Source organism: Flavobacterium movens (assembly GCF_039581425.1).
In the GTDB taxonomy this organism is placed as follows: domain Bacteria; phylum Bacteroidota; class Bacteroidia; order Flavobacteriales; family Flavobacteriaceae; genus Flavobacterium; species Flavobacterium luteolum.
In genome coordinates this window covers 115343-230685 of record NZ_JBCPXY010000007.1, presented here as the reverse complement: position 1 = coordinate 230685, position 115343 = coordinate 115343, and the positions used below count along the sequence as shown (strand labels likewise).

The window sequence follows — 115343 nt, the reverse complement described above, 5'->3', positions numbered from 1 at the left end:
TTTGAAGATACATGGCGTTTTCCTGATTACGAAGAAAATCCGATATTTCTGTTAGCAGAAAATGATGTCGAAATGGATTTGTTTGAGATGGATTTCAGTACCGAAGAACATCCTAATGTTTTTATTTTAGGCTTTATTTTTAAAGGAAATCTAACGGTTTCAAAATTGATCAGTTCTTTTGATACTGATAATTCTCCGGCTTTAATTGTTTTAGGAAAAACTACGACTGTTAACATTAATCTGTTCGGAAGTGTTCATTATTTAGGTGGTGGTTTGCAATGCGACACGCTTGCTGGCGAATACAATCACGGAGAACTTTTTGTAAAAGGAGATCTTACTGCTTGGCTAATTTACACTGATGATATGCTGTTTCATTTTGAGCGTTTTACAGACGTTCAGGCAATTATAAGTGCGAGCAGACCTGATGTGCTAATTTGCAGTAATGTGCAAGATACTGACGGATCTATTATTACCGTTGAGAATTATCTGCCTTCAACTCATAAATTATCAGATATTGTAGAAGATTCTTTTGTTGAAAATTCAGATTATAATGAAGAAATATTAGGCAATAATTATCTGGAAATCTTTAAAGAAGGGCTTTCAATCTTACATTACGATAAAAAAGAAAAGTATATGTATGCCGATTTTCGTAATCAGTTTATTAATATGATTGAAGTTTTATCTGAAAATGAAGAACTGAAAGAAAATGGTAAGATTGTAAGGCATATCTCAGGAACAACTTATCTGTTTATTACTTTTGATTATGAAGGGAAAAAATACAGTCAGATTTCAGAAGAAATCTCGAATGGCTTTAATATCAGAATGCGTGCTTTATGGTGTCATGAAGATGCCGAAATTATGATTATTCTGGAATATCTCGATGAAACTGGAGATCCAAAATACCAATGGATGAATGACGAAAATGCTCCAGGAATTGAATTTTTCTGCGTAAAAAATGCTGTAATGAAAACTTTTGAAATATTGACGGCTGAAGTTGTTGAGGAGGATGACGAAGAAAATGAAACAGAATATGCTGATTATGATAATAGGTTTTCATTGGAAGAATATGCTTCTCAATTTGGCAATTACAAACTGCCAGAAGATTTAGTGAAATTGTATGAATTCGAGCAGGAATATGGCGTAGAAACGTATTCGGAATGTTTTGGACTTACCATAACTGAAGATAAAACAGGTATAAAAACATGGTCTAAAGAAGAAGAATTTTATAATAGTTTTATTGAGTTTGCAGGTGCAAACGGTTCAGGAAGTTCGTATTCATATTGGCTTATTGATGAAGATTTGAATAATTGTCCAATTGTAGTTTTTGGAGACGAAGGCGGAGTTCATATTGTGGCAGAAAACACTAAGAAATTGATTCAGCTTCTGACTCTTGACACTGAAATTTCTGTTGACTTTGATAAAGCGTATTTTTATCAAGATGAAGAATATTATGAAGAAAGTGAAAATAAGGAAGAGTTTCGTGAATGGGTCAAAGAAGAGTTTAACTTGACAGCAATTGATTCTAACGACGATGCAGACGAAATTGTAGAAGAGGCACAAAGAAAGTACAAACAAAAGTTTAACGACTTTTTAGTAAAGTTTGGTATTGAAATCAGTGAAGAAGATGAATAGTGTTTTTATCTTTGCATAAAAATTATAAAAAATGAAAACACATTTAGCGCTTTTACGCGGAATCAATGTTTCTGGGCATAATATGATGAAAATGGAAGCTTTGAAAGCAATGCTGGAAAATCTTGGTTTTCAAAACGTAAGAACGTATTTGCAATCTGGAAATGTTTTTGTAGATAGCGAAGAAGAAGCTTCAAAAGTTGGGTTTATGATCAAACAGGAAATATTCAAGGTTTTTGGTCATGAAGTTCCAGTTGTTATGATTACCAAAGAAAATTTAGAGTCGTGTTTTGTTAATAATGCATTCTTGAAAGAAAAAGATGCTGACCTGAAAAAACTATATGTTGCTTTTGTTTCAACAACTCTAAAAAAAGAAAACATAAACGATTTAAAGATAAGTCAGTTTAAGCCAGACGAAGCGAGTATTGACGAAAACAGAATTTTCATTAAATATGCTGTTGGTGCCGGAAAAACTCGTTTTGACCAAAAATATATCGAGAAAAAATTGAATGTAATAGCAACAATTCGAAACTGGAACACAGTTACGAACTTGCTTAAAATGTATGAAGAATAATGAAAAGGTATTTCGTATTAGTTTTTGTTCTAACAATGGCTTTAAATACTGCTGTTTTTGCTCAAAACGCAAAAACAGCTCCCGAAGATTTCAATACTTTTTTTAGTAAATTCAATGCTGATCCGAAGTTTCAAGTGAGCAGAGTGATTTTTCCTCTAAAATACAGAGCAAATAATGACGATCTCGAATTGGTAGATTATACGCAGACAAAAGAGAATTACAAAGTGCTTACTTTGAATAGAAAAGGAGACGAAAAATATTTAAAAAGAACTTTATCGATAAAGAAAAGCAAAGTCACTCTTGAAGAGCGTGGACTAGATAATGGAATATATATTGATTATATCTTCGAATTAAAAGATGGTAAGTGGTTCTTGAAAACTTGGGTTGATCAATCAACTTAATCTCGAATCCATTTTTGCATAGCTGGAAAAGTCATTTTTTGTTCTTTTTTGGCTTTATGAATTTAAATAAAAATTTCATTTTACTTTTTAATTAAATCACAATACCAGAATCCAAAATCGAAGGCAGTTTCATCATTAGTATCGCAGGCTGTATTGGATGAATCTTTTTTTTGTGGCTTCTCATATTTTCTATAGACAATTTCGCCAATTTCAAAATCAATAGGTTTTGAGAATATTGGACCATCAAACGTAAAGGTGTGAAATTCGCCATTTTCTCCGCAGACATCAACATTTTCAGGCAAATTATTTATAAAATCCTGATCGATTATTCTGCCAACAAAACTTTTATCCAGATACTTTTCGTTTACACAAACCACAATTGTTTTAAATCCAAGCGAAATGAATTCTTGAATTAAATCATGAGTTGGGATTTTCCAAATCGGAAAAACGCCTTTTAATCCGATTTTTGCTAATTGATTTTCACGATATTGGCGTAAATCTTCCAGAAAAATATCTCCAAAAATAGAATGTGTTATACCTTTTTGCTTTAGTTCGGTTAGCGTTTCGGTCATCACTTGTTCATATACTTCCATTGTCGGCATTTCGGGTACTTCCAGAATTTTTAATGGAATTCCGATATTTTCGGCCTGTTCTTGTAATAATTCAACCCGAATTCCGTGCATCGAAATTCGCTGATATTGTTGGTTTACGCTTGTCAGCAAACATTCAATTTGAAAATCATTATTTTGTAATGTTTTATATAAGGCAAGAGCAGAATCTTTTCCGCTGCTCCAGTTAAATAAGGCTTTTTGAGGTGTAGACACGATTTGGCTGTTTTATATGGTAAACTTACAAAATTCGTTCTATTTGTAAAGGAAACCTTTGTAACTTTGGGATTTTGCCTTTAAAATCCGTTTCAATGAAATACATTTTTTTATTATTCACCAGTTTTCTTTTTGCACAGCAAACTCAATATGTTGACTTTAAATCGGTTTCTGGACAACTATCATTAAATCCAAAAGACAAACTAGTTTCTGGAACTGTCGATTTTCAATTTGAGATTTTAAAAGATTGTGATACTATTTCGCTTGACGCTAAAAACATGGGGTTCTCGAATGTAAAAATTAATGATAATGAAATCATGTTTATCAATACTAATAAGGAGTTAAAATTGGTGTTCCCGTTTAAAAAAGGGCAGAATCATTTGAGTTTTAATTATACAGCAAAGCCAAAACAGGCATTGTATTTTGTTGATATGGATGATGACGAAATACAAATCTGGACACAAGGACAGGGGAGATATACAAGCAATTGGTTTCCAAGTTTTGATGATGTAAATGAAAAATTGATTTTCAATTTAGGAATTTCATATGATAAAGATTATCAAGTAGTTTCTAACGGAGTTTTAAAAGAAAAGTCAACAAACGGAAATCTGAATCACTGGCAGTTTGAAATGGAAAAACCAATGAGTTCGTATCTATTAATGTTGGCTATTGGGAAATTTGATAAAAAAGAATTTAAATCCAAAAGCAGAGTTCCATTAGAATATTATTATGAACCCAAAGATGCAGATCGTTTTGAGTCAACTTACCGATATTCTAAAAGAATTTTTGATTTCCTTGAAAGAGAAATTGGCGTAAAATATCCTTGGAAAATCAACAGACAAATTCCGGTAAGAGACTTTTTGTATGCTGGAATGGAAAACACCACTTCAACTCTTTTTGCAACGCGTTATGTAGTAGATTCAATAGGTTTTTGTGACCGAAATTATACCAATGTCGATGCGCATGAATTAGCGCATCATTGGTTTGGAGATCTTATTACTGCCGAAAGCAGTACGCATCATTGGCTTCAAGAAGGGTTTGCAACCTATTTTGCTTTGCTGGCAGAGAAAGATATTTATGGAGAAGATTATTTTTACTCCAAATTATACGATACAGCACAGCAGATTAAATTTGCTTCTCGTACAGACACGATTCCCGTTTTAAATGCAAAAGCGAGTTCTCTTACCTTTTACGAAAAAGGTGCTTGGGCATTATTTGTTTTGCATGAATCTATTGGAGATAAAGCCTTCAAAAAAGCAATAAAAAATTATTTAATTAAATATGCTTATCAAACGGTAAGCACACAGAATTTCTTCGACGAAATAAAAAAAGTTTCCGATTTTGATCTGGATAAGTTTCAGAAAACTTGGTTGGAATCGACAGCTTTTGATACACCGACTGCAAATGCATTATTGAGCAAAAACAAAACAATTCAAAAGCGATTGGAAATTGATAAATTGAAAAAAACGCCTTTAGCCGGAAAAACAGGTATTTTAAAAAGCACTTTAGAATCAGATGTGTATCAATCTGTGAAAGAAGCTGTTGTTGATCAATTGGAAAATGAGAAATATGAAGACAAAAAAGCTCTTTTGCTTTTGGCAATGCAGACTAATAACATCAAAGTACGTCAGAATCTGGCAGGTTCTTTGACTAAAATTCCAGAAGATTTTAGAGTAAATTATGAAACTCTTTTGGATGATAAATCGTATCAGACGCAGGAAATAGCGCTTTATTGGTTGTGGAGAAATTTTCCCGATCATAGAACAGAATATTTGGATAAATCAAAAAACTGGATCGGCTTCAATGATTATAATCTAAGAACTTTGTGGCTTTCTCTTGCTTTGTCTACACCAAATTATTCTAATGAAAAAGATGTTTTGGTAAATGAACTGATTGCATTTTCATCAACAAAATACGAAGCTACAACTAGGCAAAATGCGTTAGAAAAACTGATTGCTTTTAAAATTATTAACGATCAGGTTTTGAGTAATTTAGTTGGTGCAACTACGCATCATATGTGGCAGTTTTCAAAATTTGGTAGAGATACAATAAGACTTCTGTTAAAAAATCCTGAAATGCGTGCTTCTTTTAATAGAATTTTACCTAATTTGACACCCGATGAACAGTTCCAGTTGAATCGTTTGTTGAAAGAGTAAATTAGAGTGGAAAGTAGGAAGAAGCAAGAAGCAAGATTAACAGAAAAGGATTTTAAAAATAATCTTGGTTCTTGCTTCTTTTCTCTATACCCTCTAAAAAAAATATCCCAAAATAAAACCTACATTACAATTTATGAGAGCATTGGTTATTTCAGGAGGTGGCAGTAAAGGCGCTTTTGCTGGTGGTGTTGCCCAGTATTTAATAGAAGAGAAAAAACATGAATACGATTTGTTTATAGGAACTTCTACAGGAAGTTTATTGATTCCGCATTTAGCTCTCGGTCATATTAAAAAAATTCATTCTGTTTATACCAATGTAACGATGTCGAGCATTTTTAATATTTGTCCGTTTGTAGTGAAAAATAAGGATGGCGTTGATATTGTGACTATTAATCACTTTAATGTATTACGTCAGTTCTTTAAAGGGAAACGTACTTTTGGAGAAAGTAAAGGACTGAGAAAATATATCCAGAATAATTTTTCTCTTTCAGATTTTAATAAACTCAAAAAGCTTAAAACCGACGTTATTGTTACGGTGACCAATTTTACTAAAAACGAATCTGAATATAAATTGGTAAAAGACTGTACTTACGAAGAATTTTGCGAATGGTCTTGGATATCGAGTAATTATGTTCCTTTTATGAGTTTGGTCGAAAAAAACAACTGTGAATATGGTGATGGCGGATTTTCAAGCTTAGTTCCAATTCGTGAAGCAATTAACAGAGGTGCTACAGAAATAGATGTAATTGTGCTTGAAACAGAGGTAAATACAACAAAAACTGTAATTGGTAAAAATCCGTTTTCATTAATGATCGATTTATTTCGAATCGCTTTGGATCAAGTAGAAAAACATGATATTGCTATAGGAAAACTTATGGCAAATAATAAAAATGTAAAACTAAATTTATATTACACCCCTATAAAATTAACCGATAATGCCTTGATTTTTAATAAGGAGGTAATGAAAGAATGGTGGCAGCAAGGTTACGAGTATGCTCAGAATAAGTCTGAAGCAATGAGTGATAATAAGATATTGATTTAAGATTTTAGATTACAGATTTTAGATTACAGATTTTAGATTGCAGATTTTAGATTGGATGTTCTAAATCTAAAATCTGCAATATTATTTAGTACCAAAGTTCTGCAACTTCAGACTTTATAAAACTCAAAGCGGCGTTACTTGGCGATTGCTTTTCTAATAAATCATTTAAGATTACTTCGCGAAGTTTATCCGCATTGTCCACTTTATCGCTCATAGCAGCTTTACGAATCATTTGGATTGTTGCATTTTTAGCAGTTGCAATGATAGTCCAACACTCTTCAGACATATATATTTGCTGAGTTAAATTATGTTCGAATTCCTGCTCAATTAGGTCAATTAAGTAATTTTCGTAATCATTTTTGTTTTGCGAAATAGGAGCAATTCTAATTAACAATTTTGTCAAATTAATACGTTCTAAAAATAAAGTCATACGCTCGTATGCTTGTAGACGTACAGGAAGAGATTCTTTATGAGCTTGTTTGTTAAGTAAAAAAGCACGTTTTCTATCGTTGTTTTTAATGTGTAGCTCAAAGAAACGATAAGCTACAACTCCTGTAACTAAGGCTGGTAAAGTATAACTAGCAAGTTCTATTATTTTGTTGAAATCCATTGAAATAATTTTTAAGCAAAAATATACTTTTTGGTTAAAAATCAACTTTAAATTTGTGGTAATAAACAAAAAGGAAGCCGTATTTTTGCAGCTTGTTTTTTATTGCGACCGAAATATATTCTTAATGGATTCATACATAATACTTTTTCTTTGTTTAGCAGCTTTTGCAGCTGGTTTTATTGATGCAATTGTTGGCGGCGGCGGATTAATTCAGACGCCGATGGGATTAATTTTATTACCAAATCTTCCAGTTTCGACAGTTATTGGAACATTAAAGATTCCTGCTTTCAGCGGTACAGCTTTTGCTGCTTTTCAATATTTAAAGAAAGTTATTATTCAATGGAAGCTCTTGATTATTATGATGTGCTTGGCGGTTCCGTCAGCATTTTTAGGATCTACGATTTTGACTTTGGTCAGCAATGATTTTATGAAACCGCTTTTATTGGTGGTTTTATCTTTACTGTTCGTATATACTTACGCCAAGAAAAATTTCGGACAACATGTTGCCAAAGACCATTCTGCGACGACGCAAATAATGTATGCCGTCGTAATTAGTATAATTGTGGGATTTTACGATGGATTTATTGGCCCAGGAACAGGAAGTTTCTTTGTAGTTGCTTTCATTGCGCTTTTAGGCTTTGATTTTCTTCACGCTTCCGCGAATGCTAAAATGGTAAATTTGGCAACGAACTTTGGTTCGATTTGTCTGTTTATGATAAAAGGAAAGATTATTTGGGCAATCGCAATTCCGATGGCAATCAGCAACGGACTTGGTGGTTGGCTTGGAGCGAAATTAGCTATAAACAAAGGCAACGGGTTTATTAGAATTTTCTTTTTAATCGTTGTTGTCGGAACTTTAATCCGATTTGCTTATGATGTGTTTTTTAAGTAAGTTACTAAGGTTCTAAGATGCTAAGTTGCGGAGTTTTCTTTCTTTTGTCTAAAAAAAACTTGGAATCTCAGAAACTTAGCATCTTAGCATCTCAAAAAAAATGTTTGAATTTAGCCCCGATTGAGGCGGTATCCTCGTAGCGGAGCGGAGAGATATAGCCGAAAGCGGGAAACCATGTTTAATAAAATGCCAATTACTCGGCTTCAGAATAAAACTTAGCATCTTAGAAACTTAGCAACTTAGAACCTTTCAAAAGCATCTTAGGAACTTTCTCTATAAATTCTTATTTTTGCCTAAAAGGAGATAAATTACATGCAGAAATATATTGACCAGCTCAACGAAGCGCAGAGAGCGCCTGTTTTACAGAAAGACGGGCCAATGATTATTATTGCTGGTGCAGGTTCGGGAAAGACCCGTGTTTTAACGATTAGAATTGCTTATTTGATGCATCAGGGAATTGATGCATTTAATATTTTGTCGCTGACTTTTACTAATAAAGCGGCAAGAGAAATGAAGCACAGGATTTCGGATATTGTGGGAGCATCTGAAGCAAAAAATCTTTGGATGGGAACTTTTCACTCGATATTTGCTCGTATTCTTCGTGCAGAATCGGAGCTTTTAGGATATCCTTCTAATTTTACAATTTACGATTCTCAGGATTCGGCGCGTTTAATTTCTTCGATTATTAAAGAAATGCAGCTGGATCGTGATGTTTATAAACCAAAACAGGTTTTAGGACGTATATCTAGTTATAAGAACAGCTTGATTACGGTAAAAGCTTATTTTAACAATCCTGAATTGCAGGAGGCTGATGCAATGGCTAAAAAGCCTAGGTTGGGAGAAATCTATCAACAGTATGTGGAGCGCTGTTTCAAAGCGGGTGCAATGGATTTTGATGATTTATTGTTGAAAACCAATGAATTGTTAACTCGTTTTCCAGAGGTTTTGGCGAAATATCAAAACCGTTTCCGCTATATTCTGGTTGATGAGTACCAAGATACGAATCATTCTCAATATTTGATTGTTAGGGCTTTGTCGGATAAATTTCAGAATATTTGTGTGGTTGGAGATGATGCGCAGAGTATTTATGCTTTTCGTGGAGCGAACATCAATAATATCCTGAATTTCCAAAAAGATTATGAGGGGGTGGTAATGTACCGTTTGGAGCAGAATTACCGTTCGACACGTAATATTGTGGAAGCCGCAAATACGGTTATGGAGCATAATAAAACCAAACTGGATAAAGTGGTTTGGACAGCCAATGATTTTGGTCCGAAAATAAAAGTGCACCGCAGTTTGACTGATGCCGAAGAAGGCCGTTTTGTAGCAAGTACCATTTTTGAACAGAAAATGCAAAATCAGCTTCATAATGGCTCTTTTGCGATTTTATATAGAACCAATGCGCAGTCGCGTGCGATGGAGGATGCATTGAGAAAACGTGATATTCCGTATAGAATTTATGGTGGATTGTCATTCTATCAGCGTAAAGAAATTAAAGACGTTTTATGTTATTTGCGTTTGGTTCTGAATCCGAAAGATGAGGAAGCTTTGATTCGTGTAATTAACTATCCAGCTCGTGGAATTGGAGATACAACGGTTGAAAAGTTGACTATTGCTGCAAATCATTACAAACGTTCGATTTGGGAAGTAATGGTTAATATTGATAAAATCGATTTGAAACTGAATGCTGGTACTAAAAATAAACTGAAAGATTTTGTAACGATGATTCAGAGTTTTCAGGTTATCGATCAGAATCAGGATGCTTTTTATTTGACAGACCACGTTGCAAAAAAGACTGGTTTGGTTCAGGAATTGAAGAAAGATGCTACTCCAGAAGGAATGGCAAAAATTCAGAATATCGAAGAGCTTTTAAACGGTATTAAAGATTTTACTGAAGGACAGAGAGAAATTGACGGAGCAAGAGGTGCGCTTTCTGAATTTATGGAAGATGTGGCTCTAGCAACCGATTTGGATAAAGATACCAATGATGAAGATCGTGTGGCTTTGATGACTATTCACTTAGCAAAAGGATTGGAGTTTCCGCACGTATTTATAGTGGGAATGGAAGAGGATTTGTTTCCAAGTGCTATGAGTATGAGTACTAGAAGTGAGTTAGAAGAAGAACGTCGATTATTTTATGTGGCTTTAACTCGTGCAGAACATCAGGCTTATTTGACTTATGCTCAATCTCGTTATCGTTGGGGAAAACTAACAGATAGTGAACCATCTCGTTTTATTGAAGAAATTGACGGTCAATTTTTAGAATATTTAACGCCAGCTGAAACTAATTATCGCTATAAATCTCCAATCGATGGTGATATTTTTGGTGATGTAGATAAATCAAAATTAAGATTAGCAAAACCAGTAGGAGGAACTCCTCCAAAACATGTTACAGATAATAGTCCTAAACCAGATTTAAATATTAGAAAACTAAAACCAGTTTCTGGAAATGCGCCAAGCAATGGAAATTCGAATTTATTTGACAGTAAACTTACTGTTGGAAATGTCGTTATCCATGAGCGTTTTGGAAAAGGTGAAGTGATTAATCTTGAAGGCGTTGGAGCAGACCGAAAAGCAGAAATTAAATTTGAAGTGGGAGGAATTAAGAAATTGTTGTTAAGATTTGCTAAATTAGATGTCGTAGGATAAAAAATATTGTTTCAAGTTTCAGGTTTTACGTTATAAGAGGCAACCTGAAACTTGAAACTTGAAACAAAATAAACTAAAAAATCATGGCAGAATTTATAAAAATATACCCAGATAAACCTAGTGAAGCTGCAATTGCAAAAGTTGTAAAAGTGCTTCAGAATGGAGGTTTGGTAATTTATCCGACAGATACTGTTTATGGTTTGGGTTGTGATATTACCAATTCTAGAGCTTTAGAAAAAATTGCTAAGATCAAGGGAGTAAAATTAGAGAAAGCAAATTTCTCCTTTATCTGTCATGATTTGAGTAATTTATCAGATTATGTGCGTCAGATAGATACATCAACGTTTAAGATATTAAAAAGGGCACTACCTGGACCTTATACTTTCATTTTGCCAGGAAACAATAATTTGCCAAAAGAGTTTAAAAAGAAAACTACTGTTGGTATTCGTGTTCCTGATAATAATATTATTTTAGAGATTGTTCGTCAGTTAGGAAATCCTGTTGTTTCGACTTCGATACGCGATGAAGATGATGTAATAGAATATACTACAGATCCAGAATTAATTTTTGAAAAATGGCAGCATCTTGTTGATATGGTAATCGATGGCGGTTACGGAGATAATGTCGGATCAACAATTATAGATCTTTCTGAACATGAGCCAGTTATAGTAAGAGAGGGTAAAGGGGATATTGATATTTTGTAAAAAAATACACTAAAAGTATAAAAGTATGAAAATTATGAGTAACTTTATTATGTTAAAATTTAGTTAGTTACTTAAAGATAATGCTATTCTTAATTATATTTAATTGGTTATTAAAAAAAAAATTAAGGATACATAAAAGCAGGTCGATTGACCTGCTTTTTCTGTTTTTATAGTATGTTAAAACAAGGATTATTTAGCTTGTTTTTTCATTTCTTTTTCAATCATATCATAGAATTGATCGATTTTTGGCATAACTACGATACGAGTTCTTCTGTTACGAGCTTTGTTCTCAGGAGAATCGTTAGCAACTAATGGTACATAAGAGCTTCTACCTGCAGCAATTAATTTAGCTGGGTTAACGCCAAGATCGTTTGTTAATACACGAACGATAGAAGTAGAACGTTTAACACTTAAATCCCAGTTGTCTAAGATAATTCCGTTGCTTTTGTATGGAACGTCATCTGTGTGTCCTTCAACCATACACTCAAAATCAGGTTTGTCGTTTACAACTTTAGCAACTTTAGCTAAAACAGATTTAGCTTTGTCACTTACGTCATAGCTTCCGCTTTTGAATAGTAATTTATCAGCGATAGAGATAAATACAACTCCTTTTTCAACATTGATTTCGATGTCTGGATCGTTGATTCCAACAGCTCCTTTTAAGCTTGTAACTAATGCTAAAGTAACACTGTCTTTTTTAGTTAAAGCATCTTGAAGTCTAGAGATTTTCAAATCTTTTTCTTTTAAACTTTCAAGAGATTTTTCAAGGTTTTCAGCACCTTTAGTAGTTAAGATAGTTAAATCTTTAGAACTATTGATTAAATCTTGATTATGTTGTTTGTAGCTTTCTGCTGTAGCAGCTAATCCAGCTTTTTCTTCTAAGCACGTATTTAATTTTACAGTACATGAGTTTAACAAATCTTGAGTCTCTTTGTTTTTAGCTTCTAACTCGGCATATTTCTTTTTAGAAACACATGATGTTAGGGCCATTAATACTGATAGTGCGATAACTATTTTTCTCATAAATTTAATTTTAATTAGACTTGATTACAAATTTAGTTTTTAATATTTTGAATACTGTTAAAGATTTCTTTAAATAAGGTCAATTTCTTGATGTAATAAAGGAAAACGATGCTTTTTACCGAATAGTACTGCTGTATTTGAAAATCTTTTCGTTTTCTGAGATATTTTAAAGATAAGCAATAAAATGAAAAATGTGCCTTTAAAATAGCAATAGTGTGCTTAATTTTACCTTGTGTAAGAAAACGGATACCTGCAACACCATCCAAAGCCATACGAAAAAAAATCACCCAGAATAATCCTCTTTTCGGTAGATTCTTAACCATCATTAATAATGAATTTCTAAAATTCAAATAGGTTTTCTTTGGATTTCCTTGTTGCAATGTTGCGCCTCCAACGTGGTAAACCACAGATTGAGAATTATACTTTATAATATGTCCTTCGTTCGCGGCTCTCCAGCATAGATCAATTTCTTCCTGATGTGCAAAGAAGCTTTCGTCAAAACCTCCTAATTCATGATAAATATTCTTTCGTATAAAGAAACAAGCGCCCGAAGCCCAGAACAATTCTATGTTGTCATCATATTGTCCATTATCTTTTTCGATGGTTTCAAATATTCTTCCTCTACAGAAAGGGAATCCGTATTTGTCAATAAAACCACCTGCTGCTCCAGCATATTCAAAATATTCTTTGTTTTTAAAATCAAGAATTTTAGGCTGAATAATGGCAGTTTGTTTTTCTTTTTCGAAAGTATCAAGAATTGGTTTCAGCCAATTTTTGGTTACTTCTATATCTGAATTTACTAAAGCGTAAATTTCTGCATCAATATGTTGTAAGGCGTCATTATAGCCTTTTGCAAAACCATGATTGCCTGAATTTTTTACAATTTTTACGGTTGGAAAGCGTTCTGTAACAAATGCGACAGAATCATCCGTAGAATCATTGTCAGCAACATAAATTGCCGCTCCTTCTGAAAACTGAATAACAGATGGTAAAAACTGCTCAAGCAATTTTACTCCGTTCCAATTTAAAATGACAACTGCTATTTTATCCAAAAGTACTTAGTTATTTATTGTTTTAATGATTTTCTTTATAGTCAGGAAGGCTTCTTAAAAACTCATATTTTTCGTTTTCAAAATCTATTTGACAATAAAAATGGTTTAGTCCGTTTGTTACATTCAAAAACCGTGCCTGCATTGTCATATTATAACGAGCAATTTGATCAAAAGTTGCCTGTGAGATTTTAACTTCAGGTGCTTTACACTCTACTAATATATGTATAGAACCATCAGGGTTAAAGACAACTACATCATAACGTTTTCGTAATCCGTTGACGGTCAAAACTTTTTCTACATTAATAAGCGATTTTGGATATTTTTTTTCATGCATCAAAAAATGAACAACGTGTTGACGAACCCATTCTTCTGGCGTAAGAATTATAAATTTTTTCCTGATTTCATCAAAAATAGACACTTTATTTTCGCTATTTTTGAATCGGAAAGTATAAGCAGGGAAATTAAGTTTAAGCATAAAGCAAAAATATAAAATAGTTTTTTGTTTCAAAGTAACTTGAAACTTTAAACTTGAAACAAGTATAAATGGACGAAGTAGTAAAAATTGTTAACGATATTAAAGCCGGAGATATTAAACCGATTTATTTTTTAATGGGTGAAGAACCTTATTATATAGATAAATTGTCTGAATACATTGAACAGAATGTATTAGCTGAAGAAGAGAAAGGTTTTAATCAGACAGTTTTATATGGAAGAGATGTTTCTGTAGATGATATTGTTTCAACGGCCAAGCGCTATCCTATGATGGCTGAACGTCAGGTTGTTATTGTGAAAGAAGCGCAAGATTTATCGAGAACAATTGATAAAATTGAATCTTATGTAGATAATCCGATGCAAACAACCGTTTTGGTTTTTTGCTATAAATATAAAACACTAGATAAACGTAAAAAAGTTACCAAATTATTAGCACAAAAAGGTGTTGTTTACGAAAGTAAAAAATTATACGAAAATCAAGTTGGAGATTGGATTAAACGTGTTTTGGCCGGAAAAAAATATACTATTGATCCAAAAGCAAATGCTATGCTAGTGGAATTTTTGGGTACCGATTTAAGTAAAATTAATAACGAACTTGAAAAACTGCAGATTATTTTACCGCAAGGAACCATGATTACAGCAGATCATATTGAAGAAAATATCGGTTTTAGTAAGGATTATAACGTATTTGAACTTCGAAAAGCAATAGGTGAGCGCAATCAATTGAAGGCGTATAAGATTGCAGAAAATTTTGCCCACAATCCTAAAGAATATCCTTTGGTAATGACGACTGGTTTGGTTTTCGGCTTTTTTGTTCAGCTTTTAAAATACCACGGATTAAAAGATAAAAATCCGAAAAATGTCGCATCTGCACTTGGGGTAAATCCATATTTCTTGAAAGAGTACGATTTGGCAGTAAAAAATTATCCGATGAGAAAGGTGAGTCAGATTGTTGGGGCTTTACGAGATATTGATGTTAAGAGTAAAGGTGTGGGAGCGAATGCTTTGCCTCAGTCAGATTTGTTAAAAGAAATGCTGTATAAAATTTTTAATTAAGCCGTTAAAATTCACGATATTTGCCTTTTTTAAATCTTGCATTAAAATATTTATAAAACTATGGGAATGAATAAAAATACCATTTTAGGATGGGCTACTTTAATAATGGTGCTTATGGGGTTGTTGCTTATAGGTCTTGGAATCTTTAGGTACAGTGATGTTTCAGGCTGGGGATTTGCTGCTGTTGGAGTTGGTTTTTTTGCAAATGCTTGGGTGTTCAATGCTTTGAAAGGAAGAGTTTAGAATTTTGAAATTCAGAAAAATAAATAATTATAATAAAAAATAAAAAATGTCAGACGATAAGAAAGTAATTTTCTCAATGCAGAAATTGAGTAAAACCTATCAAGGAGCAGACAAACCAGTTCTTAAGAATATTTATTTGAGTTTCTTTTACGGAGCTAAAATTGGTATTTTGGGACTTAATGGTTCTGGAAAATCTTCACTTTTGAAAATTATTGCAGGAGTTGATAAAAATTATCAGGGAGATGTAGTATTTCAGCCAGGCTATACAGTTGGATACTTGGAGCAAGAGCCAATTCTTGATGATTCTAAAACAGTTATCGAAATTGTTCGTGAAGGAGCAGCTGAGACTATGGCAGTTTTAGAGGAGTACAATCAAATTAATGATTTATTTGGTCTTGAAGAGAACTACTCAGATCCAGATAAAATGGATAAATTGATGGATCGTCAGGCAGCTTTACAAGACAAAATTGATGCTCTTGGTGCTTGGGAAATAGATACCAAATTAGAAATTGCAATGGATGCTTTGCGTACGCCAGAAGGTGATACGCCAATTAAAAACCTTTCAGGAGGTGAGCGCCGTCGTGTAGCTTTATGTCGTTTGTTATTGCAACAGCCTGATGTATTGTTACTTGATGAGCCTACCAACCACCTTGATGCTGAATCAGTTCTTTGGTTAGAGCAACATTTAGCTCAATATGCTGGAACTGTAATTGCTGTAACACACGATAGATATTTCCTTGATAATGTTGCTGGTTGGATTCTTGAATTGGATAGAGGAGAAGGTATTCCATGGAAAGGAAATTATTCTTCTTGGTTAGATCAAAAATCAAATCGTTTAGCGCAGGAAGAAAAAGTGGCTTCTAAACGTAGAAAAACTTTAGAGCGTGAGTTGGAGTGGGTTCGTCAAGGAGCAAAAGGTCGTCAGACAAAACAAAAAGCACGTTTGCAGAACTACGACAAATTATTGAATGAAGATCAAAAACAACTAGACGAGAAATTAGAAATCTATATCCCGAATGGTCCTCGTTTAGGAACAAATGTTATTGAAGCTAAAAATGTTGCCAAAGCTTTTGGTGATAAATTATTGTATGATAATTTGAACTTTACTTTGCCACAAGCGGGAATTGTTGGGATTATTGGACCAAACGGTGCTGGTAAATCGACTATTTTCAAAATGATTATGGGTGAGCAAGCTACAGATAGTGGAGAATTTTCTGTTGGTGATACTGTGAAAATTGCTTATGTAGATCAGTCGCACTCTAATATTGATCCAAATAAATCAATCTGGGAAAACTTTGCTGATGGTCAGGAATTGATTATGATGGGAGGAAAACAAGTTAACTCAAGAGCTTACTTATCACGTTTCAACTTTGGTGGTGGTGAGCAAAACAAAAAAGTGTCAATGCTTTCTGGTGGAGAACGTAACCGTTTACACTTAGCCATGACTTTGAAAGAAGAAGGAAATGTACTTTTACTGGATGAGCCAACAAACGACCTTGACGTAAATACACTTCGTGCACTTGAAGAAGGTTTGGAAAATTTTGCTGGTTGTGCCGTAATTATTTCTCACGACAGATGGTTCTTAGATAGAATTTGTACGCACATCTTAGCGTTTGAAGGAGATTCTGAAGTTTATTTCTTTGAAGGAAGTTTCTCTGATTACGAAGAAAACAAAAAGAAACGTCTTGGCGGTGATTTAACTCCGAAACGTTTGAAATACAGAAAATTAATTAGATAATTTTTCTAATAAATTTCAAATAAAAAATCCCAAATTCCAATTATTGTGAATTTGGGATTTTTCTATTTTGTATGTTTTTGCATTAAGTTTGTCATTTCGACGAAGGAGAAATCTTCGCAAGTAACTCCGCAACAAGAATCTAATCTTTGTCGAGTTTCTCACGAAGATTTCTCCTTCGTCGAAATGACAATATTGTGTTCACTGAAGTTTTGCTTTTTGGAATTTGGAATTTTTACATTGGAATTTTCTACAAAAACTTAGATTTCAATTCCGGAGTTGGAATCATGCAACTTTCTTTTTTGCCGTACCAATTGTATCTGTTTTTTGCAACATAATCATAAATCCTGTCACTCATAAAAATGGGTACAATTCTAAAAATAGGAGTTAGCTTCCACAAACCGCCAAAATTTTTAGCAATTTCGATTACTGCCGAAGATTTGTAAAAATATGCTGTTCCAGGATCATACAAAATAATACTATCCATTTTAGAAAAACTGATTCCTAAGTGTTTGCATATTGAAATTCCTTTTTCTGATTGCAATGCGACAAATCTAAAAATGTCCTTTTTATCATGTTTTATAATAAACTGTACAGCAGAACTGCAGAGATTGCAAACTCCGTCAAAAAGAACTATTTTTTTATTTTTTGGAAGACTTTCCATTTTATAATTTGTGTTTCAAGTTTTATGTTTCAATTTTTAATTGAAATCAATAAAACAGGAATTAATACGTTTTTTACTTGTATTTAAAATGTCTATTGATTTTTTGTTTTTAATAAATTTTATAAATTAAAAACAACATCAATAAATTGGTTTAAATCTGTTTTTAAAATTTAGGAATCTTCTTTTGCGTAAACATGAAAATCGTTCCTTAAATCGCTTTATTTTAATTTTGAGGTCTTTTTGCCACTTTTTAAGGACTGGAAACCGCCACGGAGACCGAAAACTTATTTCTTAACTGCTTCTACCAATTCCAATTCATCCAAACTTACTTTCGAAGTAAAAATGCCATAATTTACTGTAGCTTTATTTTTTTCGATAGAATCGATACTTCCGACAGATCTTCCGTCAAGCATTCTTACTCTGTCTCCAACTTTTAAAATTGGTTTTGGTTTTTCTACAACTGGTTTAAGTTTTTTCTCTTTTTTCTCTTTTCGAATTTCTTCAACTTTTACTTGTACTTCAGCAATAATTTCTTTTTGTTTTTCAACTTTTGCCTTGACTTCTTTCGGAGTTGCTTTTTTTCGTTTCGAATTTTCAATTTCAACAATTTTCAAAAACTCACCAATTAGTTCTTTTTTGTTTTTGTTGTTGAAATACTTTTCGGCAATATCATCAATTTTTTGTCCAATGTAAATTATCTTTTGATTGCTATCATATAATTCCTGATAGCTTTCTAATTTCTGTTGAATTTTCGTATTGATGTTTTCCATCTTTTTACTTTCCTCACGAGCACGAGTTTCTTCTTCCTTTAAATTCAAAGAAGTTTTTTCCAACTTCGAACGCTCTTTCTGAAGTGTTGCAATGGTTTTGTCAAAACGAACTTTTCCAACTTCGATTTTCTTTTTTGCACGATTGATCAATCCAAACGGAATTCCATTTTTTTGAGCAACCTCAAAAGTAAATGAACTTCCTGCTTGTCCCAAAGCTAATTTATACATTGGTTCAAGAGATTTTTCGTCGAACATCATATTTGCATTTGTAGCATAAGGCAATTCGTTTGCCAAAATTTTCAAATTAGAATAATGTGTTGTGATAATTCCGAATGCTTCACGGTGATAAAATTCTTCTAAGAAAATTTCAGCCAATGCTCCTCCTAATTCAGGATCAGAACCTGTACCAAACTCGTCAATTAAAAACATGGTTTTTCTATTACACTTCTTTAAAAAGTAATTCATGTTTTTCAATCGATAACTATATGTACTTAGGTGATTTTCAATAGATTGATTGTCTCCAATATCGGTTAAGATTCTGTCAAACAAGAAAGTTTCACTTCTTTCGTGAACTGGAATCAAAATCCCCGATTGCAACATCAATTGTAATAATCCTACCGTTTTTAAGGAAATGGTTTTACCTCCAGCATTTGGTCCAGAAATTACAATAATTCTGTTTTCTTGTTTTAATTCGATGGTTTGCGGATGCGTAACTTCTTTTTTCTGTTTGTTGTTCAAATACAAAATTGGATGATATGCTTCTCTAAAGAATAATCTTCTTTCTTCTGTAATTGTTGGAAGAATTCCGTTAATTCGATTTGCGTATTTAGCTTTACCTGCAACAACATCAATATCACTTAAAAAGTATTGATATTCAACTAATAAAGGAAGATAGGGACGAATTACATTCGATAGATTTTTTAAAATTCTTGTAATTTCTTCTTTCTCTTCATATTCTAAATTGGCTAATTCTCTAGAATATTTCAAAGTAGCTTCAGGTTCGATATAAGCAATGCTTCCAGTTTTTGAACTTCCTAAAATTGAACCTTTTACTTTACGGCGATACATTGCTAGAACTGCCAAAACTCTACGGTTTTGTACAAAACTTTCTTTGATGTCGTCCAAATAACCTAAGCTATTGTATTGAGTTAAAGCCGTACCGAAACTTTGATTCACTTTTCCGCGAACCAGGTTCATGTTTTGTCTAATTCCAGCTAGAGCAGGAGAGGCATTGTCTTTAATTTCTCCATATTTGTCTACAATGGCATCAATTGCGGTTATGATATCTTTGGTCAATTCTACTCTTGAAGCTCTTGCATTTAAGTTTGGATAATAATCGTCAAACTTTTTAAGGAAATTCAATAAGACATTTGTAGTTGCAGAAAGATTAGCGATTTTTCTAAAACTTCCTACTTCAAGAAAACTGTCTTCGATTGCAAGAAATTTAATTTCATGCGTTATGGCGTCAAATCCGTGATTCGGAATGGCGTTATTGTTTTGAAAAGAAGATACATACTCTGATGTTTGCATCAGCGCTTGCATTAATTCTTCTTTATCTCTAAATGGTTTTATTTGTAAAGCCTTTTCTTTTCCAATATCGGTATTGCAACCATCAGAAATGGTTTCAAGCACCGTTGGAAATTGTAAATCTTGTAATGTTTTTTCTGTAATAGATACCATTATATAACGTAAGTTGTAAAGATTTCAAAGTTACAAAGTTTTAAAAACTAAATAGCACTAATAGTTGGGAGTTTGAATAAAACTTTGCTTTATTTGTAAATAAAATTTATAAAATGAAAATTAATTTAGCTCAAGACTGGCAGAGAGTTTTAAAGGACGAAACAGAAAAACCGTATTTTCAAGAATTGATGGCGGCGCTTGATGTTGAATATAAAACCCACACTTGTTATCCTCCTGCAGAATTAATTTTTTCAGCTTTTAACAATTGTGGTTTTGATGCTGTAAAGGTTGTTATTATTGGACAAGATCCTTACCATGGAGAAGGAGAAGCCAATGGATTAAGCTTTTCTGTAAATGATGATATTAAGATACCGCCTTCATTGCGAAATATTTTTAGAGAAATAAATAGTGATTTTGATTCCGTTTTTATGCCAACATCTGGTAATCTTCAAAAATGGGCTCAGCAAGGCGTTTTGCTTCTTAATGCTTCTTTGACCGTTCGCAAAGATAGTCCAAATAGTCATAAACACTTAAAATGGAATCTATTTACCGATGCTGTTATTAAAGCTATTTCTGATCAGAAGGAAAATGTTGTTTTTCTTTTGTGGGGAAGTTTTGCTCAGAAAAAAGGATCAAAAATTGACAGGTCAAAACATTATATTTTAGAATCAGGCCATCCATCGCCAATGAGTGCTAATCAAGGAAAATGGTTTGGGAATAAACATTTTAGTCAAACAAATTCATTTCTTAAATCTAAAGGAATGAGAGAAATTGAATGGTAAAACTTTAATAGTAGGTATATTTAGCTAATGATAAATTCTTTACAACCGATTCGTCCTTTTCAGAGGTATTTATTGTTATGGTAGGATTATTTAATTTGTCAAATTTTAGATTCTTTTTTTTTAAAAACTCCACTTTATTGCTACCTTCAAAAGAGGTTATTATTTTACTTAAATGACCTTGGTTGTCAAAAATGTATTGAGAGTTTTTATTTGATGAAAATCGAGGATCAATAATTTTGATGTTCCTTTCAGATATACGATTACATTTATCTAAAGTTGTGGTTTCTAATTTCAGATAAAGACCTTCAGATGAATAAGATGACTCAGTATATTTGTTGTTATCAACCCAAGTTTTGAATGTTTTGGATGTTAAATTTTTGTTTACAGTTATTCCTTGTCTATTTTTATCGTTGAAGGTATATTTTGTTTTCAGATTTTCTATTTTCTTTGATTGTGTTGGATTTAAATAGCTAATTGTCAAACTGTCAACGTTTCCGTTTCTGTTATAATATACAATTGATTCATTAAACCAACTAATGCTGTCAGATGCTTTTATATTCTCATCGATATCTTTTTCATCAAGTTTAAATGTTCTAGTCTGAACAGTTTTTACTTTTCCGCTTATATTAAATTCGTTTAAATCAGAATAGTTAATATTGCAATCAGTTTTATTTTGACCTAAGACTATTAAATGAATGAATATAACAATAGAAGTAATAAAAAATCTTTTCATTAAGTTTAATTTTAAATACTGCTATTTTTAGCGAAAAACTATTTTTTTACAATTTCCTCTAAAACGGCTTTGTTTTCGTAATTCACCACTTTTAGAATGATTTCTTGATTTTTTACTGTTTTTCCTTCAATAATATAGAGTTTTCCTTTTTTGAATGGAACATTACTTTGGTCAAAATCAACATCTCCGTAAGTTAATGTATTTTTGACGTCTGCTGTATCAACCCATTTTTCATTTAAAGTCTGAACAGCTTTTGGAGAATATTGAAAAGGTTTTGTTCTAAGATTGTTTAAAACTCTGGCATTTGGAAAATAATTGCATCGGGTGTCTTTTCCGATGAAAAATCCTGATACAATAAAACATCCCATTACGAGACCAATCAAATAATATGCAAAACGATAAGCGAACTTCATGAAATATTTTTTTGCAAAGGTACGTTAAAGTTCCTTTAGAAAACAAGTAAATTTATATCGTTATCTGGTAAATCGAACCAGTCGCCAATTGCTTTATTTGTTAAGATTCCGTGATATAGATATATTCCATTTTTAAGGCCTTTGTTGCATCGAATTGCACTTTCAATACCACCATCTTCGGCTATCTGATGTAAGTAAGGAGTTAAAATATTACTGATTGATAATGAAGCAGTTTTGGAATATCTTGAAGGAATATTTGGTACGCAATAGTGCAAAACATTGTTTTTTATGAATGTTGGTTTTTCATGAGTAGTAACTTCAGATGTTTCGAAACAACCACCTGTATCTATGCTGACATCAACAATTACAGCACCTTTTTTCATGTGTTCTACCATTGTTTCGTTCACCACAATTGGGCAACGTTCTTTACCGCGCATGGCGCCAATAGCGACATCGCAGCGTCTTAAAGCTTTTAGCAAGCCTTTTTGCTGTATGGTAGAAGTAAAAATTCTTTGATTTAAATTATTTTGCAAACGACGCAGTTTTGTAATTGAGTTATCAAAAACCTTGACGTTTGCACCTAATCCAATTGCAGTTTTTGCTGCAAATTCGCCTACAGTTCCAGCACCAAGAATTACAACTTCAGTAGGAGGGACGCCAGTAATATTTCCGAATAAAAGCCCTTTTCCAAATTCGTCTGTAATCATTAATTCAGCAGCAATAAGAATCGAAGCAGTTCCTGCAATTTCGCTCAAAGATTTTACGGCAGGATAAGATCCGTCTTCGTCTTTAATATATTCGAAAGCTAAGGCAGTGATTTTCTTTTTTGCTAAGGCTTCGAAGTATTCTTTCTTTTTGGTTTTAAGCTGAATAGCCGAAATGATAACCGTTTCGGGATTAATCATCTCAATTTCTGCTAAAGTTGGCGGTTCTACTTTTAATAGAAACGGACAGCCAAAAACTCTTTTAGTATCTTTTGTGATTTCTGCACCGGCATCGGCGTATTCTTTGTCTGTATAACTCGAACTTTCTCCAGCGCCAGATTCAATCATAACACGGTGACCTTCATAAGTTAAGGAATTGACGGCATCGGGCGTAAGACAGATACGACGTTCCTGATAACTTGTTTCTTTAGGAATTCCTATAAAAAGTTCTCTTTTAAAACGACCAACCTCAAGTTTTTCTTCTTGCGGTATTAATTGTTGTTTTGTAAATGGAGTTAACGTGATTGACATGGATTGCGCAAAAAATTAAGAGTACAAATTACGTAAAAAGTTTTAAAATTAGTGTAAAAATTCTGCTAATACTGTAGATGGGAATGTTAAGTTGTTTTATTATTCTTCATTATCATGTTCTATTTTATTTCTCATCCATATATCTCCAATGAATTTTCTTTCTGCTTCTTCTCCATAATTAAGGTCAAACAGTTTATTCAGTGTTTTATCTTTTAGTATTAATTGTTCTAAAGCAACAATGATGATATTTTCGGTAGAAATTTCATCATCCGTCAAGAACTGCCAATCTCCATCTTCGTCGTGCACAACTCTAATGATTGGTTTTTCTTTATCTAGCCATTGTCTGGTTGTGAAAGCAGTAAGGTTTTTAGGTTCATTAAATTTGAAATCGATGTTTCTGTCTAATAAAGGTTGCTTGTAAAGAAAATCATTTTCGAAATCTTTCTCCCAAGGAAATTTATCATTTCGGTCTGTCCAAACTAATTGCAAGGCGGTAAAATCTTCTTTCCCGTAGTAATTAATCGCACTGCCAAAATAGTCTTGAATATTTTCAGGATGAACTCTTAGGAATTCAGATCTGCTATCTTCAAAAATGTTTGAGTAATTTTTCTTTTCGATAATTTTTTCATTTTGTTTGACTATCTCGGCAATATCATTTATAATTTCATGCAAGAGAGAGGTTGATAATCCAAAACAAATAATTTCGGGGTGATTGTATTTTTGCCAAAGTCCAATGCTGTAAGCAAATGAAGGTAGATAATCAGTCGCTTCTATAATTATAACTTGCAGTCCATATTTTTCAATATTGATTTTAATGTTATTCATTAAATCATCAAAATCAATACAATTATGATTATGTTCTTCTGACATTATATTAATTCAGCTTTAATTCTCTTTTTCCGTCAGAAAGTAATTCAATGTTTATAGTAGAATGTTCTTCTGGAATTAAATTCGCGATCTTTTCAGACCATTCAATAAAACACCAATTTCCAGAATATAGATAATCATCAACTCCCATATCTAGTGCTTCGGTTTCTTGTTTTATTCTGTAAAAGTCAAAATGATAGACTTTTTTTCCGCTTGGAATTTGATATTCGTTTACTAAAGAAAAAGTAGGGCTGCTAGTTGCATCAGTAACTCCAAGGCTTTTGCATAGCTGTTTGATTAGGGTGGTTTTTCCAACTCCCATCTCTCCATTAAAAAGGATAATTTTATTAGGATTTGAAGCTATAATCTGCTCAGCAACTTCTTGAATTTGATCTAATGAAAAAACGATGTTCATTGTTATTTATTTTTTGCCACGAATTTCGAAAATTTTCGCGAATTATTTTTAATGCCACAGATTAAAAAGATTAAAAAGGATTTTTTAATCAGTGATAATCTTTTTAATCTATGGCAAAAAATATTTTTATTTAATTGTCTTCACCGCTGAAACTGAAAACTGAGACTGTAAACGTTTATTTCGGGTTAAATACTAGAAACGGAATAATCATTTCTTCTAAAGAAATTCCGCCGTGCTGATACGTGTTTTTGTAATAACTCACATAGTGATTGTAGTTATTTACATACGCTAAGAAAAAATCGTTTTTGGCAAAAATAAACGAACTGCTCATGTTTATAGCTGGCAAACCAATTGTTTTTGGCTCTTTTACGACATATACATCTTTCTGTTCGTATGTTAAACTACGTCCAGTTTTATAGCGTAAATTTAAACTTGTATTTTTGTCTCCCACAACCTTAGACGGATTTTTTACATTTATTGTCCCGTGGTCTGTTGTTAAAATCAATTTGAAGCCTAAAAGTTGTGCCTGCTGAATAATTTCTAATAATGGAGAATTTTTAAACCAGCTTAATGTTAGAGAACGATACGCTTTATCGTCTGAAGCCAATTCTTTTACGACTTCCATTTCAGTTTTAGCGTGAGAAAGCATATCAACAAAGTTGTAAACTACCGTTACCAAGTCGTTTCCTTTTAATGCTTTAAAGTTTTCTGCTAACTTTTTTCCGCCAGCATAATTGGTGATTTTAAAATAATCTTCCTTAATATTTAAACCTAATCTTTTTAATTGAGCAGATAGAAATTCTGCTTCATAAAGGTTTTTTCCGCCATCTTCGACGTCGTTTTTCCAATATTCGGGAAATTGTTTTTCCATTTCTAAAGGCATTAAGCCAGAGAAAATAGAATTTCTAGCATATTGTGTAGCAGTTGGAAGAATAGAGTAGTAAGGTACTTCTTTTTCTAGCTTATAATAATTTGATATTACACTTTCAAAAGATTTCCATTGGTCGTAACGAAGATTATCAATTACAACAAAAAGAATCGGTTTGTCTTTCTTTTTGATTTCTGGAACGACTAATTCTTTGAATAAAGTATTAGACTGTATAGGTTTGTCAGCCTTTGGCGCAAACCAGTCTTCGTAATTTCTTTCTATAAATTTTCCGAATTGTGAATTTGCTTCTACTTTCTGAGACTCTAGAATTTCAATCATCGCTGTGTCGTTGATGTCTTCTAGTTTCAATTCCCAAAAAAGTAATTTTTTATACAATTCAATCCAGTCTTCGTACGAATTAACCATGGCTAATTCCATCGAAATTTTTCTGAATTCTTTTTGATAATCTAAGGTTGTTTTTTCTGTAATCAATCTCGAATCATCTAGATTTTTCTTCAAACTCAACAGAATCTGATTCGGATTTACAGGTTTAATCAAGTAATCAGCGATTTTAGAACCAATGGCTTCTTCCATAATATATTCTTCCTCGCTTTTCGTAATCATAATCATCGGAATAGCTGATTTTTTTTCTTTCATTTCAGAAAGCGTTTCCAAACCACTCATTCCGGGCATGTTTTCATCCAAAAAAACAATATCAAAGTTATCTTCTTCAAATAGGGCGATTGCATCAAGGCCGTTATTGCAAGTTGTAACTTCGTAATTCTTTTTTTCTAGAAATAATATGTGAGGCTTTAAAAGATCGATTTCATCGTCGACCCAAAGTATTTTTATCTTATCCATAAATCAATTTAATTTTACTGCAATTTAAAGTTATAGAACTTAAAAAGTATTAAAAATAGTATAAAATTACCAAAGTTGGCGCACGATTTTGATTTGTATTTTAATATTTTTAAATGTATTTTATTGATAATCATGATGATTCTGTTTATGATTTTTAAATAAAAAACACCAATCTCTTTATACTTATTTACTTATATTTGTTGACCTAAAAAAATAACTCAGTAGTGACTCAGATCAACAAACTTAAAATATTCAACGATCCTATATATGGTTTTATAACGATTCCGAACGAGTTGGTTTACGATTTAATTCAGCATCCATATTTTCAACGTCTTCGTCGTATTTCTCAAATGGGATTGTCTTATTTGGTGTATCCCGGAGCAAATCATACTCGTTTTCATCATGCCTTAGGATGTATGCATTTGATGAAGAAAGCAATTGATACGCTTCGTTTTAAAGATGTTGTTATTTCTGACGAAGAAGAAAATGCACTTCTAATTGCAATTTTGCTTCATGATATAGGACATGGGCCATTTTCGCATGCAATGGAAAAAAGTATTGTTGAAGATGTGCATCACGAAGCAATTTCGCTACTGTTTATGAATCAGCTGAATGAAGAGTTTGATGGAAGATTAAGTTTGGCAATTCAGGTTTTTAAAGGAGAATATCATAGAAAATTCATGCTTCAATTGATTTCTAGTCAGTTGGATATGGATCGAATGGATTATTTGAAACGCGATAGTTTTTATACAGGTGTTGCGGAAGGAAACGTAAATTCTGAACGATTGATTCAGATGATGAACGTAGAAAATGATGTTTTGGTAATTGAAGAAAAAGGAATTTATTCTGTCGAGAAATTTCTGCTTTCTAGAAGATTAATGTACTGGCAAGCTTATTTGCATAAAACAAGTTTAGTAGCCGAGTTAATTTTAATGAAGGTGCTGAAGAGAGCAAAAGAACTGACTTTAAAAGGAGTTAAATTACCTTGCAGTGTACCTCTGATGTATTTCATGCAAAATAAAATTACGCTCGAAGATTTTGATGCTGAGAAATTAGATTTATTCTCTCAATTGGATGATTTTGATATTATAAGCGCTCTAAAGGCTTGGCAGAAACATAGTGATTTTATACTTTCTACTTTAAGTAAAATGATCATCAATAGAGATTTGCTGAAAATTAAGCTTAGTGCAGAAAAAATTCCGATGGAAGAATCACAGTCTTTAAAAGAAGAATTTGCAGAAGCGCACCAAATTTCAGCAGTAGACGCTGGATATTTTATTTTTAGAGGTAAAATAAAAAATCAGGCATATAGTAAGGAAGCAGAACCTATTCGTATTTTGAAAAAAGATAAAACAATTGAAGATGTTGTTGAAGCTTCTGACCAGCTGAATTTGAAATCGTTATCTAAATTGGTCACAAAATATTATATCTGTTTTCCAAAACAACTTATATAAAATTAACATTTAAAATCTATTTTTTATATTTTTGTCGCGATGAAATTTACAGCAGAACAAATAGCAGGAATTTTAGAAGGAGAAGTTGTTGGGAATCCCAATGCAGAAGTTTCTAAGCTTTCTAAAATCGAAGAAGGAGAGGAAGGATCTCTTACTTTTTTGGCTAACCCAAAGTATATCAATTATATATATACTACAAAAGCGACAGTAACAATTGTTAATGATAGCTTTATTCCGGAACAGGAAATTAATACTACACTTATAAAGGTAGAAGATGCTTACGCAGCGTTTTCTAAGCTTTTGCATTTCTATAATCAGGTCAAATTAAATAAAAACGGTATCGAGCCTCAGTCTTTTATGTCTGAAGGAACAAAGTACGGTGAGAATTTATATTTGGGTAGTTTTAGCTATATCGGACAAAATGTAGTTTTGGGTAATAATGTAAAAATCTATCCAAATAGTTTTATTGGCGATAATGTTGTTATTGGCGATAATGTGTTCATTTTTGCTGGTGCAAAAATCTATTCTGAAACTGTAATTGGTAATAATTGTACTGTTCATTCTGGAGTTATTATAGGTGCAGATGGTTTTGGTTTTGCTCCAAATGAAAATGGAGAGTACAGTAAAGTTCCACAAATTGGAAACGTTATTATTGAAGATAATGTAGATATTGGTGCCAATACTACAATTGACAGAGCAACTCTTGGTTCTACAATTATTAGAAAAGGAGTTAAATTAGACAATCAGATTCAGATTGCCCATAATGTAGAAATAGGAAAAAACACTGTAATAGCTGCGCAAAGCGGTGTTGCAGGTTCTACAAAAATTGGTGAAAACTGTATGATTGGTGGACAAGTTGGTATTGCAGGTCACTTAATAATAGGGAATAATGTTAGGCTTCAAGCCCAATCGGGTGTCGCTAGAAACATTAAAGATGATGAAGTTTTGCAAGGAACTCCATCTCTAGGATATACAGATTTTAATAAATCGTATGTTCATTTTAAAAATCTGCCTAAAATTGTGGCCGAAGTTGAAGAATTAAAGAAACAAATAATAAACCCAAAAAATGGAAATAATGGTTAAACAGAAGACCATCAAAAATGAAATTTCGCTAACAGGAGTTGGTTTACACACTGGAAAAGAAGTTACAATGACTTTTAAACCTGCACCCGTTAATAATGGTTTCACTTTTGTAAGAGTAGATTTGCAAGGTCAACCAGTCATTGAGGCTGATGCTAATTATGTTGTTAATACTCAAAGAGGTACAAATCTTGAGAAACTTGGTGTAAAAATTCAGACACCAGAGCACGTTTTAGCTGCAGTAGTTGGATGCGATTTGGATAATATTATTATTGAATTGAATGCCTCAGAACTTCCAATTATGGACGGTTCATCAAAATATTTTGTTGAAGCTATTGAAAAAGCTGGTATCGAAGAGCAAGACGCACAACGTAATGTTTACGTAGTAAAAGAAGTAATCTCTTTTACAGACGAAGCAACAGGAAGCGAAATTCTTGTAATGCCTAGCGATGAATATCAGGTTACAACAATGGTAGATTTTGGTACAAAAGTTTTAGGTACTCAAAATGCTACCCTTAAAAGTTTAGCAGATTTTAAATCTGAAATTGCAAGTTCTAGAACTTTTAGTTTCTTACACGAATTAGAGTCTTTATTAGAGCACGGACTTATTAAAGGTGGAGATTTAAACAATGCAATCGTTTATGTAGACAAAGAAATTTCTGAATCTACTATGGAAAATCTAAAGAAAGCATTTGGTAAAGAAGAGATTTCTGTAAAACCAAATGGTGTTTTAGACAACTTGACTTTGCATTATCCAAACGAAGCAGCAAGACACAAATTGCTTGATGTAATTGGAGATTTATCTTTAATTGGAGTTCGTATTCAAGGAAAAATTATTGCTAACAAACCAGGGCATTTTGTAAATACTCAATTTGCAAAGAAATTAGCAAAAATTATTAAAATAGAGCAGAGAAATCATGTTCCTACTTATGATTTACATCAAGAGCCATTGATGGATATTCATAAAATCATGTCTATGCTTCCTCATAGACCTCCGTTCTTGTTGATTGACAGAATTATTGAAATGTCTGATCGTCATGTAGTAGGATTGAAAAATGTTACTATGAATGAGAATTTCTTCGTTGGTCACTTCCCAGAAGCTCCAGTTATGCCAGGTGTATTAATTGTTGAAGCAATGGCACAAACAGGAGGTATTTTAGTTTTGAGTACAGTTCCAGATCCTGAAAACTATTTGACATATTTCATGAAAATTGACAATGTTAAATTTAAACACAAAGTGTTGCCAGGTGATACTTTAATCTTTAAATGTGAGTTAATTTCTCCAATCAGAAGAGGGATTTGCCATATGCAGGCTAATGCTTATGCAAATGGTAAATTAGTAACTGAAGCAGAATTAATGGCACAAATAGCAAGAAAACAATAATAAATTATCAAATTTATTGTTTAGGTTTGTTGCTTCAAATTAGAATATTTTAATTAAAAATATAAAACATACAGATGAATCAACCATTAGCATATGTTCATCCAGGCGCGAAAATCGCTAAAAACGTTGTAATAGAGCCATTTACAACAATTCACAATAATGTTGTTATTGGTGATGGTACTTGGATTGGTTCAAACGTGACCATTATGGAAGGAGCTCGAATTGGAAAAAATTGCAATATTTTTCCAGGAGCGGTAATTTCTGCAGTGCCACAAGACTTAAAATTCGGAGGTGAAGATTCTCTTGCTATTATCGGTGATAATTGTACAATTAGAGAATGTGTTACTATAAATAGAGGGACAATTGCTTCAGGTCAGACTGTTATTGGTAATAATTGTTTAGTAATGGCATATGCGCACATTGCACACGATTGTGAGATTGGAAATAATGCAATTATTGTGAATGGTGTTGCTTTAGCTGGACACGTAGTTGTTGGAAATCATGCGGTTATTGGCGGTTTGGCAGCAATTCACCAATTTATTCATATTGGAGATCATGCTATGATTTCTGGAGGTTCTTTGGTTAGAAAAGACGTTCCGCCATTTACAAAAGCTGCAAAAGAGCCTTTGTCTTATGTAGGAATTAATTCTGTTGGTTTAAGAAGAAGAGGATTTACTACTGAAAAAATTAGAGAAATCCAGGAAATTTATAGAATTTTATACCAAAAGAATTACAATACAACTCAAGCCTTAAGTATTATTGAGGCTGAAATGGAAGCGACTCCTGAAAGAGATGAAATTCTAGATTTTATTAGAAATTCTTCTCGAGGAATTATGAAAGGTTACTCAGGAAATTATTAAAAATTGAGTTTAATTGTTTATTTGTTTAATCGTTTAATCGAAGAAACAGTTAAACGGTTAAACGATTAAACAAAAAAATAAAACAAATACAAATGGCATCTACATCAGATATTAGAAACGGATTGTGTATTAAATTTAATCACGATATCTATAAAATCATTGAATTTCTTCACGTAAAACCTGGAAAAGGTCCAGCTTTCGTAAGAACAAAGTTGAAAAGTTTAACTTCTGGTAAAGTATTAGATAATACTTTTTCAGCAGGTCACAAAATTGACGTTATTCGTGTTGAAACGCATACATTTCAATATTTATATCCAGAAGGTGATGAGTTTCACTTTATGAATGCTGAAACGTTTGAGCAAATTTCTTTAAACAAAAACATTTTGGATGCTCCAGATTTGTTAAAAGAAGGAACAAACGTAATGGTGCAAATCAATACAGAAACAGATTTACCATTATCAGTAGATATGCCAGCATCTGTAATTCTTGAAGTTACTTATGCCGAGCCAGGTGTAAAGGGAAATACAGCAACAAACGCTACTAAAAATGCTACAGTAGAGACAGGAGCAAACATAAATGTTCCTTTGTTTATCAACGAAGGTGATAAAATTAAAATCGATACAGCTTCAGGTTCTTACATGGAGCGTGTAAAAGAGTAGTTTTTTTAATTAAGATAAATTTGACAATGAGTCAATTAGATGCTAAGTGAGTCGACATAATTTTGTATATTCACATTCTAATTGACTCATTTTCTGATTGACAGATTTTCTAATTATACTATATGAAATTTCCAAAGAGTCATTCTTTACAAGAAATTGCCAATTTGCTTAATTGCAAATTTATTGGAGACAAAGACTTTCAAGTTTTAGGCATGAACGAGATACATGTTGTGGAGCCTGGAGATATTGTTTTTGTTGACCACGCGAAATATTATGATAAAGCTTTACAATCGGCTGCTACAATTGTTTTGATAAATAAAGAAGTAGAATGTCCAGAAGGAAAAGCTCTTTTAATCTCTGATGACCCCTTTAGAGATTTTAATATTCTCACAAAACATTTTAAGCCGTTTCAGTTTGCTAATGTTGCTATAGCGCCATCTGCAGAAATAGGTGAGGGAACTGTGATTCAGCCAAATACTTTTGTAGGTAACCATGTGAAAATTGGGAAAAATTGCCTAATTCATTCGAATGTTTCTATTTATGATCACACTATAATTGGTGATAACGTAATTATTCACGCGGGAACTATTTTAGGAGCTGATGCTTTTTATTATAAAAAGCGTCCTGAAGGTTTTGATCAACTGATTTCTGGGGGAAGAGTAGTTATTGAAGATAATGTAGGTATTGGTGCACTTTGTACAATTGATAAAGGTGTTACTGGAGATACTACAATTGGTGCGGGAACAAAACTGGACAATCAAGTGCACGTGGGGCATGATACCGTAATCGGTAAAAAATGTTTAATTGCTTCGCAGACTGGTATTGCTGGTTGCGTAATTATTGAAGATGAAGTTACCATGTGGGGACAGGTAGGAACTACAAGCGGTATTACAATTGGATCAAAAGCAGTTGTAATGGGGCAGACTGGTGTAACTAAATCTGTTGAAGGTGGAAAATCATATTTTGGTACTCCGATTGAAGAATCCAGAGAAAAATTGAAACAACTTGCCAATATCAAGAAGATTCCTGAAATTTTAAGTAAATTGAAGTAATATGTCTATTAAAGAATTTGTTCAGAAATTTTATAAGTCAGATGCATTGATTGATAGCGAAATTTTAAAAACATATCTGCATCCTGATGTTACGCTTGAATGGAACAGCAGTAAAGGTTTTATTCAGATGGATTATGATTCGATGATTGAAATGGCCAATGAGCTTAGCCGTGCCTATGTGCGCTCTAAAGTTAGAATTAGCCATATTATTAGCGAAGATGATTTAGTATCAGTGCGTTACTCTCATTTTGTAAAAACAATCGAGAATCCAAGAGAAGAAATGCTTTTAGCACATTTTGCTACCATTTGGCAGATAAAAGATGATAAACTTTATAGAGGTTATCAAATGAGTCAATTTTCTTAATATTTTTTTGACAATAAAAGAGGCAAAATACATTACAAAACCTTATTTTTGCAACACAAATTTAAAAACTACATAAAATATATATCATGAGTGTTTTAGTTAATAAAGATTCCAAAATAATTGTTCAGGGATTTACAGGAAGCGAAGGTACTTTCCATGCTTCTCAAATGATTGAGTACGGTACTAATGTTGTTGGAGGTGTTACTCCAGGAAAAGGTGGTACTAGCCATTTAGATCGTCCAGTTTTTAACACAGTAAAAGACGCTGTTGATCAAGCTGGTGCTGATACTTCTATCATTTTTGTTCCGCCAGCTTTTGCTGCTGATGCAATTATGGAAGCTGCTGATGCTGGAATTAAAGTAATTATTGCTATTACAGAAGGAATTCCTGTAGCAGATATGATTAAAGCAAATAATTATGTTAAAGAAAGAAATTCAAGATTAATTGGTCCAAACTGCCCAGGTGTAATTACTCCAGGAGAAGCTAAAGTTGGTATTATGCCAGGTTTCGTTTTCAAAAAAGGTACAGTTGGTATCGTTTCTAAATCAGGAACTTTAACTTATGAAGCTGCTGACCAAGTTGTAAAACAAGGTTTAGGAATCACTACAGCTATCGGAATTGGTGGAGATCCAATTATTGGTACTACAACTAAAGAAGCTGTTGAATTATTAATGAATGATCCAGAGACTGAAGCTATCATCATGATTGGTGAAATTGGAGGTCAGCTTGAAGCAGATGCTGCAAGATGGGTAAAAGCTGATGGTAACCGTAAACCAGTTATTGGATTTATCGCTGGAGAAACTGCTCCTGCTGGTAGAACAATGGGCCACGCAGGTGCAATTGTTGGTGGTTCTGACGATACAGCTGCTGCTAAAAAACAAATCATGAGAGACAACGGAATTCACGTTGTTGATTCGCCAGCTGAAATTGGTAAAAAAGTAAAAGAAGTATTAGGGTAATTGCTAATATTCAAAATAACAAATTCCAAAAAAAAAGTCTCAATATCCTGTTGAGACTTTTTTACATTTTAAAGGCTGAGGCGTAAATGAAAAAAACTTAGCATCTTAGAACCTCAGTATCTTAGAAGCTTAAAAAGAAAATATGTACAAAGAATTAGAAAAATTTAAAGCAACAAACAGTTTTACTTTTACTGTAAATGATAGTTTAGAAGAAGCTTGCAATGCTCCAGAAGGAAGTGCTGGAATATTTGTGGTATACGCTGTTGAAGGTGATGCAAAAGAATTAATTATGGTTGGTTCTACAGGAACCGTTCAGAATGATGGAACTTTAAAAAGTAAAAACGGCGGACTTTACGACAAAATCGTAAACGGACATCAGTTTGCTAAAACAGGAAGAAAATATTCTTGGCCAGCTCAAATGAAATTAGAAAATATTGAAGGATTAGAAGTAGTTTGGTACGAAACTTTTACTGAAGATGTAAAAGCAATTCCGACGGCTGTTGAAGGGCAAGTTTTACAAAATTTCTTAGATGAAAATGGAAGATTGCCAAGATGGAATGTAGCTTTCTAAGTAATAAAAAAAAAATGAAATAAAAGCCTTACTGGAACAGTAAGGCTTTTTTATTTTCAATAATATTTTTTGAAATGCTACCCTTAAATTCAATTATGTTAATAAAAGTTTAAAGTATGGTAAATTTTAAGTTTAGTTAAAAAAACAAGATAAATACTGATGAATTTGAAAAAAGAAGAGAATTTTAGAGAAATATTGGGTTTTAATCATTTGCTTTTCTATATTTATCGCACAAAAACAAAAAATATTGTTAAAATTTAATTCTTTTTAAATATGAATTGAAGGTGGTGAGTGTAAAATACTTGTTTATGTTTTGTTAAATTTAAGTTTTTTGCCTCAATTTAAATTCTGAAAAAGATTAGAATTTTAAAGATCTATTTAACCCAATGTAATTAATAGTCATTTAAGATTTTACTTGAAATGATTTGATATTTACGCCTTAAAGTATTTTTATATGAGCCAAATTTTGAAAAATAAAATTTTAGATGATTTTATTCTATGGAATAATGTAAAAAACGGTAATGAGAAATCATTTTCTTTACTTTTTGAAAAATACTATAAAGACTTAATCAGTTATGGTAATTCACTTTGTCCGTATGCGGAAAAGGTGCAAGATTGTATTCAGGATGTTTTTGCTGATATTTGGCTTTATCGTGATTCTCTACAGGATAATGTTATAGTTAAGGCGTATTTACTTTCTAGCGTTAGAAAGAGGATTGCGCGTTTGCACGAAAGAGATCATGTGTTTAGAAAAACGACAACTACAGATGTTTTGGAATTTCTTTTTGATTTTTCTATAGAAAATGATTTGGTTGAAGATGAAGTCACAGCCGAACGTGTTCTTCTTTTAAATAAATTATTAAATGATCTTCCTGGTCGTCAGAAAGAGGCTTTGTATCTGCGCTACCACCAAGGATTGAGTGTAGATCAAATAGCAGATTTACTAGATGTTAATTATCAATCAGCTAGTAATCTTCTTCATCGCGGTTTGCTGAGTCTTCGCAAGGAATGGAAAGGCAGTATTCCGCTTTTAGTCCTTATATCTTCAGGGGTTTTTTAAATATTTAAGAAAAAATCAAAAAAAAATCTTAAATAGGTGAGTATATAATAAAAAAACTGTCCTCTATGTTTTTGTAACCTTAATAGTAAGATGCAAAAACGTAACAATTATACCGAAATAGAGGACTTCTTGGCTGATGAATCTTTTCAATTATGGATTTTATCTAAAGTTGATGAGCAAGGCTGGGAGGAATGGACACTGGAAAATCTTCAGAGAGCAAAACTTGTTGAAGATGCACGACTTGTCCTATTAGCAATGAGAGCTCCAAAATCTCAGTTGTCTTCAAACGAAGTTCATGAAGCCTTGCAGGAAACTTGGCGAAAGATTGAACAAAGAGAAAAACTTTCTCAAAACACTTCAAAAATTAAAAAACTTAAAATACAGAGATATTGGATCAGCGGTGTTGCAGCAGCTGTTTTAGTTGGTATGATTTCTGTTTGGTTTTTTAAAAATAATATAGCAACTACTGATAATGTAGTTACTTATAACGAACTTATTCTGGATAATAATGAAGGTTTAGTAGAGCAAACCAACAATTCTGAAAAATCACAGATTATTACCTTATCAGATGGAAGTTCCGTCTTATTACAGCCAAATAGTAAATTAAGTTACCCTAAAATCTTTACCGGAAACGAAAGAAAGGTGTATTTATGCGGCGAAGGTTTCTTTGAAATTAGTAAAAATCCTAAAAAGCCTTTTTTTGTTTACGCTAACGAAATTGTAACTCGTGTTGTTGGTACAAGTTTTAGAATAAAGGCTTATCCAGATCAACAAAATGTTGAAGTTCTTGTTCGCACCGGTAAAGTTAAGGTAAAGTCTAATGATTTGGTTCGAAGTGCCGAAAAAGAAGAGATTGTTCTTCTGCCAAATCAAGCATTGCGTTTCGCTCGTAAAGAATTGGTTTTTAATAAAATTACCAATATTACCCAAGATCCAATTTTAGTAAGCAGCGTTCGTAACATTGAGCAATTGAGTTTTGAATTTACAGATATACCTGTAGCACAAATTCTTCAAACCATTGAGCAGGCTTATTTAGTAGATATTGATTTTCCTCACGACAAATTGAAAGACTGCCGATTAACCACTTCGTTAAGTGATCAACCACTAGCCGAAAAGCTGAAAATAATTTGTAAAAGTATTGGCAACGATACTAATTATGAAATGAACGGAAATCAGATTGTAATTACGACTTCTGGCTGTAACTAGAGTTGTTAATTCGATTAAAAATAAAAACAAATAAAATCCAAAACTTAACTAATTAAAACTAATAAAAATAATTTATAACTGCCTATGTAAAAATGAATATATAAAAAAAAGTGCCGAGAATGCTGTAACATTATCGACACTTAAATCTGAATAAATCACTCTCTGTAAAGAGTAATTTATGATGTTTCTTAAAATACACTCGAATAGTATTAATCAAAACAAACCAAAATTATGAAAAAACCTGTTGTCAAGCAACGATTACTTCACCAAATCATGAAAATAACGCTGTTTCAGTTTGTGTTAGCGCTTGTGTTTTCAAGCGTTACTCTCGCAAATAATGTAAATGGGCAGAAAAAATTAGATACAAAAGTTACTATTATAGTTGAAAACTTAACTTTAGACAATGCTTTATCGAAAATTGAAAAATCTGCTCATGTAAAATTTTCCTATAACTCAAGACTTCCTCAGCTTGGTGAGAAGGTTAGTATAGAAGCAAATCAAGAGACTTTGGCTAGTGTACTTAGCAGAATCTTGGTTCCTTTTAATATCACTTTTTCAGAAGTAAGCAATCAGATTGTGCTTCAAAAGAATTCGGCAACTTCGTTTTCTTATGCAAACAATCATGACTCTCTGTTTGAAGTTTTGGCTTTTGGCCCAATCATTAAAGGAAAAGTAACAGACCAATTAGGTTCGCCTCTTCCAGGTGCAACTGTAATGGCAAAAGGAACAAAAACTGCTGTATTAACCGATTTTGATGGAAATTTTTCTATTGAAATGCCTGCTAATGTAGATCGTTTAGTTATTTCTTATGTTGGTATGGAAACCAAAGAAATAGGAATTGATAATACAACTCCGACCATTGTTTTAACAGAGGCAGGGCAAAATCTTAAAGAGGTTGTAGTAACAACTGGTTACGAGAAAACTTCAAAAAGAACATTTACTGGAGCAATTAGTAAAATTTCTGGTGCAGAATTAAAAATTGATGGTGTAGTTGATGTAAGCCGAATGATCGAAGGAAAAGCAGCAGGGGTTACAGTACAAAATGTTACAGGTACTTTTGGTACAGCTCCTAAAATTACTGTTCGTGGTTCTTCTTCAATTTTTGGAGATACAAAACCATTATGGGTTATTGATGGGGTGGTTCAAGAAGATATCATCAATATGTCATTTGCTGATTTGGCATCTGGGAATTCAGAGACTTTATTAAGTTCTTCTGTTGCAGGATTAAATGCTAACGACATTCAAAGCATTGAAATTCTTAAAGATGCATCGGCTACTTCAATCTATGGTTCTAGATCGTTAAATGGAGTTGTAGTTGTAACAACAAAACAAGGAAGAAGAGATTCACCATTAAAAATTAGCTACGGTTTAGAGCAAACAGTAAGAACAGTTCCTAACTATAGCCAATATGATATTTTGAATTCTCAAGAAACCATGAGTATTCTAAAGGAAATGGAATCAAAAGGATATTTGGACCTACCTACAACAGTAAATGGAAGATACGGAGGTGTTTATAATATTTTGGGTAGAGCCATTAATACTTACAATCCTGAAACAGGAGGGTATTTGGTTAATAATGATCCTGTAAGCAGAAATAACTTTTTGAAAAAATATGAATTAGCAAATACAGATTGGTTTAAAGTTTTATTTAGACCTTCTATTACCCAAAATCACTCTTTAAGTTTTTCTGGAGGAGGAAAAAATAATACATTTTATGCTTCTTTAGGATATTATACAGATCCGGGATGGACAATTGCTGATGATGTAAAACAAATATCTTCAAACATTAAAGGAACATTTTACGTTAATGACAAATTAAATATTACACTTTCTACTTTAGCATCTGTTCGTGATCAGGGTGCACCTGGAAGTTACGAAAGTGAAAAAGACGTCGTTTTCGGAAAAGTAACACGTGACTTTGATATCAATCCGTTTAATTATGTTTTAAATACAAGTAGAACGTTAAGACCATATGACGAAAACGGAAATTTAGAATATTATAGAAATAACTGGGCTAAGATGAATATCATCAACGAATTAGAAAATAACTTTATGGAAATTGAAGTTAAAGATATTCGTTTTCAATTGGACTTGGATTATAAAATTAATAAAAACTGGAACTATAATTTAACAGGTTCTGCTCGTTATGCCAATACAAGCCGTGAACATAAAATTATGGAAGCTTCAAATGTTGTTGGAGCTTACAAAGCAGGTACTCCTGAAGGTGAAGATGGTGTAAATACACTGGTTCGTAATGATAATATCTTTTTATATCAAGATCCAACTGATTTATCTGCGCCAAAGGTTTCAGTATTGCCAAATGGTGGTTTTCTTAGAAAGTTCACAAATGACATGACTTCTTATAATTTAAGAAATAGTGTAAATTATAGAAATACATTCAATGATAAACATGAATTAGAAGGTTTATTCGGAACAGAAATGAGAGTTGTAGATAGAAACAGCGATAATTTTACTGCGGCTGGTTTACAATACGACAGAGGTTTAACTGCTTTTACAGATCCTAGATTAATTGAAAAAATTATCAACGGAGGAGATTCTTACTACGGATTCAATGCAGAAAGAGAAAGAACAGTTGGTTTCTTTGGTAAAGTGGGTTATACTTACGATCGTCGTTATACAGCTTCTGTAACAGGTCGTTATGATGGTTCTAACAGACAAGGAAATAGTGATTCTTCTAGATGGCTTCCAACTTATACTTTTAGTGGGAAATGGAATGTGGCTGAAGAAAAATTCATGAAGAATGTAGAATCAGTGAATACATTAGCGCTAAGAGCTTCATACGGTTTAACTGCTACAGCAGGGCCGGCTACAAACTCTTTAGCTATCTACAAAAGTTATATTACCGATCGTTTTAATTTAGATGATAGAGAATCTGGAATTAACATTGAGGAATTACAGAATGGAGACCTTACTTGGGAAAAACAATTTGAGACCAACATTGGACTTGATTTAGGAATGTTCAATAATAGAGTACAGCTTACAACAGACGTTTATAGACGTAAAGCATTTGATTTGGTTGATTATGTAATCACTTCTGGAATTGGAGGACAAAGAATCAGACAAGGAAATAATGCTGATATGGAGACTAAAGGTATTGAGGTTGGTTTTACAACGAAAAATATTGATACAAAAGACTTTAAATGGTCTACGACATTGAATTTTTCTGTTTACGATCAGAAGATTACAAAATTGCAAAATACGCCTACTGCTTTTGATTTGGTTGATGCTAATGGAGGAAATACAGTTGGACATCCTCGTAACTCGTTGTATTCTTATCAATTTACAGGTTTAAATTTTGAAGGTCTTCCGACCTTCAAGATGCAAGATGGTGCAGATAGTAATATTACAGGTGCAGATTTCCAAGATAATATTGATGTTACAAAGTACTTGAAATATGAAGGCTCAATTGAACCAAATAAATCAATAGGATTCGCAAATACATTTACTTATAAAAATTGGTCTTTATATGTGTTTATTGTTGGTTCTGGAGGAAACAAAGTTCGTTTAAACCCAGTTTATGATAGTACGTATGATGATTTAACAGTTTTTACAAAAGATTTTACTAATCGTTGGATTAATCCAGGAGATGAGCAATACACTAATATTCCTGTAATTGCAGATAAACGTCTAAACTCAAATTATGGTGGAGCACGTACATTAGCAAGAGCTTATAATACTTATAACTATTCTGATGTTCGTATTGCGGATGGTGATTTTGTGAGATTGAAAAATATTTCATTAAGCTGGGAATTCCCTAAGGATTTCAAGAAAAAACTTGGACTTAGCACGTTTACATTAAAAGGTTCTGCTGTAAACCCTTGGTTAATTTATTCTGATAAAAGACTAAATGGTCAAGATCCTGAATTCCGTAATTCTGGAGGAGTTGCATTGCCAGTTACCTCTCAATATACTTTTACTTTAAATGTTTCATTATAATTTAAAAATATGAAAAAACTTAAAATAGCTTTATCTCTTTTAGTACTTACAAGTATTATAAGCTGTGATGATTTTCTTTCTGAAAAGCCAGATAATAGAACCGAAATAGATACTCCAGAAAAAATCTCAGAATTGTTAGTAAGCGCATATCCGCTAATGAGTTACTTTGATATTGCTGAAACAATGTCTGATAACGTTTTTGACAGCCAACTAGCAGAAACAATTTTGAAAAACGAGCAGAATTACAACTGGGAAATGCAAACCGAAAATTCTCAAATAGATACTCAAGCTTATTATTGGGATGCATGCTACAAAGCAATTGCTCATGCCAACAAAGCACTAGAGGCTATTGAAGAATTAGGAAATCCTGCAACTTTAAATCCACAAAAAGGAGAAGCATTATTAGCAAGAGCTTATTCTCATTTTATGCTGGTTTCATTTTGGTCACAACGTTATAATCCAGCGACAGCAGGGACAGATCTTGGGATTCCGTATATAACAAAATCGGAAAAAGAATTAGTTGTAAAATACAAACGTAATTCAGTAGCGGAAGTATTTGAATTTATTGAAAAAGACATTGAAGAAGGCTTAAGGTATGTTACAAATGATTACAAAGAGCCAAAGTTTCATTTTAATAAAAATGCTGCTAAAGCTTTTGCAAGCCGTTTTTATCTGATTAAAGGAGATTGGGATAAAGTAATTGCTTTATCAGATGATTTTGCGACTAGACCAGTTGGAAAATTAAGAGATTATGCAGCTTATAAACTTTTAGCTCTTGATAATCAAAGAATTGCTTATGCAAGTATAAATGAAGAAACTAACTTATTAATTGTTTCTCCAAATTCAATTGTTCGTAGATCGCAATCTCAAAATAGATTTTACCTTTCTGCAGCAAGATATCCGGAGATTTTTGGATCAGCTACCAGTCTTTTTAATAAAACATGGTTGTATAGCTTCTATTCTTCAAATAGTAGTATAACAGTTTATGTGCCTAAGTTTTATGAGTATTTTAAATATACAAACGTGACTGCTGGAATTGGAGAACCTTTTACAGCCGAAGTTTTATTAAGCAATGATGAGTTTTTCTTAAATAGAATTGAAGCTCATGTCATGAAAGGACAAATTGCTTTAGCAAATGACGAATTAGAGTATTTCTTATCTACAAGAACTACAGGTTATAATGCAACTACAGATAAACTAACCGAGGCTAAAGTTGTAGCAAAATATCCTGTTATTGCAGATGAGTACACGCCATTCTATACAATGACGCCTGTTCAAACTTCTTATGTTAAGGCTATTGCAGAAACAAGACGTAGAGATTTTGTGCATGAAGGTATGAGATGGTTTGATGTAAAACGTTTCAATATAGTGGTAACGCATGAGACGTATAATAAGCCAACTAATATTTTAGTGAAAGATGATAAGCGCCGCGCTTTGCAGATTCCTCTTCATGCATCGGCAACAGGTGTTGAGTTAAATCCTAGATAATCTAAAAAAATCAATTCTTATGAAACTTTTAAAATATAATAAAATAGCTATTCTGGCATTGGTTTCTGTATTTTCATTTTCATGTGTTCATGAAGATCAGCCTACCGAAAGTCAGTTAGATTTTAATCAGCCTACAAAAACTGTTTTGGATAATTGGATAGATACTAATTATTTAAACCCATATAATATTAATGTGCAATACAAATGGAATCAAAATACGGTTGATAACAGCAGATTTTTGTTTCCTCCTACAATAGATAAAGTAAAGCCAGCATTAGAAATTGTTCAGACTATTTGGCTGAAAAGTTATGCTACAATTGGCGGTGCTGATTTTGTGAAAAAGATTGCGCCAAGAGAAATTGTTTTGGTTGGAGGTGTAAATTTAAACAGTGTAGGAACAAGAACACTTGGTTTGGCTGAAGGAGGCCAGAGAGTAACTTTGTTTGAAACAGATTATATTGATAAAACTGATCGTAGCAGTGTTACTGAATTTATACATACCATTCAGCACGAATATATTCACATTTTAAATCAGCATAAACCATTTGATGAAAAAGCCTGGGCAGCAATTACTCCAGCGGGTTATACGGCAGATTGGTATAATTATGAAATTCCAGTTTCCAATGAAATTGGTTTTATAACTAGTTATGCAAGATTAAATATTAATGAAGATTTTGCAGAAACAGCAGCGATGATCTTAATCAGCTCAAAAGCAGAGTATGCGAAATTTTTAGCTAACATTAAAAGCGCGACTGCTGTAGCGGCAATAAAAGCAAAAGAGGCTTTGGTAGTAAAATATTTTAAAGAGGCTTACAATATGGATTTTTATGCTTTGCGTGATGAAGCAGAGAAAAATACAACTGCAGTAGTTAATAACTAAATAAAACGTATTATGAAAGTAAAAAATATAATTAAATACTTATTTGCAGCTTTTTTAATGTTGCAATTAACTGGCTGTAATAACGACAGTACAGAAGCTGAACCTCTATTTGATAAAACACCAACTGAGCGTCTAAATGCTCAAATGGATGAGCTGCAACAATTATTGCTTTCTTCTCCAGAAGGATGGAAAGCAATTTATTTTACAGACAATACAATTCTGGGGGGGTATACTCATTTTTTTAAATTTGCTGCTGACGGTACGGTTGAAATGGCTTCTGATTTTGATCAAAGCATGGATACTGATGAAATTCGTAAAAGCGAATATCAGATACAATTAGGAAGTACAGTAAGCTTAACATTTACTACAAATAACTGGATACATCTTTTATCTGAATCAGACAATTATCCTATACCAGGACTGCGCTCTAAGGGATATTTAGGTGATTTTCAATTTTTGTATTATGGACAAGAAAATGGTGAAATTGTTTTTAAAGCCAACAGAAATAAGCAAGAAATACGTTTTGTAAAAGCAACAAAAGCAGATTGGGATAATTTGTCTAAAAACTATGACATGATACCAAATGTTATAGGTTCTTCTACACGACCAATATTTAGACTTTTAGAGACAAATGACGGAACTACTAAACACCAATTTGATTTTAGTTTTTCTCCAGTTACTCGTTTTGCAGAAGCAAATTCTGTAGAAGCAGGTTTTTCATTTAGCTATGAATTGGGAGTGGGTTATACGCCTACAGGTATTGTAGTGAATCCAGCTCTAGAAGTGGGAGGTCAAAAACTAAGCAATTTTGTGTACAATGACGCAGATGGTAGTTTTACTTCTACAGGTACAAATGGGGTAAGCGCAACTATAAAATATTCTAACAAGCCTTTAGTCTTAACAGATGATTATAAATTTCTACTAAGCGGAAAAGGAAATCCTTATAAATATTTTGGTTATATACCTGCCAATTTAGCTACTGCACCTACAACAAGTAATTATTTTAAAAGCTTGGTAGCTAAAGCAAATGCAGCATTACCAGCTAATCAGTCTATTGCGAGTATTTATATGTATTTTAATACAGCAGCAAATCAGACTTATATTAGCTATAATTTCAATGGAGGTAAAGCTTCTGTAATTCATGTGGTAAAATCAACAGAAGATGCGGTAAACAAAACCATAATTCTTAGTCATGATTTTTGGGCTGGAGGAATTACGCCACCAGCTTACTTGAAAGAAATTGATGATGAATTTACAAATCCGAAAGGTCTATATGTTAAAAAAGAAAATTTCAAGATTACATTTAGTAATGTTATTTACACCTTTACTAGCGCTTCAGATAGTGGTTTTAGAATAACAACCTATATTATAAATTAGTATCTATTGTTAAAAGCAACTCGTTTTTGAGTTGCTTTTAAATTTAATCGTCAAATTTCTTAATCTTTAATTATGATTAAAAAGGTTTTAAATCCAAGAATTATTACAATCTTTTTTTGGGGAATAGGGCTGCTTATTACAAATCAGTACTTCTATGAATATTTAAGGATTTACTTGTATATCACTATAATAGGTGCAATTTGCTATGTAGTTTTTGATAAGATTAAGGAGGATAAAGATCAATAAATACAAAAGATTACAGTTGATACCTTTGATAATTGTAATTCCATAACGAAACAAAATCACATTTAAACTTTTTTAGTTTTGTTTTTTTATTTTGGGGGGAACAGCTCATTTTTATGAGCTGTTTTTTTGTTTTAGTGCTTAAAAAAATCTTAGGCCAAATTTTAATATTACAAATTTTATTAAACGCTCAAATAATCTATATTTGTAATTCAAAAAATAAAACGAATACCTTAATATGAAATTACTAGAAGGAAAAGTTGCAATTATTACTGGTGCAAGCCGTGGAATTGGAAAAGGAATTGCTGAAGTTTTTGCTAAACACGGAGCAAACGTTGCTTTTACATACAGCTCATCTGCTGCATCTGCAGAAGCTTTAGAAGCAGAATTAAATAGTTTAGGAGTAAAAGCGAAAGGATACCAATCTAACGCAGCAGATTTTAACGAAGCTCAGACTTTTGTTGATGCTGTTTTAGCAGATTTTGGAACTGTAGATATCTTAATCAATAATGCTGGAATTACAAAAGACAACCTATTAATGCGTATGTCTGAGGCAGATTTTGACCAAGTAATTGATGTCAACTTGAAATCGGTTTTCAATATGACAAAAGCGATTCAGAAAACTTTCTTAAAACAAAGAGCAGGATCTATCATTAACATTAGTTCTGTTGTTGGAGTTTCTGGGAACGCAGGTCAGACAAACTACGCAGCTTCTAAAGCTGGTGCAATCGGATTTACAAAATCAGTAGCTCTTGAGTTAGGTTCTCGTAACATTCGTTGCAATGCAATCGCTCCAGGTTTCATCGAAACTGAAATGACTGCAAAATTATCAGAAGATGTGGTAAAAGGATGGAGAGAAGGTATTCCGTTGAAACGCGGAGGAACTCCAGAAGACGTAGCAAATGCTTGTTTATTCCTTGCTTCAGATATGAGCGGTTACATTACAGGACAAGTTCTTAATGTTTGCGGAGGAATGCTTACCTAAGATTCTAAGTTGCTAAGATTCTGAGGCACTAAGTTTTTTAAGATGACTTAGAAACAGAATACAATTTTTTATCTGCTTACTGCAAACTGATACTGAATACTAAATAAATATGACGACAAACACGATTCTTTTATTATTGCTTTCTTTAGTAATTGCTGGTGGTTTATCGTACTTTCAATATTTTTTCAAAGCCAAAAGTAAATCCAATGTGATGATACTTTTGGCTTTTTTACGTTTTTCAGCCATTTTTGGATTATTGGTTTTATTGATCAATCCGATAATTTCTAAAAATTCTTTGGAGATTACCAAAACGCCTTTGGCAATTGTTGTCGATAACTCAAGTTCAATAGTAGCTTTAAAATCGGATAAAAAAGCAGTCGAATTATATCAAAAACTAGTTTCAAATCCTGCTTTAAAAGAAAAATTTGAAATACAGTCTTATCAATTTGACAACGATTTTAAAACTTCAGATAAATTTGATTTTAAAGGCAATCAAACCAATTTAGACGAAGCTGCAAAGAATTTAAAAAGCATCAACAAAAATCTGATTTTCCCGACAGTAATTATTACAGACGGAAATCAAACTACAGGAAACGACTATGTATATAGATTCGATCCTGTCAATAAAGTTTATCCTTTGGTTGTGGGAGATACAACTACTTTTTTTGATTTAAAAATCAATCAGCTCAACGTAAACAAATACGCTTTTCATAAAAATAAATTTCCTGTCGAAGTTTTTCTGCAATATGCAGGTGATAAAACGGCTAATGCAGAATTTACTATTTCGCAGGGAAATACTGTTGTAGCAAAAGAAAAACTTTCGTTTTCGCCATCAAAGAAAACAGCTTCTTTAAATTTATTGTTGCCCGCAGATAAAATCGGATTACAGATTTATAAAGCCAGCATTCAATCTTCAGCTAAAGAAAAAAACAGCTACAACAACATCAAAAATTTCGCAGTTGAAATTATCGATCAAAAATCAACCATTGCGATTGTTTCGGCTATAAATCATCCAGATATTGCGGCCTTAAAACGTTCAATTGAAGTTAATGCTCAGCGTAAAGTGATATTGGTTAAACCAAATCAGGTTAGTGACTTACAAGATGTTTCTGTTTTAGTTTTGTATCAACCAACAACAGTTTTCAAACCGATATTTGACAATAATAGAGTAAAAGGAATAAATACCTTTATTATAACAGGAAACAATACCGATTTTAATTTTTTAAATCAGCAGCAAAACAATCTGGTTTTTAAAATGAGTAATCAGCGAGAAGATTTTCTTAGCGAATTCCATTCCGATTTTAATTTATTTGCCATCGACGATATTGGTTTTGAAAATTTCCCGCCTTTACAAAATCCGTTCGGAAACATAAGTACAAACGGAAATGTATCTGTTTTACTTTCGTCAAAAATTAGAAACGTTTCTACAAATGCTCCATTGTTGGCTTTCGCAGAAAATCAAGGAAAAAGAACCGCTTTTCTTTTAGGAGAAAATAGCTGGAAATGGCGTTTGCAAAGTCATGTTGATAATCAATCATTTGAAAAGTATGACGTTTTTATTGATAAAATCGTTCAATATTTAGCATCATCGGCTTCAAAAAAATCTTTGGTAGTTACACACGAAAGTTTTTATAACTCTGGAGAAGAGATTATTATCAATGCACAATATTTCAATAAAAATTATGAGTTTGACGAAAAGGCAAGACTTACAATTAGCGTGGTAAATGTTGCAACTAAGCAAACTAAAAATTACGATTTATTGAAAGGAAGTAATTCTTTTTCAGCTAACTTAGAAGGACTTCCAGCTGGAAAATATAACTTTACAGTAAAAGAATTGAATTCGAACACTTCATACGCAAGTCATTTTGAAATTCTAGATTTTGATATCGAAAAGCAATTCGTAAACCCAGATGTACAAAAATTGCAACAATTAGCGCAACAGACTGGCGGAAAAGCGTTCTTTGAAGATCAAGCTGATCAATTGATTAATACACTTTTGGAAAATAAAGAATACAAATCAATCGAAAAAAATATCTCAAGCAAAACTCCAATTATTGATTGGGTTTGGTTATTGATTTTAATTGTAGCTTTATTAACGACGGAATGGTTTGTTAGAAAATATAACGGACTTTTGTAGTTTTATATACATTATTACATAAAGTTCCCTACGGGACAAAATTATGTTTGAAATGTTGATTGTTTACCAATATTTAATCTCTACGAGATTTTTTTATGGGATTTTGCCAAACAATTTTGTTAGATAAAAATTCGTTAGGAATCTTGGATTGGAGGAGAAATCATTTTTATAGAGCTATTTATGATGAAAAACTCCGCTAGGAGTTTCAGGTCGGTAGAAAAAATATGTACACCAAGTTAAATTGTCCCTTAGGGACTAAATATAAATCGAAAGTCATTTTAAAAACGATTTCACTATGTCCCCGAAAAAGATTTTAATTTTCTTTGGAATGTTTTTTATTGTTATTTGTTCTTTAACTTATATAAATGTAAGAAGAGAAAACAGAAAAGATTATCATTTTGTAATTACTAAAATTAACGAGAATGCAAAAGGTATGGTGACTGTTAGTGATAGTGCAACCGAATTTGATTTTGGAAATTTTAATTCTTATAAAATAGATGTTCAAAAAGAAGACAGCTTAGTAAAAAGAGCATTTTCAAAAAAAGTATATATTTACAGAAAAGACAAAAAAACAGATAAATATAAATTAGTGCTATTGTTAAATGAATCGGGAATGTTTCCGATAGACTGGCAATAATTATATAAAAATAATATATGGACTTCAGGCTAAAAGTATTTTACACCGTTGCGCTCCGCCTTAACTTTACTAAAGCGGCAACAGAATTGTATATTACTCAGCCGGCAGTTTCCAAACATATCCAAGAATTAGAAGAAACTTATAAAACCAAACTTTTTGAGCGAAACGGTTCTAAAATTGCTTTAACCCCAGCTGGAAAAATCCTTTTAAAATATACTAAAAGTATTTTCGATATTTATCGCGAAATAGATTTTGAAATGAGTTCGTTTAATGCAGAACGCCAAGGTTTGCTTAGACTAGGAGCGAGTACTACCATTTCGCAATATATTATTTCTCCAGTTTTAGCTAGTTTTCATCAAAAACAAAAAGACATAAAAGTCAATTTACTTAATGGAAATACAGAGCAAATCGAAAATGCTTTAATCAATAAAGAAATTGAGATCGGAATTGTAGAAGGACAATCTAAAAATCAATCGATAAAATACATTCCGTTTTTAAAAGATGAATTGGTTTTAGTGTGCAATAGCAATAATCCTTTAGTGAAACAAAATGAAATTTCGGTAAACGATTTAAAATCAATGAAATTCATAACTCGGGAACGCGGATCGGGAACACTTGAAGTTATAGAATTTGCCTTAAAAAAAGCTGGTTTAAAATTCTCAGATCTACAAATCGAAATGCAGCTTGGAAGCACAGAAAGTATAAAATCATATTTATTAAACTCAGATTGTTTTGCTTTTATGTCCATTCATGCTGTAAGTAAGGAGTTGAAAAACAAAGAATTGATTATATTGGATGTAGAGAAATTATCTGTAGAAAGATATTTTTACATAATCACCTTGCAAGGAAAATCAGATTCTTTATCAGAACTATTTATTCAAAATTTAGCAAATCATTATAACTTGAAGTTATAGCCTATTGTAATTTACGATTGGTGTTTTCAATATAAACGGCAGAACTTTGCAACATAATATCAATACCCATTTATTTTGAAAACAAAAGAACAAACCACAGCACAATTATTTGAAATTAATCAATCTGTACAGCAAGTACTTTTTCTTGCCGTAATTCTATTATGTTTATTTTCGATTATTTCTCCACCAATTGCGCTTTTATTGGGCGTTTTAATTGTAAATCTTTTCGGGAATCCATTTGTAGAATTCAATCACAAAGCTATTACGTTTTTATTGCAGTTTTCGGTTGTTGGTTTAGGATTCGGAATGAACGCTAATAGCGCAGTTTCAGCAGGAAAAGAAGGATTTGTTCTAACTGTTTTTTCAATTTTTAGCACTTTACTTTTCGGATTACTTTTAGGAAGGTGGCTTAAAACAGAAAGAAAAACGTCCCATTTAATCTCTTGCGGAACAGCAATCTGTGGAGGAAGTGCCATTGCTGCTATTTCACCAGTAATAAAATCAAACGAAAACCAGACTTCAATTGCCTTGGGAGTTATTTTTATATTGAATTCTATTGCCTTATTTGTTTTTCCGTTCATCGGGCATCAATTAGATTTATCTCAAAAAGATTTTGGATTATGGTGCGCCATTGCGATTCACGATACCAGTTCTGTAGTTGGTGCTGCTAATAAATATGGAGCAGAAGCACTGCAAGTTGCTACAACAGTAAAATTGGCGAGAGCTTTGTGGATTATCCCCATTTCAATCTTAACCGCTTTTCTTTTTAAAAGCAAGAATTCAAAAATCAAAATTCCTTATTTTATTGGTTTGTTTATTATAGCAATGCTGGTAAATACTTATGTTCCGTCAACAGCTGTTTTCACAGGACATCTTGTTGGTATAGCAAAAATTGGTTTAACCATAACCTTGTTTTTGATTGGCGCAACTTTAAACTTTGCCACTTTAAAAACAGTAGGAGTGAAGCCTTTGCTTCAAGGTATTTTTCTTTGGATTTTTATAGCAGTTTTGGCTTTAGTATCAATTGTTTACCTAGGCTAATGTTTTTTTAACCGCAAAGAGCGCAAGGTTTCGCGCTAAGGTACGCAAAGTTTTTATGCATCTAGCTTTGCGAACTTTTCACTTCTAAAAAATAGGAATAAAATAAATTTTGCGTTCTTTACGGTAAAACTATACTCAAAGTTTATAACTATATTACTTTACATTGGAGAATTTTACAATTGGTTTGTTAATCATTTTGTAAAATTTTCCTTTGAATGAATAATGTCTCTCAATTACAAAGTTAAACTGCTTTTTAGTTTTTGCCATTTCTGTAAGTTCTGCGGGTAAATCAACTTCAAAATCATCTTCCGTTCCTTTGGCTTTTTTGTACGAGCCTGTTGTAATAATTTTAAAATCTCTAAAAAACTTTTTATTATCATCTTTAATCACAGTGTAAGAACTTGACCATTCTGAACTTGCACTATTTGTAAGTGAGTAATTGTCAACTTCCATTAAAGGTTGGTATTTTCCGTCAAAACCTGCAATTATATAAAAATAACCGTTGTAAGGAGCGCCTGCGCCACCATTTGCATGTAAAAGCGATATAGCATATTGGTCTTCTCCAATTTCAACCAATTTTGGAATTGGGCATTGCGCAAAAGCCCCAAATGCAGCAATTGCAGGCTGAAAAGATTTCATTTCCCAATAGTTGCCATTTTTGGCAAATTTTGCCAAGCCTAATAATCCGCCAGAAAAACGTCCTGTCTGAAGTCCGTCTTCATCATGTACAGAATGGTTAAATGCCAATATTTTAAATTGATTGCCTTTTGAGTCTGAATAGTCAATATTTGCTAAAAGCCTTGTCGCAACACCTTCAGTATATGGAAACAGCTGATCTCCTTCAACGCCGTTTACGTCTAGAAAAGGAGTAGATTTGCAAGATTTACATTTCCAGCTTATAAAGGTGTTTTTATCAGCAAGATGATACAAGTTGCCAGGAAACAATTTTTGCGTCGTTTTTGCACTGTCAAATGGATCAGAAACCTTGAGGGTTCGTTTTGGATTCAATATAGTATCACTGATATTTTTTAACTGTAAATCAGTTTCTTGTGCAAAGCAAAAAGAAGAAATTAGCAGGGAGAGATTTAAAACAATCTGGCGCATAAAAAGTGTATTTGTTTATGAAAACAAATGTATAAAGAAAATTATTGTTAATATGAGCTTCTGTTGTTATTAGAGCGAAAAATCTCAAAAATCTAAATTTTGTAAATCTTAATTACAGTATTTTTTGCGTATTCTTTAATTAAAACTAAATTTGCTCCCTCTAATAAAAAAAACAAATGAAGAAAATCCAAATGAGACCAAAACTAATCGCTTTCGGGGCTTTAGTTATTGGGTTTATTATGCTTTCATGGGGAAATGTTGGCCATGAGCGTATTAACAAAGCAGCTGTAATGGCTTTACCAAAACAATTACAGATCTTTTTTTACAATCACATTGATTTTATTACACAAGAAGCTTCGGTTCCAGATATCCGTAAGTATGCTTTAAATTATAAAGAAGAAGGGCCAAGGCATTATTTTGATATGGAAAACTTTGGTTCGGCTGACACTTATCCACAGACATTAGAAGAAGCAAAACAAAAATACGACGCTAAATTTTTAAGCGATAATGGAATTTTGCCTTGGTATATTGAAGATATGATGGCGAAATTGACTAAAGCTTTTAAGGAAAAAAACAGAGCTGAAATCTTATTTCTTGCAGCAGATTTAGGTCATTATATTGGTGATGCTCATATGCCATTGCATACTTCTAAAAATCACGATGGGCAATTGACTGATCAAAAAGGAATTCACTCGCTTTGGGAAAGCAGATTACCGGAATTATTCGTTAAAAATTACAAATTAAATGTTCCTGAAGCGCAGTATTATGCTAATGTTCACAAAGCAATTTGGGATATGATTAATGATACACATACTTTAGCACAACCTTTATTGGATATTGATAAGAAATTAAGAGTTGCAACTCCAGAGAATAAAGTTTTTGAAATGGATGCAGAAGGTAAAATCGCAAAAACGAAATACAATACTTCTAAATTCTCTGATGAATATGCTAAAAAATTACACGAACAATTGAACGGAATGGTTGAAAGCCAAATGAGAAAAGCAATTGCTGCAACGGCAAGTTTTTGGTATACTGCCTGGATAAATGCAGGTAAACCTGATTTAAGCGATTTAGACTCACCAGCTATTACACAAAGAAATTATCAATTTTTGCAGGATGATTTAAAATTATACCAAAAAGGAGATTTATTTGGAATGAAAAACCAAAACGATTAGTTTCTATATCTCTTAAAAAAAAACGGCAAATTCATTGAATTTGCCGTTTTTTTTATTGGTTATATTTAGCGATTTTTTGCGTACAATTTATCATTTTTACCTGTTAAACCGCTGTGTTGGTATTCTTTCTCTTTCAATACATAAGAAGCTGCTTGGTAATAAGAAATGGTGTGGTCAATTAAACTTTCGTTTTCAGATTTTAAAGGAATTTCATCGTAATGAATTTGAAATTCTGGAGCAATTTCTGGCGTAGGATTTAGTTTTAATTGAAACTGTTTTATTTGTTGTTTTGGAGATAAAATAGTTAGAACTCCATCTTTAATTAACCCTAAATCTTGATACGTTGCTATAAAAGCTCTTGGCTGATAATCAGATTTAAAAACATCACGACCGAAGAATTTACTTTGATAATCAAAATTTAGCAATCCAAACAAAGTTGGCATTACATCAATTTGCGACATCAGTTTGGTGTATTTTTCAGGCTTCATATCTGGCGTGTATATCAAAGCTGGAATTCTGTATTTGTCTAATGGAAGCTCAGTTTTTCCTGCACTCGATGCGCAATGATCGGCTACAATTACAAAAACAGTATTCTTAAACCAAGGCTGTTTTGAAGCCTGATTAAAAAACTGACGAAGTGCATAATCTGTGTATTTCACACCACCATCACGTGATTTGATATTTCCAGGAATATCAATTTTATTGTTAGGATATGTAAAAGGTCTGTGATTGCTAACTGTCATGATATGATTGAAGAAAGGCTTATTTTGCTTAGCTTCAGTATTCATGATTTTTATAGCTTTATTATACATGTCTTCATCACAAACTCCCCAAACGTTAGAAAATGTAATTTCGTTTTCAGCAAAGCTCGACTTGTCTATAATTTGATAGCCGTTTCCTGAGTAGAAATCTTGCATATTATCAAAAAAGGCATCTCCGCCGTACATGAACTTTACATTGTACCCTTTTTTAAGAAAAACAGATCCAGTTGAGAATTTATTTTTATTGTCTTCTCTCTTCACAACGCTTTCACCAGCTGTTGGTGGTAAACATAAAGTTACAGCTTCAAGGCCACGAACTGTTCTGTTTCCTGCAGCATATACATTAGTAAAAAGTAAACTTTTTTGCGCAAGACTATCTAAGAATGGTGTAATGTTTTGTTCATTTCCATACATTTTCATGAAATCGGCGCTTAAGCTTTCAATAGTAATTAAAACCACATTTTTGCGTTGCTCTAGTGAATCTTCTTTTATTTCTCGTAAAGTGTTTTTTCCTGAAATAGAAGGTATTTCTTGTCTTAAAATTGTAAAAGCTTTATCGTTTGGAATCGTTTTATAGAATTTAAAATAGTCCAATTTGTTGTTCTGAAAAGCAAGATAGAATTTATAAATTCCATTAGATTGCAATTCATTAACAAAGATGTTTTTTGAATTTTCTGTTTTTGCCAAGCCTGGTACAGCCAGTAGAGAAACAATAAATAGAACAGCGTATAAGGCAGTGATTTTTAATTTCTCAGAAAAATTAGGAATCTCATCGATGTAATTTCTTGATTTCTTGATGATAAAATAGGTAATAATTCCTGTTACAATAAATAAAGCAGAAAATATAGGAACTACAGGATACGATTGCATAATATTTCCGATAACCTCATTTGTGTATATTAAATAATTAACTGCTATGAAGTTGTATTTGACACCAAATTCATTCCAAAAGAAAAACTCGCTTATAGCATTTTGAAGAATCAATAAAACATATAGAAAGATTACAAAGGCAAAAAGCCAGAACCTTATTTTGTTCTTATACTTTGGAAGAAAAAGAAAAAGAGCAAATAGTAGTGTTTTTATCCCAACAAAAATCAAAACAATCTTAGGTAGAGCACCGCCATATTCATCAAATATGCTTTTTCCAGAAGCGATATAGATTAGAAGTGCTACAAAACCTCCGAGAATAATATATCCATACGGTTTGGTGTATTTTGAATTGGAAATAAAAATTAAATAAAGCCACAAGAATGCTGAAGCTAAAACAAATACAAAAAAGTCAGAAAGAAGACCCAATGAGAAGATTTTTAAGCTTTCAGAAAAGGTGAATGAGCTTTGGGTGATCGGATGAAAAAGCAATACTATTCTTAGGGTGAAACTAACAATAAAGTAAAGTAAACCAAGATTGTAAAAAGGAGAAAGTTTTTTTGAAAAATTCATCAGATTTATTTTTTTGCAAAATTACTTTCGAATAATTAATCTCAGATTAAGTTCAACTTTTACCTTACTTAACATTAACTTAATATTTGCTTAAGATATTACTTCTTTTATTTATTAGAGTTTGGATTATTTCTCAGAACTAAATTATTTATCTTTGATGATAGATAATGAAATTCGAATTTTAATAATATACGATAAATGCATATTTTAATAGTGGAAGACGAAGTAGGTATCGTCCAGTTTCTAAAACAAGGTCTACAGGAAGAAGGCTATCAAATTACCACTGCAGCCGATGGTTCTAAAGGTTTTGAACTGGTGCAGGAACAAAAATTTGATCTGATTTTGTTAGATTGGATGCTTCCAAAAATAAATGGTCTTGATCTCTGTAAAGCTATTAGAGTCAAAGACCAGACGACACCAATTATTTTTTTGACTGCAAAAGATACAGTTCAGGAAACTATAGAAGGGTTAAAAGCTGGTGCAAACGATTATATCAAGAAGCCTTTTAGTTTTGAGGAATTGGTTGAACGTATTAAAGTTCACTTTAGAAATAAAAAGCAAACTGAAACCTTAATACTTGGAAACATTACTATGGACTTATCCAGGCATATCGTATTAAAAGGAGAAGAAGAAATTTCACTTACTCAGCGCGAATTTGAGCTGTTGGCTTATTTAATAGAACATAAAGGGAAAGTTTGCACAAGAAATCAGATTTTGAGTGATGTTTGGGAAATCAATTTTGAATATGATACTGGCGTTATTGATGTTTTTATGAATGCAATTCGAAAAAAACTAAACCTTAAAATTGAAGAAGATTATATAAAAACGATTCGAGGTATTGGGTATATCGCCAATGATTAATAAGATGACATCATTATCCTTTAAAAATAGAATTGCCTTAAATTATATTGTGGGAACGGGGCTTTTGGTTTTGGCGGTCTTTTCTGCTATTTACTTTATTGTCAAACTAACGGTTTACAACCATATTGATGAAAATCTTAATATAGAAATTCAGGATCATTTAAAAGAGCTAAGAATAGAAAAAGGCGCTGTTGTTTTTATGGATGCCGAAGAATGGGAGGAAAGAGAACACAATTCAGTCGATGTAAATCCCATTTTTGTCCAATTTTTGGATTTGAACAAGAAAATTATCGAAAAATCTCCTAATTTAAAAAATGAGAAACTCGTTTTTCATGAAAGGAAAGAACATTTTCATCCTTTTGATACGAAATTATTAGGGAATAAAATCCGCCAGATACAAGTACCGCTTCATGTGCAATCTAAGAAAGTGGGTTATTTGATAATTGCAATGTCGCTTTCTGATTCTTCAAAAGTTTTGGATAATCTGATGGATGCTTTATTGATTACCTTTCCTATTATTCTAATTATTTTGTTTTTCTTAGCGAGATTTTATGCGGGAAGAAGTATAAGACCAATAAATAATATTATTCAGACCTCTAAAATCATTACAAAAGACAATTTAAAAGCACGAATTCCGATCCCTAAAACAAGAGACGAACTATTTGTACTTTCTAAAACAATTAATAGTCTTTTGAATCGAATTGAAGAAGCAATTGAACGTGAAAAACAATTCACTTCGGATGCATCTCATGAGTTAAGAACTCCTCTTACTGTTATTAAAGGAACACTTGAAGTATTAATACGTAAGCCTAGAGATAACAAGGAGTACGAAGAAAAAATTAATTACTGCATTAATGAAGTCGACCACTTAAATTCGCTTGTAGATCAGCTACTTCTAATGGCTCGTTTTGAGAACCAAAAACAAAATATTCATAAAGAAAATGTTTATCTGAATGCAGCAGTTTTGGATGTTTTGAAATTGAATGCAGAGAAAATTAAAACGGGAAGAATTAATGTAATATTGGAAGCTTCAGAAGAGTTTTATATCTATTCTGATAATTATTTAGTCATAACCATTCTCAGAAATATTATTTCAAATGCTGTAAAATATTCAAAACCAGATAGTGAAGTTAAGGTCTCAATATCAAGAGAAAACCATAAGATTATATGTAATATTTCAGATCAAGGAATCGGAATTGTAAAAAAAGATCTCGATTCAATTTTGAATCCTTTTTTCAGGTCAGATTCGCTGAATCATGCAGAAATTAAAGGAACTGGACTTGGATTGTTTATTGTAAAACGAATGACCGATTTACTTAGAATTAAATTTAAAATTGAAAGCGAAATAGGAAAAGGGACCAAAGTTTTATTAGTTTTTGATGAATATGATAATTCGTTAAAGTAATTTTAAAATTCTTAAGCATAATGCTGTCTGTAGCGATTTTTAACAATAAACTATCGTTAAGTTAAAATAAAAATTGCTTTTTAATTAATTTATCTAGTATATTTGCAACCGAATCAAAGAAGTAAAAAAATAAAACAAATCATGATTTCAATTCAATTACATCATCATCATTTACATTATTGCTCTCAAGCGATGTGTTAATGGTATGTGTGTAAATCATCATATTTTAAAACCCGTTTGAGTACATCAAACGGGTTTTTTAATTCAAGCTCTCTTTGTACTCAAACTATTAATCCAACAAACAACTAAAAAAATGAGTACTTTAAAAATTGCAATTCAAAAATCGGGTCGTTTAAACGAAGACAGCATTCAAATTCTAAAAGACTGCGGTATTTCAATTAATAACGGAATCGACCAATTAAAAGCTGAAGCTTCAAATTTTCCTCTTGAAGTTTTATACCTTAGAAATTCAGATATCCCTCAATACTTGATTGACGGAGTAGTAGATTTAGCCATTGTTGGCGATAATCTTTTGGTGGAGAAAGGAAAAGGAATTGAAGTGGTTCAGAAACTAGGATTTTCAAAATGTAAAGTTTCTGTGGCAGTCCCTAAAACTTTTGAATACAATTCGGTTCAGGATTTAGCTGGACTTCGTATTGCTACTTCTTATCCAAATACAGTTAACGAATATTTCAGTAAATTTGGTTTAAGTGTTGATATTCATCAGATTTCTGGTTCTGTAGAAATTGCGCCAAACATTGGTCTTGCTGACGCGATTGTTGATATTGTTTCAAGCGGAAGTACTTTATTCAAGAACAATTTAAAAGAAGTTGAAGTTATTTTGAAAAGTGAGGCAGTTTTAGCGGTTTCTCCAAAAGTTTCTCCTGAAATCCAAAAACACATAGATACTTTAAAATTCAGAATTCAGGCAGTTTTAAGAGCTAGAAATTCGAAATATATTTTAATGAACGTTCCAAATGATAAAATTGATGCTGTTGGAAAAATCCTTCCAGTTCTTAGAAGTTTGACAGTTCTTCCTTTGGCTCAAGAAGGCTGGAGCAGTGTTCACTCGGTAATTGATAAAGATACTTTTTGGGATGTAATAGACCAATTAAAAGAAGTAGGAGCAGAAGGAATTCTAGTTTGCCCAATCGAGAAAATGGTTCTGTAGGGCTTCGCCCGCTTTAGGCAGTAGGCTTTTGAAAAGCTTGCTCCTTCTGCAAAAAATAAACACAACGTTAATAAAGCCTAAAGCCTACAGCTTAAAGCTTAAAGCTTAAAAAAAAATGAATATAATAGATAATCCAAAACCAGAAAGTTGGTCAGAAATATTAAAAAGACCAACACAAACTGTTGATGATATTGAAGTTACAGTAAAGGAAATCTTTAAAGAAGTCCAAAGAAAAGGAGATGAAGCGGTTGCAAAATATACTTCAATTTTTGATGGAATTTCGTTAGACAATTATGAAGTTTCTCAAGCAGAAATTGAAGAAGCAATTAGTCTGATTCCGACCGAATTGAAAGAAGCAATCGAACTAGCAAAAAACAATATTTATAACTTCCATAACGCTCAAAAAACAGATCGCGTTTCTGTTGAAACTATTGATGGAGTAAATTGCTGGCAGGAAAAAAGACCAATTCAGAAAATTGGTTTATATATTCCAGGAGGAACAGCACCTTTGTTTTCAACTGTTTTAATGCTTGCGGTTCCAGCAGAAATTGCGGGTTGTAAAGAGATTGTATTGTGCTCTCCTCCAGATAAAAAAGGAAAAATTAATCCCGCAATTTTATATGCCGCCAATTTATGTGGTGTAACTAAAATTTTGAAAGTTGGCGGAATTCAAGCAATTGCAGGAATGACTTTCGGTACACAATCTATTCCAAAAGTATATAAGATTTTCGGTCCAGGAAATCAATTTGTTACCGTGGCAAAACAGCTGGCTACTCAGTTTGGTGTTGCAATCGATATGCCTGCCGGTCCTTCAGAATTGTTAATTGTGGCAGATGACTCCGCTGTTCCTGCTTTTGTGGCTTCAGACTTATTATCTCAGGCTGAGCATGGAACTGACAGTCAGGTAATTTTAGTTTCGACTTCAAGAAAGCTAATTGATGAAGTAGAAAAAGAGGTTCAGTCTCAATTAGAAGTGCTTCCAAGAAAAGCCATTGCAGAAAAAGCGATTGAGAATTCAAAATTAATTTATGTTGAAAATGATCAGATTGCTTTAGATTTAATTAATGAATATGGGCCTGAGCATTTTATTATCTGTTCAGAATACGATGATTTCTATTGCAATGGAATTGTAAATGCAGGCTCTGTTTTCATCGGAAATTATACGCCAGAAAGTGCAGGAGATTATGCATCAGGAACCAATCATACTTTGCCGACAAATGGTTATGCTAAGAATTATAGCGGTGTAAATTTGGATAGTTTTATGAAATCAATGACTTTTCAAAAGATTTCAGAAAAAGGAATTCAAAACATTGGAAAAGCAATAGAATTGATGGCTGAAGCCGAAGGGTTACAAGCGCATAAAAATGCTGTGACATTAAGATTGAAGAGTTTAGAGTAAAAAAGATAAAAGAAGCAAGAAGCAAGAAAATGCGCAAGAAGAAAAATCTTTGTTCTTTAATCTTGATCCTTTCCTCTTAAAAATAAAGAAGAATGAAATTCGATATAAATACAATAACAAGAGAAAACGTAAAATCACTAAAGCCGTATTCGTCTGCACGAGATGAGTTTGAAGATTTTGATACAGCTGAAATGATTTTTCTGGATGCCAATGAAAATCCGTTTCAAAATGGAGTAAACCGTTATCCAGACCCGCAGCAAAACTCAGTTAAAGCGATTTTGGCTAAAAACAATAATACCAAGCAAAGTCAGATTTTGCTGGGAAATGGAAGTGACGAAGTTTTAGATTTGCTTTTTAGAGCTTTCTGTGAACCGAAAAAAGACAATATTATTTCTCTGCCTCCAACATACGGAATGTATGGTGTTTTAGCAAATATCAATGCTGTAGAAAACAGAGAAGTTCTGTTGACAACAGATTTTCAGCCTCAAGTTGAAAAGATTTTAGAAGCGGTTGATGAGAATACAAAAATCATCTTTTTATGCTCGCCAAACAATCCGACCGGGAATTCATTCTCAGACGAAAGCGTAGTGAAATTACTTCAAAATTTCAAAGGTTTAGTCGTAATTGATGAAGCTTATATTGATTTCTCAAATAAAGAAAGTTGGCTGACAGAAATTGACGAATACCCTAATTTGGTGATTACACAAACGCTTTCTAAAGCTTATGGTTTAGCTGGAATTCGTTTAGGAATCTGTTATGCTTCTGAAGCTGTGATTTCGGTTTTAAATAAAATTAAACCGCCTTATAACGTAAACGAATTAACACAACAAAGAGCGAAAGAGCGATTAAGAGATTCAGAAAAAATTAAGCAAGAAATTGCTTCAATTATTGAACAAAGAGAAGAATTGCTTAAAGTTTTACTTGAAGTGAGTTTTGTTGAAAAAGTATATCCAACAGAAGCCAATTTTATATTAGCAAAAGTTGATAATGCGAACAAGAGATATGATCAATTAATCGAAAAAGGAATTGTAATAAGAAACCGAACTACACAACCTTTATGCGAAAATTGTCTTCGATTTACAATTGGAACAAAAGAAGAAAATGCAGTTGTAATTAGAGAATTGAAACTATTAAGCTAAGAGTTTATATAACCGCAAAGTTCGCAAAGAATTACGCAAAGAACCAAAGTCATTTTGCCATTGAGATTTAGTATAATTCGTGAATTCGTGGCGAAAAAAAAATAAAATATGAAAAAAGTACTTTTTATCGATCGTGACGGGACGATTGTTTTAGAACCTGAAAATTACCAATTAGACAGTTTGGATAAACTAGAATTTTATCCAAAAGCCTTTCAATATCTGGCTAAAATTGCTAATGAATTAGATTACGAATTGGCAATGGTAACCAATCAGGACGGATTAGGAACTGATAGTTTTCCTGAAGATACATTTTGGCCAACGCAAAATTTTATTCTAAAAGCTTTTGAAAATGAAGGAGTTGTTTTTGATGAAATTTTCGTAGATAGAACTTTTCCAGAGGAAAATGCGCCAACACGCAAGCCTAGAACAGGAATGCTGACTAAATATTTAAACAATCCAGAATATGATTTAGAGAATTCTTTTGTTTTGGGAGATCGTTTAACTGATGTGGAATTGGCTAAAAATCTTGGCGCAAAAGCCATTTTTATGAATGATACTGATGGCGCTGGAAGCAACGAAATTTCAGCTAAACGCGAAGAATTGAACGAAACAATTGCTCTACAAACGATGGATTGGAAAAAAATCTATGAGTTTTTGAAACTAGAAGCGCGTTCAGCATCAATTACAAGAAAAACTAACGAAACGGATATTTATATCAATCTAAATCTTGATGGAACAGGAAAAAGCAAAATAGACACCGGAATTGCTTTTTTTGACCACATGTTAGACCAAATCTCACGTCACGGTCAAATGGATTTAGAAATCACTGTAAAAGGGGATTTAGAAGTTGATGAACATCATACAATCGAAGATACCGCAATTGCTCTTGGAGAAGTTTTTGCCAAAGCCCTAGGAAACAAATTAGGAATCGAGCGTTACGGATTCTGCCTTCCAATGGATGATTGTTTAGCGCAAGCAGCAATTGATTTTGGAGGAAGAAATTGGCTGATTTGGGAAACCGAATTTAAACGTGAAATGGTTGGGAAAATGCCAACAGAAATGTTTTATCACTTCTTCAAATCGTTTACAGACGGCGCAAAAGCAAATTTAAATATCAAAGCAGAAGGAATCAACGAACATCATAAAATCGAAGCAATTTTTAAAGCTTTCGCAAAAGCGATAAAAGTAGCCGTAAAAAGAGATACCGAAAAAATGATTTTGCCTTCGACGAAAGGAATGCTTTAAGAAGTTTAAAATTGTTTCAGGTTTCATGTTTCAAGTTCATTGGAGTAACTTGAAACATGAAACTTGAAACCTGAAACAAAAAGTTAATGAAAATAGTAATTATAAATTACGGAGCAGGAAATATTCAGAGCATTATGTTTGCTATTGAAAGATTAGGTTTTAAAGCTGTTTTAAGTAATAATCCGGAAGAGATTAAATCGGCTGATAAAGTGATTTTTCCTGGCGTAGGCGAAGCGAGTTCGGCGATGGCTAAACTTCGTGAAAGCGGTTTGGATAGTTTGATTCCGCAATTGAGACAGCCAGTTTTGGGAATTTGCCTCGGAATGCAATTAATGTGTAATAAAACAGAAGAAGGAAATACAAAAGGTCTTGGGATTTTTGATGTGGATGTTTTGAAATTTTCAAGCAATGTAAAAGTGCCTCAAATGGGATGGAATCAGATTTATGATTTAAAAACCGATTTGTTTAAAGACATTTCTGAGAATGAATTCATGTATTTGGTTCATAGTTTTTATGCACCCAATTGCAAGGAATCTATCGCCACAACAAATTACGATGTTGAATACACATCAGCTTTGCAAAAAAATAATTTCTACGGAACTCAGTTTCACCCAGAAAAAAGTGGCGATGTCGGAGAGAAAATCCTTGGAAATTTCCTGAAGATGTAAAAATTTCAATTTCAAAAGACAATATCAATCAAAATAACAATTTTTGAGAATCAAAAAGACTTTATGACTTTCGACTTTCGACTTTCAAACTTTAAGACTAAAATAAAATGAGAATAATACCAGCCATAGATATCATTGAAGGAAAATGCGTTCGTTTGTCCAAAGGTGATTATGATACGAAGATAATTTACAATGAAAATCCGCTTGAAGTGGCAAAATCATTTGAAGCACATGGAATTGAGCATCTGCATTTAGTAGATCTTGACGGTGCAAAATCAAGCAAAATTGTCAATTATAGAATATTAGAACAAATTGCAACTCAAACAAACTTAAAGATTGATTTTGGTGGCGGTTTAAAATCGGATGACGATTTGAGAATTGCTTTTGAAAGTGGCGCAAACCAAATTACAGGGGGAAGTATTGCTGTAAAAAACAGAGTGATTTTCGAAAAATGGATTTCAGAATATGGTTCAGAAAAAATCATTTTAGGCGCTGATGCGAAAGACGAAAAAATTGCGGTTTCTGGTTGGTTAGAAGAATCTAATGAAGATTTAGTTCCTTTTATTCAGGATTACCAATCAAAAGGAATTCAGTTTGTGATTTGTACTGATATTGCCAAAGATGGAATGCTTCAAGGGCCAAGTTTTGATTTGTATAGTAAAATTTTGGCAGAAACAAAAGGAATAAAGTTAATCGCTTCTGGAGGAATTTCTACTTTTGACGAATTACCAAAATTAGCCGAATTAGGTTGCGAAGGAACAATTATCGGAAAAGCAATTTACGAAGGCAGAATTAGTTTGAAACAGTTAGAAAATTATATTATTGGTAAAATGTAAAAAGTGAATTGTAAAATGAAGATTCAACATTTTACAAAAACATTTCACATCTTACATCTAACAATTAACTAAAATAAAAATGTTAGCAAAAAGAATTATACCTTGCTTAGATATAAAAAACGGAAGAACTGTAAAAGGCGTTAATTTCGTTGATTTGCGTGATGCAGGAGATCCTGTAGAATTGGCTGAAATTTATTCGAGAGAAGGGGCAGACGAATTGGTTTTTCTAGATATTTCGGCAACAGAAGAAAGACGTAAAACGCTTGTAAATATGGTACGAAGCGTGGCAGAAAAAATCAATATTCCTTTTACAGTTGGCGGTGGAATTTCATCTGTAGAAGATGTTGATATTCTGCTAAATAATGGGGCTGATAAAGTTTCAATTAATTCATCGGCAGTAAAAAATCCGCAGTTAATCAATGATTTGGCTCAGAAGTTTGGAAGTCAATGTGTTGTGGTTGCGATCGATGCTAAACAAATCGACGGACAATGGATTGTACATTTAGTTGGTGGAAAAGTACCAACTGAATTGAATTTATTCGACTGGGCTATTGAAGTGGCAGAACGCGGAGCAGGAGAAATTCTTTTTACTTCAATGGACAATGACGGCACTAAAAATGGTTTTGCAAACGAAGCTCTGGCTAAACTTTCAGAATTGGTAAACATCCCGATTATTGCTTCTGGAGGAGCCGGAAATATCCAGCATTTTGTTGATTCGTTTAAAGAAGGAAAAGCAGACGCGGCTTTAGCAGCAAGTGTTTTTCACTTCAAAGAAATCGAAATCAAAGCGTTGAAACAAGAATTAAGAAATAATAATATTGAAGTTCGATTATAGTTTTTACTTTAAGACTTTGGACTTTATAACTTTAGAATAAAATTATGGAAATCGATATCAAAAGCGCACATGGACTAATTCCCGCGATAATTCAGGATTCAGAAACTAAAAATGTTCTGATGCTGGGCTATATGAATGAAGAATCGCTTCAAAAGACAATAGAAACACAAAAAGTAACTTTCTTCAGCCGTTCCAAGCAAAGACTTTGGACAAAAGGCGAGGAGAGCGGTAACTTTTTAAATTTAGTCAGCATTAAAAATGACTGCGATGGCGATACATTACTAATTCAGGTAAAACCTGTCGGACCAACATGCCACACAGGTGCAGATACGTGTTGGCAAGAACCAAATGATGCAAATTATGGGTTTATTTCGCAACTAGAAAACACGATTAAAACCAGAAGAGAAAACGCTGATTCTGAGAAAAGTTATGTGGCTTCTTTATTTGAAAAGGGAATCAATAAAATTGCTCAGAAAGTAGGTGAAGAAGCGGTAGAAGTGGTAATTGAAGCTAAAGATGATAATGATGATTTATTCCTTAGCGAAAGCGCCGATTTATTGTTTCATTATTTAATTCTGCTTCAAGCAAAAGGATATCAATTGAATGATGTTGTGGAAGTTTTGAAGAAACGTCAGAAATAAAAATATTTTGTTTCAAGTTTCAAGTTCCATGGGATAACTTGAAACTTGAAACAAACTAGACTCACTCCATAAACTCAAAAACAGCAAACTCTTCTGGCTGATGAAATCCAAATACTAAACTCTTATAAGGTTGTAAAGCAAGATATTCGGTTGTGTTACCGTAATCAATTCTAAAAGTATTTCCTTTCCATTTTGTTCCGACTTTAGGTTTCGAAAAACCTCCGTTTTCAATATTTTTCAGACTAGAAAACGGAATTTTAATTTCAATTGTATAGCCTTCAGGAGTTATTTTGCTTACAGATTCCAAACCTTTTATATCAAAATCCATTGCCGTATTCCAGCCTCCACATTCTGGCGAAATGCATTTTAAAAGCAAATCGTAGTTTGTGGAAAATGCATTTACGCCAATTTCTACATAATTTTGGCCGTCTCCATCGGGATCTAGGAAAATTTCAACTAAATCATCGGTGTTAAATATTTGAGAGTCTTTTGTTTGTTGTGTTCCAATGATTTTAGAATCAGTAGAATTAAAAGCAATGTAAAGATTTTCATTATTCCACAAAAGAGAGACAAAGGTTTTCTGAGTGGCTTTTTCTTCTGTATTATGAATCACAAATGGGCCTAAAAAAGGTTTATCCCAATCAGATAAATTACCGTCAATTCTTATTTTATTGTTGGTTTTATAGACAGGAATGTTTTGTGAATTTGCAGCTATCGAAAACATCACAATTAAAAAGAAAACCAGCTTACTTAAACTCATACACATGAAATCTAAAATTTTGAGAGCACTAAAATAGAGAAGAATAATCAATTTCAATGCTGTTTATTGATATTGAAATGATAATTTTTCAAAAAAAATAATTCGAATGTTTACATTTGTTGAAGATTAAGCTGGTTTAATTACCTAATTATTTCAAATTTATAAATAATGAAAAAATACTTTGGTGGCGTAGTTTTCGCCTTTTTGGTTGGTTTTAGTGCTAATGCTCAAGGACTTTTAAATAAGTCAGAAACTGTATTTACACATCAGGATACTTTGCGTGGAAGCATCACAAAAGAAAGAGCTTGGTGGGATTTAAAATATTATCACCTTGATGTAAAAGTGAATCCGAAAGAGAAATCAATTTCAGGTTCTAATACAGTTCGTTATACTGTTTTAACAGAAAACAACCGTATGCAGATTGATTTGCAGGAACCTATGAATATTACTAAAGTAACTCAAAACGGAAAAGAATTAAAGTTTGAAAGAGACGGAAACGCATTTTTCATCACTTTAAACGAAAAACAAAAAGTTGGCGATACAAAAGAGATAGTAGTTTCTTTTAGCGGAAAACCTAAAGAAGCTGTTAAAGCACCATGGGATGGTGGTTTTTCTTGGAAAAAAGATAAAAACGGAAAAGATTTTATTGCTACATCTTGTCAAGGTTTAGGAGCGAGCGTTTGGTGGCCATGTAAGGATCATATGTATGATGAAGTAGAAAATATGTTAATCAGCGTGAATGTTCCTGGAGACTTAACGGAAGTTTCTAACGGAAGATTGCAAAGTGTTAAAAAAGAAAAAGACGGAACTAAAACTTTCAACTGGTACGTTTCAAATCCTATCAACAATTACGGAGTAAATATTAATATTGGTGATTACGTTAATTTCTCAGAAGTTTTTAAAGGTGAAAAAGGAAATTTAGATTGTAATTATTATGTATTAAAAGACAATTTAGCTTTGGCAAAAGAGCAGTTTAAAGACGCTCCGAGAATGTTGAAAGCTTTTGAAAACTGGTTTGGTCCTTATCCTTTCTACGAGGACAGTTATAAATTGGTTGAAGTTCCATATTTAGGAATGGAGCACCAAAGCTCTGTAACTTATGGAAATCAATATAAAAATGGTTATTTAGGACGTGATTTAAGCGGAACAGGTTGGGGATTAAAGTTTGATTTTATCATCATTCACGAATCTGGGCACGAATGGTATGCTAATAATATTACGTACAAGGATATCGCTGATATGTGGGTTCATGAGAGTTTTACGAACTATTCTGAAAGTCTTTTTGTGGAGTATTATTATGGAAGAGATGCTGGGGCAGAGTACGTAATTGGATGCAGAAAAAATATTCAAAATGATAAACCAATTATCGGACATTATGATGTAAACAATGAAGGATCTGGAGATATGTATTCAAAAGGTGCAAATATGCTTCATATGATTCGTCAGATTATCAATGATGATGCAAAATGGAAATCGATTTTGAGAGGTATGAATAAAACTTTTTATCATCAAACCGTTACAGGAAAGCAGATTCAGGATTATATTAACGAACAATCTGGAATTAATTTTAACAGAGTTTTTGCTCAATATTTAACAACAACTCAAATTCCGGTATTTGAATATATGTTTAAAAATGGAACTTTTGGCTACCATTGGACTAACTGTGTTGCTAAATTTGATATGCCAGTAAGAGTAAAATTAAATGGTGTTGAAACTTGGCTAAAACCAACCACAGAATGGCAATCAGTAAAAACGGATAATGAAGATAGAAAACTAGAGGTTGATAAAGATTTCTATGTTACGACTTCAAATATTGTAGAATAGGTTTTAATAATCCATTTTAAAAATGACATACAAAGTATTTTTAAGTTTAACGAGCGCAGTATTAATTTCTTGTCTGTCTAAGGGCACAAATAAAAATAGTACTTTGATAGATACAAAAGATACTGTTGTAGTTCGTCAGGATTTTAAAAAATATTTTGATTCGTGTGGTGTTACAGGTTCAATTGCTATTTATGATAACGTAAAGCACAAATGGATTTTGTCTGATAAAAATGCTGGTAATATACAAACATTGCCAGCATCTACTTTTAAGATCGCAAATCTGCTTATTGCGCTTGAAACAAAAACAATAAGTAGTGAGAATGATGTAGTAAAGTGGATTGGTAAAACGGATACTGTAAAGTATGGCTATAGACCAGAAATTTATCATGATATGACGGTAAAGGAAGCTTTTAAAGTTTCTGCTGGATGGGTATTTGTAGAGCAAGCAAAGAAAATTGGTAAGCAGAATTACGAAAAGTATTTGCGGTTATGCGATTACGGAAATGTTAATTTCTCTCAAGAAGATGCCGATTTTTGGAACTTTGGAGATTTTGGAATTTCCACGATTAATCAAGTTGAATTTCTAAAGAAGCTATACGATGAGAAGTTGCCGTTTTCAAAAAGAAATATTCAGATAGTAAAAAAAGTAATGTTAAGCGATGAAGGCCCTGATTATAAAGTTTATTCAAAAACCGGATGGACCAGAGAAAAAGGTGTTAATATTGGCTGGTGGGTAGGTTATGTTGAAAAAGAAGGTAGAAGTTACTTTTTTGCTACCAGACTTTTGCAGGATAGAAATAATAACAGAAGTGATTTTGGAAGTTGCCGAAAAGATATTACTAAAAAAGTATTTAAAGAATTGCAAATTTGTAATTTCTAGAATTCATTAAAAAAAACAAACCCGATAGTCCTGAAATCTCAAGACTATCGGGTTTTTTATTTTTACACATAATTTGTCATTTCTCTTTTCAGTCGAAATGATAAAAAGGTCTGAAAACTATTGCTTTCAGACCTTTTTTATTAAAACTTTAAAGCCTATCGATTATTTAACTTTGCCTTTTCCTTTATAATATCAGCAATTTTTCTGTTTTCAATTTTGCTTTCGAGCCACGAAATAATGTCAAGATACAAGAAAGCCCTTTTTTCGTAAGTGTTTTTTTCAAGTTCTACAAAACGAGCATGCATTTTCTTAAATTCCTTTTTAATATCGGCAGGGTAGAAGTTGTTTAGATTTCTTAAAAACTTAATAATCTCCTTTTGAACCTCGTGCAAGTCGTTCATTTTCAATAAAAACTTATAGGTACTCTTCAGATGATTTTCTAAATAATAATCTTTTCCAATTTCATAATGTGCAATCAGAGATAATAATCTTGCAAAGCACATTAAATCTTCACGCATTGTCAAGTTTTTATTGTTGATGATCTTATCTAAATAATTGATGCATTCGTTGTATTTTTCGTTACCAAAATAAATAGAAGCAATTTTATAGAAGAACAACATTTCGTGATGTTCATCAAGATGTTCGCTGTGCAATTTAAGTTTGCTTAAAATTTCAGGAATCAAATATTCACTTTCGGCAAAAGTTCCTTCTAATATATGCAGATTTAATTTGTTGTTATATACATATAAGAAAGACAGTGAGGCAAGATTGTCATTTACTGGAAATTTCGGATCAGCAATCGTTTCTTCTAGAAGATTCAAGTACTTTTTGAAGTTCGATTTATATTTAAGCATATAAAGCGATTCTAAGAAATAATGATTCCCTTTTAAGAAAAACACAGGATTCAGATAAATCATATTTGGATTATCATAAAAAAGCTGAACCCATTTATAGGCGAACTTGTAACTCGCCAAGAAATCTTGCACTAGAAAGCTTCGCCAAAGATTAGCGTTATAAAACCAGTATTTCTCCCGGAAACCAAATTTACTTTCGTCAAGTTTTGAGATATGCCTGTTAAAATAGTCGTCTATATATTTGTACTCCTCATCACTTTTTACGTAACCAGTTTTTAGCATGATTCCGTATAGCTGAAGAGATAAATTAGACAGTTTGCTTGAAATCGTATTTCTATAATTTAATTCTTTGGCCTGAACAACCAATTCGTCAGCACGTCCTTGAATACTGCGAGTAATATATTGAGATTCGATTAGTTTTTCGAATTCAACAATTTCATACGCCATATATTTTTCATCATTCTCTAAAGCCTGCTGTTTTGTTTTGTCTAGAATTTTTAAGCTCTGTTTATATAATCCCTTATTATAAAGAATAACAGCAAAATCCATTTGTTCGCGAAGCTGATAACGAATATTCTGGCTAGGAATATTTAATCTTATACTGACAAGAATTTGTTTGTATAAGTATGATTTTAAGTTAGATAACTGCACTTTTTGGATAGTGCCACTTTTAAGAATGAGTTTTTCATCGTAAACTTCAGATTTATCTAAAATATTGAATAGTTCGATAAATTTTGTGTTTGAACTCGTTTCTAATCGGCTTGCAAAAATTTTAAACTGCCTTTTTTCTGATTTCGAAAGTGATTTGATTAGAACAAATAAGAAATCTTTTTGATGGTTAGCCATTGTAAAAAATAATAATATAACTTATTGATTATAAGTTAGTTAATAAGGTATAAAACGTTTTATAAACAGTATAATTTCATTAAAATGAATTTCATACTGTAATAGTACAATATATATTTGTTATCAAGATGTGAAATTACATTAAATAAATGAATATGAATAGAGAGAAAGTTCAAATTTTTGACACCACATTGCGAGATGGTGAACAAGTTCCAGGATGCAAGTTAGATACTAAACAGAAATTAGTTATCGCAGAACGACTAGACAAAATGGGAGTTGACATTATCGAAGCAGGCTTTCCTGTGTCAAGTCCAGGCGATTTTTTATCGGTCTCTGAGATTTGTAAAATTGTAGAAAATGCAACCGTCTGCGGACTAACAAGAGCCGTAAAAAATGACATTGATGTTGCGGCAGCTGCCTTAAAGCATGCTAAGAAACCTAGAATCCATACTGGAATCGGAACTTCAGAATCTCATATACTCCACAAATTACAAACTACGCCTGAAGATATTATTGCAAGAGCAAAATTTGCTGTATCACATGCTAAATCTTATGTAGAAGATGTTGAATTCTACGCAGAAGATGCGGGTAGAACAGATAATGCGTTCTTAGCTAAAGTTTGTGAAGAAGTTATTAAATCTGGAGCAACTGTATTAAATATTCCTGATACTACTGGATATTGTCTTCCAGAAGAATACGGAGCAAAAATTAAATATTTAAAAGAAAACGTTAAAGGAATCGAAAACGTAATTCTTTCATGCCACTGTCATAATGATTTAGGAATGGCAACTGCAAACTCAATCGCAGGGGCTATAAATGGAGCAAGACAAATAGAGTGTACTATTAATGGTATTGGTGAAAGAGCTGGAAACACTGCACTTGAAGAAGTGGTAATGATTTTCAAACAACACCCTTACTTAAATTTAGATACAAACATCAATACGAGAGAATTAAACGAAATGAGCCGTTTGGTTTCTGAAAGTATGGGAATGATTGTACAGCCAAATAAGGCGATTGTTGGAGCAAATGCTTTTGCACACAGTTCTGGAATTCATCAAGATGGTGTAATCAAAAACAGAGCAACTTACGAAATCATGGATCCGTTAGACGTCGGAGTAAATGAATCTTCAATCATTTTGACAGCAAGAAGCGGAAGAGCTGCTTTGGCTTACCGTGCTAAAAAAGTAGGTTACGAATTAACTAAAGTACAGTTGGATATCGTTTATATCGAATTCTTGAAATTCGCTGATATTAAAAAAGAAGTTGTAGACGCAGATATTCACCAAATTATTGAAGCTTCTAAAATAGAAGGAGATTTAATCAGAAACTAAATATTTCAAAATAAGAATTTTAAGGAACAATAAGGATTTAAAGACATAAATAGCGAGAGATTATGAATTTAAAAATTGCAGTTTTACCAGGAGATGGAATTGGACCTGAAGTAATATTACAAGCTAAGAAAGCTTTGTACGCCATTGGCGAAGTGTATAATCATGAATTTGTTTTTGAAGAAGCGCTGATGGGAGCGGTTGCTATCGATAAAACAGGAAATCCTTTGCCGGAACAAACTTTAAATCTGTGTTTAAACACAGATGCAGTTTTGCTTGGTGCGATAGGAGATCCTAAATACGATAACAACCCAAATGCAAAGGTTCGTCCGGAACAAGGATTGTTGAAACTGCGAAAAGAATTAGGCTTGTTTGCTAATATTCGTCCTATAAAACCTTATAAAGCCTTAATTGAATCTTCTCCTTTAAAAAGAGAAATTATTGAAGGAGCTGATTTTACCATTTTTAGAGAATTGACAGGTGGAGCTTACTTTGGTACAAAAACACTTAATGAAGAAGGAACACATGCTTCAGATTTATGTGAATATTCAGAAGAAGAAATTACCAGAATTACACATTTAGCTTTTCAATCGGCACAAAAGCGACGCAAAAAGCTAACAATGGTTGATAAAGCAAATGTTTTGGAGACTTCAAGATTATGGAGAAAAGTAGTTCAGAAAGTGAGTGAAAGTTATCCAGATGTTAAACTTGATTTCTTGTTTGTGGATAATGCCGCAATGCAGCTGATTTTAAATCCAAAGCAATTTGATGTGATTTTGACTGAGAACTTATTTGGAGATATTTTATCTGATGAGGCTAGTGTAATTACAGGTTCAATTGGTTTATTGCCATCAGTATCTTTAGGAGAAAAAAATGCTTTGTTTGAGCCAATTCACGGATCATATCCGCAGGCAAAAGGAAAAAATATTGCAAATCCGATTGCTTCAATTTTAGCGGCAGCGCTTTTGTTAGAACATTTTGGATTAACTAAAGAAGCTCATGTAATTTATAAAGCGGTAGAAAAAGCAATTGAATACAAAGTAGTTACAGTTGATTTGAAACCAGATTCAAAATTTGGAACAAACGAAGTAGGAGAGTTCGTTTCTAATTTTATTTTCAGCAAAGATGATTTGCTGTATTTCAATAATGACAATGTAAGTATTGGGCAATCTACAATTGTTTAATATTTTTTGTTAAAATGTGAAGATAATCACAAGAAGTATTGTAAATGTTGAGATTTTATTTTTTTACTTCCAGAAGTTTATTTACTTTTGTGACACTAAAAAAGAAATGATGCAAATCTCAATTATTATTACTTCTGTCGTTGTTGTCAATGTGATTCACACATCTGCATCGGGAATGTTATAAATATAATTGAAAGACTATATTACAAACCTTCCAAATACTGGAAGGTTTTTTTTTGAATAAAATTAAAAATTAATAAAAATAATAATGGAATTAAATAAGTACAGCAAGACCATCACACAAGATCAAACACAGCCTGCGGCGCAAGCGATGTTGTACGGAATTGGTTTAACTGAAGAAGATTTAAAGAAAGCACAAGTTGGTATTGTGAGCATGGGTTACGATGGTAACACTTGCAACATGCACTTGAACGATTTAGCAAAAGATGTTAAAAAAGGTGTTTGGGATGCAGATCTTGTCGGACTTATTTTTAATACCATTGGTGTCAGTGACGGTATTTCTAACGGTACTGAAGGTATGCGTTACTCGCTGGTTTCTAGAGATGTAATTGCAGATTCTATTGAAACTGTTGCCGGAGCACAATGGTATGACAGTATTATTGCAATTCCTGGTTGTGATAAAAATATGCCAGGAGCATTAATCGCAATGGGAAGATTAAACCGTCCATCAATGATGATCTACGGTGGTTCTATTCACTCTGGAAAATGGAAAGGAGAATCTTTAAACATTGTTTCTGCTTTTGAAGCTTTAGGAAAAAAAGTAAAAGGCGAAATTACTCCTGATGATTTTAAAGGTGTTATTCAGAATGCTTGTCCAGGTGCTGGTGCTTGCGGTGGTATGTATACTGCAAATACAATGTCTTCTGCAATTGAAGCATTAGGAATGAGCTTACCTTATAGTTCTTCTAATCCTGCTTTAAGCCAAGAAAAAAGAGACGAATGTTTGGAAGCTGGAAAAGCAATCAAAATATTATTAGAAAAAGATATCAAGCCAAGAGACATTATGACTCGTGAGGCTTTTGAAAATGCTATTACAATTGTAGCTGTTTTAGGTGGTTCTACAAATGCTGTTATGCACTTAATCGCAATGGCTCATTCAGTTGGAATTACAATCACTTTAGATGATTTCCAAGCGATTAATGACAGAACACCAGTATTGGCAGACATGAAGCCAAGTGGTAAGTACATGATGGAAGACATTCACGAAGTTGGAGGTATTCCAGCAGTTATGAAATACTTATTGAAAGTAGGACTTATTCACGGAGACTGTTTGACAGTAACAGGAAAAACAGTGGCTGAAAATTTAGCTTCAACTCCAGATTTACAGGACGGACAAGAAGTTATTCATGAAATTCAAAAAGCATTAAAACCAACAGGAAATATTCAGGTATTGTATGGAAATCTAGCTTCTGAAGGTGCTGTAGCAAAAATCAGCGGAAAAGAAGGAGAATATTTCGAAGGACCAGCTGTTGTATTTGAAGGTGAATTTGAAGTAATTCCAGGTCTTCAAGCCGGAAAAATTAAACCAGGTAATGTAGTCGTCATCAGGGGTTGTGGGCCAAAAGGTGGTCCGGGAATGCCTGAAATGCTGAAGCCTACATCTGCGATTATTGGAGCTGGATTAGGAAGCAGTTGTGCACTAATCACAGACGGTAGATTCTCGGGCGGTTCGCACGGTTTCGTGGTAGGTCACGTTACACCAGAAGCATATGACGGTGGTGGTATTGCGTTAGTAAAAGATGGAGATTTAATTGCTATCGACGCTGTGAAAAATACAATCGACCTGAAGATATCTGATGAAGAATTTGCAGCAAGAAAAGCGGCTTGGGTTCAGCCGAAATTAAAAGTTGACAGAGGGGTTTTACTTAAATATGCAAGATCAGTATCAAGCGCTTCTACAGGTTGCGTTACCGATAATTAATTTAGAATTAAAATTAAACAGTAAAATACCAAATAGCCAAAATCTAATCCAAAACCAACTTATTCAATAAAATGATAAAAACAATTTACAAATCATTTTTGTTTCTATTGCCTTTAGTTTCATTTTCTCAAAATGCAAAAATTGAGAATCTAAAAAAAGAGTATAATCTGCAAGTCAAAAAAAGTGGTTTCATTCTTTTGGAAGATAAGAATAATTCCGAAAATATTAAAATTGCAAATGCTAACGGAGATATTGTTTATTCTTACAAGAAGAATAATAAAACTGGATTTGTAAGCGGATTAAACTGCGGGAAATTTTTCACATCAACAGTGAAAGGAAGCGGTAATGATGGTGGTGGTTATATGATTTTTGAAGGTATGAATGTTGAAATACATGATGCTAAAAATCCAGATGTTGGAACCAAAACCAATTTTAATTTCACAAATGGAGTATGGAATCAGCCTTTTGAGTTTTATAGCTTTTTTGACAGTATGGATAAGGTTGGTATAATTAATTCATGTGGAGAAATAATAGTACCGGCTACATATAAACGTATTGGAAATTTCAACAAGGCTGGACAAGCATTAGCATATACTGATACAGATTTTACAGTTTTGGATACATTAGGTAAATCTTTGCTGAAACAGCCATTTAAGCATGGATTGGAAAGAGTCTTTAAACATGATTATAACGTTTATGTAAAAGACAATCGTGTGAGATCAAGTTTAGATGGTAAACAGTTTGGAATATTTGATTTTAAAGAAAACAAACAGTTAATACCAAACAGCTATGATGAGATTTCACCTATAGATAAAATGTATTATAGAGTTAAAGAAGAGAAGGATGCCTTCGCTTATTTAGCAAAAAAGAATGATATAATTGAGGTTATTGATTATTCAAATTTCAAAAATATTCTTCCTATTTCGGTAGGAGCCAATGGTATTTCTTCTATAACTGAATTAGGCAATAAATATGTGACTATTTTCTATAAAACAAAAAAAATAATTAGACAAGTAAGTCAAACCGTAAGTAACGACGAATCAAAGTATTGCAAGAATGTCTATTATGATGGAAAAGTACTTTTTGATGCTAAACTAGAAATAGAAGACATTAAGATTTATAAGGATCGTTTGTTTGTGCTTCAGTTATATAATGGAGGGTCAATGATTTATGATTTACAAAAATCAAGTTTTATTGCAACATTTCCCGAGAATTTAATAACTGTATACGATTATGAAATGCCAAGATCAATGGTTTTTAAAAAAGAGTATATGTATGATGCAAGAGATACTTTTTTTAATGTAAGTATTCCATGCAAAGGTCCAGGTTGTCAGACAACTAATTCAAGTAAAGGAGCTCTTTGCGATTTTAATGGAAAGTTAAGAACAGATTTTTTACAAGATGTTAGTTATATAGTTGTGAAGCTAGATAAAACACAAGATAAATTTCTTTTTTTAACGCATAAAAGACCTGCAGATTTTACTTTGAATTTTAACCTTTACGACAATGACGGAAAGTTAAAACTAGAAAATTTTAGAATAGAGGATAATCAAAAAGAATATGCTCTGCTTACAAAAGAGAATACGTTGGTTCTTAATGAAGTTATAGAAAAAACTTCTGTCTATGGCAAAACTGCTTTTGATGTAAGTGGAAATATTATCGGAGAGCGTTACATGTATTTAAGTGATCCAGCTAAAAAAGAAGTAATAAAAACCGAATACACAAAAGAACAAGTCGAGTCTCAGAAAAACAATAGATTCTTAAAAAAATAATTTTTATGAAAATAAAAAATACCATAAAGTATTTGCCATTAATTTTTATTTCAATCAATGCTTTTTCGCAATTAAAACCTGAAAAAGTCGATTTAGATAAATTCTCATTCACAGTAAATTATCAAATTCTGCCTGCAAAGTTTGTTGCATTAGAAAAAAGAACTTTTAGTACAGAAACCGTCATTGGCCCAGATTTTACGCCTTTTTATTCAAATAAAGAAACGCTGAATAACAAATTAAATCTATACGGATGGAAAAGAAGCGTCAGATATTCAAACGTTGATATCGAGGTAAAGCTGAAAAGCTTTAAAATGGGAGAGCCTAAACTGGAGTCCAAAGTTGATGAATCGAAAGATAAAAATGGAGTAGTCGTCAAGACCACAAACTATTTTGTAACTGCAGTAATTGAAGCAAAAGGAGTTGCAGTCGTCAAGATCAAAGGAGCATTAACTGAATCTGGAAGCGATGAAGAGATTGTTTATGATTTTAACAAAGATTTTGTCTATAAATCGCTTAATGACAACGCTAATTCTGAAGTTGTAAAAGAGGCTTTTAAGAAAGAAAAAACAGATTTTTATAATGAAAGCATTAAAAATTATGTTGATGGAGTTTTTAGCGATACAAATTATAAACTCAATAAAGTCTACGGATTGGAGCCTACAACTTATAGAGAGAATTTATGGATTATAGATTCTAAAGATGAAGAAGGAGGAATTCAGAAAGAAGCTTTAGAGGCAGTAAAAGTAATTTTTGCAAAAATGTCTGCAACTGCTCCAATTGATGAAATTGTATCAGATATGAATCCATTAATTGAATATTTTGACTCTTTAAAAACAAAGTATACAGGAAGTGACAAATCAAGTAAAAAAATCAGATACTCAGCTTATTATAATCTAGGACGAATTTATATTCATTTAGATCAGCCTGAAAAAGCAATTAAAGAAGGAGAAGGATTAATTGCTAATGATTATGATAAAAAAGATGGAAAAAAAATTATAGAGGATGCAAACTATGACTTGGAAAATTTTAAAAAATCAACCTACAAGTCAAAACATAATCCCGTATTATATTAATAAGTATTTAAAATAGTATCTCATACTATATTAAGTGCCAAAAATAAAAAAGAATGAGAATATCAGGGGCAGAAGCCGTTATAAGATGTTTATTAGCAGAAGGAGTAGATTTAATTTATGGTTACCCAGGCGGTGCTATAATGCCAGTTTACGACGAATTATATAAATTTCAAGATCAATTGCACCATGTTTTAGTACGTCACGAACAAGGTGCAACACATGCAGCGCAAGGTTATGCGAGAGCAACAGGAAAAGTAGGAGTGGCAATTGCTACTTCTGGTCCAGGAGCTACAAATTTAGTTACAGGTATTGCAGATGCTCAAATCGACTCAACTCCGTTAGTATGTATTACAGGGCAAGTTGGAAGACATTTATTAGGATCTGATGCGTTTCAGGAAACAGATATTATCGGAATTTCAACTCCGGTTACAAAATGGAATTTTCAGGTAACTGAAGCTTCTCAGATTCCTGAAATTATGGCAAAAGCATTTTATATTGCACGTTCTGGACGTCCAGGACCTGTATTGGTTGATATTACTAAAAATGCTCAGTTTGATGAGTTTGATTTTAGCTATGAGAAATGTACTGGAATTAGAAGTTATATTCCAGTACCAAAATTAAACTTAGATAAAGTTGCCGAAGCAGCAGCTTTGATCAATAGCGCTAAAAAACCGTTTATTGTTTTTGGACAAGGAATTATTCTTGGCGAGGCAGAAGCAGAATTTAAAGCAGTAGTTGAAAAATCTGGAATTCCTGCGGCTTGGACAATTTTAGGATTATCAGCTTTACCAACAGATCATCCTTTAAATGTTGGTATGCTTGGAATGCACGGAAATTATGCGCCAAATTTACTAACAAACGAATGTGATGTTTTAATTGCTTTCGGAATGCGTTTTGACGACCGTGTTACAGGTAAATTAAGCACTTATGCAAAACAGGCAAAAGTAGTTCACTTTGAAATTGATCCAGCAGAGGTTGATAAAAACGTAAAAACAGAAATTGCTGTTTTAGGAGATGTAAAAGAATCTTTAGCTGCTTTATTACCATTGTTAGATGCAAAATCTCATGATGCTTGGCATAATGAATTCAAAGAATTAAGCAAAGTTGAATACGACTCTGTAATAAAAGAAGAATTAAATCCAACAAATGGTAAAGGAATTTCGATGGGAGAAACTATCGAAATGATCAACAAACACTCAAAAGGAGACGCAATCATTGTTTCAGATGTTGGTCAGCACCAAATGTTTGCTTGCCGTTATGCTAAATTCAATTCGACTAAAAGTAACATTACTTCAGGAGGTTTAGGAACTATGGGATTTGCATTGCCTGCTGCGATTGGAGCAAAAATGGGAAAACCAGAGCGTGAAGTAGTGGCGATTATTGGTGATGGAGGCTTCCAGATGACAATTCAGGAACTTGGAACAATTTTCCAGACTCAGGTTCCAGTGAAGATTGTCATTTTAAACAATGAATTCTTAGGAATGGTTCGCCAATGGCAAGAATTATTCTTTGATAATAGATATGCTTCGACAAAAATGATTAATCCAAACTTCATTGCCATTGCTGAAGGTTATCATATCAAATCTAAAAAAGTTACACAGCGTGAAGATTTAGATGCAGCGGTCGCTGAGATGCTAGCTTCAAAAGATTCGTATTTCTTAGAAGTTGTAGTCGAAAAAGAAAACAATGTTTTCCCAATGATTCCAACAGGAGCTTGTGTATCAGAAATTAGATTAAGTTAAGAAAAAAGTTTCAAGTTTCAGGTTAAAAGTTTCAAGTTAAAATTGGAACGTGAAACCTGAAACAAAAAAAAACTAAAAAAAACAAATGGAAGATAAAACATTTACCATATCGGTATACTCAGAAAACAATGTGGGTTTATTAAATAGAATATCTGGAATATTCTTAAAGCGCCACATTAATATATTAAGTCTAAATGTTTCAGAATCAGAAATAGAGAATGTTTCAAGATTTATCATCGTAGTGAATACGACAGAGAAATGGGTTCAGAATATTGTGGGACAGATTGAAAAACAGATTGAAGTTATAAAAGCATTTTATCACACAGATGAAGAAACGATTTTCTTAGAAAATGCTTTATTCAAAATCGCTTCAAGTTTGTTGTTTGACGAGAAACAAATTCAGAATATCATCAAAGAAAGCCAGTCTACAATTGTGACAGTTTCTCGTGATTTCTTCGTGATTTCAAAATCAGGAAGACGTTCTGAAATTGAAGAATTATACCAAAAGTTCAAACCATACGGAATTATGCAGTTTGTACGTTCGGGAAGAATATCAGTTTCTAAACAAAAAATGGAGATTTCTTCTTTATTAGAAACCTTTAAATAATAAAATCTTAGTTATATATAATCAATATTAAATTTCATTTCATTAAATATTAAAACAAAAATGGCAAATTATTTCAATACATTACCACTTAGATTACAATTAGAACAATTAGGAGTTTGCGAATTTATGGAGCAATCAGAATTTGCAGACGGAATTGCAGCATTAGCTGGAAAAAAAGTTGTAATTGTTGGTTGTGGAGCACAAGGTTTGAATCAAGGTTTAAACATGAGAGATTCTGGTTTAGACATTTCTTATGCATTGCGTGCTGATGCAATTGCAGAAAAAAGAGCTTCTTATAAAAATGCAACTGAAAATGGTTTCACTGTAGGAACTTATGAAGAATTGATTCCAACTGCAGATTTAGTTTGTAACCTTACACCAGACAAACAACATACAGCTGTGGTAACTGCTATTATGCCATTAATGAAACAGGGTTCTACTTTATCTTACTCTCACGGATTCAACATCGTTGAAGAAGGAATGCAGATTCGTAAAGACATCACTGTTATTATGTGTGCTCCTAAATGTCCTGGTTCTGAGGTTCGTGAAGAATACAAAAGAGGATTTGGTGTTCCAACTCTTATTGCAGTTCACCCAGAAAATGATCCAAACGGATTTGGTTTAGATCAGGCAAAAGCTTACGCTGTAGCAACTGGAGGACACAGAGCAGGAGTTTTAAGATCATCTTTCGTAGCTGAAGTAAAATCAGATTTAATGGGTGAGCAAACTATTCTTTGTGGTTTACTTCAAACAGGATCTATTTTATGTTTCGATAAAATGGTTGAAAAAGGAATCGATGCTGCTTACGCTTCTAAATTAATCCAATACGGATGGGAAACTATCACTGAGGCTTTGAAACACGGTGGTATTACAAATATGATGGATCGTTTAAACAATCCTTCAAAAATTGAAGCTTACGAATTAGCTGAAGAATTGAAAGATATCATGCGTCCGTTGTTCCAAAAACACCAAGACGATATCATTTCTGGAGAATTTTCTAGAACTATGATGATTGACTGGGCTAATGACGATGTTAATTTATTAAAATGGAGAGCTGCAACAGGAGAAACTAACTTCGAAAAAACAGCTCCGCAAGACGCTCCAATCTCAGAACAAGAATATTTTGACAATGGAGTATTGATGATTGCAATGGTAAAAGCTGGTGTTGAATTAGCTTTCGAAACAATGACTGAAGCTGGAATCATTGAAGAATCTGCTTACTATGAGTCATTACACGAATTGCCATTAATTGCAAATACAATTGCAAGAAAGAAATTATTCGAAATGAACCGTGTAATTTCTGATACTGCAGAGTACGGATGCTACTTATTTGATCATGCATGTAAGCCATTATTGACTGAATTCATGAAAAAAGTAGAAACTAATATTATTGGTAAACCATTTTCAACTTCAAATGGAGTAGATAATGCAGTATTGATCGCTGTTAACAAAGAAATTCGTCAACATCCTATCGAAGAAGTAGGAGCTTGGTTGCGAGAGTCTATGACAGCTATGAAAAAAATTGGATAATAAAAATTTGGGAACTTCCGCAGGATCCGATTCTGCGGAATTTGCACTGTATCAATGATTTGTAATATTTTGAATTAGTAAGCACTTATTAAGAAAAAAGATATAGATGCATATTGCATTCACTTAACTTCAGAGAGTGAGTAAGTTAAGTGAAGCGGATCCCTAAAATGGGGTATATTTTACAAAAATATACTTGTTTGAATTTCTGTTTTAATTAATAAAGATGCTTCTATTTTCAAAATAGAGAAAAATCACGCAGTGCGCATTACAAAATTAATTGTTATTGAAATTTGTTAAATTAAAAAAGGCATAATATCTATTTATTATGCCTTTTTTGCCTTCTATTTTTGATTTAAAAAGTAAAATTTTAAATCAAACGCAAATAATTATCATATTTTATTAAATAAATGTTTTTATTTGATAAAATTTATGAATTAAATTATTTCACGGATACGTTCAGATTTAATACATTTATAAAAAAATTCAACAAACGATGAGCTATTACAAAATTGAAAATTTAGAACAATATTTTAAACATTACAATAAGTCAATAAGAGAGCCAAGAAAATTTTGGGGAAAAATAGCTGAGGAAAATTTCACATGGTACCAGCAATGGGAAAAGGTTGTTGATTTTAATATGGCGGAAGCAGAAGTAAAATGGTTTACAGATGCTAAAGTTAACATTACCAAAAATTGTATTGATAGACATTTAAGCAAAAGAGGAGAGAAGACAGCAATTATTTTTGAACCGAACGATCCTTCTGAAGAAGCTTTACATATAACGTATAATGAACTATACGAAAGAGTTTCAAAAATGGCAAACGTCCTTCGCGAGCAAGGTGTTCGTAAAGGAGATAGAGTTTGTATTTACTTGCCAATGATTCCAGAATTGGCTGTTTCTGTTTTGGCTTGTGCTAGAATTGGAGCAATTCACTCTGTAATTTTCGCTGGATTCTCTGCTTCTGCAGTTTCTGCGAGAATCAATGATTGTGAGTGTAAAATGGTAATCACATCTGATGGAGGTTATAGAGGAAACAAAACAATAGATTTAAAAGGAATTGTAGACGAAGCTCTAGAAACTTGTCCTTCTGTTACAAAAGTTTTAGTTGCTAAAAGAACTAATACTAATGTTAAGATGAAAGATGGTCGTGATGTTTGGTTACAACCATTATTAGATGCAGCTTTAGATAATAGTGTTGCTGAAATTATGGATGCCGAAGATCCGTTGTTTATTTTATATACTTCAGGATCAACAGGAAAACCAAAAGGAATGGTTCATACTACTGCTGGTTATATGGTATATACTGCGTATACTTTCAAAAATGTATTCAACTACGAGGATAATGATATTTTCTGGTGTACAGCAGATATCGGATGGATCACTGGTCACTCTTATATATTATACGGACCATTATTGAATGGTGCGACAACTGTAATTTTTGAAGGAGTTCCTTCTTATCCAGATTTTAGCCGTTTTTGGGATATTATCGAAAAACATAAAATTACACAATTCTATACTGCACCAACTGCAATCCGTTCATTGGCAAAAGAAAGTTTAGATTACATTCAAAAATATCCTCTTAAATCACTTAAAGTTATCGGATCTGTTGGAGAACCAATTAACGAAGAGGCTTGGCATTGGTTTAATGACCACGTAGGAGATAAGAGATGTCCGGTTGTAGATACTTGGTGGCAGACAGAAACAGGAGGAATCATGATTTCGCCAATTGCTTTTGTAACACCAACAAAACCTACTTACGCAACTTTGCCATTACCTGGAATTCAACCTGTTTTAATGGATGAAAAACGTAATGAAATAGAAGGAAACCAAGTGGTTGGAAGTTTATGTATTAAATTCCCATGGCCAGGAATTGCCAGAACTATTTGGGGTAATCACGATCGTTACAAAGAAACATATTTCTCTGCTTTCCCTGGAAAGTATTTTACAGGAGACGGTGCTTTAAGAGACGAAGTTGGATATTACAGAATTACCGGTAGAGTAGATGATGTTGTAATTGTTTCTGGACATAATTTAGGAACAGCTCCAATTGAAGATGCGATCAACGAACACCCAGCTGTTGCGGAATCTGCAATCGTTGGATTCCCTCATGATATTAAAGGAAATGCTTTGTATGGTTTTGTAATTCTAAAAGAAACTGGAGAAGTTAGAGATAGAAATAACTTAACAAAAGAGATTAACCAATATATTTCTGATCACATTGGGCCAATTGCGAAATTAGATAAAATTCAATTCGTTTCTGGTTTGCCAAAAACTCGTTCTGGAAAAATTATGCGTAGAATTTTGCGTAAAATAGCTGAAGGAGATTCTTCTAATTTTGGAGATACTTCGACTTTACTAAATCCAGAAATAATAGAAGAAATTATGAAAGAAAGAATTTCTTAATTAAAAATATGTAAATCTAAAGAAGCCTCTAAATTTTAAGAGGCTTCTTTTTTACTTTTAATTGAAACTTGGTATTTTGAAATTGATATTTTAACCTGTCTTTATGGTGCAATTTTTAAATTTAAATCGTTTACAAAAACAAGAGGCTGCATATTACTTAAGTTAGTAAGCGAAAGGACACCTTTTTTATTCTCGTTCACTGCATTTATTCTAAAACAAAACTCATTGCCATCTTTATCTCTTAATGTTATAAATTCGGCCGTATCATCAGAAAAGTTTTGGCAGCTGTTCGAGATTGTGTATTTGTACATCACACTCATTCTGTCGTTGTTGTAATTATACACTTTTCCGTCAGGGGTAAAAATCCATTTTATATTTCGGTTGGTATTAGAGTACCAATTTCCTAGAATACGTTTAGACGAAGGATCTTGATTTTGTGCAAAAATTGCTGAAGCAAAAAACAGCAATGGCACTATAAATAGTAGTTTTTTCATAGATTTTCAATGATAAAAAAAGGTTTTATATTTTAGAGATATAATGTACTATAAAAATACAATTTTACTTAATTTGAAAAATAAGTCAGTTTGTAAATTTCTGTTAATAAAAAACGCCTCTTAAAATTAAGAGGCGTTTTTGTATAGTATTGATTAAATTTTAAGGATTTATTTAATTCCTAGTCTAGATTTTAATTTCAAGAACAAGAGTCCAATTCTGTATGCATCTTCGGCAGAAGAATTTCTGTCGCTTTTTGGAATTTTATAAATGCCGCATAAATCATCTAGCGAAAATTGTTTGTCGTTTATATCGGTCAATTTTCTGTACATGACATCAACATCTAGAGCTTCATTTTTAAGACGTCCACAATTTAAACGTTCTAATGCAGCATTCAGCATCTCAATATCAAAATTGATGTGATGTCCAACCAAAATTGAATTTCCTATAAAATTAACCAAAGCTTCGAGAGCATCAGGTTCAGGCATTTTCATCATCTTGCTTTCAATGATAAATTCATTTGAAAGTCCGTTGTCCTGAAGATATTTATATTGTAATAAAACTGTTTCGAAATTTTCTTTAATAACAATGCTGTCATCAATAACTGAAAAGGCTCCAAGAGATAATATAACATCCTTATCCGGATTTAAGCCAGAAGTTTCAGTTGATATCACAACAAACTTATTAGGTCTAGTTTCGAATTTAGTTAAATAGTCTTTCCAGAAATCTGGATAGTCTTTATTGATATTTTTCAGCCAGTCTAGCATATTTTATGAGAATTGTGTCAATTGAAATTTACTCTTAATCAGTTCCTCCAGATCTTTCATTGGGGCTAATGCATTTTTTAATTTCTCTTTGTCAGATTTTGACATTTCTCTTAAATTAATATATTGGCCAGAGTCGTCATTTTTTAATCCTTCAACAGTTCTAAATTTAGAAAGCGTTAAGAAAGCTTCTGCGCAGCTTAAATAAATTTCGGCATTTTTAGAATCTGTAATGGCTAATTGTTTGAATCTAAGATAAGTATTTTGAATTCCTTTTATATTTGCATTTAGTATCAATAGACGAGCTCCGTCGATTAATGGCATCAAAGCTCTTGTCTTGATATCAAATTTATCTTTATTTGGACCATCTTCTTCCGTTATAAATTTCTTGAAGAAACTCAATGGAGAATTTCTCTTTAAAGCATCGTTTCCTAAGAAGTCGAAGAATAAAGTGTTGTTAACGGCATTTTTGAAAATTACGTTTTCAATTGCTTCTTCAATTTTTGGTTCGCCAAAAACAATTTCATAATCAAAGAAAATACTGCTCAAATCATTACTGTTTTCACCTGGAGTATTCATCCAGCTATTGTATTGTTTTGTCCAGTCACTCAATGATTTACACCAAAGCATATTACTTGCCATATGTCCGTTTGGACAATAATCATATCCTACTTTTTCTAATATAGAAGTAGCTCGTTTGGCTAACCTTAAGAAATAATCTTTTACTTCTCTGTATTTCTCAGGAGTTACATCTTCAAAAATTAAGATGCTGTCCTGATCTGTAAGTAATAATTGTTCCTTACGCCCTTGACTTCCAATGCTTAACCAGGCAAAACGTGCAGGAGGGGAGCCCAAATCTAAAATTGCTAGTTCGACAGCTCGCTTTATAATCGCTAAATTAATCTCACTTGCAATATTACTCACATGGGAAATTGGAATATTTTTTTGAATCGAATTCTGAATCAAATCAGATAGACGATCACGTATTTGTTTTAAATCTTTTGGAAGCTGTGAACGTTTAATTTCTTTAATTAATACACCAGGGTTACTAGCTTGTGCAACAATAAGATCGTGTTCAGAAATAATTCCTTTTACTACAGATTTGCTTGTTCCATCTTTGGTTACACATAAATGCGTAACATTGTGTTTCAGCATTAATAATTGCGCTTCAGCCAAAGACACATTTTCTAAAACGGTAACAACTGGCGAAGACATAATTTTATCTATAGTCGCAGTAATAGGATAGCGTCCAGTTGCAATTTTAGATGATAAATCGGCATTGGTTACAATACCAATTGGGTGATTTTTTTCGCCACAAATAATAATATTATCTAACATTGAATCTGTCATCAAATTTGCGACATCTTTAATTATAGAATCTGCTTTGGTTGTTAATGGCGAATTATTATAGTTAAGAGACTGAATATATTGCATTTCTGTCTGCTGGTCAATGTAGTCACTATCAGAAACTAACTTACCATTAGAGCTCATACTGTCCTTTGTGTGACGTGAATTTACAGCAAAACTTTCCAACAAAAAGTTTAAAACGTCTGAATTATTGGCCACAAAAGGTCTAAAGACAGCGATCGGAATAGCATAAATAATACTTTCTTCACGTGCTTTAGCTGTCATCATGTAGTTGTTTTTTGCAAAAAACGGGCGTAAACCAAAAATATCTCCTTCGTGACATTTGTTTATAATGGTTTCTTCAGCGTCTGCAATTGTCGTAAGATTAATGACACCAGAAGCTACAACATAAAAGCTATCATGAAGAGGATCGTTATTTTGAAATAATACGGCATGCTTTTCTAAATTGATGACACGAATATTCGTAGCAATATCTGATAATTCCTGAAAGGTTAAATTATCAAATGGTTTGTATTCTTTTAAAAAATCTGCAATATGTTCAGCAACTGTATTCATATATGTGATAATTTATTTTTTAAAGTATCGAATGTAAAAATAGTAAAATAAAGTCTTACAATGAAAGGTTCTTTAGCAGAAACTAATTATTTTAAAGAAATGTTAAAAGATAATGGTAATAAGGCTTGAAAAAGTTTTAATGTTTTAAAATTTTAAATATTTTTAATTCAAAAAAAGATATTTTATTTAATGAAATATGAACTGCCTAAAGTACGTTTGATGATTTTTAAATATTTGAAAATATTTTAGTTTTAAAATCATATACTGTAATTGTAGACGATTTCAATATACGAAAAATGTTTTACTTAAAATCAACTATAGATAAATCCAGTAAATGAAATTTCTAATATTTGAGAATTTTTTAAAATAAAAATCATACAGCGTATTTATGGCGATTTGAATTTAAGGAAAAAGTTTGAATTGAAAAATCGACTTAATAATACAGCATGCTCAATTTTTAATATTTGAGAATTTTTTAAAATAAAAATCATATAGCGCATTTATAGCGTTTTGAATTTAGAATAGCAAACTGTATAATCTAGCAGATCAAATTTTCAATATTCGAGATTTTTTAAGAATGAAAATCAAATAGGGCAATTTTGAGAGATTTCAGGTTTGAAGAAAATGCAAAACTTTTCCTCTAAAAAGAACTAGAAGCAAGGATGATAAATTTGCCATAAAACGAAAACATTGCAAACTAAAAGTTATAGAGCGCGTTGTAGGTAGCTTTCTAAAATATTTTATTTTACATAATATAAATTATAGGTCAAAATGAAATAGCTCTAAGAGGGAGCTTATTCGTATAATTTATTCAAAATCATCTCTTTTGGCACAACATCGCCTCCGCCATTTTTTGTAAACTGAATGACATCATCTTTTACAAATAAAACTGCGCTGGACGAAATTCCGTCTTTATCTTTTAATTTTATTTGAGCCTTATCGCCATGCGGATAAACATGTCCGGTAACTTCCAAAATTCCTGAATTTAAATCTTTATGTTCGCTCGTAACTTCGGCGGTTCCAAAAATCTTATAATTTGATTGAGCAATCGTAATTCTAAAAATGTATTCTTTTTTGCAGTTTTTGCATTTTTGACTTCCCCAAGTTCCTGAGAATTTGTTTTGCTGTGAGAATGCTTGCAGGGAAATTAAAAATGCCAGGAAAAGAAATTTTTTCATTGTAGTTTGTTGTATTAAAATCTGAGCCAAATATAAATCAAAAAAGCATCACAAATTTGCGATGCTTTTTCCAAATTGTTTAAAAATCTATAATTTTTTCAAATAAACCGATTTACCATTTAACGATACATCAACTTGATTCGTTTTTTCGTTAAATGATGTTCGCAAGGCATTTCCGTTAAAAATGGTAACGTCGCCGTACACATGGCCAGTTTCAGTTGAAGTATAATCAAATTTTACTTTTTTATTTCCTGGCTCAATGCCTAATTTGTAACTTGAAAATTTTGTTCCTCTTAAATCAAAATCTTGCTGCGAATCGATAATTTTTCCGTCAGCATAAAAATTGGTAACCGATTTGCTTAATGTAATGTCTGGATAATACTGATTAACTTTTTTTAGAAGCTCATATTGCTCAACACTAGCATCTTCGAGTTTTGAGGTAATAGTTTGAGCAAATGAAATTGATGTAAATAAAACTGCTAATAACAAAAGGTACTTTTTCATACTGTCTTAATTTAAAGATTAATAGATAGTTACGCTAAATAATTTTCGCGATTACTTTAATTTATTGTTATAAACTTCTTCAAGTTCTATAACAAGATATGAAATCTTTACCTTTGCAGAAAATTATAAGCCCCCTTTTTAAGATAATGACAACAAAAAAATATATCCAGCTTATCCTGATCTTAGGTTCTTTAACCGCTCTTGGACCTTTTTCGATTGATATGTATCTGCCTGGTTTCTCTGGAATTGCAAAAGATTTAAATACCACTGTTGCTAAAGTTTCTATGAGTTTATCTAGTTACTTTATCGGAATTTCTGCCGGGCAATTGCTTTACGGACCTTTATTGGATCGTTTTGGACGCAAAAAACCTTTATTTGTTGGGCTCTTAGTGTATATTCTAGCTTCTCTAGGCTGTATTTATGTAGCCGATATAGATTCATTTATATTTCTTCGTTTTGTTCAGGCTATTGGAAGCTGCGCTGCAACAGTTGCTTCTGTGGCAATGGTTCGTGATTTATTTCCTGTAAAAGATATACCAAAAGTATTTTCGCTTTTAATGCTCGTTGTTGGTCTTTCTCCAATGCTTGCGCCAACTATTGGTGGTTATGTTACAGAAGATTTGGGTTGGCATGCCGTATTTTTCATTTTGATGTGTATGGGAATCGTGATTTTAGCCGCTTCACAATTCGGGCTTCCAAATACCTATCAGCCGGATGCTTCAATTTCGCTGAAACCAAAACCAATTGTAACTAATTTCATTTCTGTTTTAAAAGAACCTCAATTTTATACGTATGCGTTTACGGGTGCAGTTGCATTTTCTGGATTGTTTTCTTACGTAGCCGCTTCTCCGCTTGTTTTTATGGATATTTATAAGGTTGATGCTAAAACTTATGGATGGATTTTTGCGCTAATGTCAGTTAGTTTTATCGGATCTAGTCAGTTGAATTCTATGCTGTTAAAAAGATTTTCAAGCGAACAGATGATTTTTGGAGCTTTAATTTCGCAGTCTGTTATAAGCATTATATTCTTGATTTTGGCTTTAAATGATCTTCTTGGACTTTATGAGACAATCGGAATGTTGTTTTTGTTTTTAGCTTGTCTAGGAATTTCAAACCCAAATACAGCAGGATTAACGCTTGCTCCTTTTGCCAAAAACACAGGAAGTGCTTCCGCGTTAATGGGAGCTATTCAGTTGGGAATTGGTGCTTTGGCTTCTTTTGCAATTGGTGTATTTGTAAAAGATTCGGTAACGCCAATGGTTGCCATTATGACTACTACAACAATTACAGCATTCATTATTTTAAATATCGGAAAACGCTTTGTTAAAAATAAGGTAGAATTGTCTGAAAGTGATGATATTATGGTTGGGCACTAAAAGATTTAATTTTCAAAATAAACAAAAAGCCAAAATCTTTTGATTTTGGCTTTTCTATATTTAAACTATTGAAGTTTTAGTTTTAGAATTTCATTTAACTTTGTTGCCGTTTTTCAGGTCTAATAATCATTCTAAGCGATTGATCTTTTGCAAAATAAGCAACCATCCAGTTCCAGAATGTGTTTAATCTGTTTCTATAAGTGATTAAAGAAATCAAGTGAACAAACAACCAGATAAACCAAGCGAAAAATCCTTTAAAATGCCATTTCGGACTTGGTAAATCTACCACAGCTTTGTTTTTTCCGATAATTGCCATAGAGCCTTTGTCTTTATAAGCAAACGGTTTTAACGGTTTGTTGGCCACCATAGCTTTAAAATTCTTAGCCAGATTTAATCCCTGCTGAATTGCAACTTGCGCGACTTGCGGATGTCCGTCAGGAAAATTCGCATCACCAGCCAAAATTGCAGTATCGCCAATGGCATAAATATTATCTACGGCATTCACTTTATTATAAACATCTGTAGCCATTCGACGTCCGCGACCATAACTTTCTTTTGGCATTCCTTCGAAAATTTTGGCAGAAACTCCTGCAGCCCAAATTAAGTTTTTGGTTTTAATGGTTTCTCCGTTTTCAAAATGTACCGTATCATCAACATAATCGACAACACGAGTATGAAGCTTTACTACAACACCAAGTTTTGTAAGCGCGTCAAGAGTATCTTTTTGGGATTCTTTGCTCATTGGAGCCAATAGAGCATCTCCTCCATCGACTAAATAAACATTACTTGCAGATGTTTCTAATTCTGGATATTCTTTTAATAGAATATTTTTTCTCATTTCGGCAAACATTCCAGAAACTTCAACTCCAGTTGGTCCACCGCCGGCAACAACAATCGTTAATAACTTACGGCGTTTGCGAATATCTTTGCAGATTGCTGCTTTTTCAAGATTTTTAAGCAATGCATTTCGCATTTCGATGGCATCGTTTAATGTCTTCATTGGAATGGCGTTTTTCATCACATTTTCCATTCCGAAATAACTGGTTTCTGCTCCAGTGGCAAAAACGAGATAATCATAATCTAATTCTCCGTTGCTCAAAGTAATTTTCTTTTCAGCTGGTGAAACAGATAATAATTCGCCTAAACGAAAACTAAGATTCTTTTTGCCTGCAAAAAATTTCCTAAACGGATAACTAATGCTCGAAGGCTCTAAAAATGCAGTTGCAACCTGATATATAAGTGGTGGAAAAAAGTTATAATTATTCTTGTCGACAAGTGTTACTTGTATTTGAGGCTGATTTACAAGTTCTTTTGCTAGATTAATTCCTGCAAATCCCCCTCCAATAATGACTATTTTCATATATGTTGTAATTAAGTAGGATTATAAAATAATTCCTTATAAATATACAACTTTAATATACAATGACAATTGTCATATTTATTACTTTTTGAATTTTTTAACAGGTTTTTCAACTATATCGATTTTGTTCTGTAGGACATAACTCGCCATTAATTTCTCGATTAGTTCGTCTTTTGTAAGATGATGAAAAACGGTTTTCACTCTTGTTTTTAAATCCTGTGAAAGCTCATGATTTGGTTTGGTTTTGAAGATTTGTTTGGCCCATAAAAGCATATTGTTTTCTTCAAGACTTGCAGCAGAAGGTTTTTTAAACTCAGAAAATTTAATTCCTAATTCTCTTTCGAAATCAGCAATTTCAAAAACTTCTTCTTGTTGTAAAACAGTCAAAGAAAGTCCTTTTGCTCCTGCCCTTGCGGTTCTTCCACTTCGATGAACATAATTTTCGTAAGTGTCAGGCAAATGATAATTAATCACATACGAGATTTCTTTTATATCAATTCCTCTCGCAGCCAAATCGGTTGCAACCAAGATATTAATATGTCCTTCACGAAACTGTTCCATAATTCTATCACGAATTCCTTGCGTCAAACTTCCATGAAGCGCTCCCGAAGAGAATTTATTGATTGCTAGATTTTTGGCTAATTTATTAACGGCAGCTTTCGTTTTACAGAAAATAATTCCTCTTTCGCCATCTCTAGAATTTAAGAAATGCATTAAAACTTCCAATTTTTCAATAGGATCTACCACAATATACTCATGGTCTATTTCTTCATTTCCAACAGTTTCCATATTGGCACTTATCTGAACTACATTTTTGTTCAAATAATTCTGAATCAGTTGTTTTATGGTTCCAGGAAGTGTTGCTGAAAATAGTAAAGTGCGATGTTTTTTAGGCAATTCTGCAACAATTTCGTCTAAACTTTCTTTTAGAATAGCCACCATTTCGTCGGCTTCATCCAAAACTAAATATTCTGTTTGTTTTAAATCAATTGCTTTTCGCTGAATCAAATCAATTAAACGTCCTGGGGTTGCCACAACGATTTGTGCGCCTTCTTTTAACCTTTCTATTTGTGGTTTTATTGGAGTTCCTCCGCAAATGGAAGCAATAGATATATTAGGAATATATTTTGAAAAATCTTCTAAGTTTCTAGAAATCTGCTGACCCAATTCTCTAGTTGGAACTAAAATTACAGCTTGAACTGTTGTCGATTCTGAATTTACCAATTGCAATAAAGGCAAACCAAATGCGGCTGTTTTTCCTGTTCCTGTTTTTGCTAAACCTACGATATCGTGAGTTTCGCCCAAAAATAGCGGAATTGTTTTTTGTTGAATTTCTGTTGGTTCAACAATGTTTAATTCGCTTAAAGCTTTTAAAATTGGAGTCGAGATTCCTAATGTTGAGAATGGTTTAGACATGTTCTTTAATTTGTTTAAAGTTTCAGGTTTCAAGTTACACCAAAAACTTAATAAGTTGAAAGGAGAAATCACATTTACTTTGAAATGCTATTTCTCCTTTTATCAATTATGATACTATTTTAGATTCCAATAACTTGAAACATGAAACCTGAAACTTTTATTAAAAAAAATATCAATCTGGTTCGTTCATGATTTTCTCACGATACTTTTTACCAATTAATAAAGTTAATCTTTGTTTGTAATCGTCAACCAGCCATTCGCGGTAGTTTTTACTGCATTGGCTCAAACATTTAGAATAACGTTTAATACGATCTTCGATATCATCTTCTAATTCTTTAGCCAGCATTTTTGCTTCCTGAAGCGTTTCTGTGTTATCTACGCACATTCCAGCATGCTGATCTAGAGATTTATCTAAAACTACTTTAGAACGAAGGTTTTGTTTGATGATTAATTTATGTTCTTCATCAACATCAAAACTAACATCGGCCGTTTTACTGAATTTTGCACGCAATTCTGGCGGCATGCTGTATTTAAAGAACATCTCGATTTCGTGGTCATCACGAAGATTTTCCAAATAAAACTCTGGCGATTTAAAAATATGCTGCCAGTTTACAGGATCGCTCCATAAACCAAAACGCGCAGCATTGTTACCTAAATCGATAACTGTAAATTCATCTTTTCCAGGTAATTTACGAGAACCACGGCCAATCATCTGGAAATACAAAGTCAGAGATTTTGTTGCTCTGTTCAAGATAATCGTTTCTACTGTTGGCTCATCAAAACCAGTTGTTAAGATTCCAACAGAAGTCAAAATTGCATCTGGAGTCTTTTTAAACCATTGTAAAATATCTTTACGCTCTTCAGAACTGCTTGTGTTGTCTAAGTGGCGAATATCGTAACCTGCTTCTCTAAACGTTTCGTATACATATAAAGATGTATGAATACCGTTATTGAAAATCAAGGTTTTCTTTCCTAAAGAACGTTCCGTATATGCGTGAAGCAGTTTTTCTTGCATCAAAGTATTGGTATACAAATCGTCTGATGATTTTACGGTATAATCACCATTAATACCTACTTTAAGCGAAGTTAAACCAACATCATAGCTATAAGTTGTTGCTTTTGCCAAGAAGCCTTTCTCAATCAATGAACCAATTGTATCACCAACGATAAGTTCGTGGTAACTTTGGTGCATTGGTAATTTTATGTTAGAACTCAAAGGTGTTGCTGTTACTCCAAGAATAAAAGCATTTTTAAATGAGTTTAATAGTTTTCTAAACGAGTTGTAATGTGCCTCATCAATAATCACTAAACCAATATTGTCTAGATGAAGTTTTTCATCATTAATACGGTTTTTTAAAGTTTCAACCATTGCCACGAAACAAGAAAAATCATTCTGATCTGGCAATTCTTTTACTTTACTATTAATTATTTTGTTTGTTACACCAAAACCTGTAAGCATTTTTGAGGTTTGCTTGCAAAGTTCGATACGGTGCGTTAAAACCACCACTTTTTTATCATTATGAGATAAATAGCGGCGAACGATTTCAGAAAATATCACTGTTTTACCTCCACCTGTCGGAAGCTGATACAGTAAATGATGCTTGGGAGGAGCATTGTCTAAACGGTCAAAAATAGCGTCAATATCGCCTTTTTGGTATGCATACAGTTCTTTTTTCTCTTCTCTTTGTATTTCTAAAGTGTTTTGAGACATTGTTTATTTTTGGATTTTTGCAAAAATACACCGAAAAAACAGTTATTCATCTTCTTTTAACTTAAAATAAATGTTTTTTTTAAATAAAGATTTTTTATGAGAAAGGGTTTTAATAGTCGATTTTTTCCAAAATTGCCTCAAAATCGTACTTATTTCTCCATTTTTGCTCCGAAGTTTCGTTCTGAATTGCATTAATTCGCAATTTAAAATCGTTAAAAATTCCGTTTGAAACAATAAAATTGACTGCTTGCTCAAAAGAATTTAAGATGCTTTTGTAAAATAATTCCTGCTTGATCAAATTTTGCGAAGAAAACGTTTGCGCAATTTCGATATTGTAAAGCATAATATCGGCTACAATATAGGAATCTACACCAAGCATCATAAAATGTTTTATGAGTTTTTGAGCAACCGATCTTCGCATTTTGGCTTTCGGGCGCCATTTCGCTCCCGGTTTTTTAATTGGGAAATATTCGTGCGAGATTTTAATCTTAGCTTCCTGAAGCAATTTATCTTCTTTCGGATTAAAAACAAAGTCGTAATACAATTTTACAGGAGCAAATTTCTCGTACAATTCGATCAATTGTTCCTCTAATTGCTCTTTGCTTAATTCGCCTAAATATTTTTTTAAATCTCTTTTACTCATTCTCAAAACTTAAGATTACAAAAGTAAATTACTTTCTTTATAAATACCTCAAAAACCAACGATAATACTTAATTTTGCCGATATTAAACTTAAAAAATACATACATGCTCAAGATTTTCAAAGTTACTGCCATTTTAGAGGGAATCTCTTATTTAGTATTATTTGCTAATATGCTTATTATCAAAAACAATAATCCTGAACTTTATCATACATTATTACGTCCGTTAGGAATGACACACGGTGTTTTATTTATCGGATATATTCTTTTAGCTTTTTTATTGAAAAAATCAATGAATTGGGACTTAAAAACTTTCGGAATCATTTTGGTTGCCTCTCTTATTCCGTTTGGAACTTTTTATATCGAGAAAAAATATTTAGAAACTAAAGCAAATGCATAAGCTTTTGGAGAAAATATTTAACTTTTTATATCCTGTTTTTAGAGATTGGGGAATGAGCCGTAATGTTGCGTCTTATACCAGTCTGATTTTCAATATTCTTATTCTAATAGCGCTGGCATATGTTATTTATTATGCTGCTAAATTTCTTTTGGTTACACTGACAGCCGTTTTTGCACAGCGTACCAAAACAAAGTTTGACGATTATTTAATTCAAAACAAAACAACAAGATATACCGCTTATTTAATTCCGTTTTTCTTTATTTATAAAGCCGTTCCAGTAATTCTGGACAAATATGAGTATTGGGAATCGATTTTTGGAAAAATTGTCGGAATCTATATTGTATTGCTTGGATTATGGATTGTTCGAACTGTTTTTAATTCCTTACGCGATTATTTAAAACAAAAGCCTGAATACAGCGACAAGCCAATTGACAGTTTTGTTCAGGTTATCATGATTGTACTTTGGATTTTTGGAGTTGCCATGATTATTTCGACTTTATTCGGAATTAAGAAGGGCGAACTATTAACCATTCTAGGGACACTTTCGGCAATTATCATCTTAATTTTTAGAGATACAATTCTTGGATTTGTTTCTAGTGTTCAAGTTGCCATAAACGATATGGTTCGTATTGGCGATTGGATTACAATGGACAAATTTGGTGCCGATGGAGATGTTATCGAAATCAATTTGACAACAGTAAAAGTTCGAAACTTCGATAATACAATCACAACTATTCCAACATACGCTTTAAGTTCTGATTCGTTTCAGAACTGGCGCGGAATGCAGAAATCTGATGGAAGACGTATCAAAAGACATGTTTTAATAAAAAGCAGTACAATTCGTTTTTTGAATGATGAAGATTTGCATCAGCTAAAAAAAGTCCAGTTGATAACTTCTTACATAGACAGCCGTCAAGCAGAAATCGATAAATACAATGATCTTAGGGGAATTGATAAAACGCTTTCGCTAAATGGCCGAAACATGACCAATTTAGGATTGTTTAGAAAATATATTATGCAATATTTAAATGACCATCCGGGATTGAATAAAAATATGCATATCATGTGCCGACAGTTACAATCTACCGCGCATGGAGTTCCGTTGGAAATTTATGTGTTTTCAAGCGACAAACGCTGGGCAAATTACGAATACATTATGGCTGATATTTTCGACCACGTAATGGCATCAGTTAGATATTTTGATCTTGAAATTTTTGAATTGCCGTCGAGTATTGGCTAAATTTTAACCGCAAAGAGCGCAAAGAATACGCAAAGTTCGCAAAGTTTTTACATAAAGCTTTGCGAACTTTGCGTTTATATTGGTTTTGCTTATATTAAACTTTGCGTTCTTTGCGGTAAAACGCACAAGCCATTCAACTTGAAACCTGAAACTTGAAACTTGAAACTTGAAACTTGAAACTTGAAACTTGAAACTTGAAACAAAATAACTACTCCTCCTCTATCCTTTCAAAAAGAAACTCAGGATTATTATATTCAATAGGAACTTCTGGAACGTAACATGGAAGATTAAAATAAGTCCCGATTACCCCTTTTCCTAAATAAAGTTTATCGTCTTTCTTTAAAAGAGCTAAAGGAACTCTTTTCCAAGCGCCTCCAAAAGAAATATAGTGATAATCGCCTCTAAGCGTATCACCTCTTAAATCTCCTCTTACATCGCCAGAATCTTTTCCGGTTCCATAATGCGAAATTTCATAACGGCCATAAAAACGTTTGTCATTTATATGAATATCAAAAACAGCCGTGTCTTTGTTGTTTACAGCGCGGTATAATTGATGATTGTATTTTTCTTTATCTTCTTTAGAATTGCAAGAAGCTAATAATAAGCAGAGAAACAGAAATAATCGCATAATTTATTTTTAGAAAAACAAAAATAGGTTTTTACAATGGGATTATTTCTTTAACTTTAAGGAAAACTTAAAACAAAACCCCATGGAAGATAGAGACACTTTTTTAAAAGAATTCAGAGGCGAAACTTTAGGAACTGTAAGTGCTCAATCTTCAGCAGATGAGATCTTTCAAAACCAGACCATCAGGCCTATTTTAAAACTTCAAAACGACTTGTTTATTGCTGTTTTTATCAATTATGTAAACAAAAACAAACCCGATTTCTATTCTTACTCGGTTGAAAAGAAGCTTCAGACCATCGAAAATTCCATTCAAAAAGATATTAAATTTAGAAATTCATTAAAAGGAATCGTGATGGCGCTTTTTACAGTAGACGAATACAATACTTACATTCAAAATTCTTCTGATTTGAATAAGCGAATGATGAATTTACTTATTGACCGATTGAAAAATCAGGTGCAGTTGTTTGAAGTGGAATCAAATTAACAATAAAAAAAGTATGCAATTTTAGTTAAGATGAAATTTAGTTTAGATTTTACAACAGATTATGGTCAATTTTATTTAAATGAAAAAGATGAACAAGGAGATACTGAAAGCGAAGATTTTTGGTCTATTGAAGCTTTTAATGATAAACTTGCCGTAGAGAAAGGAATTTTAGGGATTTCTATTGAAAATAGTGAAGGAATTGTAAAATGTGAACTTGAATTTTTAGATTCTAAAAGTTTAATTTCCGATTTCAGTGCTTTTGATCATGTTGTAGAAGCTAGTTTAGAAATAAAAACTGGTTTCGTACAAATAAATGATTGTCCGTTAACGACCCTTATTTTAGAAGAAAAAATTGAAACTGGGAATTATAGAGTTCGTGTCTATTATAGTAATTTAGAATCCGCATATTCTGAAGACGCTAAGGATTGTTATAGAATTGAAATGTGGAAAGATGTTTTTTCAGATAGACATGTTTTAAAGAGATTTAAAAATAAATTCTAATGCAATAAATTTATATTTAAGATAAATGTTCAGCCAATTCCGAAATAAATTCCCTTTAACCGATCAAAAGTGGAACGAATACATCGGTTATTTCAATAGAATTGAAGTTCCTGCGAAAACTACCCTTTTAGAAGAAGGTGAAGTTTCAAAAAAGCTTTATATCATAGAAAAAGGCTGTATTCGGGTTTGGTTTAACAATAATGGAAAAGATCTTACTACGCAATTCTTTTTTGAAAATGAGAGCGTTGCTTCTATCGAAAGTTTTATGAAGAAACTTCCGAGTCCGACAAATATAGAAACGATTGAGCCTTCGGTTTTGTGGTGGATTCATAAAAATGATCTGGATAAAATTCTCGAAGAAATCAAAGAAATACCAGTAATGAGGGATAGTCTCATTAATAAGCTTTTTGAGCGTACTTTTGATTATATGAAATATTTTGTTTCGTTTATAAAAGATTCCCCCGCAGAGCGTTATGTTAATTTAATTCAACAAAGACCTCAGATTATATTGCGTGTTCCGCAACATTATATCGCTTCTTATTTGGGTATAACTACGGTACATTTAAGCAGATTAAAAAGCAAATTAGTAAATAAAAAATAGTTGAAAAGCCAAACTTAAACTAGCTTATATAACTTATATGGTTTAAAGAAAATTTGATAACAAATGTTATCGTTTGCCCATAAACGACTCTGTAATTTTGCTTCATAAAATTTAATAATTATGAAAGCAGCAGTAGTTTATAAAAAAGGTGAATTGCCAAAATATGCAGAATTTGAAGAGCCAATTGCATCAAATGAAAATGAAGTTTTAGTTTCGGTAAAAGCCGTAGCTATTACAAATCTGGATAAAGGAATTGCAAGCGGAGATCATTATTCTTCGGAAAAAGAAAACCAAAACGGATTTGTAGTTGGAAGCGACGGAATTGGAGTTCTAGAAGACGGAACGAGAGTTTACGCCCGCGGAATCTCAGGAACAATCGCAGAAAAAGCTATAGTAGAGAAAAACCGAATGGTTGTTTTACCACACGGAATTGATGATGCAACAGCCGCAGCGATGCCTAACGCAGTCGCAGGTTCGGCAATGGCACTTCGTTTTAGAGCTGGCATCAAATCAGGTGAAACGGTTCTGATAAATGGAGCAACTGGTTTTACTGGACAAATGGCAGTTCAAATTGCAAAACATTATGGAGCTAAAAAGATTATTGTTACGGGAAGAAATGAAAAAGCGCTTGAAAGCCTTTTAGGATTAGGTGCCGATGAAATTGTTTCTTTAAAGAAAGATGATGAATCTATTCTTTCTCAGTTAAAAGAAATCCACAAAAAAACTCCAATAGATATTGTAATTGATTATTTATGGGGACATTCAGCAGAACTTATTTTTTCTGTTTTAAAAGGAAATGGAAACTTTACGCATAAAACGAGATATGTTTCTGTTGGTTCTATGTCTGGAGACTTAATTCAATTATCGGCACAGATTTTACGAAGTGTAGATCTTCAATTGTCTGGTTCAGGTTTGGGAAGTTGGACAAAAGAAGAAGTGAAATTGTTATTTTCTGAAATCCTTCCCGAAATGTTTCTTTTAGCTTCAAAAAACATACTAAAAGTAAATATTGAAACCGTTCATTTATCAGATATTGAGAGAATGTGGAATGCGGAAGTTCCTGACGGAAAACGTTTAGTGGTTCTTGTTTAGAGGCTCTAAGGTTCTGAGTTGCTGCCCCGATAGCTATCGGGGGTAAGATTTTTCAGACTCAAAACCTTAATATCTTAGCAACTTAGTATCTTAGGATCTCAAGTAAAACTTCCTCAAATCTATTTCTTGGTAAAAACTGATCTTCTAGCGCTTTAGTAAAAGGAATTGGTGAATCTAAACTTGCTACGCGTTTTACTGGAGCGTCTAGATATTCGAAGCAGTTTTCCATAATTAAAGCCGAAATATCACTTGCAATTCCGCCAAATAGGGTGTCTTCTTGATAGATTATGGCTTTTCCTGTTTTCTTTACTGAGGCAAAAATCGTTTCTGTGTCCAAAGGCTGTAAAGTTCTTAAATCGATTAAATCGGCATCGATTTCTGGATGTTGAGATAAAGTTTCTAAAGCCCAATGAACAGTAGCACCAAATGCGATAATGGTTACTGATTTTCCTTCTTTAACCAAAGCGGCTTTACCTAAAGGAATGGTATAATAGTCTTTCGGAACATCTTGATAAATACTGCGGTATAATAATTTATGTTCGAAGAATAAAACAGGATTTGGGTCGTTAATTGCAGTGTTTAAAAGCCCTTTTGCATCGTATGGAAATGCTGGATAAACTACTTTTAAACCTGGAGTTTTTGTAAACCAAGCCTCATTGGTTTGCGAGTGAAAAGGTCCAGCCTGAGTTCCTCCGCCACAAGGCATACGAACTACGACATCCGCTTTTTCACCCCAGCGATAATGAGATTTCGCCAAAAGGTTCACAATCGGATTAAATCCAGTTGAAACGAAATCAGCAAATTGCATTTCTACAATCGCTTTATAACCGTTTATAGAAAGTCCCATTGCCGCTGAAATTACAGCGCTTTCGCATATTGGCGTATTACGTATTCTGTCTTTTCCAAAAGCATCAACAAAGCCTTCTGTAATTTTAAAAGCTCCGCCATATTCAGCGATATCCTGTCCCATAATTACAAGGTTTTTATGACGCCACATGGACTGTTCTAGGCTATTTTTAATAGCGTCTATAAAACGAATATTTTCTGAATCTGAATTAGGGCTATATTCCTCATATTGATGTTCTTTATAAACATCATTTAACTCTCCGCTATAAGTTGGTTCGATCTCTGGTTCGGCATTCGCAATTGCCCAATTTTCATCAATTTCATGTTTGATTTCGGTATGAAATTGTTCGTCTAATTCAGCGGTTAGAATTCCGTTTTCAGTCAAATATTTTCTGAAATTCGTAACAGGATCTCTCAATTCCCATTGATCCATTAAATCTTGAGGAACATATTTTGTACCGCTCGCCTCTTCGTGCCCGCGCATTCTGAAAGTTTTAAATTCCAATAAAACAGGACGTGGATCTTCCTGCATTTCTTTCTTTAATTGCGATAGTTTATTGTAAATTTCTACAATATTATTTCCGTCAATAATCCAGCTTTCAATTCCGTAACCAATTCCTTTGTCAGCAAGATTCTCACAGGCATATTGTTCATTGGTTGGCGTAGAAAGTCCGTAACCGTTGTTTTCAATGATAAACATTACAGGGAGTTTCCAAACCGCAGCAATATTCAGCGCTTCATGAAAATCGCCTTCACTAGTTGCGCCTTCTCCCGTAAAAACGGCCGTAATTTTTTTATTGTCTTGAAGTTTATTTGCAAGAGCGATTCCGTCAGCAATTCCTAACTGCGGACCTAGATGCGAAATCATTCCTATAATATGATATTGTTGCGTTCCAAAATGGAAACTTCTATCACGACCTTTTGTAAAACCATTTGCTTTTCCCTGCCATTGAGAAAACAGACGGTGAAGCGGAATTTCTCGAGTAGTAAAAACACCAAGATTTCGGTGCATTGGCAACACATATTCGGATTCGTCTAAAACAGCGGTTACACCAACAGAAATGGCTTCTTGGCCTATTCCAGAAAACCATTTGGAAACTTTTCCTTGTCGAATCAAGATGAGCATCTTTTCTTCAATCAATCGTGGTTTTAGTATTTTTTTGTATAAATCTAATAATTGCGCGTCAGTCAGGTTTTGGCGGTAAAAGATCATGAATTTTTTTGTTTTTAGTGTTTCAAATATAACAAATTGCTATTGTTTTATTAGATTCTAAAATAAAATTTTAACCAGAAACTTGCTTTTAATGCCTGAGCTTAAGATTATTTTCTAAAATATTATCTACCTTTGTTAGCGAAAGGTGCTTATGACACCTTTCTTCTTTTAAAATAAAAAATGTAAAGTATGCAAAACATTCCTAGTGTAGACTTACGTGATTTCCTTTCGGACGACCCGAAACGTAAACAAAAATTTGTAAATGAAATCGGCAGTGCATTTGAAAACATTGGCTTCGTAGCCTTAAAAGGTCATTTTCTTGATGATCAATTGGTAGACGAACTTTATGGTGAAATTAGAAACTTTTTCGCCTTGCCAATAGAAACTAAGCATAAATATGAAATTCCTGGAATTGGTGGACAAAGAGGCTATGTTTCTTTTGGAAAAGAACATGCTAAAGGACGCAAAGAGGGAGATTTAAAAGAGTTTTGGCATTTTGGCCAGTACGTTGACGCAAATTCAAGATGGGCATCAGAATATCCAGACAACGTAGAAGTTACTGAGCTGCCACGTTTTAATGCAGTTGGTAAAGAAGCGTATCAGAAACTTGAAAAAACTGGTGTTTATGTATTAAGAGCTTTAGCTTTACATTTAGAACTAGATGAGTTTTATTTTGATAATTATGCAAAAGAAGGAAACTCAATTTTGAGACCAATCCACTACCCGCCAATCACTTCTGAGCCAGAAAATGCAATTCGTGCGGCAGCTCACGGAGATATCAATTTGATTACTTTATTGATGGGCGCTCAAGGAAGAGGATTACAAGTTCAAAACCATAATGGCGACTGGATTGATGCTATTGCAGAAGATGATGAATTGGTAATCAATGTTGGAGATATGTTGTCTAGACATACCAACAATAAATTAAAATCTACAATTCACCAAGTGGTAAATCCACCGAGAGAACTATGGGGAACTTCACGTTATTCTATTCCATTTTTCATGCACCCAGTAAGCGATATGCGTTTGGATTGTCTTGAAAACTGTATTGATGAAGAAAATCCAAAGAAATACGAAGATATTTCGGCTGGAGAGTTTTTACACGAGCGTTTAGTAGAGTTAGGTTTAATTAAAAAATAAACTTAAATAACTTCCAAATATAAAAATTCCAAATTCCAAGTTTTTCTTGGGGTTTGGAATTTAATTTTTAAATATCTTTATGCTTGGAATTTATTTTTAGAATAAGAAAATATGGACTTTAAAGATCAATTAAAAAACTTATTTCCAGATCACGTTGAATCAAATGAACCTGAGCAAGTTGAAGAACAAGAGCACGTTCTTTATGTTCAGAAGGAACCTATGATTTGTAAATTTGAAAAAAGAAAAGGAAAACCAACTACGATTATAGAAGGTTACGAAGGCTCAGATGAAGATTTTAAAGTCTTAGCCAAAGAAATCAAAACAAAATTAAGCGTTGGCGGCACTTTTAAAGACGATTCGATCATAATTCAAGGCGATTACCGTGATAAAATTATGGCAATCTTAAAAGAAAAAGGATTTAAAACCAAACGTGTAGGTGGATAAAAGTTTCAAGTTTAAAGTTTCAAGTTATTTGACTAACCTGAAACTGGAAACCTGAAACAAAAAAACTCAGAACCTTAGTACCTCAGAACCTTAGCAACTTAAAAAAAAATGATTCAATCATCAGAATTAATACTAAACTCTGACGGAAGCGTTTATCACTTAAACCTTCGTCCGGAACATATAGCACACGACATTATTTTTGTCGGTGACCAAAACAGAGTAGAAAAAATCACTCAATTTTTCGATTCAATCGAACATTCTGCTCAAAAAAGAGAATTTAAAACCCAGACAGGAATTTATAAAGGCAAAAGAATTTCGGTAGTTTCTACAGGAATTGGACCTGATAATATTGATATTGTACTAAACGAATTAGATGCTTTAGTAAATATCGATCTTAAAACGCGTCAGCCAAAAGAAAAATTAACTTCTTTAAACATTATCAGAATTGGAACTTCGGGTTCGCTACAGGAAGATATTCCAGTTGACAGTTTCGTAATGTCAAAATTTGGCTTAGGATTAGACAATATGCTTCGCTCCTATTTGATTGACGACGTTTCCATTACAGAAATGGAAGATGCATTTGTAGCGCATACAAACTGGGATTCAAAAAAAGGAAAACCTTACGTAACGCAATGTTCTGAAAAATTAGAAAAACTAATAGAATCAGATCGAATTTTTAAAGGTATTACGGCAACTGCAGGAGGATTCTATGGCCCACAAGGAAGAGTTTTACGTTTAAATATTCAAGACGAAGAATTAAATAATAAAATGGATAATTTTAGTTTTAATGGAACTAAAATCACTAATTTAGAAATGGAAACGGCTGCAATTTACGGGCTTTCGGCTCTTTTAGGCCATAATGCTTTATCGTTAAACGCTATTATTGCCAATCGTGCTTCTGGAACTTTTAGCGCAGATCCGTACAAGGCTGTCGATGAATTGATTGCTTATACATTAAATAAATTCGCCAGTAATTAATTAGAGATTTTATGCAAAATTCTATTCTTAAATTCGAACAGTTATTGAGCGAGAATGTCAATTACATTCCGACAATACAGAATGAAATTTTAGAAGCAAAAAATCCTGGTAAATGGTCTAAAAAAGAGATTTTAGGTCATTTAGTGGATTCTGCAATTCATAATTTGGTACGCTTTACAGAAATTAATTATTCGGAAAAACCATATCGTCATAGACCGTATAATCAGATGGATTTAGTAAATTTAAATCAGTATCAGGATATAGATATTCAGGAACTTACACAGTTGTGGTTTTCAATAAACAAGCAGATTGTAAGAATCATGAAGACTGTAGATGAGAAGGCTTTGGATTATGAAATCATTTTGAGCGATGAATCTGTAATTGATTTGAGGTTTTTAATGAGTGATTATGTTGAACATTTAGAACATCATATTAATCAAATAAGAGCATAAATTATGTTTTTGAGAGTAGCCAGACATACAAATGATTTAGAAAAAATAGAAAATTTTTATGTTGATGTGCTCGGGTTTGAACGATTGGGCGGATTTGAACATCATAATAATTATGATGGTGTTTTTATCGGAAAACCTGGTTTAGACTGGCATTTTGAATTTACTCAATCTGATATTAAAGCCAAACATACTTTTGATGAAGACGATGTTATGGTGTTATATCCAAAAACTATTGCAGATTACGATAAATTAGTACATAAATTAACGCAGCACAATATTGCAGTTATTCCATCGCTGAACCCTTTTTGGAATGAAAACGGAAAGATGATTCAGGATCCAGATGGTTATAGAATCGTAATATCTCCTTTAAAAGCTGTAATTAGCGAAATTGAATAATGGAACAAGAAACTCATAAAAAAATATTATTTAAATATTATAGTGATTATCTAGACGAAGTAGTGTCTGAAACAATGTGGGCAGAAATTATTGATCTGGAGAAAGGTCTTTTCAAACTGGATAATATTCCGTTTTTCGGTCCTTTAATTGCTACAGACGATATTTTCTATGCCGAATATGATGAAACAGAGGAACGTTTTATGCATAGAAAAACTATTCAGAATTCTGGAAATTCGATTATTCAGGTGGCGGTTTTAGAAAAAGGATTCGACAAGGAAATTATCAGAGAAAAATTGAAAGCAATTAATTGTTTGTCTGAAGGATTGAATGAAACCTTTTTCGCAGCAGAAATAACAAAAGATGTAGATTACTCTTTAGTAAGAAGCCTTTTGAATGAATACGAATCTAAAGAAATCATAGAATTTGCAGAACCTTGCCTTTCAGAGAAACATAGGGCAGATTTATTAAAAAACTAAACTCAACTCAACCATAAGATTACGCATACCAAGCAACTTAACTTAAACTTAAAATAAATGAAAACTGTCAAAATTGCGGGTGTTCCGGAACACTTCAATTTGCCGTGGCATCTATGCATTGAAAACGGCGAGTTTGAAGAAGAGAACATCGACTTACAATGGACAAATGTTCCCGAAGGTACTGGGAAAATGTGTCAAATGCTTCGTGATGGAGAAACAGATTTGGCTGTTATTCTAACCGAAGGAATTTTAAAGGATATAGCAGCGGGAAATCCGAGCAAAATTGTTCAGATTTACGTGCAGTCACCATTAATTTGGGGAATTCACGTTGATGCAAAATCTGATTTTCAAACGCTAAAAGATCTAAAAAATAAAAAAGCTGCGATTTCGAGATTGGGTTCAGGATCACAATTGATGGCTTATGTAAATGCAAATGAGCAAGGCTGGGAAATGGATGATCTCGAATTTGAAATTGTAAATACAATTGATGGTGCCGTAGACGCCTTGACCAACAAAAAAGCAGATTATTTTATGTGGGAACGTTTTATGACTAAGCCTCTTGTTGATAAAGGTGTTTTTAGACGTATTGACGACTGCCCTACTCCTTGGCCTTCATTTATCATTGTGGTTCGCGATGAGTTCTTAAAAAAGAACGGCAAGACAGTTGAAACGATTCTTAAAATAATCAACAAAACAACTGTTGATTTTAAAGAGATTCCAGAGATAGATAAGAAATTATCTAAACTGTTCAATCAAAAATCTGAAGATATTAAAGAATGGCTGAAATTGACCCAGTGGTCGCAAAAAAACTTGACAGAAAAATCTTTTAATAAAATTCAAAATCAGTTATTTGATCTGGGAATTATTGATAAAAAAAGTATTTTTGTAGAAACAGTAAAAGCATTGTAATACTTGCTTTTTGATTCGTATGATGAAATTCCCTAAAATTGACTTACCGCGATTAAAATCTAAACTACAGGTGAAATCACCGTGGGACAGGATTATTATCTCGATTTTAAGTCTTTTAATTACAATTCCGATTTTCATCATACTGCATCAGAACTTAATTGATTTGGAATGGGCATTCAATTTAGATCGTATCTTCATCTTTATTTTTGTTTTTGCAGCCATATTTTTTCTTCTGATGTATCTCAGAACGATTATTATTCTGTGTGTGGCAGTTTATTTACTAATTCTGTTTTACGGATCTGTAATTGGAAATTATGGCTTTAACGAAATCTCAGAAGATTATAATTCTATGATTTACACCATGTCTGATAATCCATATCCGCAGGATATTATTGTTGCAAAGCTGCTTCCGTTTCCAAATAAAACAAAGATTATCAATGCTATAGAATACCAAAATCCTAAAGTGCGAAATTTTGCTATTATGGCAACCTCAAAGCATTTTAAAAGCGTTAGAGGATATTCAGATTATCGAACCATAATTCAATGTTTTGCTGTTTTTAAAGAAATAAACGGCAGATGGAATTATGTAAACGATCCAAAAGACGGTGATTATATTGCAACCGCCAGCGAATCTTTAGAATATTTTTCTGGCGATTGCGATGATCACTCTATTTTGATGGCTGCTGCTGTGCGCTCCATTGGCGGAACTCCGCGCCTTATTCATACAAAAGGACATATTTATCCCGAAATTTTAATTGGTTCTATGATTGATTTGGAAAAAGTCAATTACCTAATTAAAAATGTTCTTTTTGCAAAAGAAAGTTATGGCAAAAAACTGCACTATCATATAGACGAACGAGGTCAGGTTTGGATGAACTTAGATTATACGGCAACTTACCCTGGAGGGCCGTTTATGTATGAGGAAATTTTAGGGGCTTTAACTTTAAATTAATACATCTCAAGAAGCCAATCTGACTAGTTTTGACTTCAATTAAAGTCAATTTGTAAACAATTGGTTATCAGTAAAGGTTCGGGAAACAAAGACTTTCTGCATTAAAAGCAATTCATTTTTATAAGTAAAAAAAATCTTTATAAATATTTGATTTCGAATATTTTAATGTCATTTTTTTTTGTAACTTTTTCCTGTTTAACTTTTAATCACAAAATCATGAAAAACTCTAAATTATTTACCCTCGTAATTGCCATTGCTGTCGTCGTATTAATTGTTTCATGCCATCGTAAAAGAGACAAGCTTGTGAATTCATGGAAAGTTACTGCAGTAGAACCTAAAGAAGCTGTTTCTGATTCTACTAAAAACGCGATTTTAACCAATGGAATGCTTACGTTTACTGAAGATGGGCATGTAACAGGATATTTGCTTCGTGAAATCACGGACGGAACTTATGCGCTAACACAAAAAGGAAAAAAACTTGTTATTAAAGATGAAGTTGGTACGCCTTATGTTTGCGAAAGCACTATAACAGACGATAAATTAATTCTAGATACCAAAGAAGCCAAACTAACATTTGATAAAATTTAAAATAAGAATTACATCGTAATTCAATACAAAAAAACCATTCTGCAACAATTGTAAAGAATGGTTTTTTGATTTTTAAGACTAAAATAAATATCTTTGCAACTCTTAAAATAAGTACGCTCTATGTGAAAAATAATTTCTTTCAGTAAAATTTAGTAATCAACCACTTTTTTGTGGCTGTTAAATTATTTATCTATAAAAGAAAGGAATTATGCTTATTCTTCAAAATATCTCCTATCAGCATGAGAATAAAGATATGCTGTTTCAAAACGTCAGTTTTACACTCAACAATCACGATAAAACCGCTTTAGTCGGAAATAATGGTGTTGGAAAATCTACACTACTAAAAATTATTGCTGGCGAATTAATGCCGTTTTCAGGACAAATCATACAGCAATCAAAACCCTATTTTGTTCCGCAGTTATTTGGCCAGTTTAATGATTTGACTATTGCTGAAGCTTTACAGATAAAGAAAAAAATAACTTCACTTAAAGAAATACTTGAAGGTGTTGTAACCGAAGAAAATCTTCAGCTTCTAAATGACGATTGGACGATTGAAGAACGTTGTAACGAAGCGCTCTCCTATTGGCAACTTTATGATTTAGATTTAAATCAGAAAATGGAAACTTTAAGTGGCGGACAGAAAACAAAAGTGTTTTTGGCCGGAATCATGATTCACGAGCCCGATCTAGTTTTGTTGGATGAGCCTAGTAATCATTTGGATTTTGTAAGCAGAACGTTATTATATGATTTTATAAAATCTACCTCTAGTACATTGCTTATCGTTAGTCACGATAGAACAATGCTCAATCTTTTGAATAAAACTTTGGAAATGACCAAAAATGAGATTTCTGTCTATGGAGGGAATTATGATTTTTATAGCGAACAGAAAAAAGTTGAAAACAATGCTTTAGAACAAGATGTTCAAAGCAAGGAAAAAGCGCTAAAAAAAGCAAAAGAAAAAGAACGAGAAACAATTGAACGTCAGAACAAATTAGATTCTAAAGGGAAAAAGAAGCAAGAAAAATCGGGTGTTGCTAGGATTATGATGAATACGCTTCGAAATAAAGCCGAAAACAGCAGTTCGAAACTTAAAGATGTTCATGCCGAAAAAATTGGCAATATTTCCGAAGATTTGAGACAGCTGCGTTCATCGCTTCCTGCTATAGATCAAATGAAGTTTGGTTTTAATACTGCTTCATTTATTAAAGGAAAAACACTTTTTAAGGCTAGGGATCTTAATTATAGGTATGGAAAAAAAGATCTTTGGAATGAGAATCTCAATTTTGAAATTCTTTCTGGCGAACGTTTTGTTATAAAAGGTGCCAATGGTTCTGGAAAAACGACTTTGATTAAGATTATTCTCGGAGAACTAAAACCAACGAAGGGAAATAGTACTTCATTGGCTAAAAAAACAATTTATATCGATCAGGATTATTCATTATTAAATCAAAATCTTAAAATTTATGATCAGGCTCAGGTTTTTAACGACTGCGGTTTAGAAGAACATGAAATAAAAATGAGATTGAATCGCTTTTTATTTTCTAGAAATGATTGGGATAAACCTTGCAATGCGTTGAGCGGTGGCGAAAGAATGCGCTTAATGTTATGCTGTTTAACGATTAGCAACGAATCGCCTGAAATTATAATTTTAGATGAACCGACAAATAATTTAGACATTCAGAATATTGAAATTCTTACAGCAGCAATTAATGAATATCAGGGAACATTGATTGTAATCTCACACGATCAAATGTTTTTGGAACAAATTAATATTCAAAAATCGATCTCGCTTTAAAAGCAAAAAAAGGCGTCAGAATAATTCTGGCGCTTTTTTAAATTGCAAATACAACTCTTAAAACATCACGCAATGACTACTTTTTAAGGGTAAAAAACTATTATTTTATAGCTAATTTTTTACGAAATAATCTGTAAATTGCAGAGAAGTTTATCTTTAAGCTATTTATTCTACAAGTATACTTTTGAAAATCAGAACTTAACGTTTAATTAAATGTCTTAAATTATGAAATCCAAAAACAGAATTCTTCCTGCCCTACTTGCTTTCACATTATTGATAACCGAAACTGTATTGCCGTGTACAAGAATAGTTTACGAAGGTTTAAACGGAACAATTATTACGGCACGTTCAATGGATTGGCGAGGAGAAATTCCGGCTAATCTGTGGATTTTTCCTCGCGGAATAGATAGATCTGGAGAAGTTGGTACAAGTTCAATAAAATGGAAATCAAAATATGGAAGCGTTATTACGAGTTCATGGGACATCGCTTCTTCTGACGGAATGAATGAAAAAGGTCTTGTAGGTAATCTTTTATGGCTTGTAGAATCACAATATCCTGCATTTGAGAAAAACGGAAAAGTAAAAGGTCTGGCAGTTTCATTATGGCTTCAGTACGTTTTGGATAATTTTTCAACGGTTTCTGAAGCAGTCGCAGCCTTAGAAAAGAATGATTTTGTTATTACTTCGTCACACATTCCGGGAACCAATATTTTTGCGACCGTACATTTGTCAATATCAGATTCTACTGGTGATAACGCAATTTTTGAATATATAAATGAAAAATTGGTTATTCACCATGACAGAAAATATGTTGCCATGACCAATTCTCCTATTTTTGACCAGCAATTGGCTATTAATGCGTACTGGAAAGGCATTCCGGGCACAATTATGCTTCCTGGAACCAATCGCGCAGCAGATCGCTTTGTAAGAGCTTCCTATTATATTGATGCTATTCCGAAAACAGATAACACTAGAACGGCTTTGGCAAGTGTTTTTGGGGTTATTAGAAACTGTTCTGTTCCTTTAGGTATTTCCTCAGAAACAGAACCCAACATCTCCTCTACCCGCTGGAGAACTGTCGCTGACCAAAAGAATCTGGTTTATTATTTTGATAATGTTTTGAATCCCAATGTAATTTGGGTTGAATTCAGTAAAATTGATTTTAGTGAAAAAGGAAAAATTAAAAAACTAAGCTTGGCCAATAATGAAAATTATTCAGGTGAATCTTTGATTAATTTCAAGGAAAGAAAGCCTTTTCAGTTTGCTGGATTAGATTAATTAATCTCCTCTAACTGCTATAAATACACTTAAAACCTTCAAATTGAAATGTTTGAAGGTTTTGTTTTTGGAAAAAAAATGAAGAAAAATATTGCGCAGTCAAATGACTTCGTTATATTTGCAGTCAAATAACTGCATAATGGAAATTAGAAGAGACGTTTTTCAAGCAATAGCCGATCCTACTCGAAGAGCTATTTTAAGTTTAGTTGCCATTAAGGCTATGACTCCTGGGGCAATTGCAGAGAATTTTAACTCGTCTAGACAGACGATTTCAAAACATATTCAGATTTTAAATGAATGTGAACTATTACATCAAACACAAAACGGAAGAGAAATTTATTATCATTTAAATCCAGAAAAAATGAAAGAAATTGACAAATTCATCGAACCATTTAGAAAAATGTGGGATGATCGTTTTAATAAGTTAGAATCAATTATGAAAAACTATAAAAAATAAACCATGGAAAAGAAAACAAAAATTCACGCGGAAGATGACAGACAAGATCTCGTAATTACAAGAGAATTTAATCTTCCGGTTGAACTATTATTTAAGGCTCATACCGAACCCGAAATTGTTGCGCAATGGATGGGCACAAAAGTTTTGAAATTGGAAAGCAAGAAATATGGCGGTTGGGAATTTGAAACCAGTGATCCTAATGGAAATGTAGTTTTTAAGGCCAATGGTGTTTTTCATGATTTTGTTCCGAATGAAAAAATAGTTCGAACCTTTGAAATGGATAATATCAATTTTGCACCTCAATTGGAGTTTTTAGCATTTGAAAAGCTAACAGATGAAACTAGTAAATTGACTATGCAGATTATCTACAAATCTATTGAACATAGAATGAATCAGTTAAAATTGCCATTTGCACAAGGTTTAAATATGGCACACAACCGATTGGAAGAAATTGTAACTCAACTAAAATAAAAATCATGAGCAAAAAGAATAAAATTATTTATTGGATTGCCACTTTATGGCTGGCTTTAGGAATGACATCAACAGGAATTGTACAACTGATACCTTTAAAAGAAGAAGCAGAAATGATCCAACATTTAGGATATCCGCTTTACTTTTTAACCCTTTTGGGTGTTTGGAAATTATTGGGAGTTATAGCAATCTTAATCCCTAAATTCGGTTTATTAAAAGAATGGGCTTATGCAGGTTTCTTTTTTGCAATGTCAGGAGCCGTTGTTTCGCATTTAGCTGTCAGAGATGATGCATCGGCACTTTTTGGACCAGTATTATTAATTGTTCTAACAGTCGTTTCTTGGTATTTCAGACCAGAAACTAGAAGATGCAATTCTAATTAAAAAATATAAGAAGATGAAAAAACAACTGACAATAAACGAACAAGAAGAATTATTAAGCATTCTAGAAAAACGTTTTGAGAAGAATGCAAACCGCCATAAAGGTTTAGATTGGTCAAAAATTGAAGCCAAACTAAAAGCTAACCTATCAAAATTATGGTCTCTTGACGAAATGGAAAGAACTGAAGGCGAACCCGACGTAATTGGATATGATGCTAAAACTGATGAATATCTTTTTGTAGATTGTTCTGCTGAAAGTCCAAAAGGCCGTAGAAGCATCTGTTACGATCACGAAGCATTAGAAAAAAGAAAAGAGCACAAACCTGCTGATAGCGCTATTAATATGTCTCAAGAAATGGGAATTGAAATCTTAAATGAAGAGCAATACAAAGAATTGCAAAAATTAGGAAATTTTGATGCTAAAACTTCAAGCTGGATTTTAACTCCGCCAGAAATAAGAAAACTTGGTGGTGCTATTTTCTCAGATTTCAGATACAATACGGTTTTTGTGTATCATAATGGTGCAGAATCGTATTATGCTGCGAGAGGATTTCGCGGTTTGTTAAGAGTTTAAAGAAGATTGAAAACCTCCATAATTGGAGGTTTTTTATTCTCTTAAAATTTTCTCCATTTTTTTGCCTTTGGCTATTTCATCTACTAGTTTATCAAGATAACGTACTTTCTGCATCAAAGGATCTTCTATTTCTTCGACACGATAACCACAAATGACACCAGTGATTTTGGAAACATTCGGATTCAATTCTGGAGCTTCTGCAAAGAAAGTTTCGAAGTCAATTTTCCTCTCAATTTGTTCTTGAAGTTGCTCATCATTATATCCTGTCAACCATTTAATTACGATATCCAATTCTTCTTTGGTTCTCCCCTTCTTTTCAACCTTTTGAATATATAAAGGATAAACACTGGAGAATAGTAATTTATATACTCTTTCGTTTTTCATTAGAACTCTTTTTTAGCGATAATTTGGTTTTTATGTAAATATAATTCAAAACTTAAAAAAACTCAAATACAAGAATTATTTATAACTTAGATTCTTCAAAAACATTTTAAAAAATTAAAGTGATGAAAAATAATTCAAATGACGAGACACCAAAAGTGACAGGACTTGGCGGAATTTTCTTTTTTATGGATAATCCAAAAGAAACCAAAGAATGGTACACCAAAAATTTGGGCTTAGAAATTAACGAATGGGGTTCTTCAAGTTTTGAATCTAGAAACCTCGAAAATCCTAACCAAATTGAATCTACACAATGGTGTCCATTTAAGAAAGGTGACGAATATTTCTCTCCATCAAAAAAGGAATTTATGGTGAATTATCGTGTTCAAAATATTGAAGGTCTTTTAGAAAAATTAAAAGCAAATGGCGTTACAATTCTTGACGATATCGAAACCTACGAGTATGGTAAGTTTGTACATATTATGGACACAGAAGGCAATAAAATTGAACTTTGGGAACCTTAATTTAGTTTTGAGTTAGGAATTATTGAAAAAACACTATGTTTAATACATTAATTAAAATCAATTGTCATTCAAAAAATAAGTTTTTAAAACTGATCGCGGGCAATTTATTAGAGAAATTATATTGTTGCGAGATAAACTGTGCAGAAATGGATAAAAGCGTCTTGTTTGCACATCATGCGCGCGGATGTACGATTGTGGCTTCTAAAATCTGTGAAAATGTTGTCATATTTCAAAATGTATCAATTGGAGCCAATTTGAAATACAATAAAATTAATGATGAATGGGAAAACGTCGGAAATCCTATCATTGCTAAAAATGTAATTATTGCTGACGGCGCCAAAATTTTAGGTCCAATCTTAATTGGAGAAAATTCGGTTATTGGTGCGGGAGCTATTATAACAAAAAATATTCCCGCAAACAGTGTTGCTTATGGTGTAAATCAGTTTAAGCCTAAGGATGGAAATTACGATTTTATCTTCAACCCCAATATGATTGATTCTCAGAAAATAATAGCAGCAAATAAAAAACTAGTAGCCGATTTTAATCAAAGGAACTAATCACATTCCTGGCCAATACAAGAAATTGAATTTATGTCCATCTGGATCTGCAAAACCAAAAGTATAACCTTGCTCAAAATTCTCAGGCTCAGAAAAAATAGTTCCGCCAATTTCTTT

General features: G+C 32.7%; 108 protein-coding genes (2 of these 108 running past the window's edge). 78 read left to right on the top strand and 30 right to left on the bottom strand.

What is annotated here, in order from left to right; genetic code table 11:
• The 3 genes in view from AAYQ05_RS14525 to AAYQ05_RS14515 are tightly spaced (at most 31 nt apart) and all read left to right on the top strand, a layout consistent with a single transcriptional unit that may run on beyond the window.
• Positions 1–1632 carry the 3' portion of a hypothetical protein gene (locus AAYQ05_RS14525; protein WP_343544175.1) on the top strand. The gene continues 135 nt to the left of window position 1, outside the view, so only the last 1632 of its 1767 coding nucleotides appear in the window; its start codon lies off the left edge, out of view; the stop codon is at positions 1630–1632.
• Positions 1633–1663: 31 nt separating this feature from the next.
• Positions 1664–2203, top strand: coding sequence for a DUF1697 domain-containing protein (locus tag AAYQ05_RS14520; protein WP_343544174.1), 540 nt, complete (start codon positions 1664–1666; stop codon positions 2201–2203).
• Complete coding sequence (locus tag AAYQ05_RS14515) at positions 2203–2604, top strand: DUF4348 domain-containing protein (RefSeq protein ID WP_343544173.1); 402 nt, start codon at positions 2203–2205, stop codon at positions 2602–2604. The genes AAYQ05_RS14520 and AAYQ05_RS14515 overlap by 1 nt, the downstream gene beginning before the upstream one ends.
• Positions 2605–2684: 80 nt before the next feature.
• Here AAYQ05_RS14515 and AAYQ05_RS14510 read toward each other — a convergent pair whose 3' ends face one another.
• Complete coding sequence (locus AAYQ05_RS14510) at positions 2685–3428, bottom strand: Dph6-related ATP pyrophosphatase (protein ID WP_343544172.1); 744 nt, start codon at positions 3426–3428, stop codon at positions 2685–2687.
• Between the two features lie 95 nt (positions 3429–3523).
• Between AAYQ05_RS14510 and AAYQ05_RS14505 the strand changes: the two genes are divergently transcribed.
• Positions 3524–5584 carry a M1 family metallopeptidase gene (locus tag AAYQ05_RS14505; protein ID WP_343544171.1) on the top strand — a complete coding sequence of 687 codons (2061 nt, stop codon included), beginning with the start codon at positions 3524–3526 and terminating at the stop codon, positions 5582–5584.
• A gap of 133 nt (positions 5585–5717) precedes the next feature.
• Positions 5718–6626 (top strand): patatin-like phospholipase family protein, encoded by a 909-nt coding sequence (locus AAYQ05_RS14500; RefSeq protein ID WP_343544170.1) that lies wholly within the window; start codon positions 5718–5720, stop codon positions 6624–6626.
• A gap of 85 nt (positions 6627–6711) precedes the next feature.
• Here the strand turns inward: AAYQ05_RS14500 and AAYQ05_RS14495 are convergent, their stop codons facing one another.
• Positions 6712–7236: a DUF7935 family protein gene (locus AAYQ05_RS14495; RefSeq protein ID WP_343544169.1), complete on the bottom strand. Its 525-nt coding sequence runs from the start codon at positions 7234–7236 to the stop codon at positions 6712–6714.
• 124 nt (positions 7237–7360) lie between these two features.
• Here AAYQ05_RS14495 and AAYQ05_RS14490 point away from each other — a divergent pair, with 124 nt between their 5' ends.
• The 3 genes from AAYQ05_RS14490 (at position 7361) to AAYQ05_RS14480 (ending at position 11481) form a co-directional block, all read left to right on the top strand.
• On the top strand, positions 7361–8128 hold the full coding sequence (locus tag AAYQ05_RS14490; protein WP_343544168.1) for a sulfite exporter TauE/SafE family protein: 768 nt from the start codon (positions 7361–7363) through the stop codon (positions 8126–8128).
• Positions 8129–8440: 312 nt separating this feature from the next.
• Complete coding sequence (locus AAYQ05_RS14485) at positions 8441–10777, top strand: ATP-dependent helicase (protein WP_343544167.1); 2337 nt, start codon at positions 8441–8443, stop codon at positions 10775–10777.
• Between the two features lie 83 nt (positions 10778–10860).
• Positions 10861–11481 carry an L-threonylcarbamoyladenylate synthase gene (locus AAYQ05_RS14480; protein WP_343544166.1) on the top strand — a complete coding sequence of 207 codons (621 nt, stop codon included), beginning with the start codon at positions 10861–10863 and terminating at the stop codon, positions 11479–11481.
• Positions 11482–11670: 189 nt separating this feature from the next.
• On the opposite strand, the gene AAYQ05_RS14475 is transcribed toward AAYQ05_RS14480, so the two are convergent.
• The 3 genes from AAYQ05_RS14475 to AAYQ05_RS14465 are packed head-to-tail and all read right to left on the bottom strand — an operon-like array spanning position 11671 to position 14031.
• Positions 11671–12504: an OmpA/MotB family protein gene (locus AAYQ05_RS14475; protein WP_281632540.1), complete on the bottom strand. Its 834-nt coding sequence runs from the start codon at positions 12502–12504 to the stop codon at positions 11671–11673.
• A gap of 32 nt (positions 12505–12536) precedes the next feature.
• On the bottom strand, positions 12537–13556 hold the full coding sequence (locus AAYQ05_RS14470) for a glycosyltransferase (protein ID WP_343544165.1): 1020 nt from the start codon (positions 13554–13556) through the stop codon (positions 12537–12539).
• 22 nt (positions 13557–13578) lie between these two features.
• On the bottom strand, positions 13579–14031 hold the full coding sequence (locus tag AAYQ05_RS14465; RefSeq protein ID WP_343544164.1) for a type I restriction enzyme HsdR N-terminal domain-containing protein: 453 nt from the start codon (positions 14029–14031) through the stop codon (positions 13579–13581).
• A 68-nt stretch (positions 14032–14099) separates the two neighbouring features.
• Between AAYQ05_RS14465 and holA the strand changes: the two genes are divergently transcribed.
• The 3 genes from holA to ettA are packed head-to-tail and all read left to right on the top strand — an operon-like array spanning position 14100 to position 17085.
• Complete coding sequence (gene holA, locus AAYQ05_RS14460; protein ID WP_281632543.1) at positions 14100–15104, top strand: DNA polymerase III subunit delta; 1005 nt, start codon at positions 14100–14102, stop codon at positions 15102–15104.
• 60 nt (positions 15105–15164) lie between these two features.
• Complete coding sequence (locus AAYQ05_RS14455) at positions 15165–15347, top strand: CAL67264 family membrane protein (protein WP_035643908.1); 183 nt, start codon at positions 15165–15167, stop codon at positions 15345–15347.
• A gap of 46 nt (positions 15348–15393) precedes the next feature.
• The gene (gene ettA, locus AAYQ05_RS14450) at positions 15394–17085 is read left to right on the top strand and encodes an energy-dependent translational throttle protein EttA (protein WP_281632544.1); all 1692 of its coding nucleotides are present in this window, start codon (positions 15394–15396) and stop codon (positions 17083–17085) included.
• A gap of 247 nt (positions 17086–17332) precedes the next feature.
• On the opposite strand, the gene AAYQ05_RS14445 is transcribed toward ettA, so the two are convergent.
• Positions 17333–17746: a thiol-disulfide oxidoreductase DCC family protein gene (locus AAYQ05_RS14445; protein ID WP_343544163.1), complete on the bottom strand. Its 414-nt coding sequence runs from the start codon at positions 17744–17746 to the stop codon at positions 17333–17335.
• Positions 17747–18030: 284 nt separating this feature from the next.
• Entirely contained in the window at positions 18031–20196 is a 2166-nt protein-coding gene (locus AAYQ05_RS14440; protein WP_343544162.1) for an endonuclease MutS2, read from the bottom strand.
• Positions 20197–20309: 113 nt separating this feature from the next.
• Here AAYQ05_RS14440 and AAYQ05_RS14435 point away from each other — a divergent pair, with 113 nt between their 5' ends.
• Complete coding sequence (locus AAYQ05_RS14435) at positions 20310–20978, top strand: uracil-DNA glycosylase (protein WP_343544161.1); 669 nt, start codon at positions 20310–20312, stop codon at positions 20976–20978.
• Positions 20979–20982: 4 nt separating this feature from the next.
• Here AAYQ05_RS14435 and AAYQ05_RS14430 read toward each other — a convergent pair whose 3' ends face one another.
• From AAYQ05_RS14430 to porX, 6 genes are all read right to left on the bottom strand, one after another.
• Positions 20983–21711, bottom strand: coding sequence for a hypothetical protein (locus AAYQ05_RS14430; protein WP_343544160.1), 729 nt, complete (start codon positions 21709–21711; stop codon positions 20983–20985).
• A gap of 38 nt (positions 21712–21749) precedes the next feature.
• Positions 21750–22124, bottom strand: coding sequence for a DUF4258 domain-containing protein (locus AAYQ05_RS14425; protein WP_343544159.1), 375 nt, complete (start codon positions 22122–22124; stop codon positions 21750–21752).
• Positions 22125–22159: 35 nt separating this feature from the next.
• Positions 22160–23359: an alanine dehydrogenase gene (locus tag AAYQ05_RS14420; protein ID WP_306155242.1), complete on the bottom strand. Its 1200-nt coding sequence runs from the start codon at positions 23357–23359 to the stop codon at positions 22160–22162.
• A gap of 99 nt (positions 23360–23458) precedes the next feature.
• Complete coding sequence (locus AAYQ05_RS14415) at positions 23459–24229, bottom strand: DUF4262 domain-containing protein (RefSeq protein ID WP_343544158.1); 771 nt, start codon at positions 24227–24229, stop codon at positions 23459–23461.
• A gap of 4 nt (positions 24230–24233) precedes the next feature.
• On the bottom strand, positions 24234–24641 hold the full coding sequence (gene tsaE / locus AAYQ05_RS14410; RefSeq protein WP_343544157.1) for a tRNA (adenosine(37)-N6)-threonylcarbamoyltransferase complex ATPase subunit type 1 TsaE: 408 nt from the start codon (positions 24639–24641) through the stop codon (positions 24234–24236).
• Positions 24642–24816: 175 nt separating this feature from the next.
• The gene (porX, locus tag AAYQ05_RS14405; protein ID WP_119790901.1) at positions 24817–26370 is read right to left on the bottom strand and encodes a T9SS response regulator signal transducer PorX; all 1554 of its coding nucleotides are present in this window, start codon (positions 26368–26370) and stop codon (positions 24817–24819) included.
• A gap of 224 nt (positions 26371–26594) precedes the next feature.
• Between porX and AAYQ05_RS14400 the strand changes: the two genes are divergently transcribed.
• The 20 genes from AAYQ05_RS14400 to AAYQ05_RS14305 all read left to right on the top strand — a co-directional run bounded on the left by AAYQ05_RS14400 (position 26595) and on the right by AAYQ05_RS14305 (position 50678).
• Positions 26595–27824: an HD domain-containing protein gene (locus AAYQ05_RS14400; RefSeq protein WP_343544156.1), complete on the top strand. Its 1230-nt coding sequence runs from the start codon at positions 26595–26597 to the stop codon at positions 27822–27824.
• 39 nt (positions 27825–27863) lie between these two features.
• Positions 27864–28907 (top strand): UDP-3-O-(3-hydroxymyristoyl)glucosamine N-acyltransferase, encoded by a 1044-nt coding sequence (gene lpxD / locus AAYQ05_RS14395; protein ID WP_281632553.1) that lies wholly within the window; start codon positions 27864–27866, stop codon positions 28905–28907.
• Complete coding sequence (locus AAYQ05_RS14390) at positions 28900–30288, top strand: bifunctional UDP-3-O-[3-hydroxymyristoyl] N-acetylglucosamine deacetylase/3-hydroxyacyl-ACP dehydratase (protein WP_008464039.1); 1389 nt, start codon at positions 28900–28902, stop codon at positions 30286–30288. Before lpxD ends, AAYQ05_RS14390 begins: the two co-directional genes overlap by 8 nt.
• 74 nt (positions 30289–30362) lie before the next feature.
• A complete protein-coding gene (lpxA, locus tag AAYQ05_RS14385; RefSeq protein ID WP_091497682.1) occupies positions 30363–31148 on the top strand; it encodes an acyl-ACP--UDP-N-acetylglucosamine O-acyltransferase in 786 nt (261 codons plus the stop codon).
• A gap of 92 nt (positions 31149–31240) precedes the next feature.
• Positions 31241–31807, top strand: a complete 567-nt coding sequence (gene efp / locus AAYQ05_RS14380) for an elongation factor P (RefSeq protein ID WP_095929274.1) — start codon at positions 31241–31243, stop codon at positions 31805–31807.
• A 122-nt stretch (positions 31808–31929) separates the two neighbouring features.
• Positions 31930–32859 carry a UDP-3-O-(3-hydroxymyristoyl)glucosamine N-acyltransferase gene (locus tag AAYQ05_RS14375; protein WP_343544155.1) on the top strand — a complete coding sequence of 310 codons (930 nt, stop codon included), beginning with the start codon at positions 31930–31932 and terminating at the stop codon, positions 32857–32859.
• A gap of 1 nt (position 32860) precedes the next feature.
• Complete coding sequence (locus AAYQ05_RS14370) at positions 32861–33223, top strand: nuclear transport factor 2 family protein (RefSeq protein WP_281632555.1); 363 nt, start codon at positions 32861–32863, stop codon at positions 33221–33223.
• A gap of 86 nt (positions 33224–33309) precedes the next feature.
• Positions 33310–34182, top strand: coding sequence for a succinate--CoA ligase subunit alpha (gene sucD, locus AAYQ05_RS14365; RefSeq protein WP_057118027.1), 873 nt, complete (start codon positions 33310–33312; stop codon positions 34180–34182).
• Positions 34183–34324: 142 nt separating this feature from the next.
• Positions 34325–34753 carry a hypothetical protein gene (locus AAYQ05_RS14360; protein ID WP_343544154.1) on the top strand — a complete coding sequence of 143 codons (429 nt, stop codon included), beginning with the start codon at positions 34325–34327 and terminating at the stop codon, positions 34751–34753.
• Between the two features lie 454 nt (positions 34754–35207).
• A complete protein-coding gene (locus AAYQ05_RS14355) occupies positions 35208–35813 on the top strand; it encodes an RNA polymerase sigma factor (RefSeq protein WP_281632557.1) in 606 nt (201 codons plus the stop codon).
• A 90-nt stretch (positions 35814–35903) separates the two neighbouring features.
• Positions 35904–37019, top strand: coding sequence for a FecR family protein (locus AAYQ05_RS14350; protein WP_343544153.1), 1116 nt, complete (start codon positions 35904–35906; stop codon positions 37017–37019).
• Between the two features lie 231 nt (positions 37020–37250).
• Positions 37251–40976, top strand: a complete 3726-nt coding sequence (locus tag AAYQ05_RS14345) for a SusC/RagA family TonB-linked outer membrane protein (protein WP_343544152.1) — start codon at positions 37251–37253, stop codon at positions 40974–40976.
• Positions 40977–40985: 9 nt separating this feature from the next.
• Positions 40986–42464 carry a RagB/SusD family nutrient uptake outer membrane protein gene (locus AAYQ05_RS14340; protein ID WP_343544151.1) on the top strand — a complete coding sequence of 493 codons (1479 nt, stop codon included), beginning with the start codon at positions 40986–40988 and terminating at the stop codon, positions 42462–42464.
• Positions 42465–42483: 19 nt separating this feature from the next.
• Entirely contained in the window at positions 42484–43344 is an 861-nt protein-coding gene (locus AAYQ05_RS14335) for a substrate import-associated zinc metallohydrolase lipoprotein (RefSeq protein ID WP_343544150.1), read from the top strand.
• 12 nt (positions 43345–43356) lie between these two features.
• Positions 43357–44721 carry a DUF4302 domain-containing protein gene (locus AAYQ05_RS14330; RefSeq protein ID WP_343544149.1) on the top strand — a complete coding sequence of 455 codons (1365 nt, stop codon included), beginning with the start codon at positions 43357–43359 and terminating at the stop codon, positions 44719–44721.
• Between the two features lie 481 nt (positions 44722–45202).
• The gene (gene fabG, locus AAYQ05_RS14325; RefSeq protein WP_111369193.1) at positions 45203–45949 is read left to right on the top strand and encodes a 3-oxoacyl-[acyl-carrier-protein] reductase; all 747 of its coding nucleotides are present in this window, start codon (positions 45203–45205) and stop codon (positions 45947–45949) included.
• A gap of 109 nt (positions 45950–46058) precedes the next feature.
• Complete coding sequence (locus tag AAYQ05_RS14320) at positions 46059–48086, top strand: hypothetical protein (RefSeq protein ID WP_343544148.1); 2028 nt, start codon at positions 46059–46061, stop codon at positions 48084–48086.
• Positions 48087–48414: 328 nt separating this feature from the next.
• Entirely contained in the window at positions 48415–48723 is a 309-nt protein-coding gene (locus AAYQ05_RS14315) for a hypothetical protein (RefSeq protein WP_343544147.1), read from the top strand.
• Between the two features lie 17 nt (positions 48724–48740).
• Positions 48741–49637, top strand: coding sequence for a LysR family transcriptional regulator (locus AAYQ05_RS14310; RefSeq protein WP_343544146.1), 897 nt, complete (start codon positions 48741–48743; stop codon positions 49635–49637).
• A gap of 75 nt (positions 49638–49712) precedes the next feature.
• On the top strand, positions 49713–50678 hold the full coding sequence (locus AAYQ05_RS14305) for a YeiH family protein (RefSeq protein ID WP_343544145.1): 966 nt from the start codon (positions 49713–49715) through the stop codon (positions 50676–50678).
• 153 nt (positions 50679–50831) lie between these two features.
• On the opposite strand, the gene AAYQ05_RS14300 is transcribed toward AAYQ05_RS14305, so the two are convergent.
• The gene (locus AAYQ05_RS14300) at positions 50832–51782 is read right to left on the bottom strand and encodes a hypothetical protein (RefSeq protein WP_343544144.1); all 951 of its coding nucleotides are present in this window, start codon (positions 51780–51782) and stop codon (positions 50832–50834) included.
• A gap of 176 nt (positions 51783–51958) precedes the next feature.
• Here AAYQ05_RS14300 and AAYQ05_RS14295 point away from each other — a divergent pair, with 176 nt between their 5' ends.
• Entirely contained in the window at positions 51959–52957 is a 999-nt protein-coding gene (locus tag AAYQ05_RS14295; protein WP_343544143.1) for a zinc dependent phospholipase C family protein, read from the top strand.
• A gap of 65 nt (positions 52958–53022) precedes the next feature.
• Here the strand turns inward: AAYQ05_RS14295 and AAYQ05_RS14290 are convergent, their stop codons facing one another.
• Positions 53023–55158, bottom strand: a complete 2136-nt coding sequence (locus tag AAYQ05_RS14290) for an LTA synthase family protein (protein WP_343544142.1) — start codon at positions 55156–55158, stop codon at positions 53023–53025.
• Positions 55159–55356: 198 nt separating this feature from the next.
• Between AAYQ05_RS14290 and AAYQ05_RS14285 the strand changes: the two genes are divergently transcribed.
• The 10 genes from AAYQ05_RS14285 (at position 55357) to hisIE (ending at position 65358) form a co-directional block, all read left to right on the top strand.
• Positions 55357–56019 carry a response regulator transcription factor gene (locus AAYQ05_RS14285; RefSeq protein ID WP_343544141.1) on the top strand — a complete coding sequence of 221 codons (663 nt, stop codon included), beginning with the start codon at positions 55357–55359 and terminating at the stop codon, positions 56017–56019.
• Positions 56020–56023: 4 nt separating this feature from the next.
• Positions 56024–57424 (top strand): sensor histidine kinase, encoded by a 1401-nt coding sequence (locus tag AAYQ05_RS14280; RefSeq protein WP_343544140.1) that lies wholly within the window; start codon positions 56024–56026, stop codon positions 57422–57424.
• A 313-nt stretch (positions 57425–57737) separates the two neighbouring features.
• Positions 57738–58595, top strand: coding sequence for an ATP phosphoribosyltransferase (gene hisG, locus AAYQ05_RS14275; RefSeq protein WP_198855693.1), 858 nt, complete (start codon positions 57738–57740; stop codon positions 58593–58595).
• Positions 58596–58710: 115 nt separating this feature from the next.
• The gene (gene hisD / locus AAYQ05_RS14270; RefSeq protein ID WP_343544139.1) at positions 58711–59994 is read left to right on the top strand and encodes a histidinol dehydrogenase; all 1284 of its coding nucleotides are present in this window, start codon (positions 58711–58713) and stop codon (positions 59992–59994) included.
• A 92-nt stretch (positions 59995–60086) separates the two neighbouring features.
• Positions 60087–61133: a histidinol-phosphate transaminase gene (gene hisC / locus AAYQ05_RS14265; RefSeq protein WP_343544138.1), complete on the top strand. Its 1047-nt coding sequence runs from the start codon at positions 60087–60089 to the stop codon at positions 61131–61133.
• A 108-nt stretch (positions 61134–61241) separates the two neighbouring features.
• Positions 61242–62378, top strand: a complete 1137-nt coding sequence (hisB, locus tag AAYQ05_RS14260; RefSeq protein WP_343544137.1) for a bifunctional histidinol-phosphatase/imidazoleglycerol-phosphate dehydratase HisB — start codon at positions 61242–61244, stop codon at positions 62376–62378.
• A gap of 86 nt (positions 62379–62464) precedes the next feature.
• Positions 62465–63046 (top strand): imidazole glycerol phosphate synthase subunit HisH, encoded by a 582-nt coding sequence (gene hisH, locus AAYQ05_RS14255; RefSeq protein ID WP_343544136.1) that lies wholly within the window; start codon positions 62465–62467, stop codon positions 63044–63046.
• 107 nt (positions 63047–63153) lie between these two features.
• Positions 63154–63882 carry a 1-(5-phosphoribosyl)-5-[(5-phosphoribosylamino)methylideneamino]imidazole-4-carboxamide isomerase gene (hisA, locus tag AAYQ05_RS14250; protein ID WP_343544135.1) on the top strand — a complete coding sequence of 243 codons (729 nt, stop codon included), beginning with the start codon at positions 63154–63156 and terminating at the stop codon, positions 63880–63882.
• A gap of 79 nt (positions 63883–63961) precedes the next feature.
• The gene (hisF, locus tag AAYQ05_RS14245; RefSeq protein ID WP_343544134.1) at positions 63962–64717 is read left to right on the top strand and encodes an imidazole glycerol phosphate synthase subunit HisF; all 756 of its coding nucleotides are present in this window, start codon (positions 63962–63964) and stop codon (positions 64715–64717) included.
• A 44-nt stretch (positions 64718–64761) separates the two neighbouring features.
• Positions 64762–65358, top strand: coding sequence for a bifunctional phosphoribosyl-AMP cyclohydrolase/phosphoribosyl-ATP diphosphatase HisIE (gene hisIE / locus AAYQ05_RS14240; RefSeq protein ID WP_343544133.1), 597 nt, complete (start codon positions 64762–64764; stop codon positions 65356–65358).
• Positions 65359–65419: 61 nt separating this feature from the next.
• Here the strand turns inward: hisIE and AAYQ05_RS14235 are convergent, their stop codons facing one another.
• Positions 65420–66118 (bottom strand): carbohydrate-binding family 9-like protein, encoded by a 699-nt coding sequence (locus AAYQ05_RS14235; protein ID WP_343544132.1) that lies wholly within the window; start codon positions 66116–66118, stop codon positions 65420–65422.
• 168 nt (positions 66119–66286) lie between these two features.
• Between AAYQ05_RS14235 and AAYQ05_RS14230 the strand changes: the two genes are divergently transcribed.
• Positions 66287–67942 (top strand): M1 family metallopeptidase, encoded by a 1656-nt coding sequence (locus AAYQ05_RS14230; protein WP_343544131.1) that lies wholly within the window; start codon positions 66287–66289, stop codon positions 67940–67942.
• Positions 67943–67964: 22 nt separating this feature from the next.
• On the top strand, positions 67965–68822 hold the full coding sequence (locus AAYQ05_RS14225) for a penicillin-binding transpeptidase domain-containing protein (RefSeq protein WP_343544130.1): 858 nt from the start codon (positions 67965–67967) through the stop codon (positions 68820–68822).
• A 155-nt stretch (positions 68823–68977) separates the two neighbouring features.
• Here the strand turns inward: AAYQ05_RS14225 and AAYQ05_RS14220 are convergent, their stop codons facing one another.
• A complete protein-coding gene (locus AAYQ05_RS14220; protein WP_343544129.1) occupies positions 68978–70522 on the bottom strand; it encodes a hypothetical protein in 1545 nt (514 codons plus the stop codon).
• A 155-nt stretch (positions 70523–70677) separates the two neighbouring features.
• Here AAYQ05_RS14220 and AAYQ05_RS14215 point away from each other — a divergent pair, with 155 nt between their 5' ends.
• From AAYQ05_RS14215 to acs, 9 genes are all read left to right on the top strand, one after another.
• Entirely contained in the window at positions 70678–71853 is a 1176-nt protein-coding gene (locus AAYQ05_RS14215; protein WP_343544128.1) for a 2-isopropylmalate synthase, read from the top strand.
• A gap of 62 nt (positions 71854–71915) precedes the next feature.
• Positions 71916–73034, top strand: a complete 1119-nt coding sequence (gene leuB, locus AAYQ05_RS14210) for a 3-isopropylmalate dehydrogenase (protein ID WP_343544127.1) — start codon at positions 71916–71918, stop codon at positions 73032–73034.
• A gap of 268 nt (positions 73035–73302) precedes the next feature.
• Positions 73303–74976: a dihydroxy-acid dehydratase gene (ilvD, locus tag AAYQ05_RS14205; protein ID WP_343544126.1), complete on the top strand. Its 1674-nt coding sequence runs from the start codon at positions 73303–73305 to the stop codon at positions 74974–74976.
• Positions 74977–75047: 71 nt separating this feature from the next.
• Positions 75048–76748 carry a hypothetical protein gene (locus AAYQ05_RS14200; RefSeq protein ID WP_343544125.1) on the top strand — a complete coding sequence of 567 codons (1701 nt, stop codon included), beginning with the start codon at positions 75048–75050 and terminating at the stop codon, positions 76746–76748.
• A 5-nt stretch (positions 76749–76753) separates the two neighbouring features.
• Positions 76754–77821 (top strand): hypothetical protein, encoded by a 1068-nt coding sequence (locus tag AAYQ05_RS14195; RefSeq protein WP_343544124.1) that lies wholly within the window; start codon positions 76754–76756, stop codon positions 77819–77821.
• A 53-nt stretch (positions 77822–77874) separates the two neighbouring features.
• Positions 77875–79563, top strand: a complete 1689-nt coding sequence (gene ilvB, locus AAYQ05_RS14190; protein WP_343544123.1) for a biosynthetic-type acetolactate synthase large subunit — start codon at positions 77875–77877, stop codon at positions 79561–79563.
• An 85-nt stretch (positions 79564–79648) separates the two neighbouring features.
• Positions 79649–80170 (top strand): acetolactate synthase small subunit, encoded by a 522-nt coding sequence (gene ilvN / locus AAYQ05_RS14185; RefSeq protein WP_008464099.1) that lies wholly within the window; start codon positions 79649–79651, stop codon positions 80168–80170.
• Positions 80171–80230: 60 nt separating this feature from the next.
• On the top strand, positions 80231–81700 hold the full coding sequence (gene ilvC / locus AAYQ05_RS14180; RefSeq protein WP_343544122.1) for a ketol-acid reductoisomerase: 1470 nt from the start codon (positions 80231–80233) through the stop codon (positions 81698–81700).
• 493 nt (positions 81701–82193) lie between these two features.
• Entirely contained in the window at positions 82194–84104 is a 1911-nt protein-coding gene (acs, locus tag AAYQ05_RS14175; RefSeq protein ID WP_343544121.1) for an acetate--CoA ligase, read from the top strand.
• A 101-nt stretch (positions 84105–84205) separates the two neighbouring features.
• Here the strand turns inward: acs and AAYQ05_RS14170 are convergent, their stop codons facing one another.
• From AAYQ05_RS14170 to AAYQ05_RS14150, 5 genes are all read right to left on the bottom strand, one after another.
• The gene (locus tag AAYQ05_RS14170) at positions 84206–84598 is read right to left on the bottom strand and encodes a hypothetical protein (protein ID WP_343544120.1); all 393 of its coding nucleotides are present in this window, start codon (positions 84596–84598) and stop codon (positions 84206–84208) included.
• Positions 84599–84766: 168 nt separating this feature from the next.
• Positions 84767–85363, bottom strand: coding sequence for a 3'-5' exonuclease (locus tag AAYQ05_RS14165; protein WP_343544119.1), 597 nt, complete (start codon positions 85361–85363; stop codon positions 84767–84769).
• A gap of 3 nt (positions 85364–85366) precedes the next feature.
• Positions 85367–87283, bottom strand: a complete 1917-nt coding sequence (locus AAYQ05_RS14160) for a DUF294 nucleotidyltransferase-like domain-containing protein (RefSeq protein WP_281632594.1) — start codon at positions 87281–87283, stop codon at positions 85367–85369.
• A 794-nt stretch (positions 87284–88077) separates the two neighbouring features.
• On the bottom strand, positions 88078–88461 hold the full coding sequence (locus AAYQ05_RS14155) for a hypothetical protein (RefSeq protein ID WP_343544118.1): 384 nt from the start codon (positions 88459–88461) through the stop codon (positions 88078–88080).
• A gap of 87 nt (positions 88462–88548) precedes the next feature.
• The gene (locus AAYQ05_RS14150) at positions 88549–88965 is read right to left on the bottom strand and encodes a hypothetical protein (protein ID WP_281632598.1); all 417 of its coding nucleotides are present in this window, start codon (positions 88963–88965) and stop codon (positions 88549–88551) included.
• A gap of 146 nt (positions 88966–89111) precedes the next feature.
• On the opposite strand from AAYQ05_RS14150, the gene AAYQ05_RS14145 reads away from it, so the two are divergent.
• A complete protein-coding gene (locus AAYQ05_RS14145) occupies positions 89112–90341 on the top strand; it encodes a multidrug effflux MFS transporter (protein WP_343544117.1) in 1230 nt (409 codons plus the stop codon).
• 94 nt (positions 90342–90435) lie between these two features.
• Here the strand turns inward: AAYQ05_RS14145 and AAYQ05_RS14140 are convergent, their stop codons facing one another.
• The 4 genes from AAYQ05_RS14140 to AAYQ05_RS14125 all read right to left on the bottom strand — a co-directional run bounded on the left by AAYQ05_RS14140 (position 90436) and on the right by AAYQ05_RS14125 (position 95471).
• On the bottom strand, positions 90436–91701 hold the full coding sequence (locus AAYQ05_RS14140) for an NAD(P)/FAD-dependent oxidoreductase (RefSeq protein WP_343544116.1): 1266 nt from the start codon (positions 91699–91701) through the stop codon (positions 90436–90438).
• 81 nt (positions 91702–91782) lie between these two features.
• Positions 91783–93117, bottom strand: coding sequence for a DEAD/DEAH box helicase (locus AAYQ05_RS14135; RefSeq protein ID WP_343544115.1), 1335 nt, complete (start codon positions 93115–93117; stop codon positions 91783–91785).
• Positions 93118–93289: 172 nt separating this feature from the next.
• Entirely contained in the window at positions 93290–94828 is a 1539-nt protein-coding gene (locus AAYQ05_RS14130) for a DEAD/DEAH box helicase (RefSeq protein WP_281632602.1), read from the bottom strand.
• A 109-nt stretch (positions 94829–94937) separates the two neighbouring features.
• Complete coding sequence (locus AAYQ05_RS14125) at positions 94938–95471, bottom strand: DUF6155 family protein (RefSeq protein WP_343544114.1); 534 nt, start codon at positions 95469–95471, stop codon at positions 94938–94940.
• A 104-nt stretch (positions 95472–95575) separates the two neighbouring features.
• Here AAYQ05_RS14125 and AAYQ05_RS14120 point away from each other — a divergent pair, with 104 nt between their 5' ends.
• Both AAYQ05_RS14120 and AAYQ05_RS14115 read left to right on the top strand, forming a co-directional pair.
• Positions 95576–95869 (top strand): DUF3817 domain-containing protein, encoded by a 294-nt coding sequence (locus tag AAYQ05_RS14120; RefSeq protein WP_263523121.1) that lies wholly within the window; start codon positions 95576–95578, stop codon positions 95867–95869.
• Positions 95862–97109 (top strand): mechanosensitive ion channel family protein, encoded by a 1248-nt coding sequence (locus AAYQ05_RS14115; protein WP_343544113.1) that lies wholly within the window; start codon positions 95862–95864, stop codon positions 97107–97109. Before AAYQ05_RS14120 ends, AAYQ05_RS14115 begins: the two co-directional genes overlap by 8 nt.
• A 208-nt stretch (positions 97110–97317) precedes the next feature.
• On the opposite strand, the gene AAYQ05_RS14110 is transcribed toward AAYQ05_RS14115, so the two are convergent.
• Entirely contained in the window at positions 97318–97737 is a 420-nt protein-coding gene (locus tag AAYQ05_RS14110; RefSeq protein ID WP_343544112.1) for a hypothetical protein, read from the bottom strand.
• Positions 97738–97819: 82 nt separating this feature from the next.
• On the opposite strand from AAYQ05_RS14110, the gene AAYQ05_RS14105 reads away from it, so the two are divergent.
• From AAYQ05_RS14105 to AAYQ05_RS14090, 4 genes are all read left to right on the top strand, one after another.
• Complete coding sequence (locus tag AAYQ05_RS14105) at positions 97820–98221, top strand: glyoxalase (RefSeq protein ID WP_202002736.1); 402 nt, start codon at positions 97820–97822, stop codon at positions 98219–98221.
• Between the two features lie 30 nt (positions 98222–98251).
• Positions 98252–98722 carry a hypothetical protein gene (locus AAYQ05_RS14100; protein ID WP_343544111.1) on the top strand — a complete coding sequence of 157 codons (471 nt, stop codon included), beginning with the start codon at positions 98252–98254 and terminating at the stop codon, positions 98720–98722.
• A gap of 25 nt (positions 98723–98747) precedes the next feature.
• Positions 98748–99323, top strand: a complete 576-nt coding sequence (locus tag AAYQ05_RS14095) for a Crp/Fnr family transcriptional regulator (RefSeq protein WP_343544110.1) — start codon at positions 98748–98750, stop codon at positions 99321–99323.
• A gap of 120 nt (positions 99324–99443) precedes the next feature.
• Positions 99444–100415, top strand: a complete 972-nt coding sequence (locus tag AAYQ05_RS14090) for a quinone oxidoreductase family protein (protein WP_343544109.1) — start codon at positions 99444–99446, stop codon at positions 100413–100415.
• 82 nt (positions 100416–100497) lie between these two features.
• Here AAYQ05_RS14090 and AAYQ05_RS14085 read toward each other — a convergent pair whose 3' ends face one another.
• Complete coding sequence (locus tag AAYQ05_RS14085; protein WP_343544108.1) at positions 100498–102474, bottom strand: alpha-ketoacid dehydrogenase subunit alpha/beta; 1977 nt, start codon at positions 102472–102474, stop codon at positions 100498–100500.
• Between the two features lie 189 nt (positions 102475–102663).
• Here AAYQ05_RS14085 and AAYQ05_RS14080 point away from each other — a divergent pair, with 189 nt between their 5' ends.
• From AAYQ05_RS14080 to AAYQ05_RS14010, 15 genes are all read left to right on the top strand, one after another.
• A complete protein-coding gene (locus AAYQ05_RS14080; protein ID WP_343544107.1) occupies positions 102664–103614 on the top strand; it encodes an isopenicillin N synthase family dioxygenase in 951 nt (316 codons plus the stop codon).
• A 111-nt stretch (positions 103615–103725) separates the two neighbouring features.
• Positions 103726–104058 carry a translation initiation factor gene (locus AAYQ05_RS14075; protein ID WP_223705817.1) on the top strand — a complete coding sequence of 111 codons (333 nt, stop codon included), beginning with the start codon at positions 103726–103728 and terminating at the stop codon, positions 104056–104058.
• Positions 104059–104166: 108 nt separating this feature from the next.
• Positions 104167–105036, top strand: coding sequence for a nucleoside phosphorylase (locus tag AAYQ05_RS14070; RefSeq protein WP_343544106.1), 870 nt, complete (start codon positions 104167–104169; stop codon positions 105034–105036).
• A gap of 11 nt (positions 105037–105047) precedes the next feature.
• Entirely contained in the window at positions 105048–105488 is a 441-nt protein-coding gene (locus AAYQ05_RS14065; protein WP_343544105.1) for a DinB family protein, read from the top strand.
• 3 nt (positions 105489–105491) lie between these two features.
• Positions 105492–105884 carry a VOC family protein gene (locus tag AAYQ05_RS14060; RefSeq protein ID WP_343544104.1) on the top strand — a complete coding sequence of 131 codons (393 nt, stop codon included), beginning with the start codon at positions 105492–105494 and terminating at the stop codon, positions 105882–105884.
• On the top strand, positions 105884–106360 hold the full coding sequence (locus AAYQ05_RS14055) for a DUF4265 domain-containing protein (protein ID WP_281632615.1): 477 nt from the start codon (positions 105884–105886) through the stop codon (positions 106358–106360). Before AAYQ05_RS14060 ends, AAYQ05_RS14055 begins: the two co-directional genes overlap by 1 nt.
• A 57-nt stretch (positions 106361–106417) precedes the next feature.
• A complete protein-coding gene (locus AAYQ05_RS14050) occupies positions 106418–107269 on the top strand; it encodes a substrate-binding domain-containing protein (protein ID WP_281632616.1) in 852 nt (283 codons plus the stop codon).
• A gap of 19 nt (positions 107270–107288) precedes the next feature.
• Positions 107289–108221 carry a transglutaminase-like domain-containing protein gene (locus AAYQ05_RS14045; RefSeq protein ID WP_343544103.1) on the top strand — a complete coding sequence of 311 codons (933 nt, stop codon included), beginning with the start codon at positions 107289–107291 and terminating at the stop codon, positions 108219–108221.
• Positions 108222–108437: 216 nt separating this feature from the next.
• Positions 108438–108809, top strand: a complete 372-nt coding sequence (locus AAYQ05_RS14040; protein ID WP_343544102.1) for a hypothetical protein — start codon at positions 108438–108440, stop codon at positions 108807–108809.
• A 208-nt stretch (positions 108810–109017) separates the two neighbouring features.
• Complete coding sequence (gene abc-f, locus AAYQ05_RS14035) at positions 109018–110604, top strand: ribosomal protection-like ABC-F family protein (RefSeq protein ID WP_343544101.1); 1587 nt, start codon at positions 109018–109020, stop codon at positions 110602–110604.
• Between the two features lie 225 nt (positions 110605–110829).
• The gene (locus tag AAYQ05_RS14030) at positions 110830–111882 is read left to right on the top strand and encodes a linear amide C-N hydrolase (RefSeq protein WP_343544100.1); all 1053 of its coding nucleotides are present in this window, start codon (positions 110830–110832) and stop codon (positions 111880–111882) included.
• Positions 111883–112021: 139 nt separating this feature from the next.
• Entirely contained in the window at positions 112022–112339 is a 318-nt protein-coding gene (locus tag AAYQ05_RS14025) for an ArsR/SmtB family transcription factor (RefSeq protein WP_343544099.1), read from the top strand.
• Between the two features lie 3 nt (positions 112340–112342).
• Entirely contained in the window at positions 112343–112810 is a 468-nt protein-coding gene (locus tag AAYQ05_RS14020) for an SRPBCC domain-containing protein (protein WP_343544098.1), read from the top strand.
• Between the two features lie 5 nt (positions 112811–112815).
• Positions 112816–113193 carry a DoxX family protein gene (locus AAYQ05_RS14015; RefSeq protein ID WP_343544097.1) on the top strand — a complete coding sequence of 126 codons (378 nt, stop codon included), beginning with the start codon at positions 112816–112818 and terminating at the stop codon, positions 113191–113193.
• A 13-nt stretch (positions 113194–113206) separates the two neighbouring features.
• Positions 113207–113764: a DUF4256 domain-containing protein gene (locus AAYQ05_RS14010; protein ID WP_343544096.1), complete on the top strand. Its 558-nt coding sequence runs from the start codon at positions 113207–113209 to the stop codon at positions 113762–113764.
• Between the two features lie 33 nt (positions 113765–113797).
• Here the strand turns inward: AAYQ05_RS14010 and AAYQ05_RS14005 are convergent, their stop codons facing one another.
• Positions 113798–114148 (bottom strand): DUF2200 domain-containing protein, encoded by a 351-nt coding sequence (locus tag AAYQ05_RS14005; RefSeq protein ID WP_343544095.1) that lies wholly within the window; start codon positions 114146–114148, stop codon positions 113798–113800.
• Between the two features lie 122 nt (positions 114149–114270).
• Here AAYQ05_RS14005 and AAYQ05_RS14000 point away from each other — a divergent pair, with 122 nt between their 5' ends.
• Both AAYQ05_RS14000 and AAYQ05_RS13995 read left to right on the top strand, forming a co-directional pair.
• The gene (locus AAYQ05_RS14000; protein ID WP_343544094.1) at positions 114271–114669 is read left to right on the top strand and encodes a VOC family protein; all 399 of its coding nucleotides are present in this window, start codon (positions 114271–114273) and stop codon (positions 114667–114669) included.
• A gap of 146 nt (positions 114670–114815) precedes the next feature.
• Entirely contained in the window at positions 114816–115226 is a 411-nt protein-coding gene (locus AAYQ05_RS13995) for a serine acetyltransferase (protein WP_343544093.1), read from the top strand.
• Here AAYQ05_RS13995 and AAYQ05_RS13990 read toward each other — a convergent pair whose 3' ends face one another.
• Positions 115227–115343, bottom strand: partial view of a VOC family protein gene (locus tag AAYQ05_RS13990; RefSeq protein ID WP_343544092.1) — the end only. It continues 279 nt past the right edge of the window; only the last 117 of its 396 coding nucleotides appear in the window; its start codon lies off the right edge, out of view; its stop codon occupies positions 115227–115229.

Bases quoted from the DNA above. Each gene is read 5' to 3' on its own strand.
- AAYQ05_RS14520 (WP_343544174.1), top strand. From the start codon at position 1,664: ATGAAAACACATTTAGCGCTTTTACGCGGAATCAATGTTTCTGGGCAT.
- AAYQ05_RS14515 (WP_343544173.1), top strand. From the start codon at position 2,203: ATGAAAAGGTATTTCGTATTAGTTTTTGTTCTAACAATGGCTTTAAAT.
- AAYQ05_RS14505 (WP_343544171.1), top strand. From the start codon at position 3,524: ATGAAATACATTTTTTTATTATTCACCAGTTTTCTTTTTGCACAGCAA.
- AAYQ05_RS14500 (WP_343544170.1), top strand. From the start codon at position 5,718: ATGAGAGCATTGGTTATTTCAGGAGGTGGCAGTAAAGGCGCTTTTGCT.
- AAYQ05_RS14495 (WP_343544169.1), bottom strand. From the start codon at position 7,236: ATGGATTTCAACAAAATAATAGAACTTGCTAGTTATACTTTACCAGCC.
- AAYQ05_RS14490 (WP_343544168.1), top strand. From the start codon at position 7,361: ATGGATTCATACATAATACTTTTTCTTTGTTTAGCAGCTTTTGCAGCT.
- AAYQ05_RS14485 (WP_343544167.1), top strand. From the start codon at position 8,441: ATGCAGAAATATATTGACCAGCTCAACGAAGCGCAGAGAGCGCCTGTT.
- AAYQ05_RS14480 (WP_343544166.1), top strand. From the start codon at position 10,861: ATGGCAGAATTTATAAAAATATACCCAGATAAACCTAGTGAAGCTGCA.
- AAYQ05_RS14475 (WP_281632540.1), bottom strand. From the start codon at position 12,504: ATGAGAAAAATAGTTATCGCACTATCAGTATTAATGGCCCTAACATCA.
- AAYQ05_RS14465 (WP_343544164.1), bottom strand. From the start codon at position 14,031: ATGCTTAAACTTAATTTCCCTGCTTATACTTTCCGATTCAAAAATAGC.
- holA (WP_281632543.1), top strand. From the start codon at position 14,100: ATGGACGAAGTAGTAAAAATTGTTAACGATATTAAAGCCGGAGATATT.
- AAYQ05_RS14455 (WP_035643908.1), top strand. From the start codon at position 15,165: ATGGGAATGAATAAAAATACCATTTTAGGATGGGCTACTTTAATAATG.
- ettA (WP_281632544.1), top strand. From the start codon at position 15,394: ATGTCAGACGATAAGAAAGTAATTTTCTCAATGCAGAAATTGAGTAAA.
- AAYQ05_RS14445 (WP_343544163.1), bottom strand. From the start codon at position 17,746: ATGGAAAGTCTTCCAAAAAATAAAAAAATAGTTCTTTTTGACGGAGTT.
- AAYQ05_RS14440 (WP_343544162.1), bottom strand. From the start codon at position 20,196: ATGGTATCTATTACAGAAAAAACATTACAAGATTTACAATTTCCAACG.
- AAYQ05_RS14435 (WP_343544161.1), top strand. From the start codon at position 20,310: ATGAAAATTAATTTAGCTCAAGACTGGCAGAGAGTTTTAAAGGACGAA.
- AAYQ05_RS14430 (WP_343544160.1), bottom strand. From the start codon at position 21,711: ATGAAAAGATTTTTTATTACTTCTATTGTTATATTCATTCATTTAATA.
- AAYQ05_RS14425 (WP_343544159.1), bottom strand. From the start codon at position 22,124: ATGAAGTTCGCTTATCGTTTTGCATATTATTTGATTGGTCTCGTAATG.
- AAYQ05_RS14420 (WP_306155242.1), bottom strand. From the start codon at position 23,359: ATGTCAATCACGTTAACTCCATTTACAAAACAACAATTAATACCGCAA.
- AAYQ05_RS14415 (WP_343544158.1), bottom strand. From the start codon at position 24,229: ATGTCAGAAGAACATAATCATAATTGTATTGATTTTGATGATTTAATG.
- tsaE (WP_343544157.1), bottom strand. From the start codon at position 24,641: ATGAACATCGTTTTTTCATTAGATCAAATTCAAGAAGTTGCTGAGCAG.
- porX (WP_119790901.1), bottom strand. From the start codon at position 26,370: ATGGATAAGATAAAAATACTTTGGGTCGACGATGAAATCGATCTTTTA.
- lpxD (WP_281632553.1), top strand. From the start codon at position 27,864: ATGAAATTTACAGCAGAACAAATAGCAGGAATTTTAGAAGGAGAAGTT.
- AAYQ05_RS14390 (WP_008464039.1), top strand. From the start codon at position 28,900: ATGGTTAAACAGAAGACCATCAAAAATGAAATTTCGCTAACAGGAGTT.
- lpxA (WP_091497682.1), top strand. From the start codon at position 30,363: ATGAATCAACCATTAGCATATGTTCATCCAGGCGCGAAAATCGCTAAA.
- efp (WP_095929274.1), top strand. From the start codon at position 31,241: ATGGCATCTACATCAGATATTAGAAACGGATTGTGTATTAAATTTAAT.
- AAYQ05_RS14375 (WP_343544155.1), top strand. From the start codon at position 31,930: ATGAAATTTCCAAAGAGTCATTCTTTACAAGAAATTGCCAATTTGCTT.
- AAYQ05_RS14370 (WP_281632555.1), top strand. From the start codon at position 32,861: ATGTCTATTAAAGAATTTGTTCAGAAATTTTATAAGTCAGATGCATTG.
- sucD (WP_057118027.1), top strand. From the start codon at position 33,310: ATGAGTGTTTTAGTTAATAAAGATTCCAAAATAATTGTTCAGGGATTT.
- AAYQ05_RS14360 (WP_343544154.1), top strand. From the start codon at position 34,325: ATGTACAAAGAATTAGAAAAATTTAAAGCAACAAACAGTTTTACTTTT.
- AAYQ05_RS14355 (WP_281632557.1), top strand. From the start codon at position 35,208: ATGAGCCAAATTTTGAAAAATAAAATTTTAGATGATTTTATTCTATGG.
- AAYQ05_RS14350 (WP_343544153.1), top strand. From the start codon at position 35,904: ATGCAAAAACGTAACAATTATACCGAAATAGAGGACTTCTTGGCTGAT.
- AAYQ05_RS14345 (WP_343544152.1), top strand. From the start codon at position 37,251: ATGAAAAAACCTGTTGTCAAGCAACGATTACTTCACCAAATCATGAAA.
- AAYQ05_RS14340 (WP_343544151.1), top strand. From the start codon at position 40,986: ATGAAAAAACTTAAAATAGCTTTATCTCTTTTAGTACTTACAAGTATT.
- AAYQ05_RS14335 (WP_343544150.1), top strand. From the start codon at position 42,484: ATGAAACTTTTAAAATATAATAAAATAGCTATTCTGGCATTGGTTTCT.
- AAYQ05_RS14330 (WP_343544149.1), top strand. From the start codon at position 43,357: ATGAAAGTAAAAAATATAATTAAATACTTATTTGCAGCTTTTTTAATG.
- fabG (WP_111369193.1), top strand. From the start codon at position 45,203: ATGAAATTACTAGAAGGAAAAGTTGCAATTATTACTGGTGCAAGCCGT.
- AAYQ05_RS14320 (WP_343544148.1), top strand. From the start codon at position 46,059: ATGACGACAAACACGATTCTTTTATTATTGCTTTCTTTAGTAATTGCT.
- AAYQ05_RS14315 (WP_343544147.1), top strand. From the start codon at position 48,415: ATGTTTTTTATTGTTATTTGTTCTTTAACTTATATAAATGTAAGAAGA.
- AAYQ05_RS14310 (WP_343544146.1), top strand. From the start codon at position 48,741: ATGGACTTCAGGCTAAAAGTATTTTACACCGTTGCGCTCCGCCTTAAC.
- AAYQ05_RS14300 (WP_343544144.1), bottom strand. From the start codon at position 51,782: ATGCGCCAGATTGTTTTAAATCTCTCCCTGCTAATTTCTTCTTTTTGC.
- AAYQ05_RS14295 (WP_343544143.1), top strand. From the start codon at position 51,959: ATGAAGAAAATCCAAATGAGACCAAAACTAATCGCTTTCGGGGCTTTA.
- AAYQ05_RS14290 (WP_343544142.1), bottom strand. From the start codon at position 55,158: ATGAATTTTTCAAAAAAACTTTCTCCTTTTTACAATCTTGGTTTACTT.
- AAYQ05_RS14285 (WP_343544141.1), top strand. From the start codon at position 55,357: ATGCATATTTTAATAGTGGAAGACGAAGTAGGTATCGTCCAGTTTCTA.
- AAYQ05_RS14280 (WP_343544140.1), top strand. From the start codon at position 56,024: ATGACATCATTATCCTTTAAAAATAGAATTGCCTTAAATTATATTGTG.
- hisG (WP_198855693.1), top strand. From the start codon at position 57,738: ATGAGTACTTTAAAAATTGCAATTCAAAAATCGGGTCGTTTAAACGAA.
- hisD (WP_343544139.1), top strand. From the start codon at position 58,711: ATGAATATAATAGATAATCCAAAACCAGAAAGTTGGTCAGAAATATTA.
- hisC (WP_343544138.1), top strand. From the start codon at position 60,087: ATGAAATTCGATATAAATACAATAACAAGAGAAAACGTAAAATCACTA.
- hisB (WP_343544137.1), top strand. From the start codon at position 61,242: ATGAAAAAAGTACTTTTTATCGATCGTGACGGGACGATTGTTTTAGAA.
- hisH (WP_343544136.1), top strand. From the start codon at position 62,465: ATGAAAATAGTAATTATAAATTACGGAGCAGGAAATATTCAGAGCATT.
- hisA (WP_343544135.1), top strand. From the start codon at position 63,154: ATGAGAATAATACCAGCCATAGATATCATTGAAGGAAAATGCGTTCGT.
- hisF (WP_343544134.1), top strand. From the start codon at position 63,962: ATGTTAGCAAAAAGAATTATACCTTGCTTAGATATAAAAAACGGAAGA.
- hisIE (WP_343544133.1), top strand. From the start codon at position 64,762: ATGGAAATCGATATCAAAAGCGCACATGGACTAATTCCCGCGATAATT.
- AAYQ05_RS14235 (WP_343544132.1), bottom strand. From the start codon at position 66,118: ATGAGTTTAAGTAAGCTGGTTTTCTTTTTAATTGTGATGTTTTCGATA.
- AAYQ05_RS14230 (WP_343544131.1), top strand. From the start codon at position 66,287: ATGAAAAAATACTTTGGTGGCGTAGTTTTCGCCTTTTTGGTTGGTTTT.
- AAYQ05_RS14225 (WP_343544130.1), top strand. From the start codon at position 67,965: ATGACATACAAAGTATTTTTAAGTTTAACGAGCGCAGTATTAATTTCT.
- AAYQ05_RS14220 (WP_343544129.1), bottom strand. From the start codon at position 70,522: ATGGCTAACCATCAAAAAGATTTCTTATTTGTTCTAATCAAATCACTT.
- AAYQ05_RS14215 (WP_343544128.1), top strand. From the start codon at position 70,678: ATGAATAGAGAGAAAGTTCAAATTTTTGACACCACATTGCGAGATGGT.
- leuB (WP_343544127.1), top strand. From the start codon at position 71,916: ATGAATTTAAAAATTGCAGTTTTACCAGGAGATGGAATTGGACCTGAA.
- ilvD (WP_343544126.1), top strand. From the start codon at position 73,303: ATGGAATTAAATAAGTACAGCAAGACCATCACACAAGATCAAACACAG.
- AAYQ05_RS14200 (WP_343544125.1), top strand. From the start codon at position 75,048: ATGATAAAAACAATTTACAAATCATTTTTGTTTCTATTGCCTTTAGTT.
- AAYQ05_RS14195 (WP_343544124.1), top strand. From the start codon at position 76,754: ATGAAAATAAAAAATACCATAAAGTATTTGCCATTAATTTTTATTTCA.
- ilvB (WP_343544123.1), top strand. From the start codon at position 77,875: ATGAGAATATCAGGGGCAGAAGCCGTTATAAGATGTTTATTAGCAGAA.
- ilvN (WP_008464099.1), top strand. From the start codon at position 79,649: ATGGAAGATAAAACATTTACCATATCGGTATACTCAGAAAACAATGTG.
- ilvC (WP_343544122.1), top strand. From the start codon at position 80,231: ATGGCAAATTATTTCAATACATTACCACTTAGATTACAATTAGAACAA.
- acs (WP_343544121.1), top strand. From the start codon at position 82,194: ATGAGCTATTACAAAATTGAAAATTTAGAACAATATTTTAAACATTAC.
- AAYQ05_RS14170 (WP_343544120.1), bottom strand. From the start codon at position 84,598: ATGAAAAAACTACTATTTATAGTGCCATTGCTGTTTTTTGCTTCAGCA.
- AAYQ05_RS14165 (WP_343544119.1), bottom strand. From the start codon at position 85,363: ATGCTAGACTGGCTGAAAAATATCAATAAAGACTATCCAGATTTCTGG.
- AAYQ05_RS14160 (WP_281632594.1), bottom strand. From the start codon at position 87,283: ATGAATACAGTTGCTGAACATATTGCAGATTTTTTAAAAGAATACAAA.
- AAYQ05_RS14155 (WP_343544118.1), bottom strand. From the start codon at position 88,461: ATGAAAAAATTTCTTTTCCTGGCATTTTTAATTTCCCTGCAAGCATTC.
- AAYQ05_RS14150 (WP_281632598.1), bottom strand. From the start codon at position 88,965: ATGAAAAAGTACCTTTTGTTATTAGCAGTTTTATTTACATCAATTTCA.
- AAYQ05_RS14145 (WP_343544117.1), top strand. From the start codon at position 89,112: ATGACAACAAAAAAATATATCCAGCTTATCCTGATCTTAGGTTCTTTA.
- AAYQ05_RS14140 (WP_343544116.1), bottom strand. From the start codon at position 91,701: ATGAAAATAGTCATTATTGGAGGGGGATTTGCAGGAATTAATCTAGCA.
- AAYQ05_RS14135 (WP_343544115.1), bottom strand. From the start codon at position 93,117: ATGTCTAAACCATTCTCAACATTAGGAATCTCGACTCCAATTTTAAAA.
- AAYQ05_RS14130 (WP_281632602.1), bottom strand. From the start codon at position 94,828: ATGTCTCAAAACACTTTAGAAATACAAAGAGAAGAGAAAAAAGAACTG.
- AAYQ05_RS14125 (WP_343544114.1), bottom strand. From the start codon at position 95,471: ATGAGTAAAAGAGATTTAAAAAAATATTTAGGCGAATTAAGCAAAGAG.
- AAYQ05_RS14120 (WP_263523121.1), top strand. From the start codon at position 95,576: ATGCTCAAGATTTTCAAAGTTACTGCCATTTTAGAGGGAATCTCTTAT.
- AAYQ05_RS14115 (WP_343544113.1), top strand. From the start codon at position 95,862: ATGCATAAGCTTTTGGAGAAAATATTTAACTTTTTATATCCTGTTTTT.
- AAYQ05_RS14110 (WP_343544112.1), bottom strand. From the start codon at position 97,737: ATGCGATTATTTCTGTTTCTCTGCTTATTATTAGCTTCTTGCAATTCT.
- AAYQ05_RS14105 (WP_202002736.1), top strand. From the start codon at position 97,820: ATGGAAGATAGAGACACTTTTTTAAAAGAATTCAGAGGCGAAACTTTA.
- AAYQ05_RS14100 (WP_343544111.1), top strand. From the start codon at position 98,252: ATGAAATTTAGTTTAGATTTTACAACAGATTATGGTCAATTTTATTTA.
- AAYQ05_RS14095 (WP_343544110.1), top strand. From the start codon at position 98,748: ATGTTCAGCCAATTCCGAAATAAATTCCCTTTAACCGATCAAAAGTGG.
- AAYQ05_RS14090 (WP_343544109.1), top strand. From the start codon at position 99,444: ATGAAAGCAGCAGTAGTTTATAAAAAAGGTGAATTGCCAAAATATGCA.
- AAYQ05_RS14085 (WP_343544108.1), bottom strand. From the start codon at position 102,474: ATGATCTTTTACCGCCAAAACCTGACTGACGCGCAATTATTAGATTTA.
- AAYQ05_RS14080 (WP_343544107.1), top strand. From the start codon at position 102,664: ATGCAAAACATTCCTAGTGTAGACTTACGTGATTTCCTTTCGGACGAC.
- AAYQ05_RS14075 (WP_223705817.1), top strand. From the start codon at position 103,726: ATGGACTTTAAAGATCAATTAAAAAACTTATTTCCAGATCACGTTGAA.
- AAYQ05_RS14070 (WP_343544106.1), top strand. From the start codon at position 104,167: ATGATTCAATCATCAGAATTAATACTAAACTCTGACGGAAGCGTTTAT.
- AAYQ05_RS14065 (WP_343544105.1), top strand. From the start codon at position 105,048: ATGCAAAATTCTATTCTTAAATTCGAACAGTTATTGAGCGAGAATGTC.
- AAYQ05_RS14060 (WP_343544104.1), top strand. From the start codon at position 105,492: ATGTTTTTGAGAGTAGCCAGACATACAAATGATTTAGAAAAAATAGAA.
- AAYQ05_RS14055 (WP_281632615.1), top strand. From the start codon at position 105,884: ATGGAACAAGAAACTCATAAAAAAATATTATTTAAATATTATAGTGAT.
- AAYQ05_RS14050 (WP_281632616.1), top strand. From the start codon at position 106,418: ATGAAAACTGTCAAAATTGCGGGTGTTCCGGAACACTTCAATTTGCCG.
- AAYQ05_RS14045 (WP_343544103.1), top strand. From the start codon at position 107,289: ATGATGAAATTCCCTAAAATTGACTTACCGCGATTAAAATCTAAACTA.
- AAYQ05_RS14040 (WP_343544102.1), top strand. From the start codon at position 108,438: ATGAAAAACTCTAAATTATTTACCCTCGTAATTGCCATTGCTGTCGTC.
- abc-f (WP_343544101.1), top strand. From the start codon at position 109,018: ATGCTTATTCTTCAAAATATCTCCTATCAGCATGAGAATAAAGATATG.
- AAYQ05_RS14030 (WP_343544100.1), top strand. From the start codon at position 110,830: ATGAAATCCAAAAACAGAATTCTTCCTGCCCTACTTGCTTTCACATTA.
- AAYQ05_RS14025 (WP_343544099.1), top strand. From the start codon at position 112,022: ATGGAAATTAGAAGAGACGTTTTTCAAGCAATAGCCGATCCTACTCGA.
- AAYQ05_RS14020 (WP_343544098.1), top strand. From the start codon at position 112,343: ATGGAAAAGAAAACAAAAATTCACGCGGAAGATGACAGACAAGATCTC.
- AAYQ05_RS14015 (WP_343544097.1), top strand. From the start codon at position 112,816: ATGAGCAAAAAGAATAAAATTATTTATTGGATTGCCACTTTATGGCTG.
- AAYQ05_RS14010 (WP_343544096.1), top strand. From the start codon at position 113,207: ATGAAAAAACAACTGACAATAAACGAACAAGAAGAATTATTAAGCATT.
- AAYQ05_RS14005 (WP_343544095.1), bottom strand. From the start codon at position 114,148: ATGAAAAACGAAAGAGTATATAAATTACTATTCTCCAGTGTTTATCCT.
- AAYQ05_RS14000 (WP_343544094.1), top strand. From the start codon at position 114,271: ATGAAAAATAATTCAAATGACGAGACACCAAAAGTGACAGGACTTGGC.
- AAYQ05_RS13995 (WP_343544093.1), top strand. From the start codon at position 114,816: ATGGATAAAAGCGTCTTGTTTGCACATCATGCGCGCGGATGTACGATT.